The sequence below is a fragment of the Hafnia alvei genome, from assembly GCF_964063325.1.
GTDB lineage: Bacteria > Pseudomonadota > Gammaproteobacteria > Enterobacterales > Enterobacteriaceae > Hafnia > Hafnia alvei_B.
Genome location: NZ_OZ061315.1, coordinates 2,069,985 through 2,185,327, shown reverse-complemented (window position 1 = coordinate 2,185,327; position 115,343 = coordinate 2,069,985). Strand labels below are relative to the sequence as shown.

Here is a 115,343-nt window from a genome sequence, read left to right as displayed (position 1 = left end):
GAAGAGCTGAAAAAACTGATGCCTAACGTGTTGGCCTTCAACTCAGATAATCCAGCCAATCCGTATATGGAAGGCGAAGTGAATCTGGGCATGGTTTGGAATGGTTCAGCGTTTGTTGCTCGTGAAGCTGGAACGCCGCTCGAGGTTATTTGGCCAAAAGAAGGTGGGATTTTCTGGATGGACAGCCTGTCGATTCCTGCCAATGCGAAAAACCCAGAAGGCGCGATGAAGTTAATTAACTTCCTGCTGCGCCCTGAAATCGCGGTGCAGGTAGCGAAAACCATCGGTTATCCAACGCCGAACTTAGCCGCTCAGAAGATGTTACCTAAATCAATTTCTGGCGATAAATCACTGTACCCTGACGCAGAAACCATCGCCCATGGCGAATGGCAAAATGATGTGGGCAGCGCCAGTGAAATTTACGAAAATTACTTCCAGAAGCTGAAAGCAGGCCGTTAATCTCTATCTTTCCCGGCCTCCCTGTGTGGATGCCGGGAATTATCAAACAACAAAAATCATCAAGAAACCGTTTTGAACGCGCGGATTTTTTGCAGGTGCTGCGACAAACTTTTAAATTTATGCGTTTGCTGCTCATCCCAAATAATTTCATAGAACGGCTGCAAATATTCAGCGCTACGCTGGCTGTCTAACACTTCATCGGTGCGAGAAAGCACCGCTAAACACCGTTCGCGATTCTTCTCACGGAAGTTTTCAACGCACTTGGTCGCAATATCCAAATACTCCTCTGGACGGTCAATCTGACCCACCATATTTTCCTGCGGGAACAAATTAGGATTGAACATCACCTGTCGAATACCGCACAGATAGCCGATACGCTCAGCCCAAAAACCGCCGAGGCCAACGCCGCAAATCAGCGCATGGCTATCGCCTGCCTGCTGAACCACTTTATCGACTTCTTTCAAAAGATGCTGCATATCATGACGAGGGTGACGGGTGCTGTAGCTAATTAAACGCACGTCGGGGTCGATGAATTGCAGCTGCATCACCTTTTCGTGATTGCCCGGACTGGTGGAATCAAAACCGTGAAGATAAATAATCATGTTCTCACTGCTCCCAAAAAGCGGCTAACCCTCAGCCGCTTTGCGTTATTGTCATTTGAGCGTCGAGCTTATGCTTTGCTCTCTTCCCAACGCAGATGAAGTTGCTCCAGCTCTTGATGCGCCGTTTTCCAACGCGGTGAAGCCATTAACTCTTCACGTGTAAATTTACCATTATGATACAGGGCGCTAACGCGTTCTGCGGTGATCGGTGCCAAATTATCTAACACGCTCACCGCGCCTGCGCGATGATTACACACCAGAATCATATCGCAGCCCGCATCCAGCGAGGCCTGCCCGCGTTCAGCGTAGCTACCCATTACCGCAGCGCCTTCCATTGACAGGTCATCAGAGAAGATCACGCCGTTAAAGCCAAGCTGCTGGCGTAATACCTGCTTCAGCCAGTATGGCGAACCGCTGGCCGGAAGACTATCCGCCGCAGGGTAAATCACATGAGCCGGCATAATTGCGTCGAGCTTAGCGCGTGAATTCAACTGGTTAAAAATAACCATATCATGATTAATGATTTCTTCCAGCGGGCGCGGATCTATCGGCGTTTCTTTATGCGAGTCTGCGGTGACTGCGCCATGCCCGGGGAAATGCTTGCCCGTGGTTTTCATGCCCGCTTCATGCATGCCATCGATGAAGCTTTCCGCCATACGAATCGCAATCTGCGGATCTTCATGGAAAGAACGTTCACCAATGGCGGCGCTGCCGTGGCCGAGATCCAAAACAGGCGCAAAGCTGATATCGATATCCATCGCCATCATTTCGTTAGCCATCAACCAGCCCGCTTCCTGCGCTAATCGGCGCCCCTCTGCATCGCTATTTATTGCGGCAAAAGACTGCGCAGCGGGCAGTCGCGTAAAGCCTTGGCGAAAGCGCTGCACTCGGCCGCCTTCCTGATCCACGGCAATAACCAGACGATTGCGTGGCGCCTCACGGATCTGGCGCACCAGCTCACGAAGCTGCTCGGCATCATGGAAGTTTCGGGTAAATAAAATCAGACCGCCTACCAGCGGATGCTGCAAAATCTCACGCTCTTCAGCATCCAGTTCATAGGCTGCCACATCCAACATTACAGGACCCACAGGGATTCTCCTTTATACCCATCATAATTTGAAGCTGCATCCATGTTGGCTACGCCAATTATTCAGGGTGTAGATATTAACTATATTGCGTGATGGCGTGATTTCACGCCGTCAGTGTTTTTATCGCGCATACCGCATCTGTGCTACTTTCCCATTTTTAGCTGTGAAAGCAACAGATTGGCGGTCTCACGAAATGAATTCTGTTTTGATTGTTGCCAACGCACTTCATACCATAACCATGCCATATAATCGACGCGCGGCAGCCATTGCTCAACATGCTGTTGCAATTTTTTCGCATCGCAATAGCCTCCGGCCCGCACGTATCGCTGAGTAAAATCGCGTCGCTGTGCATACTCCCAACCGAAACTACGGTACATGGCGGCAAGATCCAACGCAATATCGCCCACTGCGGCGTACTCCCAATCAATCAACCGCAGACCGTGATGCGTCAAAACGATGTTGCCCGGATGAATATCCATGTGCAGCATGGCAATTTTCAATGGCTGAGGGACGTGGCGAGACTGCCAGTACTGATGAATTCTTAATCCTTGCGGCGTCACTCGCTGGTGGGAACTTAGTTGGCAGTAGGATTGGCAATGACGATGAAAATCCCGCGCCTGCCCGCAGGGTTTTATATTATGCAGCGTAACGATTTTTTCGGCTAAAGCTTGCAGATGCGGCTGATAGGTTGTTTCGCTGAGCACGTCGCCCGAAAGCCACTCAGTGACTAACCAACCATCGTGCAGCCCTATGCTTTGTGGCGCGAGAGCATAACCCGCCGCTAGCTGTAATGCATGAGCCTCACGTTTGCGCTCGATGCCTAGCTGCGCTTTTTCTACGGTTTGGGGACGAATTAAATAAGTGACACTGTCACTCAGTTTTGCCTTCCAATTCACGCCGGTTAAACCTTCAACCGGCGAAAGCTGCCACTCATGCGGTGCTACAGATGGAAAACAGCGGGCCAGAACGGCCCGCACAGAAAGCAACGGGGGGTGAAAAGCATTCGACATAGAATCAGCGTGTCACGGCCCCATTGCCAGACCAGATAATCTCACCGGTTTGCACCAGCATCAGCTGCATCGCCACTTTAGGTGACTGTACGTCGCCCTCTACCGTGCTATACAGCACGTATTGAGCGTTTACAATGCGCGCTAAACCAATCGCTTTACGGCGTGAACCTAAGCTATCTTCGGCAGATAAGCCCAGTGACTGTTTGGCACTGGTAACCTGATTAGCGGGAACCAGCGTAAATTTATTGCCCTGCTGCAGCGCCTTTTTCAATTCAGCCGTGGCGTTTGATACCTGCAAGCTACCGTTGGTTTGGTTTTGCACGTTATCCACCAGCAAAACGCTGCCCGCGGTGACGTCTGGCGAGCCTAGCATCTGATTAATCAGCGGCGTTAGACTAGCGCTCCAGTTGAAGCTTTGTACCTTTGGCGGCGTTGGCACCGTAGTCACCGGTGGCTGTTCGGGCGGCGTGGTCGGTGCCGTCACCGGCGGCTGTGTTTGCGTTGGCTTTTCTGGTTCGGTGGTGGTTTCACTACCTTGTTGAGTGATCGTTTGACAACCCGCCAGCACCATCGCCGCGAATGTCACACCTAAAAGCTTCTTCATCATCCCTCTCCCATGAGGTTGTGGCTTAATTTATAGATAGAGGTAGAGACGTACCTGTTTTGCTCGGGTATTCGCGCTGGTGGATTCCAGACGCACTTCTTGGCCTGGGTTTAGCTTAATCGTCCGCGGTGGTTCGTGTGGGAAGATATCCAGACCTTTGGCGTCATACCAATAAAAACGGTAGTTCAGCGTGACAGGCTGTTGCTCTTCACCATAATTAACCACGGCGCTGGCCACAGGATAGATATCCCCCGACGATACGGTTGGATTATCCGCCGTCACGCCTGCCGTGAGTACCGAAGGATCCATCACCACTCGCTGCCCATCGCTGACGGCGATGTGGCTCGGCGTGCTACACCCTGCGAGTAATGCCAGCGGCAAGATCACCGTCAATGTACATCTGGATAATGAGAATCGCATAACGGTGAACTCCAACTGAATATTTTCTGCCTAGCAAAACGCGGCAGGATGACATTAACGAGCGAGCAAAGGACCTAATGAACGGCCGCCCAACAAATGCATGTGGATGTGATAAACCTCCTGCCCCGCATGACGGTTGCAGTTGATAATCAGGCGATAGCCATCTTCAGCAATGCCTTCCTGCTGGGCAATTTTTGCCGCTACGGTGACCATTCTGCCCAGCGCCGCTTCATCTTCTGGCTTAACGTCATTCACCGTTGGGATCAGCTGGTTTGGAATAATGAGAATATGGCTAGGTGCCTGTGGAGAAATATCACGGAATGCAGTTACTAAGTCGTCCTGATAAACGATATCTGACGGGATCTCACGACGAATAATTTTGCTGAAAATAGTTTCTTCTGCCATGACGAATATCCTTTAGCAATCAATTGAGATAAAAATCTTGTGCTTGCAGTATGAGTAGAGCGAGCTCGGCTTTCAAGCCTGAGAGGGAGACAAATCATCAAGTGAGGGAAAATCAGCCGAAATCGCGCGGCGTTTCTTGTTCTATCACCGTCATAATTAAAGTTGCTTGACGTATCACGGGTATCAGCGTTGAAGGAGCACGTCCTTGTGCTCCATCGCAAGTGAGGCGGTCTAACTAGAGAGGATCCACCTTCAAACACGAAACCGCGTGGCGGAAACTCCCCTCCATTAACGGCCGCGTTAATGCGCATTCTGGCCCAGCAATTGGACAGCGAGTGCGGAACACACAGCCTGATGGTGGATTGATCGGCGAAGGTAGCTCGCCTTCCAAGAGCTGAATTTTTTTATTGCGCTCTAAATCTGGGTCAGGAACCGGCACCGCAGACATCAGCGCTTTGGTATAAGGATGCTGAGGATTGTGATACACCTCATCATAGGTGCCGAGCTCAACCGCGTGGCCGAGATACATCACCAGAACGCGGTCGGAAATGTGTTTCACCACAGCAAGATCGTGCGCGATAAAGATCAGCGAAAGCCCCATTTCTCGCTGAAGCTGCTGTAGCAGGTTAACAACCTGCGCCTGAATCGACACATCGAGCGCGGAAACCGGCTCATCACAAATAATCAGCTTGGGTTCCAATATCAGTGCTCGAGCAATCCCGATGCGCTGGCACTGACCGCCCGAGAATTCATGAGGATAGCGGTTAATCAGGTTCGGCAATAACCCCACTTTCATCATCATATTTCTGACGCGCTCTTTCACCTCGCTGCGCGCCATTTTGGGATGATATGTCCGCAGCGGCTCCGCAATGATTTCACCGATGGTCATGCGCGGGTTCAGCGATGCCAGCGGATCTTGGAAAATCATCTGGATATCGTGACGGACTTCATGCCAATGTTTGGCGTCCATGCCCAGCAGACTCTTACCGAGCCACGCCACGCGGCCATCGGTCGCTTTCACTAAACCGATTAATGCACGCGCCAGCGTTGATTTACCGCAGCCCGATTCACCAACCACGCCTAGGGTTTCGCCTTCATATAGGCGCAACGTCACACCGTCGACCGCTTTCAAGGTTTTGGCTGGTTGCCAGAACCACGCCTTGTTGTCTTTTATCTCGAAGTGAACCTTCAGATCGGCAACTTCGAGCAATACTTTTTTGTCTTCGTTGCTCATGCCAATTCCTCCACGGTTCTAAAACAGGCGCGTAAACGCCCTTCCCCAAATGACTCCAGCGGCGGCATTTGCATACACTGCTCAGTAGAGTGAGGACAACGCGGCTGGAATGGGCAGCCTTTCGGCAAGCGCAACAGATTGGGTGGATTGCCAGGGATGGTTAGCAGAGATTCATTTTCGCCGTCTAAACGCGGCACTGCGTTTAGCAGGCCAATCGAATAGGGATGGCTAGGCGAATAAAATACGTCGCGTGCTTGACCGTATTCCATGGTTCGCCCGGCATACATCACCAACACTTTGTCACAGATGCCTGCAACCACGCCCAGATCGTGAGTGATCATGATAATCGCGGTATTAAACTCGCTTTTCAACTCATTGAGCAGCGTCATAATTTGTGCCTGCACCGTAACGTCCAATGCCGTGGTGGGTTCATCAGCGATCAACAGTTTAGGCCGACACAGTAGCGCCATGGCAATCATCACGCGCTGACGCATACCGCCGGAAAACTCATGCGGGAACATGCGCATGCGCTTGCGCGCTTCCGGCATTTTTACCGCATCCAGCATACGCACCGATTCTTCGAAAGCCTGCGCTTTGCTCATGCCTTTATGCAGCATCAGCACTTCCATCAGCTGTTCGCCGACGCGCATATAAGGGTTCAGAGAGGTCATCGGATCTTGGAAGATCATTGCAATCTCTTCGGCGCGCAGTTTATTGAGCTGCTTCTCCGGTAGATTGAGTATTTCACGCCCGTTGAACAACGCGGAGCCGCCGATACTGCCGTTTTGTGCCAACAATCCCATCAGCGCAAACGCCGTTTGTGATTTCCCTGAACCCGACTCGCCAACGATACCGAGCGTTTCACCCGCTCGCAGCGAGAAGTTTAAATCGTTGACCGCCGTGACATCGCCGTCGTTGGTGGTGAAGGTGACGCGGAGATCTTTTACCGCCAGCAGCCGCTCTGCGCTTTTATCTGTTGTCATCATCGTAAACTCCTTAACGATCTTTCGGGTCGAGGGCGTCACGCAGACCATCGCCGATAAAGTTGAAACAGAATAGCGTCACAACCAGAAACGCAGCCGGATACATCAGCAACCACGGAGACACTTCCATTGAGTTGGCGCCATCGCTGAGTAACGCGCCCCAGCTGCTCAACGGTTCTTGAGTCCCTAGCCCTAAGAAGCTGAGGAAGGATTCAAACAAAATCATGCTTGGCACCAATAAAGAGGCATACACCACTACCACGCCCAGCACGTTGGGAACAATATGGCGGGTGACAATTTTGCGGGTGGATACACCGCCCACCAGCGCCGCTTCAATAAACTCTTTGCGCTTCAAACTCAGCGTTTGCCCGCGCACGATACGCGCCATGTCCAACCACGACACCATGCCGATCGCTACAAAGATCAGCAGGATGTTTTGCCCAAAGAAGGTCACCAGCAAAATCACGAAGAACATGAAGGGGAAGGAGTTGAGGATCTCGAGCAGGCGCATCATCACCGAGTCGGTTTTGCCACCCACGTAACCGGCCATCGCGCCATACAAGGTGCCAACGACCACCGCAACCAGCGCCGCCGCAATCCCTACCATTAACGAAATACGGCCGCCAATCGCCACGCGCACCAGCAAATCACGCCCGGAAGAATCCGTGCCAAAGTAGTGGCCTGACTCCATATCTGGCGCCGATGACATCATTCCCCAATCGGTGTCGTCATAGGCAAATTGCGACAGCATCGGGGCAAAAATCACAAATAGCGCGATCAGGCTCAGTACAAACAGGCTCGCCAACGCGGCGCGGTTATGAACGAAACGACGGCGCGCATCTTGCCACAGGCTACGACCTTCCACTTCCAGTTGTTCACCGAAATTTTCGACCACCTGCGCATTTTTTTTATTCAGTAACATTTGCGATCTCCCGAATCAGTAACGGATTTTCGGATCGATGACGGCATAAAGCACATCGACAATCGCGTTAAACAGGATGGTCAGCGCGCCAACCAAAATGGTTAGGCTCAGCACCAAGGAATAGTCGCGGTTCAGTGCGCCGTTAACAAACAGCTGACCGATCCCCGGCAATCCATAAATAGTTTCGATAACCATCGAACCCGTAATTATACCGACAAAGGCTGGGCCTAAATACGAGAGCACTGGTAGCAACGCAGGTTTCAATGCGTGACGCAAAATAATGCGACGCATCGGTAAGCCTTTCGCCCGTGCGGTACGAATAAAGTTGGAATGCAAAACTTCAATCATGGAGCCACGGGTAATACGCGCGATGCTGGCGATATAAGCTAATGAGAGTGCCACCATTGGCAAAATCATAAACTTGAGCGCCCCGCCGTTCCACCCGCCTCCCGGCAGCCATTTCAGCTGAATGGCAAAAATTAACACCAATAACGGCGCAACCACGAAACTGGGGATGACAATACCGGTCATGGCCACCCCCATAACCGCATAATCCCATTTGCTATTTTGTTTTAGCGCAGCTAACACGCCTGCCGTCACACCAAAAACTACCGCCAATAAAAAGGCTGCAAAACCTAATTTGGCCGAAACAGGAAACGACGCGCTCACCAAATCATTAACGGAATAATCTTTATATTTAAATGAGGGGCCAAAATCACCGTGGCCTAATTGCACTAAATAATGTCCGTATTGTTTCCAGATAGGATCGTTAAGATGATATTTCGCTTCGATATTAGCCAAAACTTCTGGCGGCAAAGCGCGTTCACCGGTAAATGGGCTACCCGGCGCTAAGCGCATCATGAAGAATGAGATGGTGATCAGGATAAATAGCGTCGGTATCGCCTCAAGCAAGCGCCGAAAGATAAATTTTAACATTGCCCTAGCCCTGCACTTCAGCCTTATGGCTGATTATATTTTTGAAAAGTGGCGAGGTTACCCTGCCACTGCTACTTCTATATCGGCTATAAACGCCGTAGCCTTATTTGCTACGGCGTTGATAAATTTAGATATATTAGTGCTGAATAATGTACAAGTTTTTATCATATACGTTATCTTGCGGATCTTTACCGGTATAACCGCCTACATAGGGTTTCACCAGACGCGCATTAACGTAGTAATAGACAGGGACAATGGCAGAATCTTTATCAAGCTGCTGTTCAGCCTGTTGATAAACGGCGGCTCGCGCCTCTTTGCTGTTGGTTTGCAGTGCGCCAGCCATGATTTTATCAAAGGCTGCGCTCTTATAGTGAGGCGTGTTACTGCTGCTGTCAGACAGCATCATGTTCAGGAATGAACTTGGCTCGTTGTAATCGGCACACCAGCCCGCACGCGAAACATCATAGGTGCCCTGATGACGGGTATCCAAGAACGTTTTCCACTCTTGGTTTTCCAACTTAACGTTCACACCCAGATTTTTCTTCCAAATAGAAGCTGCGGCAATCGCCAGTTTTTTATGCAAATCGGAGGTGTTGTACAACAGGTTAAACGTCAGTGGTTTATCTGGGCCATAGCCCGCAGCGGCGAGTAACTTCTTCGCCTCTTCATTACGTTTTTCCTGTGACCAACCAAACCATTCAGGCGGGGTTAACTTAGCGCCATCGGTATAAGGAGGGGTAAAGCTGTAGGCTGGCAGATCGCCCTGGTTTTTGACTTTGTTAACGATAATATCGCGGTCCATCCCTAACTTAAGGGCCTCACGCACGCGCTCATCGTTAAATGGTGGCTTCTGGTTATTAATTTCATAGTAGTAAGTGCACAGATAGGGATCGGCTTTAACTTCCTGCGGGATCTCTTTTTTCAACTTCTGGAATAGTTCGATTGGCATATTATTATAGGTGACATCGATTTCGCCGGTACGGTAGCGGTTGACGTCGGTCACTTCAGAAGCAATAGGCAGGAACGTGACTTTATTAATAACGGTTTTCGCATTGTCCCAATATTCAGGGTTACGCTCTAAAACAATACGCTCGTTAACGACCCAATCTTTTAATTTATAAGCGCCGTTGCTCACGTAGTTTTCAGGCAGCGTCCATTTGTCGCCAAATTTTTCCACCACGGCTTTGTTCACCGGTTTCATGGCGTAATGCGACGTCATTTCTGCTAAATACGGTACGGGCTCGGTTAAGGTAATTTGGAAAGTTTTATCATCAAGCGCTTTCACGCCCAGCGTCGATTTATCTTTTTTGCCCGCAATAATGTCATCTACGTTTTCAACGTGAGCGTATTGCAGATAGCTGGCGTACGGCGATGCGGTTTTTGGATCAACAATACGCTGCCAGCTATAAACAAAATCTTCTGCGGTAACAGGCTGACCATTTGACCATTTGGCATCAGGGCGAATATGGAAAGTCCATACTTTAAAATCTTTATTGTCCCAACTCACCGCCGTGCCTGGGATAGTTTTCCCCTGAGGATCGTGCTGGGTTAAACCTTCCATCAAGTCATTAGTGACGTTGTTTTCGGGTACGCCTTCAATTTTATGCGGGTCTAATGACTGAACTTCAGAACCGTTATTTTTGACCAGCTCTTGTTTATCGGCCAGCTTAACACCGGCAGGAACATCCGCCGCCTGGACCTGCGCAATACTAAACATGCCCAATGCCGCCATAACGCTTACGGCCAGTAAATTCTTTTTGATGTGTTTGCTCATTGTATACCCACTCCCCTTTAATAAGATGTCCATGAGGACATGCCAACTTTTGTTAGCTTTATGGCCAGATCAGCAAGGAACGAAGTTGCCGACATGATAGGTGGTTTTAAAACGTCATTACTGTTTCAGATCTAGAACTTTTAGCGATAGCAATCTTTGACTCAGGTCAGACACAGAAATATTCAGCGGCGCTTTTTCTGGTAATGCTTCAGCACAAAGTTTTCTCATCAACGCTAAGCGCAGTGATTATGCCCAGAAGCTAACAGATGGTTAAAATCACTGCTAATTATTTTTATAGAAATGTTACGCAATTCTCTTTATTACGACTCTAGCCTTCTGACAGACTGCACTGAGGGAGGGGAAAGATCAATGATAACTCGCTGATATAACATAATATCTTTTCTTCAACCTATGTTATAAAGCAAATCATTCAGGCTTAAGGAAAGTTATGAAGTAATACATCGTTAAATTAACAAATGTAAGAAGATTCAACCATTGATGATCTTATGAGCATTCTATAAGCCCGTTAATAACGGGTTTCAGCAGAATGTTGTGATGTGATTTTTTGAACAAAATTTGTGCTCATTACGTCAATAAATCATCACGTAAGTAAAACAAACTTATTGAAATAACGCAGGTTTATGGCTGAAGTGCGAAACAACGCACTATTGAAGTAAGTATGCGGCCCAGTGAAAAAAACCGCCATCGGCAACGCCGACAGCGGTTTCATCATATCGTGATATTTGATGGGTTATAACAGTCCGGGGAATATAGATCGCAGGCCTGTAACAATAAATTCAATACCTAACGCCATTAATAGCAAACCCATGATTCGCGTGATGACGTTAATGCCTGTTTGACCGAGCAGGCGGACCAGCAACGGTGCAGCCCTAAATAGTAGCCAACAACAGAACGCAAACAGAATAATGGCCAGGGAAAACCCAAGCAGGTTTTGCCAACCGTGGTAGCGAGAACTCCAAACAATCGTTGAGCTGATTGCGCCGGGTCCAGCCATTAATGGCAATGCCAACGGTACAACGCCTACATTTTCTCGGATCGCAGTTTCTGATTTTTCTTGTTTATTCTGCTTATCTTCGCCCAGTTTCCCGCTAATCATCGACATCGCAATGGTCACCACCAAGATGCCCCCCGCAATACGGAAGGAATCAATCGAGATGCCGAAGAACATCAATATTGAATCGCCCAGCAATAAAGAAGAGATCAAAATGATGGCAACTGACGTATTGGCCGTCAGATTGGTTTTGTTGCGTGCCGCAACCGCCTGATAGCTCGTCATGCTAATAAACACCGGCAGAATACCTACTGGGTTTACCAACGCGAAGAGACCAACAAAAAACTTAATGTAACCAGATAAATCCAGCAAAGACTGGCTCACCATGCTCTCCAAAACCAGATTAATAATGCGACTGTCATTTTCAACATTGTCACTAGCAAACCCACTTGGTGAACAATGTTAGCAAATCACAATAGAAGTGATACGTTCTTGCGGCGTAATGTAATGGAAATAATGGCCCCGATCTATGCTCAATGTATTAATTTCTTACTCCATTTACTCAGAAGCGTAAAAAGAGGCTCATTGTTGCAAAATTGTTATTTTATCGATACTTCGCTGCAAAATTCGACGCTTTTGCCCGTTAATGATAAAGACTCTCAGTATCATATTGCTGAAAGGTGTCAGCTTGGCATTTTTGTGATTCAAATCACAAAACAACTACCTAAGAATGGGTAAGCTCAGAGTCACAGTAAAGGCCTGCTATTATCATCTGGCCCACTGATTAGCAGAAAGCCAAACCGTTCATGTTTCACACAGGCTTTACTTCTCCACTGCTAGCTAAGCTGTTTTAGCAAATCAGCCAACGGGAACTTTTCAGTAAGTGAAGTTTCTGAAAGAGAGCACATTTATCTGTCTATACTTGTTGCTTGTGCGGCTCATTGACTAAAAAAGTTTAACATTATCAGGAGAGCATTATGGCTGTAACCAATATCGCTGAACTAGATGCGTTAGTAGCACGTGTTAAAAAAGCCCAGCGTGAGTTTGCCAATTACACTCAAGAGCAAGTAGATAAAATCTTCCGCGCCGCCGCTCTGGCTGCTGCTGATGCCCGTATCCCGTTGGCTAAATTAGCCGTTGAGGAATCAGGTATGGGTATCGTGGAAGATAAAGTGATTAAAAACCACTTTGCATCCGAATATATCTATAACGCTTATAAAGATGAAAAAACCTGTGGCATCCTGTCTCAGGATGACACGTTCGGTACTATCACTATCGCAGAACCTATCGGTATCATCTGCGGTATCGTGCCAACAACTAACCCAACGTCCACGGCAATCTTCAAGGCACTTATCAGCCTGAAAACCCGTAACGGTATCATCTTCTCTCCGCACCCTCGTGCCAAAAATGCGACGAATAAAGCGGCAGATATCGTTCTGCAGGCAGCTATCGCAGCTGGCGCGCCAAAAGATATCATCGGCTGGATCGATCAACCAAGCGTTGAACTGTCTAATCAACTGATGCATCACCCAGACATTAACCTGATTCTGGCCACCGGTGGCCCGGGCATGGTTAAAGCAGCGTATAGCTCTGGTAAGCCTGCTATCGGCGTTGGTGCAGGTAACACACCGGTTGTTGTTGACGAAACTGCCGACATTAAACGTGTTGTTGCTTCTATCTTGATGTCTAAAACCTTCGACAACGGCGTGATCTGTGCTTCAGAACAGTCTGTTATCGTGGTTGACTCCGTGTATGACGCAGTACGTGAGCGTTTCGCCACTCACGGCGGTTACATGCTGCAAGGTAAAGAATTGAAAGCCGTTCAGGATATCATCCTGAAAAATGGCGGCCTGAACGCGGCTATCGTAGGTCAGCCAGCCACTGAAATTGCAAAAATGGCCGGCATTACTGTTCCAGCGACCACCAAGATCCTCATTGGTGAAGTGAAAGTTGTTGATGAGTCTGAACCATTCGCTCATGAAAAACTGTCTCCAACGCTGGCAATGTACCGCGCTAAAAACTTTGAAGAAGCTGTCACTAAAGCTGAGAAATTGGTTGAGATGGGTGGTATCGGCCATACCTCTTGCCTGTACACCGATCAGGATAACCAGCCTGAGCGTGTAAATTACTTCGGCGAAAAAATGAAGACTGCACGTATCCTGATCAACACCCCTGCTTCTCAAGGTGGTATCGGTGACCTGTATAACTTCAAACTTGCTCCATCTTTGACTCTGGGTTGTGGTTCTTGGGGTGGTAACTCCATCTCTGAAAACGTCGGGCCTAAACACCTGATGAACAAAAAAACCGTGGCGAAGCGAGCAGAAAACATGTTGTGGCATAAACTTCCGAAATCTATCTACTTCCGCCGTGGCTCTCTGCCAATCGCGCTGGATGAAGTAGCATCTGATGGTGCAAAACGTGCCTTCATCGTGACTGACCGCTTCCTGTTCAACAATGGTTACGCAGATCAGATCACTAAAGTCCTGAAAGGCCACGGTATCGAAACTGAAGTCTTCTTCGAAGTTGAAGCTGACCCAACGCTGAGCATCGTACGTAAAGGTGCAGAGCTGATGAACTCCTTCAAACCAGACGTGATTATCGCGTTGGGCGGTGGTTCACCAATGGACGCAGCGAAAATCATGTGGGTGATGTACGAACATCCAGAAACTCACTTTGAAGAACTGGCACTGCGCTTCATGGATATCCGTAAGCGTATCTACAAGTTCCCTAAAATGGGCGTGAAAGCGAAAATGATCGCCGTCACCACCACTTCAGGTACCGGTTCAGAAGTCACTCCGTTTGCCGTGGTCACCGACGATGCAACAGGCCAGAAATACCCACTGGCTGACTATGCATTGACACCAGACATGGCGATCGTTGATGCGAACTTAGTGATGAACATGCCAAAATCACTGTGTGCGTTCGGTGGTCTGGATGCCGTAACTCATGCTCTGGAAGCTTACGTTTCGGTTCTGGCTAACGAATACTCTGACGGTCAGGCTCTGCAAGCGCTGAAGCTGCTGAAAGAAAACCTGCCAGCAAGCTACCATGAAGGGGCTAAAAACCCAGTTGCACGTGAGCGTGTTCACAATGCGGCAACTATCGCAGGTATCGCTTTTGCCAACGCCTTCTTGGGTGTATGCCACTCCATGGCCCACAAGCTGGGTTCTGAGTTCCATATTCCACACGGCTTAGCAAACGCCCTGCTGATTTCTAACGTTATCCGCTACAACGCGAACGATAACCCAACTAAGCAGACTGCTTTCAGCCAGTACGACCGCCCTCAGGCTCGTCGCCGCTATGCTGAAATCGCAGACCATTTAGGTCTGAGCGCACCGGGCGACCGTACTGCTGCGAAGATTGAAAAACTGTTGGCATGGTTGGACAACATCAAGGCAGATCTGGGCATTCCAGCATCTATCCGTGAAGCTGGCGTTCAAGAAGCTGACTTCTTGGCTAAAGTTGACAAACTGTCTGAAGATGCATTCGATGACCAGTGTACAGGTGCTAACCCACGCTACCCGCTGATCTCAGAACTGAAGCAAATTCTGATGGATACTTTCTACGGCCGTGAGTTCAGTGAATCACTCGAAGCTGAAGCCGTAAAAGCACCTGCCGCCAAAGCTGAGAAAAAATCTAAGAAATAATTAGATTCTGTTATACGAAAACCCGCCGCTGGCGGGTTTTTTTGTGCCTATTGATACCCACTATTCTCTTAATGTCCTTCTATCATCATAAATAGAAATGCATATAAACGAACACGCAACTCAACATCCAAACATTGGACCTCACAGAGCAATATTCGGCCAGCACCGCGAATCTGATTTGGGATTAAAGATGGGGAATTAGGGAAATGAAATATAGAAGGCGTTAAAGATCGATGCCCTTACACCGGCAACGGCGTTGATATATAGCGAGAGTGGCATCATCAATGCGTAAACTTGAACTAAGGGGATTGGTTTATCATTCAGCACACGCCCTGAGAAGACGTGTGCATCAATATCTATACTTTGCCTACGCTCACACCGAGTATCACGCTAGCGCGTCTTTATAATGCTTACGACAGACTGAGACATAGCTTTCATTACCACCAATCACAACCTGCTCGCCGTCTTTTAACGCTTTACCGTGCTCATCTAGACGTAGCACCATATTTGCTTTGCGCCCGCAGTGGCAAATCGTTTTAAGCTCAACCAATTTATCAGCCCAAGCTAATAGATATTGGCTTCCGCCAAACAATTCACCGCGAAAATCGGTTCTCAGTCCATAGCACAACACTGGAATATCTAAGCTATCGACTACATCGGAAAGTTGATTAACCTGATCTTTGGTCAGGAATTGACACTCATCCACTAACACGCAGTTCACAGGCAAAAGATCATTTTCCTGCCGAATCATATCGAACAAAGGTGTTTCGCTATTATAAAGTTGAGCCTGTGAACTCAGACCAATACGCGAGCTAACTTTTCCCACACCAAAACGATTGTCAATTTCTGCGGTAAACACCAGCGTGCGCATTCCTCGTTCCTGATAGTTATAGGAAGATTGAAGTAACGCCGTTGATTTGCCCGCATTCATCGCTGAATAATAAAAATATAGTTGTGCCACAGCCTGCTCTAAGCCCCATATAGAATCGCGTAACTGGCCGGATTTTATCACAGCCAACGTCGCGATGATGGCATAAAATTATGAAAAAAAACGTCTAGCCAAAGACGTTATTCTTAAAGCCTGAATCTATATCAATATCTGATAAAACAATATTTTGTCTAAAAATGAGAGGGACACAACACTCTGTTAAGAAATGATGTCACACCGAACTCTGATTTTGCTAATTGATGGGATCGTTACTATAAAGGACTTTAGTACACTCGTTTTTCCGATAATTCTCACCGGTTTTTGCCTTATATTAGCAATGAGGAGTGTGACCAAGCTTAAAGATCTGTAGATTTAATCAACAAAAAATATCTACTGTGAAACATAACAATACCGTCAACACGATTATATTTTAATAGACTTCGGTTTGGCGCCCTAGCCTCTTTGAACCTGATGTTGTAATCTGAATAACAAGTAGCTATATTCGTTATAGTGTTTAAAGAAGCATTATTTGCTTATATTACGAAATATTTTGCTAATCTTACAAAATTCACTATTGCGTTAAATAAACTGGCACTCTATTATAATCGAGACGCCCCCCACCAATATAATTTGAGATTAGGACAATGAGCGAAGCATTAAAAATTCTGAACAACATCCGTACTCTTCGTGCTCAGGCTAGAGAATGTACTTTAGAAACTCTAGAAGAAATGCTGGAGAAATTGGAAGTTGTTGTAAACGAACGTCGTGAAGAAGATAGTCAGGCACAAGCTGAGATCGAAGAACGTACTCGTAAATTACAGCAATACCGCGAAATGCTGATTGCTGACGGTATCGATCCTAATGAACTGCTGCAAAGCATGGCTGCTGGTAAAGTAGCGGGTAAAGCAAAACGTGCTGCTCGCCCTGCTAAATACCAGTATGTTGATGAAAATGGCGAAACTAAAACCTGGACTGGCCAAGGCCGTACTCCAGCTGTGATTAAGCAAGCTATCGAAGAACAAGGTAAGTCTCTGGACGATTTCCTGCTGTAATCTTCTTCTAAGCATTACATCTAAATCTGTATAAATAGCCTCTTATGAGGCTATTTTTTTGCCCTTAATTCGTCTATGGTCTTATGCATCTAAACTCTGTTGTATAGCATTTCATTCTTTGCACTTAAATAAATTCGATTTTTAAAATCCATTTTGGATAGCATGGCACCAGAAGCCATACTACTGCCAGTAACAATATGGATCAGAAAACACCGTCTAGCACTACATGCCCTCTTCTGTGAATTTACAGCAGCGCTCCTACACCGCTGTAGGACTTATCTTTCACGCTGTAGTCATTCCTGTAATTACGCCCCTCTACATTAATTTCTCATCGTGGCAGTAGGTATGGAAACAGGTGATAACCATGCATTTAAAATACCTTAAATTGATAGTAAACATCTGAGTAATAAACAACAGTAACTATGGCTATATTGATATAATCAATCTTCAGTAAAGTTAATATTTTTTGATTTACTACCCAACATATACCACAAACAAGGTATGGGATTGTTCCCGTATCGCCTTAATTCAAGAGAAATGCTTTTTAGCGAGACATCATTATTAAAAAAGACTTATCTTTTGATGCTTCTAGGCGCTCTTTAGAAGGCTTGAGAAACCACGGGATGGGGATTAAATCAAAGAGGTCATACATTTAGTCATTATTTGCTTAGAAAATTATTTAAGTGGCCTCACATTGCTAAGATAGCTCGCATAAAAAAAGGATGCCTAGGCATCCTTTACAAAGTTTCTTTAGCCATGATGGCCTTTAGTCGTTCAAGTCTAACGACTTTAACCACGTGGTGAATTCTTTACCTAAAGAAGCGTGGCGCATGCCATATTCAACAAACGCCTGCATGTAACCCATTTTATTTCCGCAGTCATGGCTCAGACCTTTCAGATGATAAGCCTCAACGGTTTCTTTCTTCATTAACATCGCAATCGCGTCTGTTAATTGGATTTCTTCGCCAGCGCCTGGAGGTGTCTTAGACAGCAGTGGCCAAATCTCTGGTGATAGCACGTAGCGACCTACGATAGACAAGTTTGACGGTGCCTTATCGCGTGCCGGTTTCTCAACTACCGCTTTCATCGGAGTGCTCTCACCCGCCTTCAGCTCAACGCCGCTGCAATCTGCAACGCCGTAGTTAGAAACATCTTCCATCGGTACTGGCTCAACCATAATTTGGCTATGGCCTGTTGCTTCATAACGAGACAGCATCTCACTCAAGTTGTCTTTACTTAGATCGGAGGTGTACTCATCTAAGATCACGTCTGGCAGGATAACGGCAAATGGCTCATCGCCAACCAGTGGATATGCGCACAGGATCGCATGGCCTAAACCTTTCGCTAATCCCTGACGAACTTGCATGATGGTGACATGCTTAGGACAAATAGACTGCACTTCAGCTAGAAGCTGACGCTTAACGCGTTTTTCCAGCATTGCTTCTAATTCAAAACTGGTGTCGAAATGGTTTTCGATAGAGTTTTTTGAAGAATGTGTAACCAGAATTATTTCGTTAATCCCTGCAGCAATGCATTCATTCACAACATATTGGATCAGTGGCTTATCAACCAACGGCAACATTTCTTTTGGAATGGCTTTGGTGGCTGGCAACATACGCGTTCCTAGCCCTGCGACAGGTATTACGGCTTTTCTGATTTTTCTTACTGACGTTGACATACAACCTCTCTAATCGTTTAGCTCCGTGTTCATATCCATTTTATTCGGCGGACATGAATGCTAATTTCCAGCGCGAGTATACCAGTTCGTATTTTGTGCGCATTAAATTCAAAGTAATTGCAGACTGATTGGAGATATTACAAGCAACCAGCCTTTTAGATAAATAGCGACCCATTAACTGATTAAATTAAAAAGCAGATAAAGCTGAAAAGTCAGTGTTACGGTGAAGTCAGCATTAAACGCAGATGCCCACCCACGCCCCAGATTTGGCTCTGCCAATGACTACATCGCTGGCTAACCTGATTGACGTGAATTGACCCCATCGTGCCTAAAGGTACACCGCTATTGAGCTGGATCAGATTATCACCCGCATGAATTTTGGCATGTAATCCCGCAGAAACAAGAATCAGATTCTGTTGCTGAACATGATAATACCCAGCCAGCAAAGGAAATTGCCCTTCAAGGTTTGCCTGACGCAGCAGGTGGTTGACCTGTTTAAGAATGGTAGACATTTGAGGCAAGCGCAATTCCTGGTGAGCCAGCTGTTCTTGCAGCAACCCGTTAAAAATCGCCCGCACCATCAGTGCCGCCAAAATGCCGTTTTCTCCTGCTCGCGAAACATCTAAACAATAGAATGCGAGATCTTTACTGGATAACGGCGCAATGTCTAATACCAAACCTGAATTATTCAGAGACGTGAGCTGTCGATAATTAACCTTACAGCCACAAATGTTTTGTTGAACCGGCGGCTGTAACTGTTTTAGCAAACGCGCTGCATATTCAGGATCTTGGCTTAATAGCTCCCAATCATGGATAAACTCGTCTTTCTCTAAAGCCGGTGATTCAAATAGATCGGGATAAAAGCAAGATAAAAGCGTTTCCTGCAATCTGCTGAGATCGGTTATTGGCTTGAGCAATACATCACGAACACCAAGCCGCATTGCATTCGCAACGTCAGCCATTTCTTCAGTTGCAGAAATCACAACTACCGGTGTTTGAAAGCCTCGCTCTCTTAACCGTTTAATAAACTCGATCCCGCCCATTTCTGGCATCGCAAGATCGCAAAGGATTGCGTCTGGAGTGAACTCATCCAGTAAACCTAAGGCCTCTATTCCATTGGCTGCTTCTTGGACCAAAGCGCCTTGGGATTGGAGGTAGCCGGCCAGTACACAGCGAAAGACAGGGTCGTCTTCGACGATCATCACTCGCTTACTTTCCAGTGGCAACGCCATTAAGAACCTCCTTTCACTAGTGCTCCTTCTATTCTGGCTCAATATGCAGCCTTGTGCTGCATAGATATTTCTGGAATGACGCGTTTTGCGCACTATTACGCACATTTAACTAAAAGGTCTATTCGTTACAATTATTTATTAGCTACTGATTCAGAATATTATCTCAGCCACACTCCCTCATGGCGGCTGAGATAAGGATTCGATACCATAATCCCAATTCGTCTTTCAATAAGGTTCGACCACCATGATCCCCACCACATCTATACCGCTTGATAGCCATTCACCCTGCCCGTGTCAAAGCGGCAACGCCTTTGCCCAATGCTGTGAACCCATTATTAGCAGGCAACGTATGGCCGCTGAGCCCGAACAGCTGATGCGTTCACGTTACACCGCCTATGTGGTGCGCAACGCAGATTATCTGGTGGATACCTGGCATCCAGAATGTGGCATGGACAAACAACGCGCCGCGATTGAAGAGAGTTTTGCTGATACCGAGTGGCTAGGATTAACGATTGTTAAAACTGCCAGCGGTAAGAACAAGGATGAAGGCTTTGTTGAATTCTTCGCGCGTTACCATTCTGATGCCGAAAATCAAAATAATTCGATTCATGAATGTTCACGCTTTATTCGTTTGGATCAACGTTGGTATTATGTGGATGGAACCAAACCGCAGATCGGCAGAAACGATCCCTGCCCATGTGGTTCTGGCAAAAAATATAAGAAATGCTGTGATCAATAAGATCATCCGCAATAATAAAAATATCTAGACAGGAAACCAACACATGTCACAACCCGTTATTCAACGCAAAGTTCTCCGCACCATCTGTCCAGATGCGAAGGGGCTCATCGCCAAGATCACCAACATTTGCTATAAACACCAGCTTAATATCATTCAAAATAATGAATTCGTTGACCATCTCACCGGCCGTTTTTTCATGCGTACCGAACTGGAAGGTATTTTCAACGATGAGACGTTGCTGGCCGATCTGGATGGCGCACTACCCTCCGGCTCTGAGCGAGAACTTACGGTATCAGGCCGTCAACGCATTGTGGTGCTTGTCACCAAAGAGGCTCACTGCCTTGGCGACCTGCTGATGAAAAGTGCATTTGGGGGATTAGACGTCGAAATTGCAGCGGTCATTGGCAACCACTCCACGTTGCAATCGCTGGTTGAGCGTTTCGATATACCTTTCACGCTAGTCAGCCATGAAGGTCTCTCGCGTGATGAACATGACGCCGCCATGGTGGCTGAAATTAAAAAACATGCGCCCGACTACGTGGTGCTAGCGAAATATATGCGGATATTAACGCCTGACTTCATCAGTCACTTCCCCAACCAGATTATTAATATTCACCACTCTTTCCTTCCAGCTTTCATTGGCGCACGCCCATATCATCAAGCCTATGAGCGCGGTGTGAAGATTATTGGTGCAACCGCGCACTTCGTTAATAACGATCTCGATGAAGGTCCAATCATCATGCAAGACGTTATTAACGTTGACCACACTTATACCGCCGATGAAATGATGCGCGCAGGGCGCGACGTTGAAAAAAATGTGCTCAGTCGTGCACTGTACCGCGTGCTGGCACAGCGGGTATTTGTTTATGGGAATCGTACAGTTATATTCTGATTGGCGGTTTTTTCTCTGCTTTTTGTTCACACAAAAGGCGTTAAGTGCAAAAAAACGGCAAACAAAATATTTTTTACCTCCCAATGCTTTACAGCGCGGCGCGATTTGTTATTATGCGCCCCGCTTCCGGTGATAACGGAGCGATTAAAAATCTGGTGGGGTTCCCGAGCGGCCAAAGGGAGCAGACTGTAAATCTGCCGTCTCAGACTTCGAAGGTTCGAATCCTTCCCCCACCACCATCTCTTTTTCAGGATGAGATAAAAAAGCTGTTAGCCGCAGCTTTCCGGAGAAAACCGGGCAACAATTCGTAACCACGAATTTCGTGGTGGGGTTCCCGAGCGGCCAAAGGGAGCAGACTGTAAATCTGCCGTCTCAGACTTCGAAGGTTCGAATCCTTCCCCCACCACCATCCTTTCTTAGCTCCGCAATCCCAAACAAATACAAAGATCGCATATTCCCCACGGGGAAGGTCGAGAACCTTCGATTAAGGTTCGAGTTGAGCGCAGCGAAACAACGTCGCTTGCGACGGCCCGCAGGGCGAAGAGCGCAGCGATGAGTCATCCTTCCCCCACCACCATCCTTTCTTAGCTCCGCAATCCCAAACAAATATAAAAATCGCATATTCCCCACGGGGAAGGTCGAGAACCTTCGATTAAGGTTCGAGTTGAGCGCAGCGAAACAACGTCGCTTGCGACGGCCCGCAGGGCGAAGAGCGCAGCGATGAGTCATCCTTCCCCCACCACCATCCTTTCTTAGCTCCACAATCCCAAACAAATATAAAAATCGCATATTCCCCATGAGGAAGGTCGAGAACCTTCGATTACGCTCTCGATATAATTTTCTGTTCTCCATCATCCCCTTGAATTCCTAGCATCAATCCGCTATACCACTGCTTTTCTCTCAGCAGTAGGATATGTCATGCGTAACAATATCTGCGTTTTTTGCGGCGCCAGTGAAGGCACTCATCCAGCCTATTCCGATGCAGCTAAATTGCTTGGCCACACACTTGCGCAGCAAGGTCGTCGGTTAATCTATGGCGGCGGCAGCAAAGGGCTCATGGGTGTATTAGCTAATGCGGTCCTTGAGGCTGGGGGCGAAGTGCATGGCGTCATACCGCAGCGCTTAGTCGAAGCGGAAACCGCACACTATGGCTTAACCTCGCTGGATATTGTTCCCGATATGCATACCCGCAAGGCGCGCATGGCTGAGTTGTCTGATGGATTTATCGCCCTCCCCGGCGGCATCGGCACTCTAGAAGAGTTATTCGAAATCTGGACGTGGAGCCAAATCGGCTATCACAATAAACCTATTGCACTCATGGACGTTGCTGGCTATTACCAAAAACTCATCGAATTTTTACGCTACAGCGCCCAGCAAGGCTTTGTTCGTCAACTGTATGTCGATACGCTGGTCTGTTTAGAAGATCCTGCGGTAATCCTAAAAGAATTCGACCACTATCAACCACATAATTTGAACCGTTGGGACTAGTGGCTGACCGTGATTTTAGAATTGGTGGGCTTTCTGCTACTATTCATTCACAACTGTTGTTTAACAACGCTTTGTTAACATGAACGCTTCAATATGGCCTGCACTTATGAAATTTATCTCTTTTAATATCAATGGACTGCGTGCCCGTCCACATCAACTTGAAGCCATCATCGCAAAACATCAGCCTGATGTAATTGGCCTGCAAGAAACAAAAGTTCACGATGATATGTTCCCACTGGCTAATTTAGAGCATCTGGGGTATCACATTTTCTATCACGGTCAGAAAGGCCATTACGGCGTTGCGTTGCTGACAAAGGAAAAACCACTAGCCGTGCGCAAAGGCTTCCCGACCGATGAAGAAGATGCTCAGCGTCGTATCATCATGGCCGATATTGCTACGCCGACCGGCGTGCTCACGGTTATCGACGGTTACTTCCCTCAAGGCGAAAGCCGCGACCACCCCACCAAATTCCCTGCGAAAACTAAGTTCTATCAAGATTTACAGAACTATCTTGAGTCAGAACAGACACCTGCGGGACAAGTGATCGTTATGGGTGACGTAAATATTAGTCCAACCGATGAAGACATCGGTATCGGCGAAGAAAACCGTAAGCGCTGGCTACGCACAGGGAAATGTTCATTCTTGCCGGAAGAGCGTGAATGGATGGAACGCCTGAAAAACTGGGGGCTTATCGATACCTATCGCCAAGCCAACCCCGAGCGTAACGATCAGTTCTCGTGGTTTGACTATCGTTCGAAAGGCTTTGATGACAACCGTGGTCTGCGCATAGATTTAGTGTTAGCAAGCCAACCGCTGGCTGAAAAGTGCATTGATACCGGTATCGATTACGAAATTCGTGGTATGGAAAAGCCATCGGATCATGCACCAATTTGGGCTGAATTTAAGTTGGCGTAATGGAAATGACTGCATCTCATAATACGATCGATGTCGTTGCCGCCATTATTGAGTGCCGAGGAAAAATCTTGTTAGCTCAGCGTGGGGCAAGCAAAGATCAGGCTGGTTTGTGGGAGTTTCCCGGCGGTAAGGTCGAGATTGGCGAAACTCAGCCTGAAGCGCTGTGCCGTGAGCTGGCAGAAGAACTGTCGGTAAGATGCAGCGTGGCGGACTATGTCGCCAGCAGCACACTGAGACTTGAGAATAAAACCATCCATCTGCATGCTTGGCGCGTGCAGCATACCGAGGGTGAATTCACCGCCAACGAGCATGCTGCATTGGTATGGGTAACTCCGCAACAGGCCGAGTCTTATGATTTAGCCCCCGCTGATATCCCCCTGCTACACGCTTATCAACAAAAGTTAGCGCGGTTGTCGCAACAAGATGATGAGGCGTAGATAAGTAAAAAGGCCAGTGCTAAACGCTGGCCTTTTTAATTTCATTTGCCCAATAAGCCTTGGGATTTTTTGCAGCGGCTTGCTAACGTTGTGGCATCAACCTTTTTTCAACACAACCCACTTGAGATTATTGGTGCTCAATACATTTTTATCCGCTGAACACTGCAACAATACCCCTTCGGCCTTCACCACCGCACCTTCGGAATAGCTACGATTATCATAAATACAGCAGCGCGGACAATTCACATTGCTGTCGTTATTACTATAGCCATTGGTGTTATTAAGAATTTCTGGAGAAACCGGCACCACGACATCAATACCATTGTTGCGATTTGCCATCGCCGTGGCGCTGAGCAGTACCAACGGCAATACCCAGAATCCTATCGCACTCTTTTTCATGCCTTGTTCTCCTTTGCTTTTGGCTTATATTTTCGCTTGGCGCTTTTTTCAGCCGCCGGAGGTAAACCGCGAAACGCCTGAGGATTTCGATTACTTCTCGCCTGATCGATAAGCTGGTACAAAGTGCCCACCAGCGGCTGCATAAAGTCCTGATAGCGCCGTGTCTTTTCACTGATTTGTGTCAGCGTAGCTTCCCAATCTGCGGTCATATCAGGTCTTGCGGCAATTTCAGGCAAACAATGGATCAGTGCTCTGCCCGCTTCTGACGAATGTATATAGCGACCCTTTTTGTACAAAAATGTACGCCGGAACAATAATTCTATAATTCCAGCACGCGTAGCTTCGGTCCCTAAACCATCGGTCGCTCGTAGGATTTTCTTTAGCTCTTTATCTTGGACAAAACGAGCAATACCCGTCATGGCTGATAATAGCGTTGCATCGGTAAACGGACGCGGAGGCTGAGTTTGGCGCTCCATCAACTCACCTTTCTCGCATAGCAGTTCATCACCTTTGGCAACAACCGGCAGCGGCGAGCCTTCATCCTCATCATCCCGCTCTTTGGCACCCAGCAGAGCACGCCAGCCAGCTTCAGCAAGGAAGCGCGCTTTGGCAACAAATTTACCGTTGGCAATATCTAAATCGATAACGCATTTACGGTACATAGCATCCGGACAAAACTGCATCAGGTATTGACGCGCAACCAAGGTGTAAATTTTACGTTCATCGTCGCTTAAATTGATATTACCTGCACGCGCGGTTGGGATAATCGCATGGTGAGCATCAACTTTCTTATCATCCCAGCAACGATTGCGTTTGTCGGGATTAACGGCGGCAACCTGCTGTAGTTCTGGAACATGGGAGGCGATTGCGTTCATCACGGCATGGCGTCCAGCGAAATGCTCTTCAGGTAAATAGCGGCTATCGGAACGAGGATACGTAATCAGCTTGTGGGTTTCATACAGTCGCTGACAGAGATCTAACACCTGCTGAGCACTTAGGTTAAAGCGTTTTGAGGCTTCAATTTGCAGCGCTGAGAGCGAGAACGGCAGCGGTGCGGTTTCTGATTCCCGTTTATCATTATAACCGGTGACGATGGCTGGCTGGCCTTCAATCCGTTTGATCACGTGCTCAGCCAGAGCCTTATTCAGCAAGCGTCCTTCTTCATCCTGATGAGGCTCACACGATTCGCTCGGTATCCACATTGCCGTAAAACGCTCTTCCGCTGGCGTCACAATATGGGCTTTAACTTCGTAGAAATCCTTGCTGACGAAGTTTTCAATCTCTTCGTCACGGCGCACCACCAAACCTAATACCGGCGTCTGCACACGACCTACCGACAGCACTCCGTTATAACCCGCATTTCGGCCCAAAATGGTATAAGCACGGGTCATATTGATGCCGTATAGCCAATCTGCACGCGAGCGTGCCAGCGCGGACACGCAGAGCGGAATAAACTCGCGGTTATCACGCAGCCGCGAAACCGCACGTTCAACCGCCTGCGGGTTTAAGTCATTGATCAGACAACGCTGCACGGCTTGGCGTTTCTCGGGAGCCAGTTCTAGGTAATCTAAAACCTCGTCCACCAGCAACTGTCCTTCACGATCGGGGTCTCCCGCGTGAATAACCTGCTGGGCATCACCCAGTAATCGCTTAATGACGTTGAGCTGCTTAGCAACAGAAGGCTTAGGCTTTAGCTGCCATTTTTCAGGCACAATCGGCAGATCGGCTAAGTTCCAGCGCGCATAGCGTGTGTCGTAAGCATCTGGCTCCGCTTGTTCGAGCAAATGACCAACACACCACGTGACAGTGTCACCTGAACCACAAGAGATATACCCATCACCACGTCGATGGGGTTTTGGCAGCACGTCGGCAATCGCGCGCGCCAGGCTTGGTTTTTCCGCAATAAACAGACGCATCAGTCACCGTAAGTCTGGCTGGTCGCCAATAAATAGTCCTTAACTTCCGAATAATTGCCTCGGAAGACAATACGCCCCGCCTTCTTTTCCAGTTGATAGCGGTACATCGGGTCATAGTATTCTTGCAACAGCGGCACTAGCCACGCGAGATGCCCATCGCTGATACGCGTTTCACGTTGCTGAATAAGCGCCTGCTCTAGATAGAGTTTAAGTTTAGTATAACGTTCCATGCCCAAGCGCTTACGGATCGCAAACAAACCGTGATGCAGGTATTCAACGTAATTATCCCAACCTAAATCTCGCCCGTAGGCTCGCTCAAATTCAACGCGCATCAGATCAATGTACTCTTCCTGCAGTCGCACAACGCGGATTTCGAAGGGATCGTCCACCACCGCAACCGGCGCTCTTTGCATTTGATCGTAAAAACAGATCGGCAGATGATTTGAGCCAATAATTCGCCCCTCATCTTCGAGAAACCAGTGGCGTATGCCTCGATCTTGTTTCTTTAATAAATCGACTGCCAGACGATTTTCAAAATCGATCTGGCTGCTTTGTTTGACCAACGTGCGGCCAAACGATGAGCCTCGATGGTGGGCTACACCTTCTAAATCGATACCCGCCGCCAGCTCTCGCAGCATGCGGGTTTTACCACTGCCGGTATTGCCACCAATAAGCACCATCGGCAGCAATGATGCCTGCTCAGTGGCTTTCATCGCAAAAGTACGCAGCGCTTTATAGCCACCTTCAATCAGCGGATAGTCCACCCCGCTTTCATGTAGCCACTGCTGAACAATATGTGAACGCAACCCACCGCGAAAACAATAAATATAGCCTTCGGGGTAACGAGCACATTGTTCGCGCCATGCAGCAAGACGGGCCTCACGCACCGCGCCATAAACCAGTTCATTACCCAGTTTAATCGCCGCATCCTGTCCATGCTGTTTGTAACAAATGCCGACGGCTTCGCGCTCGCTGTCTAACATAAGTGGCAAGTTTTGCGCGCAGGGAAATGCTCCCTGAGCGAACTCAACGGGAGCACGAACATCAATTAAGGGGATATCATCAACCAAAATACGATGGTAATCCACGCCGTTGGCTCGCGAGTTAACGCGTGGATTGAACGGCAAAACCATTACTGCACCTCAATCAGAGGCTGTTCTGACTGGCGCGGATGGAGCTCACCGATGGCCGTTAGCGTCAGTCCAAAGCGATTGGCTACGTCTTGGATCTGAGCTTCTGCTTCTGGTAAAACAGCCAGTAACAAACCGCCAGAGGTTTGCGGATCGCACAGCAATTGGCGCTGTAAATCCGTCATTTCGCCCACCAAATGGCCATAGCTTTCAAAGTTACGGCCTGTTCCGCCCGGCACGCAGCCTTCATTAATATAGCTTTCGACATCAGGCAGTTTCGGTATTTGATCAAACCAGATAGTGGCTTGTAAACCTGAGCCTTGGCAAATTTCGCTGAGGTGACCAAGAAGACCAAAACCCGTTACATCGGTCATCGCCGTAACGCCCGCGATATCGGCGAAATCTGCGCCTGGTTTGTTCAGCTGACACATAGTCTCAGTGGCGACGCCCTGATGTTCTGGACGCAGCTTGCTTTTCTTCTCTGCGGTGGTTAACACACCGATACCCAGCGGCTTGGTCAGATAAAGCTTACACCCCGCCTGAGCAGCGCTGTTTTTCTTCACGCGATCGGTGCTTACCATGCCGGTGACAGCCAAGCCAAAAATCGGCTCCGGTGCGTCAATCGAGTGACCACCGGCCAGTGAAATACCCGCCTGTTGGCAAACAAAGCGTCCACCTTCAATCACTTGCTGCGCGATTTCTGGTGCTAGCTTATCCACCGGCCAGCCGAGAATAGCAATCGCCATAATCGGTTTTCCCCCCATCGCGTAGATATCACTAATCGCGTTGGTGGCGGCTATGCGGCCAAAATCAAAGGGATCGTCAACGATTGGCATGAAGAAATCGGTGGTACTGATGATCCCGATCCCGTTACCGATATCATAAACGGCGGCATCATCACGCGTTTCGTTGCCTACCAACAGATTTGGGTCAACAAATTTAGCGTGTTCACTGTGCAGAATGGTTTCTAACACTTTAGGGGAGATCTTACATCCACATCCCGCCCCATGGCTGTACTGAGTCAAACGAATGGCTGGCGCAGTCATATCTACTCCTTTCCATTTAATTTATGGATGCTATGTTAGCGCTTGAAGCCGAACTTAGTAAGGGAGTGAAGGAAATACCGGAAAGATCTGTGGAATAAATCGCGTGATTGCGCAGTAAACCAGCAAAATAGTTTTCTGCTTAAGATTTTTGGTGGGTCACGCAATAGTTTTCACTCTGCGGCGAGACATTCACTGCGCGGCAGAGTGAAAATGACAATAGTTTAGAAAGCGCGGACGAATTGGCTGCTGTCGAGTGGCGCTACACGCGGAGACTTCAGCTGTGGCGTTCCGAGATACAGGAATCCAACTATCTCATCTTGCTCGCGGCAGCCAAAGGCCGCACGAACCTTCTCATCGCTCGTCCACTTTCCGGTACGCCAAATACCGTTAAATCCTTGCGCCTGCGCGGCCATCTGCATGGCCATAACGGCACAACAGGCTGAAGCAACTTGTTCCCAGTGTGGAACCTTGGTTTCCGTATTACAGTGAGCCACAACGGTAATAATCAGCGGCGCACGAAACGGGGCATTTTTCGCTTTCTCAATCCCCTTTTCATCTAATTGTTCTTCCACGGCAATGCCATGTAGTAACTCACTCAACCGCGCTTGGCCTTCACCTTCAACGGTGATAAAACGCCACGGCTGCAATGTTCCGTGGTCTGGCGCACGTAGGCCCGCTTGGTAAATGGCTTCTAACGCATCACCGGTAGGTGCCGGTGCGGTCAAGCGTGAAGCCGAACGGCGTTGTAATAATATTTCCAGCGCATCCATAACGATCTCCGAAATTACGTTGTTTCTAATTGATAATTGTTATCAACATTATCACGATTTGTTAACCTAGACATTATCGTTTTTGCATCATGCGCGGCGCCATCAGCGTTCACCCATATGAAAAGCAAAAGCTATAAGAACCATTTATGCTTGTTACAGTAAAATACGGCACGGCAACCCTAACTCTGGCATAGTGCGAGAATCGCAAAATGCTGATGTTTTTAAAAACTGATATTCTTAGAAAAATACGGTCAAAGACATAATGCCGATCGTTTAAGAGATCGAGATACACGGGTCTACCACACCGCGGGGCGCTCCGGCGGCTTACGCCGCTGCGACCCCATCGGTGTGCTCCCCCTAAAATCAAGCTTAAGCAGCCAGCATTAGTCATAAGCAAGACATAAGACAACCCAATTTTATATGGAGAGCACATGCACTTTTTGTGGAGATGCATTTCAGGCGTATTTCGATGGACTTGGCGGATACTGAATTTTATCCGCGAGTTTATTTTGAACGTATTCCTGATCCTACTGATTTTGGTTTGTGTGGGAATTTACTTCCAGATGCAAACCAAACCCGTCGAACCTGTTAAAGGCGCCCTGCTGGTGAACCTGACCGGCGTCGTGGTCGACAATCCTGCCATCAGCAATAAATTTAGCCAAATCGGCAGAGAATTGCTGGGCGCGAGCAGCAACCGCCTGCAGGAAAACTCGCTGTTTGACGTGGTCGATATGATCCGTCAGGCCAAGACCGATCCGAATATCACCGGCATGGTGCTGTCGCTTAATGAATTTGCCGGTGCCGATCAACCTTCGCTGCAATATATAGGTAAAGCGCTGCGCGAATTCCGCGACAGCGGCAAACCTATCTTTGCCACCGCCGATAGCTATAGCCAAGCCCAATACTATTTGGCGAGCTATGCCAACAAAATCTATCTGTCACCACAGGGCGTAGTCGATCTGCACGGCATGGCGACCAATAATCTTTACTACAAAACCTTGCTCGATAAGCTCAAGGTCAGCACCCATATTTTCCGCGTCGGCACGTATAAATCTGCGGTTGAACCGATGATCCGCGACGATATGTCACCAGCGGCACGCGATGCGGATAACGAGTGGCTTAGCGGCATGTGGAATAACTACGTCACAACCGTTGCAGCAAACCGTCAGATCACCGCTGAGCAACTGTTCCCTGGCGCAGAAGGCGTATTGAAAGGCCTACAGGCTGCGGGCGGCGATACGGCTAAATATGCGCTAGATAATAAACTGGTCGATGGCTTGGCTTCACGCTCAGACGTCGAAAACCTGTTTACCAAAGCCTTTGGCTGGAATAAAACCACCAAAGATTTCAGCGCCATCAGCATGTATGACTACACCCCACCAGCAGAGAAGAAAAGCGGGAGTGAAATTGCCGTTATCTTTGCCGATGGTGCCATTATGGATGGTGAAGCCACGCCGGGTAACGTGGGTGGAGATACCACTGCGAACCAGATCCGCGATGCGCGTTTAAATCCTAAAATTAAAGCGATTGTTTTACGCGTCAACAGCCCTGGCGGTAGCGTTTCAGCCTCTGAGGTTATTCGTTCTGAATTGGCTGCTGCACGCGCGGCAGGCAAACCGGTGGTAGTCTCCATGGGTGGGCTCGCTGCTTCCGGCGGCTATTGGATCTCCACACCGGCTGACTACATCGTTGCAAGCCCAAGTACGTTAACCGGCTCTATCGGTATTTTCGGCGTGATTAACACCTTCGAAAATACGCTCGATAGCATTGGCGTTCATACCGACGGCGTGGCGACATCGCCATTGGCCGATCTCACGGTCACCAAAGCGCTGCCTGACGCTTTCTCACAGATGATGCAAATCAACATTGAGAACGGCTATAAAAACTTCATTACGCTGGTGGCCAAAGCACGTAACAAGACGCCTGAACAGGTTGATGCCATCGCTCAGGGCCGCGTGTGGTTGGGTACTGATGCGAAGAAGAACGGTTTGGTTGACCAACTGGGTGATTTCGACGACGCAGTGACCAAAGCGGCAGAGCTTGCCAAGCTAAAAACTTACCAGTTGAACTGGTTTGTTGAAGATCCAAGCTTTGGACAGATGGTGTTAGGACAGTTAACCGGCTCGGTGCAAGCGGCATTGCCTTCAGCCGTACGTGCCATGCTGCCAGAGTCTTTAGTGCGTATTTCTGCCCTGCTGAAAGATAAAACCGACTGGATGGCCACCTTGAACGATCCACAAAACCGCTATGCGCTGTGCATGAGCTGCGGTGATGTGAAGTAAAAACACAGAAGTAAAATGCTGGCCCACCAAATTGATTAAGCCATTATTCTGGTTTATCGGCTTGGTGGGCTTTTTTTATTTGGCGTTCGCCCTATAATCCACTCCATCTCTAGGCCATTGCGCTTAATCCACCGCGAAAATCTCGCCACACAGAATCCTAAGCCATGCAGAAGAAATCCATTTACGTAGCCTACACCGGCGGTACCATCGGCATGCAGCGTTCAGAGAATGGCTACATTCCTGTTTCGGGCCACTTGCAGCGCCAATTGGCCTTGATGCCGGAGTTCCATCGTCCTGAAATGCCTGACTTCATGCTTCATGCCTACGAGCCGTTGATTGACTCCTCAGATATGACGCCAGAAGACTGGCAGCATATTGCGAATGACATTGAAGCCAACTACGACAAATATGATGGTTTCGTGATCCTGCATGGCACCGACACCATGGCGTTCACCGCTTCTGCGCTGTCGTTTATGCTCGAAAACCTCGCGAAGCCGGTGATCGTTACCGGATCTCAGATCCCGTTGGCGGAGCTACGCTCAGATGGGCAAATCAATTTGCTCAATGCGCTATATCTAGCCGCCAACTATCCGATTAACGAAGTTTCGCTATTCTTCAACAACAAGCTGTTTCGCGGCAACCGCACGACCAAAGCGCACGCCGACGGTTTTGATGCTTTTGCGTCACCTAACTACCCGATGTTGCTTGAGGTTGGGATTAATATCCGTCGTATTGCGCCACTGATCACTCAGTTACATAACGCGCCGCTGAAGGTTCATCAAATTACGCCGCAGCCGATTGGCGTAGTGACGATTTATCCTGGAATTTCTGCTGATGTCGTGCGTAACTTTTTGCGCCAACCAGTCAAGGCTCTTATCTTGCGTTCTTACGGCGTCGGCAACGCCCCGCAAAAAGCCGATTTGCTGGCCGAATTGCAGGAAGCTTCAGATCGAGGGATCGTGGTAGTTAACCTGACTCAATGCATTTCGGGCCGCGTTAATATGGAAGGTTACGCCACGGGAAATGCGCTGGCGCATGCGGGCGTAATCAGCGGTTTCGACATGACGGTTGAAGCGGCCCTAACAAAACTGCACTATCTGTTGTGCCAAAACCTCAGCCCAGAGCAAATTCGCGAACTGATGAAACAGGATCTTCGCGGAGAGCTGAGCATCACCGATTAAGAAAGATAAAAAAGGAACTGCCAATGTCAGCCGCATTATTGCTTATCGATTTACAGAATGACTTTTGCCCTCAGGGCGCACTGGCAGTTTCCGAAGGCGATCGGGTAATACCTATTGCTTTGGATGCGATCAAACAGGCTCAGCATAAAAGCGTGCCAATTATTGCAACTCAGGATTGGCATCCCGCGCATCACGGTAGTTTTGCCAGCCAGTCTGGAGGAAATATTGGTGAGATGGGGGAGCTGGCAGGCTTAGAACAAATTTGGTGGCCCGATCACTGCGTTCAAGGTTCCGAGGGCGCTGAGTTTCATCCATTGCTGAATGCCGCCCAGTTTGACCACATCGTGCATAAAGGCACCGATGCCTCGATCGATAGCTACAGCGCTTTTTTCGACAATGGACGCAGGGCTTCAACCGAGTTGCATCACTGGCTGAAAAAGCACCAAATCGACACGCTCTACATGATGGGGCTGGCGACGGATTACTGTGTAAAATACTCCGTGATGGATGCACTGCATCTGGGTTATCGCGTAGTCGTCATTACCGACGGCTGCCGGGGAGTAAACATTAAGCCTGAAGACAGCAAAATTGCGCTCCAGCAGATGCAAACGCTTGGCGCAACGTTAATGACGTTAAGCGACGTCAAATTCTAAACCTTTATTCTCTTTCATAGGGCGGACGTCAATCGACGCTTCCCCCCTATCGTTCCCAAGCCATGTCACCTGAATAATCACCTAAAGAGAGATTTATGCTTCAGGCTTAAAGCGAATGATGGCATCGCGCTCAAAACCTTTTTTAAAGTCCTGCTTACTTTTCATTTCAATTTGGCCCTGCGTATTAATGCTCATGTGCTGAGGATCGGTGTTATGGCGCGACTGCCACAGCATCACCATTTGCAGGCTGTTTTCTTTTTGCTCTGGCGTCAAACTCACGCCGTCAGGCCATTTGCCGAGTTCAACCGCGGTTGCCAAGCGTTGATAAATTTCTGGCGTCATCGCCGACAGCAAATCGTCAAGTTCCATTTTAAACCTCGCTTAATATGCACTTTGCTGAATCGTTTCTTCTGCGCTATAATAAGCACATAGAAAAGAGTTTGCTGTTAGCCCTGAGTCTGTGTACCGGAGTCTTCATCGGTGAAGCTAAGCGATGCAGAGTTCACGCAATAGCGGTCACCGGTAGGCTGTGGTCCATCAGGGAAAACATGGCCAAGATGCGCATCACAGTGAGCGCAGCGAATTTCAGTACGCTGCATGCCATGTGAGTTGTCTTCAAGGTAGCGGATAGCCTCCGCACTAACGGGCTGGTAGAAGCTAGGCCAGCCGCAGCCAGAATCGTATTTGCTGTTTGAGTAGAACAGTGGACTGTTACAACACAGGCAGTGATAAATGCCTTCTTGTTTATTGTGTAACAGTTTACCGCTAAAAGGTGGTTCAGTACCCCGCTGCTGTGTGACGTAGCGTTGCATTTCAGTTAAGTCATTCGGGTGTTGTGCAGAGAAATCGTCTTTAGCCATTTGTGCGTTCTCGAAGAGTTGTTTTTGATTATCATTGATCACTTTTTTTGGCGATTAATTATAACAAACAGTTAACAACGGTTCAGCCAAATTTGGTCTAAACTGTTTAGCGAATCGGCGGCAGCCTCATTTTTGTGATGAACATCACAAATGAAAGCCAAGATGGCTTGAGACTCAGATGACTGCCCCCATGTATAATCCGAAACAGAGTGTTAAATGGAAGCGTGTGATATGTGCTCAGCCAAGGCTTCGCTTTGATTTACAGCAATAATTGACACGATTCCGCTTGACGCTTTATAAGGTTTTTGTAATTTTACAAGCAACCTTTTATTCACTAACCAATAGCTGGTGGAATATATGACTATCAAAGTAGGTATCAACGGTTTTGGCCGTATCGGCCGTATTGTTTTCCGTGCTGCTCAAGAACGTTCTGACATCGAAATCGTTGCAATCAACGACCTGTTAGACGCTGAGTATATGGCTTACATGCTGAAGTACGACTCTACTCACGGTCGTTTCAACGGCACTGTTGAAGTTAAAGATGGCCACTTGGTCGTTAACGGCAAAACTATCCGTGTTACCGCAGAACGTGATCCGGCTAACCTGAAATGGAACGAAGTCAACGTTGACGTTGTTGCTGAAGCAACTGGTCTGTTCCTGACTGACGAAACTGCACGTAAGCACATCGCTGCTGGTGCTAAGAAAGTCGTTCTGACTGGTCCTTCTAAAGACAACACCCCAATGTTCGTAATGGGTGTTAACGATAAGACTTATGCTGGCCAAGATATCGTTTCTAACGCATCTTGCACCACTAACTGCCTGGCTCCACTGGCTAAAGTTCTGAACGACAAGTTCGGTATCGTTGAAGCACTGATGACTACCGTTCATGCGACTACCGCAACTCAGAAAACCGTTGATGGCCCGTCTCACAAAGACTGGCGCGGCGGCCGCGGCGCATCCCAGAACATCATTCCTTCATCTACCGGTGCTGCTAAAGCTGTAGGTAAAGTAATCCCAGAACTGAACGGCAAACTGACTGGTATGGCGTTCCGCGTTCCTACCCCTAACGTTTCTGTTGTTGACCTGACTGCTCGTATCGAGAAGAAAGCAACTTACAAAGAAATCTGTGCTGCAATGAAAGCTGCGTCTGAAGGCGAGCTGAAAGGCGTACTGGGTTACACCGAAGATGACGTAGTTTCTACTGACTTCAACGGCGAAGTTTGCACTTCAGTATTCGATGCTAAAGCGGGTATCGCGCTGAACGACAACTTTGTGAAACTGGTTTCTTGGTACGATAACGAAACTGGCTACTCAAACAAAGTTCTGGATCTGATCGCTCACATCTCTAAATAATTTAGCGATGAGAAGTTGATGAGAGGGCGACATTTATGTCGCCCTTTTTTTTGGTTTTTTGCACCTAGCATATGAAGGCCAATCTGATGTCACAACAAAATCTGTCTGAAAAGATCTTTACCCTGCCCGTTCAAGAACAAATCACCCCGTACATTTCTCAACGCCAAATCGACGAACTTCCCGTTGTCGTGGTTAACCACCCCAAAGTGCGGGCCGCTGTCACCCTGCAAGGCGCGCATTTACTCACTTGGCAACCTTCTGGCGAGAAACCAGTGCTGTGGTTGAGCAGCGAAACTGCGTTCAAAAACGGCGTGGCGATTCGCGGTGGTATTCCTATCTGTTGGCCTTGGTTTGGTCCTGCAGGTCAGCCAGCGCACGGTTTTGCCCGTAATCTACCTTGGACACTCACCGCGCATGATGAAGATGAAAGCGGCGTTATCTTAACGTTCACTCTTGAGCAAAGCGCTGACAGCAAAAAACATTGGCCGCATGACTTCTGCCTGATTGCACGATTCAAGCTCGGTGAAGTATGCGAAATGGAATTGGAGTCTCACGGTGAATACGAATATGCCGCCGCGCTTCATACCTATTTCAATATCGGCGACATCACCCAGATTGACGTTAGCGGTTTGGGCGCGCCATACATTGATAAAGTCAATCCAGGCACCGGCGAACAGCAAGGCAATTTGACCTTTGCCACGCGCACAGACCGTATCTATACCAAGCCTGAGCCATTCAGCGTCATCACGGACAAAGCACTACAGCGCGTGATTGAAGTGCATCACCATAACAATACTGATGTGGTTGCATGGAACCCGTGGTCTGAGCTTTCTGTCAGCATGGCCGATATGCCAAACGATGGCTACAAGACCATGGTCTGTGTAGAAACTGCGCATGTCACTAGCCCGATGAAAACCTCCGCGAATACCCCGTCACGACTTTCCGTGACGCTGCGTGCGCGCCCTCTGCGCTAATCTCCCTGCCGCTTAGCGCTGATTTAAGCGTATAAAAAAGGGACGCCTATGCGTCCCTCATTTTCAACAGTCAATGCCATGCTTAGAAGGTGTATGTCACACCGGTCCACAGCAAACCGCTGTAGCTCTTATCAATCATTGGACTATCTTTCACTTCATCGCTCAGGCGGATATAACGCCCGGTGAAGAACGCATTCCAGCTGCTATTAATCTGGTAGCGAGCCGTTAGCTCAACATACGGATTCCAGCTGTCACTTGCGGTATAGCGTTTGTAGCCGCTACGGTTTGATTCGCTACCGCTCACGCCAAAGTAGTAATCATTTTGGTTAGAGCTGTTCCAAGTCACACCCGCGCCCGGTGTAAATGACCAGTCTCCGGCTGTAATGGGGAACAAATAAGCGGCATCGGCGATCAGGCCGTTGCTGTTATCCAAAATATCACCGGCGAATGAGGTACGGATGGAGCCCCAGTCTTCTTTGTGGGTATAAGAAACCCCCGCCATCACGGTGGAATGACGGTTACTCAACTGCTTCATGTGACGATCGTCGCTATCGCTCGCCTTGAAGTGTAATGGGTTATAGAAAGCCATCACGCTCAGTTGGTTCTGTTCATCTTTCCACAGGTAATAACCGGCGGTCAGACTGCGGAAATAAAAATCATCGCCTTCATAGTTAATGATCGGAACAGGATATACGCGATCGTTATTACCGCGATAAGGGTCTGGGCTGACTAACGCAGAAGCCCCCAAAGACCACGTTCCGGCCTGAGCGGCACTTGTAGCAGCCAACACGAGCAGACCTAGCGTAGTTAATTTTAAAGTTTTCACGTTTATGTTTTGTCCCTAACTAAATAGTCTATAAACAACGCGCTGATTGTAGACCAAAAACTTGTTTTAAGTCGATTTTTTACAATTTTTCAGGCAGTTTCGGAATCTTTACATCTGTCAAACAGGCTGCGCCGAAACATAACTATTTTTTACGCTTCAGCCTCCATATCTGCCGTTATACAAATACCTTTAATAAATATTTGTTGTAGTGAATTCTGCGAAAATATTGGCAGCGTTATATGCTTTTTAGCACAAACCGTAGATTTATCCCTTTCACACCCACCTTCCTCAGCATTTATATCTAAATGCTTTTCATCATGCCGATAAATTTTATATGAATCTTACCCGTAGGTAACTTGACCAACTGATGAAAGCCGCTCATAACAATATGGTAACAGTTTCAAAATTTTAACCCCCAAAATGAAGACTGTTACTTTTTTTGTTCCCAACCATTTTATCAGGACGGGCATCGCTATGAACATATTTGACCACTATCGCCAGCGTTATGAAGCTGCCAAGGACGAAGAGTTCACTCTGCAGGATTTCCTTGCAATCTGCCGTCAGGATCGTAGCGCCTACGCGAACGCCGCTGAGCGTCTGCTTATGGCTATCGGCGAGCCTGCCATGATCGACACTGCGCTTGAATCACGCATGTCACGCTTGTTCTCGAACCGGGTCATAGCCCGCTACCCTGCTTTTGAAGAATTCTATGGCATGGAAGAAGCCATCGAACAAATCGTGGCGTATCTCAAACACGCCGCGCAAGGTCTGGAAGAGAAAAAACAAATCCTGTATCTGCTGGGGCCTGTCGGCGGCGGTAAATCATCGCTGGCGGAACGCCTGAAAGCATTGATGCAGCGCGTGCCCATCTATGTTCTCAGCGCCAACGGTGAACGTAGCCCGGTTAACGATCATCCGCTGTGCCTGTTCAATCCACAGGAAGATGCCAATATTCTGAATAAAGAATACGGTATTCCTCCGCGCTATCTTGGCACCATCATGTCGCCATGGGCGGCCAAACGCCTGCATGATTTTGGTGGTGATATTACCAAGTTTAAAGTTGTCAAAGTGTGGCCATCAATCCTTGAACAGATCGCCATCGCTAAAACTGAACCGGGCGATGAGAATAACCAAGATATCTCAGCGCTAGTGGGTAAAGTTGATATTCGTAAACTCGAAAATCACGCCCAAAACGATCCTGATGCCTATGGTTACTCCGGCGCACTATGCCGCGCGAACCAAGGGATGATGGAGTTCGTTGAAATGTTTAAGGCCCCGATTAAAGTGCTGCATCCGTTGCTAACCGCAACACAGGAAGGCAACTATAACGGTACCGAAGGGATTTCCGCCCTGCCGTTCAGCGGCATCATTTTGGCGCACTCCAACGAATCGGAATGGGTAACTTTCCGTAATAACAAAAATAATGAGGCTTTCCTTGACCGTGTTTACATCGTCAAAGTGCCTTATTGCCTGCGTGTGTCTGAAGAGATGAAAATCTACGACAAGCTGCTGCGCAACAGCGAACTGGATCACGCACCGTGTGCGCCAGGTACGTTGGAAACGCTGTCACGCTTCTCCATTTTGTCTCGTCTGAAAGAGCCGGAAAACTCCAGCATCTATTCAAAAATGCGGGTATACGACGGCGAGAGCCTGAAAGATACCGATCCGAAAGCCAAATCCTATCAGGAGTACCGCGATTACGCCGGCGTTGATGAAGGCATGAACGGGCTATCTACCCGTTTCGCGTTCAAAATCCTGTCGCGCGTGTTCAACTTCGATCACAGCGAAGTAGCGGCTAACCCAGTTCACTTGTTCTATGTATTGGAACAACAAGTTGAGCGCGAACAGTTCCCTCAGGACGTTGCAGAGAAATATCTGGAGCACCTGAAAGGTTATCTGATCCCGAAATACGTTGAATTTATCGGCAAAGAAATTCAAACCGCGTACTTAGAATCTTATTCCGAGTACGGACAAAATATCTTTGACCGCTATGTCACGTATGCCGACTTCTGGATCCAGGATCAAGAATATCGCGATCCTGAAACCGGTCAGCTGTTCGATCGTGAATCCTTAAATGCGGAACTGGAGAAAATTGAAAAACCGGCAGGCATTAGCAACCCGAAAGATTTCCGTAATGAAATCGTTAACTTCGTGCTGCGTGCCCGCGCTAATCACAACGGACATAACCCGAACTGGACGAGCTACGAAAAACTCCGCACCGTTATAGAGAAGAAAATGTTCTCGAATACCGAGGAGCTGTTGCCGGTGATTTCGTTCAATGCCAAAACCTCGACCGATGAACAGAAAAAACACGACGATTTTGTCGACCGTATGATGGAAAAAGGCTATACCCGCAAACAGGTTCGCCTGCTGTGCGAATGGTATCTGCGAGTAAGAAAATCATCATAATGCGCGTAACCAAAGCCGCGTCGGCTCATCCGCCGGCGCGGCTTACCCGAGTTGGCATACGGGAATTTACGGCGTATTTCAGACGGTAACGTCGTTTGGGGGAAATATGGCCTATTTCATTGATCGGCGACTGAACGGCAAGAATAAAAGCATGGTTAACCGCCAGCGTTTTTTACGCCGCTATAAGTCGCAAATAAAACATTCTATCGCCGACGCTATCAATAAACGTTCGGTGACCGACGTAGAAAGCGGTGAGTCTGTTTCGATTCCAAATGAAGACATCAATGAACCGATGTTTCATCAGGGACGCGGCGGCGAGCGTCATCGTGTCCATCCGGGCAACGATCACTTTGTGCAAAACGACCGCATCGAACGCCCACAAGGTGGCGGAGGTGGCGGCGGAAGTGGTCAAGGTGAAGCCAGCAAAGACGGCGAAGGTGAAGATGAATTTGTCTTCCAGATATCGAAAGATGAATATCTCGATCTTCTGTTCGAAGATTTAGCGCTGCCAAACCTACGCAAAAACCAATACAAACAGCTAACCGAGTATAAAACCCATCGCTCGGGTTTTACCTCTAACGGGGTGCCCGCCAATATTAGCGTGGTACGTTCGCTGCAAAATTCATTAGCGCGCCGTACCGCCATGACGGCGGGGAAACGGCGTGAACTGCACGAACTCGAAAGCGTGCTTGAAGAACTGCGTCACAGCGAACCGGCGCAGCTGCTGGAAGAAGAGCGTATCCGCAAAGAAATTGCGGAGCTGCGCCAGCGGATCGACAGAGTCCCATTCATTGACACTTTCGATCTGCGTTACAAGAACTATGAACGCCGCCCTGAACCCTCCAGCCAAGCCGTGATGTTCTGCTTGATGGACGTTTCGGGCTCGATGGATCAAGCCACTAAGGATATGGCTAAGCGTTTTTATATCCTGCTCTATCTCTTCTTGAGCAGAACGTACAAAAACGTCGACGTGGTGTATATCCGTCACCACACCCAAGCCAAAGAAGTTGATGAGCAGGAGTTCTTCTACTCGCAGGAAACTGGCGGCACCATTGTATCTAGTGCGCTTAAACTCATGGATGAAATTGTGCGTGAACGTTACAACTCGGCAGAGTGGAACGTTTATGCCGCGCAGGCCTCCGATGGCGATAACTGGGCCGATGACTCACCGCTGTGCTCTGAGCTGTTAGCCAATAAGCTTCTGCCGCAGGTTCGCTACTATAGCTACATTGAAATTACTCGCCGGGCGCATCAGACGCTATGGCGTGAGTACGAAGGGCTCAAACAACGGTTTGAAAACTTTGCAATGCAGCATATTCGTGAACCCGATGACATCTACCCTGTATTTAGAGAACTGTTTCAGGCTCAAGTTAACAAAAACTAAGTTAGCAACCTTGACCGCCAGCGGAATTCTCCTCCGCTGGCGGTTTTTTGTTCTTTCCGTGCTGACACCTTCATTTACAACTGAACATTTGTGGGATTGTGCTGTCTGTCACAATCTAGACAGCAGTTTTTTTGTCGCTTTGTTTATCACTTTTATTGTCACCATTGCATCAGGAATACCGTCTTATGCAGCAACCTCTTCACCGAACAACACACTGGTCAGAAGTGTGGCAATTGATTAAACCCTACTGGGTTTCTGGGGAAAAAGTCAGCGCCTGGACTCGCCTTATTGCGATCATCGCCCTCACGCTCGCTGGCGTGTATATCAATGTTTTGTTTAACGAATGGAATCGTGTTTTCTACGATGCCCTTCAAAATCGTAATTACGCCGTGTTTAAAGCGCAGCTAATACGCTTTAGTTATCTGGCAGTCATTTTTATTGTTATCGCGATTTATCGTATCTATCTGACTCAGGGCTTGCAGATGCTCTGGCGTCGTTGGATGACCGAAAAATACATGACTAAATGGCTTTCGCATCAGGCTTATTACCACACGGAAATTCAACAAACCATTGATAACCCCGATCAGCGTATTTCGCAGGATCTCAACGCACTCACCAATGGCACGCTCTCTTTAAGCCTCGGCCTGCTTTCCAGCCTGGTAACACTATTCTCATTTGTCGCTATATTATGGACGGTCAGCGGTTCCATTTCGTTCATGTTGAATGACCACCAGTTTGTTATCCCCGGTTACATGGTGTGGTTTGCTCTGCTTTATGCGGGTATGGGGTCGATTTTGATTTGGTGGATTGGGCGTCCGCTGGTTGGATTAAGTTTCGACCAAGAACGTTTTGAAGCAAACTTTCGTTTTGGTTTGATTCGAATCCGCGACAATGCCGACCCGATTGCGCTGTATCACGGTGAGCAGCAGGAAAAAAATCAGCTTAGCGGCCAGTTTGAAAACATTCGCGGAAACTGGTGGTCGATCATGCGCTTAACTAAGCGCTTGAATGTGGCCTCTACCTTTTACGATCAGTTTGCCAATATCTTCCCTATTCTGGTGGCGTCACCCCGTTATTTCTCCAACGCCATTCAGCTCGGTACGCTGATGCAGGTTGCTTCAGCGTTTGGACAGGTACAGGGTGCCCTTTCTTGGTTCATTGGTGCATTTACCGATTTGGCCTCGTGGAAAGCCTGTGTAAACCGTTTGGCCGGTTTTAACGCCGCAATAACGGCGATTGAGCAACACCCCAATAATCTTTCCCACACGACCTGCTCCGACCGTGATGATTCACTCGTCACCCGCGATCTCACCTTGAGTTTGCATCAGGGGCGCGAACTGTTCAGCCATGCCAATCTCCACGCACGACGCGGGGATAAAATCTTAATCACGGGGCCATCTGGCTGTGGAAAATCAACGCTGCTACGCGCCATTGCGGGTGTCTGGCCTTATGGTCACGGGGAAATTTCACAACCTCCGGCAGACCAACGCACCGTATTGTTCTTGCCTCAACGCAGCTATTTGCCAATTGGTACACTGCGTGATGCGCTTTGCTACCCGCAGAGTTCAGACGGTTATAGCGACGAAGAGTTGCAGCAGGTCTTGAAAGCCTGCCGTTTACATCATCTACATCAGGCATTAGACATTCGCGCTAACTGGACTCATCAGCTCTCCCCTGGTGAACAGCAGCGTTTATCATTTGCCCGCGCACTGGTGATAAAACCCGATGTGCTGTATCTGGATGAAGCCACCAGCGCGCTGGATGAGGAAACCGAGCAGCGTGTTTATCAACTGATCAACCACATGCTACCCGACACCACGTTGATAAGCGTCGCACACCGTAGCAGCGTGGCACCTTTCCACAATATTCGCTGGAAATTTGTTAAGCAGGCCGACGCTGACCAAGAAGAGATTTATTACTCTGCCCCATCCGTGATTGAAATTAGCTCGCTTAATCACTAAAACAAACCCCGCGTGCTGACTATCAGTACGCGGGGTTTATTCAATGTATGAACACGCTATTGTTTGAAATGATATCCGTTAGAACTGGTAAACCAATCCTAATGCCACCACATCATCCGTATTCAAATTCAGCGGATTATTGTCGTTTAGCTGGTTTATTTTGTAGTCCACAAACGCCGACATATTTTTATTGAAATAATAGGTTGCCGCCACATCGATATATTTCACTAAATCTGCATCGCCAACGCCCTCAATATCCTTACCTTTTGATTGGATATATCCCAGCGACGGACGCAGGCCAAAATCGAATTGATATTGCGCAATCACTTCAACGTTTTGCGTTTTATTAGCGAGTCCCTTCACGCTGGTATTGACCCCATTAATCACAGATGAGCCTGATATTGGGGTCATATTACGTGTTTCCGCATACATGGCAGCTAAGTAAACATTATTAGCATCATATTTTAAGCCACCGGTCCAAGCATCCGCTTTGTCGCCGTGACCAAATGCAGCCGCCTGCTGCGCGCGAGTACGGTCTGAAGAGGCGTACGCGCCACCGATGGAAATACCATCAACGATTTCATAGGTTGTCGATAAAGAGTAACCATCACCATTCTGTTTGGTAATGTCGCGATCGTTTTCATTTTTACCCTGATACTGCAGCGCAAAATTTAAACCATCAACCAGACCAAAGAAATCACGGTTTCGATAGGTTGCGAGACCGGTGCTACGGCCCGTCATAAAGTTATCGGCTTTGGTATAGCTGTCGCCGCCAAACTCGGGGATCATATCCGTCCACGCTTCAACGTCATAGAGCGCACCGTAGTTACGGCCATAGTCGAATGAGCCAAACTCGCTAAACTTCAGCCCTGCAAAGCCTAAACGTGTTTTCGTTCCTGTCGCGCCATCACTTTCTGCGCGGTTGGCGGCAATTTGATATTCCCACTGACCAAAGCCCTGCATCATATCGTTGATCTGCGTGACGCCTTTGAATCCGAAACGCACATAGGACTGGTCGCCATCAACCGCATTATTGTCAGAAAGATAATGTTCAGCCTTCACTCGGCCGTACATATCCAGCTTGTTACCATCTTTATTGTAAACTTCTGCCGCCTGCGAAACAGATGTTGCCAGAGAAGCAACCGCCAATGTCATCATCATTGCCAACGCGCTTTTTTTCATTGTCTCATCCATCAATGTTGTTATCTGCAATTACGTATTTTTTATGCCTTGCCTATTTCTTCTGAAGGCGCAGATGTTTTACCGGATGTAGATGTAAGTTTTATTGCACAAAAAATACTTTTGATGACAATGAAATAGACTCATATAAAACAGGGCTTAATTTTAGAAAAAATTCGGTTAATTAAATACCTACAGAGTTCTGGGATAATGTGGCCACAACCTGTATTTATAAGAGATTTTAATGTTTTTGGCTATTATGTAAAATATCAAAATGTTTGCTAACATTTTTCTAATTATCATCATTCTCTTTTACCGTGGGCAGGCTGAAAACAGGTCTATACTTTTGAGGTTTTACTTTTTTGCACTATTCAAGTGCATCCTTAAATGCTGACCTAGCTTGGCCTGAGTGTAGGAACTGACTGATGAATAGCTTATTAATTGACGATGTCGCCCAGAATTTATTTCGCAATGAAGTTTCAAAGGTTATCGGCGAGGCCGTCAGTGATTTAGTCGGGCGTGAGGGGGATATCGTTTATGGTAAGTTAATTAACTCGTTAGCTCACTCTGCCGATCAAGAAACCAGCCTTGAACGCAAGACGTTATTATTAAGCGCCATTGACCGCCTTATTGGCGATGAAAATTTGCTGCGCCGCAAGCGACTCTTGCAAACCAAATGATCTGTTCAGTTATGCTCAGCCATGTTCAATTATAGGGGCCATGTTTAGCATCAAACGGCAGCATAAACGTATCGGCAATGAGAGAAAACGGCACATCTAAAGCCGTGACATAACGCCAAGGGCTATCGCGAAGATCCCACTGTACGCCCGGATAATATTGATAACCGTGCCCTTTCGCCACCGTCCGGCTAATGATGCTGCCACAGCCGCTGAGCAGCATCACGCAGGTCGCAAGCAAAACCCATTTTGACCATAGTCCTGTCTTCATTCTTTTCTCATATTGACGCAATGAAACAATTTTGGAGTATATATCAGTGGCTAGACGCTGACACCTGCGCTAAGGTGAAGATTAAGCCGTTACGGTTGATTTTCGAGCTAACCCTCCGCGGTAAGTGATTAAATTTATAGCACTTAGCTTCTAAAAACTAACCCAACAGCGAAAACAAGTTCATACTAGATCAGGTTACCTCATTCATCTTTAAGGAGGCTGTTATGTCAGATCCACACCACATCGCCGATTGGGCGCGCCTACGTCAGACATCTGTCGAAATCGCACACGCAATTTTCGAATTAGCTAAGAATGATGAAGTATTAGCTGAAAAAATTTGGGAAGAAGGCAGCGACGAAGTCTTGCCATTAGCATTCTCTAAAACAGATAAAGATGAGCTGTACTGGGGTGAAGAAACCATCTTCCGCGCCAACGTGTAACGCGCCTCATCCCTTCAGACCATGCCCGTGACCGCGGGCATTTTTGTCTCTTTTTTTCACTCTTTTTATCGTTAAAGGCTAGGTTATGCACCATCTGATGCTGGATATTGAAACCTTGGACACCACGCCAAGTGCGGTGATCCTTTCTGTCGCAGCCGTATTTTTCGACCCGATGACGGGGGAACTGGGCGAAAGTTTTACCGCTCAGGTCAGCCCGCAAAAACCTCAGCCACAACGCACCATCAGCGCAGATACGGTCGCGTGGTGGGCGCAACAGTCTGACGCGGCGCGTAAAGAGGCCTTTTCCGGCACCGAAACCCTGAAGAAAGTACTGACTCAGTTCAGCCGTTTTATTCAGATTCACACAACGGATAAAGTTCACGTATGGGGCAATGGAAAAGAGTTCGATTGCTCAATTCTGGAACATGCCTATGGTCAGCTTGAAATGAACTGCCCGTGGGATTTTTGGCGTACGCAAGATGTGCGCACGTTAGTCACGCTGGCGCGCACGCTTGGCTTTGACCCTAAGAAAACGCGTGCTTTTGAAGGCGTACCGCATCTGCCGTTGGATGATGCTCGGCATCAGGCTCGTTACGTCTCAGATATCTTCCGTTCGCTACGTATGATACCGTCTGCACTTGAAAATCATCAGTAAAAATTTCCCAAAATACAGATGAGAAACACCTGCTTAACTGCCAATCACCATTAAAAAAATTATTATGCGAAACTATATTCTGCTACTGCTTACGCTTGTTTTGTTTGGTCCTTTGGGGATCGACCTTTTCCTGCCGACTATCCCGGCCATTGCCGCTGATTTTCAGGTTAAGAACGAAGTCATTCAGTCCACCATTTCCCTATTTTTATTAGTCATGGGGCTGGGTCAGCTTATCGCGGGCCCGTTGGTAGATAAATTTGGTCGCCGCCCTATCGCACTAGTGGGAATTTCGCTCTATATCGTGGGCTCGATCTTGGCGGCGCTTTCCACCTCTTCCGATATTTTCGTTATTGCCCGCGTAGTTCAAGGCTGTGCCGTTTGCTGTACCGGCGTGGTGTGTTTCAGCGGGGTTCGTGACCGTCTGAGCGGCAACGAGGCGGCAAAAGCCTATGGTTTCCTCAACGGAACGCTCAACATTGTACCGGCCTTGGCACCGCTGTTAGGCGGCATATTGGCAGAGTTATTTAACTGGCGCGCACCGTTCTGGTTCTTGGTGTTCTATGCCGTAGTGGTTTTCATCATTATGGCTATCTGGCTGCCCGAAACTCGCCCTGCGGATACCAAACCGGTCACAGGTTTACCGCTGAAACAATATGCACGTATTCTCAGCAACGGACGCTTTGTGCGCTTTGCCTTAGTGAATGCCGGCGCGATGGGGATGGCAATTACCTATGTCTCATTTGCACCCACCGTTTTGATGACGGAAGGCCAGCTTTCACCGCTGACTTTCTCGCTTATTTTTGGCGGTAATGGTTTCTGGATTTTGCTGGTCAGTCTGTTGGCAAATAAAGTGATTCAACGCGCGGGTCGCCCATTCTGTCTTATGCTCGGCACCATTCTGATGGGGTTAGGCTGCGTCGGCTTATTCGCCGGGATGCATTTACTACCGGAGGCTGCCAGCCAACACTGGCTTAGCTATATGCTACCCGTCGCCAGTGCCTGTGCGGGATTAGCGTTTATTATGGGGCCCGCCACCAGCTATGCACTGGAGCCATATTCCGACGAGGCAGGCATTGCTTCTGCCTTGGTTGGTTTTGTGCAAATGGCGATTGGCTCAACTATTGCGCTAATCGCCATTGCGTTGCCAATGCCGGCTAAGCCTGCGTTGGCGATTGTCATGCTACTCGGTGGCTTATTAGCCTTATCAGCCCGATTATTGAGCAGCAAACTCAAAGGTCGTGTTAAGTCGGTTAATCAGGCCTGATTCGATTAGGGCTCTTGCACCATCAGCGAATGATCACTGGAACTCTCTGCGCTACGGCGCAGAGAAGTTCATAGCCTATCGTTCCCGCAGATTGAGCAACATCGTCAACCGGCAGATTTTGTCCCCACAGTTCGACAGACGCACCCGTCTGCACGTCGGGCAGCGCGGTTAAATCTACCGCGAGCATATCCATCGATACTGCCCCCAACAGCGAAGTACGAACTCCGTTCACCCACACCGGCGTTCCAGACGGCGCATGCCTTGGGTAACCATCAGCATAGCCACATGCCACGATACCGACTCTCTGCGGCTGATCCGCTTGGTAGCGACTGCCATAACCGATAGCATCGCCCGACGCCATATTTTGAATCGCAATAATTTCACTGTGTAAGCCCATCGCCGGCTGTAAATTGGCATCGGCGATGTCCTGCCAGCGCCCAGTTGGCGATGCACCATATAAAATAATTCCGGGTCTAACCCAGTCTGCGTGCGTATGTGGATGCCAAAGCACGGCTGCCGAGTTGGCTAAACAGCGCGGCGCCAAAATATCTGCGCAAGCTGCGTTAAACGCAGTGAGCTGTGGCTCAACGCCAAGATGATTATCAGCGTTCGCAAAGTGAGTCATCAAAGTGGCTTGCCCCACATTAGGCAGCGCACTGACCGAATGATAAGCCGTCATCAGATCCTCTGGCATAAAGCCCAGACGATGCATTCCCGAATTAACTTTGAGATAGATATCTATCGGCTGACTTAGGTGTGCGTGCTGCAGCATCCGTATCTGTTGCTCACAGTGAATCACCGTAGTCAGGCGATATTGATCAATCAGCGCTAAATCCTGCGCGTGAAAAAAACCTTCCAGCAGCAGAATCGGTCCTTTCCAGCCCTGCTTACGCAGCAGGATGGCTTCGTCGATATCCAACAAAGCAAAGCCGTCCGTTTCTTTCAACGCTGACCAGATCCGACTGAGTCCATGGCCATAAGCATTGGCTTTAACCACCGACCAAATTTTAGCGCCGCGAATTTGCTGGCGTATCTGACGCAAATTATGGGTCAGTGCCGATAAATGTACCGTAGCGTGAATGGGGCGAGGCATAGCCCTCTCCTGTGAAATTAAAGCAAGATGCAGGTGAACCGCAGCGTTTATGAGTGCATAAACTGCCTCTCATAAACGCGTTATTTTTTATTAATGTGCGGTATGGATATCGCTTAAGCTACGCCCGCTTTGCTGATGAAAACGTTTGTCGTAGCGTGCAACGGAAAGATCTTCCGAAGGTATAGCTGGAGTGACGCCGGAAATAATGTCGGCCAGCAGCTGCCCAGAGCCACAGGCCATCGTCCAACCTAATGTTCCGTGCCCGGTGTTTAGATACAGATTTTTAATCGGCGTTTTGCCGACCATTGGCGTTCCGTCTGGCGTCATCGGGCGCAAGCCTGTCCAGAATTTAGCTTGCTCAATATTGCCACCGTTTGGATAAAGATCGCGAACCACCATTTCCAACGTCTTACGACGCGCATCCAGCAGGTTAGTATTGAAACCGACGATTTCCGCCATTCCCCCAACACGAATGCGCTGGTCAAAGCGAGTGATCGCGATCTTATAAGTTTCATCAAGTACGGTAGAAACCGGCGCACCATCAGGATTTGTGATGGGAATGGTCAGCGAATAGCCTTTCAATGGGTAAACCGGGATCGCCAACATGTCATGCAGCAGAGCAGTGGAATAAGAGCCTAACGCCACCACGTAAGCATCGCCGGTAATAGCGTCGTTTCCGCACTGAATACCGGTGATCTGGTTGCCCTCTTTCAGCAAACGATCAATCGATACATTAAAACGAAACTCGACGCCTGCTCGTTGCGCCATGGCTGCCAATTGCTGGGTAAACAGCTGACAGTCGCCGGTTTCATCATTGGGTAACTGCAAACCGCCGGTGAGTTTGTGCTGAACCTGTGCCAATGCCGGCTCAACAGAGCCTAACTCGCTCGCCTCCATCAAACGATAGGGTACCCCCGCGTCCTTCAGCACTTCAATATCACGCGCCGCATTCTCAAATTGCTGCGCGGTGCGGAACAATTGCAGCGTCCCTTTTTGACGGCCTTCATAATGGATATTGGTTTCCGCCCTCAATGCTTTTAAACAATCGCGGCTGTATTCAGACAAACGCACCATGCGGGATTTGTTCAGCGCATAGTGAGAACTATCGCAGTTACGCAGCATTTGCCACATCCAGCGCAGTTGATCGCTGGTGCCGTCCAAACGGATCGCCAGCGGTGCATGGCGCTGGAACATCCATTTAATCGCTTTTAACGGAACGCCTGGTGCAGCCCATGGAGCCGCATAGCCAGGAGAAATTTGCCCAGCGTTAGCCGCACTGGTTTCCAGCGCAGGGCCATCTTGACGATCTAACACCACAACATCATGGCCAGCCTGCGCCAGATACCAAGCACTCGCCACGCCGACGACTCCACTACCCAGCACGATAACACGCATAGACGACTCCACATCCCGATGGTTAAAAGCACAATATTCTAGTTACATAAAAATAACCAAATATAAAAGCCTATCCAACATCTCTTGGCGCAAGTGTGAATTAAATCACGATTATTCATAGGTTTCTGTTAATGACGCTTATTTCTCTATATAGAGAAAATTATCACTAACTCATTGAAATCTAACAATCCGAATCATTATTTAATTTACACACTTGTAACATCAGTCTTAAGCATATGACATTCTAAACAGCCGTGCTGAGCGCCGAGCTTTACTTTATGTTGTATAAATGTGACTCGTAGTGACTTCTCTTGCTTGTCCAGTATCAAACAGCCACATGCATCTACACGAAAGCTAAAAGTCAGCATAAAGTGGCAATTTTCATTTCGTTATCTACAAAATTAACTGAGCAACTACGTTGCAATCAACTGGGTCATATCGTCACTAGGAACAGCACCATGAATAAAATTTAATGCTGAAATAAAGCGATATGCGTGGAGTTAAAAACTATAAAGAGTAAGATTTCTAGCCAGCAAAAAACCTTTCTGATAACGCGTTTTCGTCACTTTAAGTGATTGGTAGCACGACAAAACATCTCGCTTTTTCTCCCTTGAGCTACGCTTGTTACAGGGTCTGCATGTCTGACAGATCCACTGACAAAAAGTCCACTGACAATCATGTTTCGTCGGGAGATGCGCTAATGACTATTTCAACTCGCAAGCAGGCACGGGAAGCCACCACATTAAGTGATGGTCCTGATTGGACATTTCCGTTGCTACAGGATTATTTAGATCAAATCGATCGGGTTGCTAAACACTACCGACTGGACACCTATCCGCATCAGATTGAGGTGATTACCGCCGAACAGATGATGGACGCCTATTCCAGCGTTGGTATGCCTATCAACTATACCCATTGGTCATTCGGTAAAAAGTTTATCGAAACTGAGCAGCTTTATAAGCATGGTCAGCAAGGCCTGGCGTATGAAATTGTCATAAACTCCAACCCTTGCATCGCTTATTTGATGGAAGAAAACACTATAACCATGCAGGCGCTGGTGATGGCTCATGCCTGTTATGGGCATAACTCGTTTTTTAAGAACAACTATCTATTTCGTAGTTGGACAGATGCGAGTTCGATCGTGGATTATCTGCTCTTTGCTCGTCATTACATTACTCAATGCGAAGAACGTTACGGCGTTGATGAGGTTGAGCGCCTATTAGATTCATGCCACGCACTGATGAACTACGGCGTCGACCGCTACAAGCGCCCGCAAAAAATCTCCATGGAAGATGAAATTGCGCGTCAAAAGTCACGCGAAGAGTATCTGCAAAGCCAAGTCAATGAGCTGTGGAAAACATTGCCGCGCCGTGAGCGTGAAGAGCATGCGGTTGAGGCCGCCCGTTTTCCTAGCGAGCCGCAGGAGAACATCCTCTATTTCTTAGAGAAAAATGCCCCGTTGCTTGAGCCTTGGCAGAGGGAGATCGTACGCATCGTGCGTAAGGTGAGCCAGTATTTTTATCCGCAAAAACAGACTCAGGTGATGAATGAGGGCTGGGCCACCTTCTGGCACTATACGATTTTGAATCATCTCTATGACGAGAATCTGGTCAATGACCGGTTTATGCTGGAATTTTTGCACAGCCATACTAACGTGGTGTATCAACCCGCGTACAACAGCCCCTATTATAATGGTATTAACCCCTACGCGCTGGGCTTTGCCATGTTCCAAGATATCAAACGGATTTGTCAAAACCCAACCGAAGAGGATCGCCATTGGTTCCCTGCTATCGCCGGTACGGATTGGCTTGATACGCTGCATTTCGCCATGCGTGATTTTAAAGACGAGAGCTTTATCAGCCAATTCTTATCACCCAAGCTGATGCGCGACTTTAGGCTTTTCACCGTATTGGATGATGACCGGAATAACTATCTGGAGATCGACGCGATTCATAACGAAGAAGGCTATCGCCGCATCCGTGAGCAATTATCAGCTCAGTATAATTTGAGTAACCACGAGCCGAATATTCAGGTATGGAATGTCGCTTTGCGCGGAGACCGCTCATTAACGCTGCGTTATGTGCCGCATAATCGGGCCCCGTTGGATAAAGGCCGCCGCGAAGTATTGAAGCATCTGCATCGTTTATGGGGATTCGATGTGTATTTGGAGCAGCTAAACGAAGATGGCAACGTCGAACTGCTGGAACGCTGCCCCGCTCGGCCCAATCAGCTTTAACCGTTTTCCGATCGCTGCACGCAAAAAGGGCGCATCATGCGCCCTTTATTTTATTCTCTATTACGACCCAATCAACTAGCGACGGCCTTCCGCCAAATCGCTTGGAATTGATCCTTGCATACTATGCCAGATAGCACCGCTGTCTTTTCCATAGTTACGAACGTATTCCATGACTTTTTCATAGTTCTGTTCGTGGCACAGCTGGCTCAGCTTGGCATAAAAGGTCAACGCTAATTTGCGCGCTTCCGGATTTGAGAAGTAATAGCGCCCAACGCGGGTATACAACCCTTTCAGACCGTTGAGGATCAAACCGTAGATAGGATTGCCAGAAGCAAAGGCTAGACCGCGGAAAATTCCATAGTCCAAATCGGTGAAAGCTTCTGCGTGATCGTCCACTGTCTCTGCCTGAGCCAAGATCTCTTGCACTTTATCTGGATGCTGACGCACCGCGGTACGGATAAAGATAGACGCGATATTGGTACGCACAGACAATAGATTATCAATAAGCTGCGGAACACTATCGTGATCGAGACGAGCTAACGTTTCCAGGATATTTAAACCTGAGGTTTCCCAGAAATTATTCACTTTTGTTGGTTTACCATGCTGAATAGTTAACCAACCATCTCGAGCTAATCGCTGTAGAACCTCACGTAGCGTGGTGCGCGTGACGCCTATGAGCTCAGACAGCTCACGCTCTGCCGGTAAGATCGATCCAGGTGCAAAGCGATTATTCCAAATGCTTTCAATGATATACTCTTCTGCAAACCCTGCTGGACTCTGCGCCTTAATAACCATATTTTGACGTTCCGTAACGACGATATTCCACTAATAACATGGCGCTCATCATACCAGATCGCCTATGGCTGATATAGCGTTGATGCTTTAGATTCCACGAAACAATAGATCATCCATCACAAAAATAACCTCATTTCCATACGGTAATTATGTTACACACCTGCATTTCTATGTAAAAGATACCATCAACAATTAACACCTCGTTATCAAATAAGAATAAAACTCAATTAGATCTGGATTGCTGATGGCTATGAGAGTTAAAATAACAATCGTTATCAATCGAGTTCAGAGGACAGTATGGATCTTGCAGGTATTTTGATTAGCGCATCCTGTGTGTTAACGACTTCCGCCCTACTGGTGACGGTCTATGGTGGCAGCGGTATGCCGCGTTTTTTCCGGAAACCTCAGCCTAAGTCTGAACCACATTATCAACAGTCAATTGAAGCTTGCGTTTTAGAGGATGGAAAATCCCCTGACGTTGGCGATCTCAATATCTCTTTGCCAGCAATGAGCGCTATGGGCGATCTCAATATTGCATTGCCGGTAACGCAAACCGTGATTGGCGATATTAGAGAAGCCTATTAGGCTATTGTGATGTGCATAAAAAAACCGCCTGAACGGCGGTTTTTTTGTGTCTTGCGCAACTAAATTTTGCAGCCTTCGCAGTCGGCTTCATCGTTCAGCTCAACAGGGACTTCATTGGCTTTTTCTTGCGCACGCTTTTCAGCCTGCTCAAGCTGAGCATCAATGTCAAAATCAAAAATATCTTCGTTCATACAGAATACCTCGCTAGATCAATAAATGCAGTATAGCGACGTTATCGATGCAGGTAAAACGTCGCATTCATGTTCATATTCTGTACAGACATAAATTATCCAGATAAAAAACCATAATAATGAAATGATTTTTAAGGAATTATTTTATTCCCGTCAACTTTTACGTCATAGAACAAAAAGAGTATAGTCAGAGCTTCGCATTAAAATATTCTATCTGTTTGTTCAAATTTTGGGTGCAGAGTTGTTATGAACACCACATTTTCTCAGGCTTTCAGCAAAAATTTTCTCGGTAACGCGCCAGACTGGTACAAAATAACCATTCTGCTCTTTCTGCTAGTGAATCCACTGGTATTCTTTTTTGTCAGCCCGTTTACGGCTGGGTGGCTGCTGGTTGCCGAGTTCATTTTCACTCTCGCTATGGCGCTAAAATGCTATCCCCTGCTCCCTGGTGGCCTACTCGCTTTTGAAGCCATTCTCATCGGGATGACTACGGCGGAAAAGGTTAAGCACGAGGTAGCCGCTAATATAGAAGTCGTACTGCTGCTTATTTTCATGGTGGCGGGTATCTATTTCATGAAACAGCTACTGCTGTTTGTATTTACTAAGCTGCTGCTTAACATTCGTTCAAAAATCGCACTCTCATTGGCTTTTTGTATTGCATCAGCCTTTCTATCTGCGTTTCTCGATGCGCTGACGGTCATCGCGGTTGTCATCAGCGTCGCCGTCGGATTCTATGGTATCTATCATAAAGTCGCTTCAGGCATAGATGAATCATTGGCACTAAATGATGATAGCCATCTACAAAACGCAGGCCGTCGCTCGATCTTAAATCAGTTCAGATCTTTTTTGCGTAGCCTCATGATGCACGCCGGCGTGGGCACCGCGCTCGGTGGCGTAATGACCATGGTCGGTGAACCACAAAACCTAATTATTGCTAAAAGCGCTGACTGGGATTTTGTTTCCTTCCTATTACGTATGGCGCCTGTCACCGTCCCCGTGTTCATTGGTGGGATATTGACCTGCTATTTGGTTGAGCGTTTCCACGTATTTGGCTACGGCACCCGGTTGCCAAAGCGCGTTCGTCAGGTACTCCGTGAATACGATCAAAACGCTACGCGTAAGCGCACGCGTCAGGAACGTCAAAAACTATTTATTCAAGCACTGATTGGTATTTGGCTCATTACGGCCTTAGCGTTCCATCTTGCTGAGGTAGGTTTGATTGGTTTAAGTGTTATCGTATTAGCAACAGCATTTTGTGGTGTCACCGATGAGCACGCTATCGGCAAGGCTTTTCAGGAGTCACTGCCATTTACCGCCTTGTTAACCGTATTTTTTGCTGTTGTCGCCGTTATCATCGACCAGCAGCTATTCTCACCGGTCATTCATTTTGTGCTTCAGGCATCACCAGAACATCAATTAACACTTTTTTATCTGTTTAATGGTCTACTTTCGTCTATTTCAGACAACGTGTTCGTGGGTACAGTGTATATTCATGAGGCTAAAGCGGCATTGGAGTCTGGCGCGATTTCGCTTAAACAGTTTGAAATGCTGGCCGTTGCGATCAACACCGGTACGAATTTGCCATCGGTTGCAACGCCAAACGGTCAAGCCGCGTTCTTGTTTTTATTAACGTCAGCGCTCTCCCCGCTTATTCGTTTATCATATGGGCGGATGGTGTGGATGGCTCTGCCTTATACCGTTGTAATGACACTTGTTGGGTTGGCCTGCGTCCAGTTCACATTAGAACCGGTGACTCAGCTGTTTTACCAGTGGCATTGGCTGTCTGTACCGCCGGTCAATGAGGTATTGTCGAGCATTAATTAGCAACATCATTAATACTTAAACAATGACTAGTTTTTCAATCAAATAGCTGGCAGGTAAGACAATATCGTTTACACTGCGCACATCTAGCTGTGGCATGGAATGGATCTGATATGTTGCAATTTTTGAATGGTTGTTCTCGTGGACGCGGGGCTTGGGTACTTTTAGCCATTACCGCATTAATATTTGAGTTGGTCGCGCTGTATTTCCAGCATGTCATGCTATTAAAGCCTTGCGTATTATGCATTTATGAGCGCTGCGCATTGTTTGGCATTATGGGTGCAGGCATTGTTGGTGCCATTGCGCCCAAAACACCGCTACGTTGGGTTGCTATCCTGATATGGATTTATAGCGCCTATGAGGGCTTGATGCTGGCATGGAAACACACCATGATTCAACTGCATCCGTCACCGTTTGTCACCTGTGATTTCTTTGTCTCCTTCCCTTCGTGGTTGCCGTTAGACAAATGGGCTCCGGGCATTTTCTCGGCATCAGGCGACTGTTCAGTCCGTCAGTGGGAGTTTCTGACGTTAGAGATGCCGCAGTGGTTAGTCGGTATCTTTGCTGCGTTTTTGCTGGTTGCAGCATTGGTGTTCATTGCGCAGTTTGTGAAACCGAAACGCCGCGATTTGTTTGGCCGCTAACGACCTCTTTAGTATACGAAAGCACCTTAATAGGTGCTTTTTTTACACCTCACCGGTATCAAACTGGCGTAAATCGGGTGGATTGTCACAGTTGCTAGCCTATTTATCCTCGCATCCTTGAATCCCTCGCCTCAGCCCTCTAGTCTTGAATGATGACATCCAACATTCAGAGAGCTAACCTATGATGCACCAATTCAAAGTTGTCTACAGATCGAACAACGAAGTTCATGATTTCATCATGAACGGGCAAGCCACATTGAGTAAAGAAGATGGAGAGGTTCTAGAGGCCGCGCTGATTGACGTGGCGCAATACCTTAGCGCCAGCGCGAAAGATCTGCACATACTCTCGGTTGAACGACTACAGCATCTGTAAGTTAGCCATTGAAGCAAAATTTAACGTAAAAGAGCCTGTAGATTATCAACGAATAAAATTCGAAGATATCTACTAGGCTCTTTATCTTTTAGAGATCTCGCACAGCTAATAATATTTAAATTCTACTATTAATTAAACCAGCTGCTGGCTTTTTTCTCACGAGACTTCCCTTCACTTTGCATCAACTCTTTACCGCCAACAGAAAGGTTGCGGTTCACATCCGCTTCAGACTGAATAACATCAGTTTTCGCTGCCTGAGATTTTAAGTCTTGATCGATAAAATCATTTTCTCTCTTAGCGCGGGCAGCCTGTCGTTCCAATTCTAATTTTCTGGATTGGATTTCTAACTGTCTCAATTCATCTTCGTACGACTGCTCTCTCTTTTTATCGGCATTCGCAACATCCAAGCGCTGTTTTCTTTCTGCTGCATCAATAGCTGCTTTTTCCTGTCGCTTCTTTTCAGCTAAAGTATTTGCTTTAGCTCGTCGAGATTGCTCATTTCTTAATTCACGCTCATATTGAGCCTGCCTTAAATCAGCCTCTCGACTTTCTTGCGCTTTACCTTGATTTTCAGCTTGTGCAACCGCAGAAAGTTGGTCCTGTAGGGAAGACGCGTGAACGAATGCAGGAGAAATCAGCAATGACGTTAGAATATAAAATAATACCTTACGCATCGAGATAAGTCCTTATTTCTTAACAGGGCAAGTTGTATTTGGCTGAATACGGGTTTCATTTTCTTTTGTAGAAATAACTACAGCCAGCCCTGTGGTGAATTGGCAAGCCTTACCCACCTGAGTAGACGTATAGATTTTAGTGCCTTCTTTGTAAGTCAAAGATACACCTTCAACCAATACTTTATCTTTCACTAAGGAGCCAGCGGCTGCGCCTACAGCGCCGCCGCCAACAGCTCCAGCACCGGTGCCTAATGCTGACCCAGTACCTACATTATGGCCAGCTACGCCGCCTGCTACCGCACCAAGAATGGCGCCAAAAGTCTGGGCTGCATTTTTATTTTCGGTATTATCTACGGAGATTTTCGCAGGTAGGATTGAAATCAAGTTAACAGTTTTCGTCTCCTGCTTACCATTCAAATTACTGGTTTCATAAACATCGGCTGCATAGCTATCAGCATTTGATTGGCAACCGGTTAACGCTACTACAGAAACCAAAGAAGAAATTAATAAAGCATATTTTTTATTCATTTAATTATATAACCCCAAAGGAAAAAGTGCGGCGATAATACTGAGTTATTATTTTATTGTAAATGTCATACATTAAAAATAAATACTCGAAAAATAACCCATAAAAAACTGATAACTTATTACGTCTTAATTTAAATGTTTTCATGAATTATAAAATAGGGTTCTAAACCGCTTCACACGGCAATTAGAAAGATATTACTTTTTTATTGTATTTACATGAATTCAACACATAGCATTGAAAATTCCAACATTTATTTTAAAAAAATATATTTATATGAACTGATTTTTTTATATTAAATTTAGGTTAATTAAACCCCTGGACATTTTTTACTCAAAATAAAATACGTAAATTGAGAAGCGAATGAAGAAATGAAATAATTAACCTGCTTATAAATAACTTATATTTCTTAATACAGGTTTATTCTAGTCACCCATCACTCGTCTGATAAGTAACACATGCATAGACTAGATCTGTAGGAAAGTGAGAGAAAAATGAATCACAGTTGCTAACAAGCATTCAGTATATACAAGCCCCCCCTAAGCTAACACCGTTTCCCTACACGATTAGATTCGCTTCATGCTCGCATTCATAATTTCAATGAATGTATAATGGTCGTCAAATCTAGATCAGCCGAACATACGGCAAATCATCACAGGATGCGACACATTAAATTACTCACTTGCTTGATATTTGCACTGTCTAAGGATGCTAAAGATCTTCGAGAGTTTTGGCGAATCGAGATTGTCCGAAAGGACAAATTTTCATGGCGAAGATTGCTAACTAATAAATCCAACCGCAGACGTAATTTTCTCTTTTGGTGGCGCCTCGCCAGCGAAATGGACAAACACGGCTCAAAGCACCATCAAAAAATTGCATCAAGAATATGCGACAAGTTAAAGACGCGCTATGCAGCAGATGTTGAATTGGGTGCAGTCATTGGACCTGGCTTACACATGCCACATCACGCAGGCGTTGTTATATCCAAGCATGCTCGAATCGGATCCAATTTTATTATTCGCCAAAATACAACTATCGGCGCAGTGCAAGATATGCCGCCAGATTCGATCATTCAGATTGGAAACGACGTCGACATTGGCGCTAACTGTTGCCTGATTGGCCCAATAACCATTGGTGATAACGTTAAAATTGGCGCGATGTCTTTCGTAAATAAAGACATTCCTGCAAATGGGGTTTATATCACCCGAAAAACTTCAACGTTTACCCCGAACGACATGAGTTAACCTGATCAGAAGCCGCAGTGAACCATTTGGGACTGGCTAAAAATGGATAATTAGACAGTCCAGAACAGCGGCTAAAATGAGCTTTTAGTCTTTACGAATCAGACCCATTAGTCGCCCAGAAGGGTTTGTTCATGATGTGATCCTCCCAGTCATTGACTTCGCTTTCACGCACGGCAATGTAGCGCACCGAGATCCGCTCAGCGTGCATCGCTTTTTTAGAGCCTACTTTGAGGGGATGCCACTCTGGCAAGTCTTTTCCTTCATGCACCATACGATAGGCGCAGGTAGGAGGAAGCCATTCGAAGGTTTCCAGATTTTCGCGGGTTAGCTTGATACAGTCTTCTTCATACTCAAAGCGGCGCTCATAGTGACGACACTGGCACGTTTTGATATTGAGCAAGTTGCATGCAACGTTAGTGAAGTAAATTTCGTCGGTATCTTCGTCTTGAAGCTTATGTAAGCAGCACTGCCCACAACCATCACAAAGTGATTCCCATTCGTCATTGCTCATTTCAGCTAATGTTTTTTCTTGCCAGAAAGGGAGAGTTGTCATGCTTGTGTGTCCGATAATTACAGTTGGGCTGCACTATATAGACGCTTTAACGGTGAGATGCAAGTTTTGTCCTTACTAAAACTGGGCTTAGTAAGGACGCTGCTGGCTAGATAATGCGGGTACTCAATGAGTTACCATTGACGGATAGCGTTAGCATATCACCAGAGATCAAAGGACCCACACCCTGTGGCGTTCCGGTCAAAATAATGTCGCCCGCACGCAAAGTAAAGTAGCGGCTCATATAGCTAATCAGCGGCAGAATCTGCGTAATCATGTCACGCGTGTTGCCCTGCTGGCGAATAGAGCCGTTGATACTTAAGCTTAGTTCAGCGTTTTGCGGGTCACCAAACTCAGATTCAGGGATGAATCCAGAAATTGGGCAAGAACCATCAAAGGCTTTCGCTTTTTCCCAAGGACGTCCTGCTTTTTTGCATTCAGCCTGAATATCACGCAGCGTAAGATCCAAAGCGACACCGTAACCTGCGATAGCGCGCGCAACACGATCTTCGTTAGCCTGCTTCAGAGGTGTACCAATCAGAATGGCCAGCTCAATCTCATGATGAACAGAACCAAAATCTTTAGGGATAGCAACAGGCTGACGAATATCACAAAGAGCCGTTTCCGGTTTTAAAAATAAGACCGGCTCTGGTGCCTGCATACCGCCCATTTCTTTGATGTGATCGCCGTAGTTACTGCCAACGCAAACCACTTTATTGACAGGAAGCTCCAGTAAGGCACCCTGCCAATCACGATGTTGATACATAGACTTCTCCTGTGGTTATACCCAACGCGATGTTATGTCCACGTTATTCAAGGGCATACTTGGTCTGAAGCGAGAATCGAGCCGCCAACGGCATCTGAGCCTCCTGCCCTTCTTCTCTAGATATGAAGCTAGGTATGAAACTACAGCCGCAATCATCAACAGTTCAATGGATTTGCGCCGAGTTAGCTCGGCGCTCTATATTTATGTGAATAACATCACACTATTCATTCACCAGAAGATTTTTTAGTTTGCTCGAAATGCATCTTTAGCAAACTTTCAGGCGGCGGAGGCAGTTGTAAATAATACCCTTGCTCTTTCAAGGCGCGTTTGACTTTTTCGATGTCAGCAGACGCCAGCTTCTTTTTATTCTCTAAATCGATCATCATGGCTAATTGTGGTTGGCCAAAACTTTTCATCAGTTCTTCAGGCACCGATGAGAAATCGTCTCTTTTTTCGACATAAAGATAGGTCTGATCGCGTTTTGAACTTCTGTAAATGGTACAAATCATTTTTTCACTCTAATTAATTCAGACGGCGACTTGCCTAGATATAGCACTGACTATAACATGCTTAATGTACATCGGAATATTACCCCCTGTGTGGTTATTCCGGGGATTTAAAGTTGCTGAAACTGAGTCAGGATAGATGTCACAATCGCCAATAGAACTAAAAGGCAGCAGTTTTACCCTTTCGGTTGTTCATTTGCATAATTCGCAACCGGAGGTAATACGTGAGGCATTAATCGAAAAAGTTGAGCAAGCGCCCGCTTTTTTGAAAAATGCCCCTGTTGTTATTAATATTGCTAACGTCTCTGAAGGCGCAAGCTGGCAGAAATTACAACAGGCCATTACCGAAGCTGGGCTGCATGTCATTGGCGTAAGTGGTTGCACCGATGAAGGGCTTAAACGTGCTGTAACGCGTGCAGGCTTGCCTTTGCTAAGTGAAGGGAAAGGTATTAAGAAAAGTGCGCCCGTCGCGTTACCCGAGCCACCCGCACCGGTTAAAACCCGAATTGTGAGTACGCCGGTTCGGTCTGGACAGCAAATATATGCACGAGACTGTGATTTGATTGTCACCGGCAGCGTCAGCGCGGGTGCCGAGGTCATCGCCGATGGCAATATTCATATTTACGGCATGATGCGCGGCCGCGCCCTTGCCGGAGCCAGCGGGGATACATCCAGTCAGATTTTTTGTGCTCACCTTGCCGCTGAACTGGTGTCTATCGCCGGTCAGTACTGGTTGAGCGATCAAATCCCTGAAGCTTTTTATGGGCAAGCTGCCAGACTCAATTTGAGTGACAGTGCCTTAACTATACAACCTCTATTCTAGGCCCTTCGACAAGGAACCCATATACATGGCACGCATTATTGTTGTTACATCCGGTAAAGGGGGCGTTGGTAAAACCACATCTAGCGCAGCCATCGCTACCGGTTTGGCCCAAAAAGGTAAAAAGACCGTTGTTATCGACTTTGATATCGGTCTGCGTAATCTAGACCTGATCATGGGCTGTGAGCGTCGTGTAGTGTATGATTTTGTTAACGTGATTCAGGGTGATGCCACTCTCAATCAGGCGTTAATCAAAGATAAACGTACAGAAAATCTCTACATTCTTCCAGCCTCACAAACTCGCGACAAAGACGCATTAACACACGAAGGCGTTGAGAAAGTCTTAAACGATCTCGGTGAGATGGACTTTGACTTCATCGTCTGTGATTCACCAGCAGGCATCGAAACCGGCGCATTAATGGCACTGTATTTCGCTGATGAAGCCATTATTACCACCAACCCAGAAGTATCGTCTGTACGTGACTCAGACCGTATCCTCGGTATTTTGGCGTCAAAATCTCGCCGTGCAGAGAAAGGCGATGAGCCTATCAAAGAGCATCTGCTGCTGACTCGCTACAACCCGGGCCGTGTGAGCCGTGGTGACATGCTGAGCATGGAAGACGTGCTGGATATCCTGCGCATCCCATTAGTTGGCGTGATCCCAGAAAGCCCATCCGTACTGCGCGCATCAAACCAAGGCGAACCTGTTATACTGGATAAAGAGTCAGACGCCGGTCAGGCTTACCAAGACATGGTCGATCGCTTACTGGGCGAAGAACGTGCATTCCGATTTGTTGAAGAAGAGAAAAAAGGCTTCCTGAAACGCCTGTTCGGGGGATAAAACATGGCATTACTTGATTTCTTCCTGTCGCGCAAAAAGCCGACAGCCAATATAGCCAAGGAACGGCTGCAAATTATTGTCGCGGAGCGACGTCGCGGTGATAGTGAGCCACAATATTTGCCCCAGTTAAAACGAGATATCTTGGCTGTAATCTGCAAATACGTGCAGATAGATCCAGAAATGCTGACGGTACAGTTTGAACAAAAAGGCGATGATATTTCGGTATTAGAGCTTAATGTGACCTTGCCTGAAGCAGAAGAAGCAGCTAAATGATTTTATCATTCTGACGTTCTCTTATAGAAATATAAGGGAACGCCTGTATATATAAACAGACCTTTTAATAAGTAATTATCTCAAGAATAGCTATTATCAAGATTATTCCTAATATTAATTAATGCGCCAATGGCTATTAAAAATATTCACGTAGACTACTTTCTATAAGCTTTGTTTTTATATTATTGATTCATTTTCTGATCTGTTCGAAAAAAATAAAGACAGCCAATCGCTGTCTTTATTTTTATTGTTATCCTTGGCAACAATCACAACGTAGCCAAAATGGCCCTTACCTGCTCGCCAAGCAAATTTGCTCTCCACCCCTGAAGTAAGTCAGGCTGTTCGTCTTTCAGCTGCCAGTGCCAGCTTAGCAGTGCGTTTATTTGTCTACGCGAAGCAATCAGCTCTGCCGTTAATCCACTACGTTCAGCCGCGTTTTGTACTACGGCTTTTAACTCCTTGAACGCATGCTTATAGCCACTGTGATCAACCAATCGTTCAACCGGCTGTGGCCATTCAGACTCAGGAATATTGGCAGACTCAGCCACCATTGCCACCAGCGTTTTGCCATGGAAACGGATCTCAGGACCGCTCAATCCCAGCTCGCCTAATTCGCCTTGAGAGGTCGGTAGATAACGCGCAACCTGCCACAGGTTCTCTTCACGCACCACGAAATTAACCGCCATGTCACGCTGTCTAGCTTGATTAATACGCCACTCAGCCAGTTTCTGTAAACACGCTAGCTGACGCGTACGCAGCTGCCAAGCGTTGGTAATATCACGATAGGCTAATGCCGGATCCACCACTTCCTGACGACGACGACACAGGGCCAAGCACTCGTCGTTTGCGGCATCGGTCCAGCCAGCCTCAGCCACTTCCGCAATAAGCTTATGCGCTAGCGGCAGCAAATAGAAAACATCAGCGGCAGCATATTCACACTGACGTTCAGTCAGCGGACGAGCCAGCCAGTCAGTACGCGACTCGCTTTTATCTAATTCAACCTGCAAATACTCATTCACCATGGCGGCAAAACCACAGGAAAGCGGGCGACCAGTGAATGCAGCTAAAATCTGCGTATCGATCATTGGCGTTGGCAGCGTCTGAAAATCATGGATAAAAACCTCCAGATCTTCGCTACCGGCATGCAGTAGCTTGGTGACGTCTGGGTTTTTCAACAGTTCAACAAAGGGTTGCCAATCGGTAATCGGCAACGGATCGATCAAGGACAGTGTTTCACCATCAAAAAGCTGAATTAGGCCTAACTGGGGATAGTAAGTGCGGGTACGAACAAATTCGGTATCTAGCGCAATGTAAGCGTGGTGGCTTGCCTGCTCGCAAACCTGCTTAAGTTCGCTACTGGTAGTAATTAACTGATAATTCAAAACAGCATTCTCATTTTCATATTTCTGGCGCTATCACAACGCCAGCTGAGTGAGCCGGTACAAACAACGACGCCGGTAGCAACCGGCGTCAAAGTTTATCTGCTCAGAATAATGGGGAGCTATGCGGCGCTTTCCTGCGAGGCCGCTTGCTCCTCACGCAATTTTCTGCGTAGGATTTTTCCTACGTTAGACTTTGGCAACTCATCGTAAAACTCGACCTTCTTCGGAACCTTATAGCCCGTGAGATGTTTACGACAGTGTGCAATCAGCTCATCGCGAGTCAGAGAGGGATCTTTCTTCACAACGCAGATTTTAACCATCTCGCCTGAAGCCCCGTTCGGAACTCCGATCGCCGCGCACTCAAGCACTTTATCATGCATTGAGACCACTTCTTCGATTTCATTCGGATAAACATTGAAACCAGATACTAATATCATATCTTTTTTACGATCGACAATCCGCAAGAAGCCCTCATCATCGACGGTGACAACATCGCCGGTAGATAGCCAACCATCTTTTAGAATTTCGTCGGTCGCCTCAGGACGCTGCCAATAGCCTAGCATCACCTGCGGCCCTTTCACCTGCAGCTCCCCTGCCTCACCGTGCGGGACTTCATTGCCGTTATCATCGACCAAACGCACGTCGGTAGAAGGAACCGGAAGACCGATGCTGCCGCTGTAATGCTTCAAGTCGTAGGGATTGCCTGAAACCAATGGCGCGCACTCCGTCAATCCGTATCCTTCCAGTAAATGACGCCCGGTGAGTTTTTCCCATTTTTCGGCTACTGAGCGCTGAACTGACATCCCACCGCCTACCGACAAACGTAGCGTTGAGAAATCTAATTCACGAAAATCTTCATTATTCAGCAACGCATTAAACAACGTGTTGACACCCGTTAACGCCGTAAATGGATAGCGGCTGAGCTCTTTCACCATGCCAGGAATATCACGCGGGTTGGTGATCATCAGATTACAACCGCCCATTTCGATAAACAGCAGGCAGTTCACGGTTAAGGCAAAAATGTGGTACAGCGGCAGCGCCGTAACCACCAGCTCATGTCCTTCATTCAGCAATGGGCCATAAGCCGCACGAGACTGAATCAGATTAGCCTGCATATTCCGATGCGTCAGCATCGCGCCTTTCGCAACGCCGGTAGTACCGCCGGTGTATTGCAGAAATGCGAGGTCATTATTGGTAATATCAGGTTTGATATATTGTTGACGTCGCCCACGTTGTAACGCAGAGCGAAAAGAAATCGCATCGGGTAAGTTATATTTGGGCACCAGCCGTTTAATATACTTCACCACGAAGTTAACTAACGTCCCTTTTGCCGCAGAAAGCTGGTCACCCATGCGGGTCAAAATGACATGTTTCACCTGCGTATTGAATACGACCTTCTCCAGCGTATGCGCAAAGTTAGACACGATCACAATCGCGCTCGCGCCGCTGTCATTTAGCTGATGTTCTAACTCACGCGGGGTATACAGCGGGTTAACGTTAACCACAACCATCCCTGCACGGAGCACGCCAAACAGCGCAATCGGATATTGCAGCAAGTTAGGCATCATCAGTGCAACGCGATCGCCTTTCTTCAGCCCTAATTCATTTTGCAAATAGGCCGCAAATGCACGGCTGCGCTCTTCAAGCTTACGGAAGGTCATCACCTGCCCCATGTTGATGAACGCAGGCTGGTCAGCAAAACGCGCCACCGACTGCTCGAACATCTCCACCAGAGAGGTGTATTGATCAGGATCGATTTCCGCAGGAACATCTGCGGGATATCGTTTCAGCCAAACCTTTTCCAAGGTCGTTCTCCCGTAATTATTGTTATCTTGTTTAAGCATCGTTTGCATCGCACACCTGAACTATTAGCCATGAGAAACAACAGAACAATATCTAATGTTTAACAAAATTTTAACTCAGCGTACCAGTTCATGTGTAAACAATTTTCAGGTTGCGATATGCATCACTAAAATGGCCTCTACTCAGGTCTTACCCAGCATATATTGAGATAGGCAGGTCGGTATAAAAGCAAAAAGCGGCCTCGTGGCCGCTGTGGATATAATACCAAAAAGAGTAACTTTTTGTAAAATTAGCAATTTTTTAGTCTAAAAAAACATCAACATGCTTATTTTTTCCGCTGTAATTGCGTACCTAGATGGCGACTGTGACCAATGCAACACTCAATATTTCAAGAAGTGATAAATCGCGGTTCGTATCGGAGCTCAACTCATGTATATTCCGCTTTTTATCGGAGGGAACCATGCTGACCAACTCATCGACTCGTCTGAACAAATACATCAGTGAAAGTGGCATTTGCTCACGACGCGACGCCGATCGCTACATTGAGCAAGGGCATGTTTTTATCAACGGTAAACGTGCCGGAATTGGCGATCAGGTTTTCGCGGGTGACGTCGTGAAAGTTAATGGCCAATTGATTGAGCCCCGTGACGCCGACGATCTCGTACTCATCGCGCTCAATAAGCCTGTTGGCATCGTAAGCACCACGGAGAACGGCGAAAAAGATAATATCGTGGATTATGTCAACCACAGCACTCGTGTTTTCCCCATCGGTCGCTTAGACAAAGATTCACAGGGCATCATTTTCCTCACCAACCACGGCGATCTGGTGAATAAAATTCTGCGCGCCGGTAATGACCATGAAAAAGAGTATCTGGTCACCGTGAATAAACCGGTAACCGATGAATTTATTCGTGGCATGGGTGCGGGAGTACCGATTCTCGGTACGGTGACAAAAAAGTGCAAAGTGAAAAAAGAAGCGCCCTTTGTATTTCGTATCACTTTAGTTCAGGGCTTGAACCGCCAAATTCGCCGGATGTGTGAACATTTTGGCTACGAGGTCACCAAGCTCGAGCGCACGCGTATCATGAACGTCAGCCTAGCAGGCCTACCGTTGGGCGAATGGCGCGATTTAACCGACGATGAACTTATCGAACTGTTTAAGTCTATTGAAGACTCTTCTTCTGAAGCCAAACCGGCGAAAAAAGCCAAGCCGAAGGCAAAACCCGCGGTCGCTAAAAGCGCTCCGGCTAAAGGGCCAAAAACCGCCGCTAAAGGTGCAGGAGATGCGAATTCACGCAAGCGCTTTACCCAGCCCGGACGTAAGAAAAAAGGCCGTTAATCAGCACGCACCTAACATGACAAAGCCCCGAAATCGGGGCTTTGTTTTAAATAAACGCGTAAGCAGATTAATTCTCTGTTACAACACTTTGCACTCTGGCTGGACCTGGGTTATACCAACCCCAGCCGGGACCAAAGCCTGGCCCCCAGAAGCCACCGCGACCGTAGGCACCATAACCATAATCCCACGGCCCAAACGGCTGTGGCGGCATCACGATTTCCTGAGTGACACGCCAGCGCTGATAGCCCTGCACGTCCATCGTGACAAAGGTATACGGCGTCTTACCGATTTTGCCTTCGACGCTGCCGGTAAGCGGTCCGACGACCGTCACGAGCTGACCTTTGAAATCAACCGGATCCAAGAATGTTGCGCTCTTGGCAATCAAACGCCCAACCGAAGGCTGATTCAGGATTGGCCTCGCGGTGTCATCCAATGGCATCACCGCTATCTCTAACATCGTGGCGTCTTTTTGGTTAATCACGTTAACCACGGTGCCGCCAAAGCGAGACTCTTGCCCGACATAAAGATCCGGCGCGTTATGAACCGCAACGAAATTCTGCTGCGGCGTTGCCGACGTGCCTTTGATTGAGTCCGGGATTGTCACACACCCAGACAACAACAGCGGGCTACAAACGATCGCCACGCTGACTAACCGACGAACCCATTGCATTGAAGGCATATTTTATTCTCCAAAAACTAACTATCTTGTTCTTATGACTATTAGTTTAGACAGAAGTTGCCTGAATTATTCACGCCCCGGTAGTTTTTTCCATGTCACTTCATTCCGTAAATAGGTTGGCTGCGCATTTTCGACCGCGGTAACCTTACCTAAGGCAAAATCAGCTAGCGCAAGAGGCAACATATCTTCAGCCTGTGGGAGCAACATCTGGCCGTCAATCAAGCGAATGGCGGTATCAGAAGCCATATCAGGATAAGTCCCCCAACCGGTTCCAACGTGTGCCCACTCACCACTTAACGCCATAATATTTTGCTGCGCGCGATCGGGTGTTAGCACGGCTTCGGTGCTCTCTCCTACCCACACACCATTATCTTGTCGCTGATACTGTCCCCAGTAGACTTCGCCCATACGGGCATCAATAGCGGCTAATACCTGAGTGGCTCCGGTTACGCGAAACGCACCTTGCGCCATGGTGGACAGCGTGGAAACGCCGATCATTGGCAATTCAGCCCCCATTGCTAACCCTTGAGCAATGCCGATACCAATACGCACGCCGGTGAAACTGCCCGGACCCCGGCCAAAAGCCAATGCGTCCAATTGGCTCAGCGTAACGCCTGATTCAGCCAACACCTGCTGTACCATGGGCAAAATACGCTGCGTGTGCTCGCGTGGACAGATTTCAAACAGCGCATGTTTTTCGCCATTATTCCAGAGTGCAACAGAACAGGCTTCTGTTGCCGTATCGATCGCTAAAATTCGCGTGGACATGCCAACCTCGGGCGGGACAGTGAATGAATAAAGAAAAATCAGGATGCGGATCATAGCACAGCCTGTGTTTTGATGCTTCTGAAGGGTTTGATGCGCTGAAAAAATCGAGATATGCGAGGAAGCTCGCAGCGGAACAGAGATGAAACGCCTCAGCGTTCCATCTCACTGGAAAATGTTAATCGTGCGCTGCTTGACTACCGGCTTTAAGAAACGTAATCACCTTATTGAGATCGCGTGTGCGTGGCGCTGGCGGTAGGCTGTTCAGGAAAACCTCGCCATAGGGCCGCATCACTAAACGATTATCGCAAATAATCACCACGCCACGATCGCTGGTATCACGAATTAAACGCCCCACGCCCTGTTTAAGGGTAATCACCGCATCAGGCAACTGGACTTCAGCAAAAGGATCGCCGCCGCGAATGCGGCAGTCTTCAATTCGCGCTTTGAGCAACGGATCGTCCGGTGAGGTAAACGGGAGCTTATCGATAATCACACAGGATAATGTATCACCGCGCACGTCCACGCCTTCCCAAAAACTGCTGGTTGCAACTAACAGTGCGTTACCGGCAGCAACGAACTCTGCCAATAAACGAGGCTTGCTGGTTTCACCTTGTAATAACACCGGCAGCGTCATCGTGGCTCGAAACTCTTCGGCTAAATCACGCATCATGGCGTGTGAGGTACACAGGAAGAAGCAGCGCCCTTCGTTAGCCTCAATCACCGGCCTCAACATTCGCGCCAGTTGACGCGCCGCACCGCGCTGATTCGGCGTGGGCAAAAACCGAGGCACGCACAGCATCGCTTGGTTGGCGTAATCAAACGGACTCGGCAGTAATAAACTTTTGGCTTTATTTAACCCCAGCCGCGCCGTGAAATGAGAAACATCGTCGTTCACCGCCAGCGTTGCAGAGGTAAAGATCCATGAACCTGGCTTCTCTTTCATTACTTCACTGAATTTTTCCGCCACGGTGAGCGGCGTCAGCGCCATCACAAAATGGCGTGAGTTGCATTCATACCAGTAGCTATAGCCGGGAATCGACACATCGCGCAGGCGCTTCAAGCGATTACGATATAGCGTGGCTCGCTCAAACGCTGCATCAAGTAACGCCGAACGCCCGAGTGACATTTTCACCACGTCATAGCAAAGCTCTAAAGCATCATCGAGCAACACCAGCGCACGCTGCACTTCTGGTAATGCTAAAGCCTCACGTAAATTTCCGCGATAACCGGGATCGCCGAGCGCCAAACGAAAATCTTGAGCGCTCTGGCTTAGCCTGTCAGCGCATTTTTGCAGCTGCGCGGTGTCACGGACTTCAGTGCGATAGGCAATCGTAATATCTTTGGCCAAATCCATCAGTTGGCGGCTGGTCAGCTGCTGGCCGAAATATTGGCTGGCAATATCGGGTAGCTGATGAGCTTCATCGAAAATCATCACGTCAGCATCTGGGATAAGTTCACCAAATCCAGTTTCTTTCACCACCAGATCGGCCAAAAATAGATGGTGGTTAACCACGATGATGTCAGCATCCATCGCTCGGCGACGCGCTTTAACCACGAAGCAATCTTTATATTGTGGACAGTCACTGCCCAAACAGTTGTCATTGGTGCTGGTGACGAGTGGCCAGATCGTACTATCTTCCGATACGCCATGGCAGTTGCTGACGTCCCCATCTTCCGTTTGGATAGACCAACCACGCAGATGCATAAGATCGGATAACGCATCAGAAGCCAGTTCGCCGCCGACCATAGATTGCTGTTCTAAACGCTCAAGGCACAAATAGTTCGAACGCCCTTTCAGTAAAGCCAACTTTCCCGTGAACTTTAACGCATCGCGAACGGTAGGCAAATCGCGGGCATAGAGCTGATCCTGTAGCGCTTTAGAACCGGTAGAGATAATCACCTTTGCGCCAGAACGCAGGGCGGGAACCAAATAAGCATAGGTTTTTCCCGTTCCGGTTCCCGCTTCAACCACTAACTCTTCTTTGAATTGAATCGCTTTGGTGACAGCTTCGGCCATATGTTGTTGTGCTTCACGCGGTTTAAAACCCCGTATCGCTTTAGTTAGAATGCCATCGGGCGCGAAATCGTCTGTCACACAGCCTCTCTTTCATTTGGTGAAGACGTGATTATGCCAAGTGTTGGCACTAACAACCACCTACTTTGCTATAGCCCATATATGATTAAGGCCGCCCGAAGGCGGCCTTAATCATACATAAATGGGATGATAGCTTAGATCGCCGGTTTAAGGTTTCCCCGGGTGATATGCGTCAGCGGAACGTTAATATCAAAAATGCGGCTGCGAATATCAGTCGCCCCCATTTGCGCTACGCGTTTGATATGCATGGCGGCATACTGTTCTGCACTGGCTTTATCACGAAACAGATAAATACCACCGGCTTCACCAGCATCTACATTCTCAGTCCAGATTTTTGAGATAAAACCCGGCTCCTGTGTGATGCTCTGCGCCAACGGCGTTGCCATTTCGGCCAAGCGATCGCCTAACATGTCTCCCGGCATTTTAAAATCAATTTGCAATAATACGGTCATTTATGACTCCTTATAATTTCTAGTTCTTGTCTGTCTCTTCGAGAATGCCACAGACCGACAGTTGAAAGCAGTGTTTTTCATCCATTTTCTATATACTTTATGGATTGCTTTGCTCTAAACCTAAAAGGAGTTATGTATGTCTATCGAACGTATCAATCCAGAAAAGCGCTGGTCAGACGCCACCGTTTTCAATGACACTATCTATTATACCAGCGTTCCTGAAAACTTGGATGATGACGCCACTTCACAAACGGCCAACGCGCTGGCAGCTATTGATATGATCCTTAATCAACTGGGCACGGATAAAACGCGTATTCTTGATGCCACGATTTTCTTGGCCGATGGCGACGATTTTCAGGCGATGAATGCCGCATGGGATGCTTGGGTACCCGCTGGAAAAGCCCCGGTGCGCTGTACCGTTCAGGCCAAGCTGATGAATCCTAAATACAAAGTTGAAATCAAGATTATCGCGGCACGTTAATGTGCTCGTAAAAAAAGCCGCTCAGCATATTGAGCGGCTTTTTCCTGTAGCTAATCTGTTGTTACGCCAGCTTAATCATTATCATGCCAGCCAGCAGTAGGGTTAATCCCGCCCAACCTTTTTTATTCAAACGCTGACCGAACAGTATCCAGCCGGCAGCCACCGTGGCTGCGATACCAAAACCGCCCCACAGCGCATACGCCACGGACAGTTCGATACCTTTCACCGCCTGTGACAAGGAACTAAATGCACCTAACACCGCGGCCAGCGATAACAATCCCATCCAAATACGGCGGAAGCCGTCTGACCATTTCAGGAAGATATTAGCTAAAATCTCTAATACGACAGCAAATGCTAACCACGCAATATGGAACCACTCAAGCTGTTGCATGATTGCCTCCTACGTTAGCTTTGGTTTGCGCAGGTTTATTTTTCATCGCTACGGCGCTTTTCTGTTCACCTGTTTTAGCAGATGGTTTTTTAGTTTTTACCGTACCCGATTTAACCAGCGCGATACCCGCAATCAGCGTAACCAAGCCCATCAATTTCATCAGGGACATACTTTCGTCAAACCACATTACGCTGAACAAGGTAATAAACAGAATACCAATACCTTCCCACAGTGCGTAAGCAACGCCTAAAGCAACACGCTTCACCGCAAAAGAAAGTAAGATATAAGAGATGGTAATCATCACCAGCATAACGATATTGCCCGTCATACCGCCGCTCAGACTTGCCCATTTCATTGATAGCGTACCGATAATTTCGGCCGCGATGGCACATGCCAAAAAGATCCAATAAATCATTTTTCTCTCCACAGAGTTTTATTTTTTATTCGACCCGTTATTTTTTAATGTTTAACCCTATCAGGCTCGAAAATAGGCGCAGTAAGGCTAAATAACATTACAGAAAACCATAATTGGTGTTCCGATGTTAAATACGGATCGGTAAGAATTATTCGGCTAGGATAAACGCAGACAACATCTGGCTGAGTCGCTGGTTTTATCAGCTACCGTAAGTGGAGAAAGAAGCTAAAGCTCGCTACACCAGTGATGTTCACTAGAAAGCGTTGTAGAAATGAATAAGAGATATGTAGAAGTTTTAATCATCAAGCGATTGTGAGTTTTCATAATAGTTTACATCTTCCCCCCGTACCTACTCCCTACCATACGGTTTGTTCAGTGTCCTCATCAGGTTTAATTAACTGCATTATTTGTATCATAGGCAATTTTATTAAGCAAACCGCCTTTTTGCAAGTTTTCACAGAAAAATGAATATAAATAAGCAAGTTAGATAATTAAAAAAGAAAGCCACCCTAAATGGATGGCTTGATTTCTGTGGAGCCTCAACGAGTTAGCGTTGCTTAACTATTATGCACTGTGCATAAAACAACGCTTTTTGTGCTCACAAAAAATGGACAAAATATTTTACGCTTTCGCGCCTGCAACCGCTTCTTTAGCCAGTTCAGTGATACGTGCGTAGTCGCCGTTATCCAAAGCATCGTTAGGGATCAGCCAAGAACCACCGATGCACAGCACGCTTTTCAGTGCCAGATAGTCACGATAGTTTTGTGGATTGATACCGCCAGTTGGGCAGAAACGAACGTGCGAGAATGGACCTGCGATAGCCTGCAACGCTTTAACGCCGCCGTTAGCTTCGGCTGGGAAGAATTTGAATTCTTTCAAGCCATGATCCATACCTAACATCAGTTCTGAAACCGTGCTGATACCTGGGATAAGTGGGATTGAACCGGCAGTTGCTGCTTTCAACAAATCAGCGGTTAGACCTGGGCTGATAGCAAACTGAGCACCGGCTTCGGTGACGTCAGCCAATTGTTTGGCATTGGTAACGGTACCCGCGCCCACGATAGCTTCTGGAACTTCTTTAGCGATCAGGCGAATCGCCTCAACCGCACACTCGGTACGCAGGGTGACTTCCAGCACACGCACGCCACCGGCAACCAGCGCTTTAGCCAAAGGCACGGCCTGCTCAATTTTTTTAATAACGATTACAGGTACAACCGGGCCGGCTGTCATGATTGACTCGGCGCTTACTTTCCAGTTTTTCATCTGCTTATTATCTCCATGGTGCCTTGCGGCATGGTTTATGGCTGGCGCTGCTGTTCTCAAACAGGAAAACCTTGCTATACCCCTCTTTCTTCATGTGGATCGAATGATTTAGGGTACACAACGCCAAAAAGAATCATTAACGCGAGCTCACATCAGCTCGCGTCATTGAATTAATAGAATTTAATGCAGCTAGCGCCTTCTTCGGCACCGGAGAGCTGCTCACGCAGCGCAGCAAACATCTCACGGCCTGAGCCATCGTGCATTTCGGACAAATCAGGGTGCACCAGTTCACGGCTTGCCAATTCAGCTTCATCCACCAGCAAAGTGAGTTCGCCGGTTTTGCCGTTAACGCGAACCACATCGCCATCACGGACTTTCGCCAGCAGGCCGCCTGAATAAGCTTCAGGGGTAACATGGATCGCTGATGGCACTTTGCCTGAGGCGCCAGACAGACGGCCATCGGTGACTAATGCTACTTTCAGCCCGCGATCCATCAGAACGCCTAATGGTGGCATCAATTTGTGCAGCTCAGGCATACCGATAGCGCGTGGTCCCTGATAACGAACCACCACTACGCAGTCTTTGTCCAATTTACCGGCTTCAAACGCAGGAACCACGTCGTGCTGGCTGTGGAATACCACCGCAGGGGCTTCAATAATTTGGTTATCAGCAGGCACCGCAGAGGTTTTCATCACGGCGCGGCCTAAGTTGCCCGTCAGCACTTTTGTACCACCGTGAGATTCAAACGGTGATGCAAAGCTCGCAATGACGTTGCTGTCATGGGATTTTTCAGGACCTGGGCGATATACCAGCTTGCCCTCTTCCAAGAAAGGCTCTTGGGTGTAACGGCTCAAACCATGGCCAGCTACGGTTTCAACATCTTCATGCAGCAAGCCGCCTTTCAACAACTCTTTTACCAGCACCGGCACGCCGCCCGCTGCTTGGAAATGGTTGATATCTGCGGGACCGTTTGGATAGATGCGGCACATCAATGGCACTACGTCAGACAGGTCAGAGAAATCATCCCAGTTGATATGAATGCCCGCGGCACGCGCCATCGCCACTAAATGCATGGTGTGGTTGGTAGAACCACCGGTGGCTAGCAGAGCGATAATACCGTTCACGATGACTTTTTCGTCAACCATGCGGCCCACTGGCATGTAATTGCCGCTCGTCTCAGTCATACGAGTTACCTGACGCGCCGCGGCATCGGTTAATGCGGCGCGTAATGGCATATCTGGCTGAACGAAAGATGATCCCGGTAAATGCAGGCCCATCACTTCAATCACCATCTGATTGGAGTTCGCCGTACCGTAGAAAGTACAGGTGCCTGGCGCATGGTAAGACGCTGCTTCAGCTTCAAGCAGCGCATCGCGACCCAGTTTGCCTTCCGCGTACAGTTGGCGAACACGGACTTTTTCTTTGTTAGGCAAACCGCTCGGCATTGGACCGGCTGGAACGAACAGGGTCGGTAAATGGCCAAAAGACATCGCGGCCATAAACAGACCCGGCACAATTTTGTCGCACACGCCAAGATACAGCGCGCCGTCAAACATATTGTGCGAAAGACCCACTGCGGCAGACATGGCAATCACTTCGCGGCTCATCAATGAGAGCTCCATGCCGTCCTGTCCCTGAGTTACACCATCGCACATCGCAGGTACGCCAGCGGCCACTTGCCCTACCGCTCCAACCGAATGCAGCGCGGCTTTGATCTGCTCTGGATAGGTTTCATAGGGCTGATGCGCCGAGAGCATATCGTTATACGAGGTTACGATACCGATATTGCTCTTGATCATGCTGGTCAGAGACGCTTTATCATCCTGACCGCAAGCGGCGAAACCGTGCGCCAAGTTGCCACAGGCTAACTGAGAACGATGTACCTTCTTGCTGCGCGCTTTTTCGATTTTGGCCAAGTAGGCCGCACGGCTGTCGCGGGAGCGTTCAATAATGCGTTGAGTAACTCGGGATACTGTTGGGTTCATTGCTGCCTCATGCCGTCCAGTAGATGTCGACCGGCGTTTGTGTTTGGTGTAACACCGCGCGGATCGGCATCTCATTCACATCCGTGCCCTGAATTGCGCGCTGATAAACATCACGCTTGCTGCCACCTACCACATGCAGGTAGATATGGCGGCTATTGAGCAGAGCCGGAAGTGTTAGGGTGATACGATCGAGTGGCGCGGTCAGCGGGGTCATCCCCATGCAGACTCGGCCAGAATCCATCGCGAGAGCTGGGAACAGATTCTCTGCCCCAGGGAAGAGTGAAGCGGTATGGCCATCATCACCCATGCCGAGGATCACAACGTCAAACGGACGAGCAATAGATTGCAACGCACGTTCGGTGTCTGCGGCTCCGGCAAACGGGGTGGCATGACTATTTTTCAAACCAACAAACTTCGCGGTTGAGGCGTGGCCCTTCAGCAAATGTTCTCGTACCAGCTTTTCGTTACTGGAATCATCATTTGCATCGACCCAACGCTCATCCGCTAAGGTGATGGTGACCTTGCTCCACTCAATGGCTTGCTGAGTTAACGCCTCGAACAGTCCTAGCGGTGTACGACCACCCGACACGACTAGACTGGCTTCTCCCTGAGCGCTAATGCTGTGGCTCAGAGCTGCGGCTATTTCCTCTGCAAACTGTTCGTTAAGCGCCTGTGCGCTCGTAAATTCTTTAAACTGTGCCATTTCAACCACTCCTAAACTGTTTGAATCTCAACACACGGAGGGTGTTCCCTCCGTGATACTTTGCGATCAAATAACGTTGTGACGTTATTCGAATTCATTCCATGCACGGCCATCGCGACTGATCATCGCAACAGAGGCTACAGGGCCCCAAGTACCGGCTTGGTATGGTTTAGGAGATTCATTGTCAGCGGCCCATGCTTCCATAATGGAGTCGACCCACTTCCACGCTTCTTCCACCTCATCACGGCGCACGAACAGCGCTTGGATCCCACGCATGGTCTCCAGCAGCAAACGCTCATAGGCATCAGCTAAATGCTCTTGATGGAAAGTATCGGAGAAGCTCAGATCCAGCTTAGTGGTTTGTAAACGATGCTTATGCTCCAGACCTGGCACCTTGTTAAGGATGTCAATCTGTACGCCCTCATCAGGCTGCAAGCGGATCGTCAGTTTGTTCTGCGGCAGCTCTTGGTAAGAGTCGCTGAACAGGTTGAGCGGCGGGTTCTTAAAGTAAATAACTACTTCAGAACATTTTGATGGCAGACGTTTACCGGTACGTAGATAGAACGGAACGCCAGCCCAGCGCCAGTTATCAATATCAACGCGAATAGAGACGAAGGTTTCCGTGTTACTACTTTTGTTCGCCCCTTCTTCCTCCAGATATCCTGGTACTTTTTTGCCTTGGACAAAGCCCGCGGTGTATTGGCCACGTACCGTGGTATCACGCACGTTGGAATGGTTAATACGACGTAGTGAGCGCAGCACTTTGACTTTTTCATCACGAATACGGTCGGTAGAGAGATCCGCCGGCGGTGACATGGCAATCATAGTCAAAATTTGCAACAGATGATTTTGAATCATGTCGCGCATCTGGCCAGCTTTATCAAAGTAGCCCCAGCGACCTTCAATGCCCACTTCTTCGGCAACGGTGATCTGCACGCTGTCGATCATGCTGTTGTCCCAGTTATTCGCAAACAGGGAGTTAGCAAAGCGCAACGCCAGCAGGTTAAGCACCGTTTCTTTGCCCAAATAGTGGTCAATACGGTAAACCTGTGACTCGTCAAAGAATTCAGCCACCTGATTATTGATGGCGCGTGAGGATTCCAAATCGGTACCGAGTGGTTTTTCCATCACGATGCGGCTTGGATCTTTATTCAGACCGGATGCACCCAAACCTTGGCAGATAGCGCCGAAAGTGCTTGGTGGCATAGCAAAGTAGTTGATGGTGACGCGTTTCTTCTGATCCAGCATTTTTGCCAGATTTTTGAAATGCTGAGTGTCATTGACGTCAAGGTTACAGAAGTCGAGACGCGCACTGAGCGTCGCCCACAGTTCTTCATCAACCTTTTCCTTCAAGAAGGTGTCCAGTGCTTCGCGAACGACCTTAGTGTAGGCGTCTTTATCCCAATCGGCGCGACCTACGCCGATGATACGAGTGTCCGGATGGATATGACCGGCTTTTTCTAATTGGTACAGGGAAGGCAGCAGTTTACGGCGGGCTAAATCGCCCTTGGCGCCGAAAATGACCAGGTCACAGGCCTGTGCTGTTGACGTAACCGCCATGTTCATCTCCTCGTTGCAGGATGCTTGTAATTTTATTACATAATTAATGTACTATTTTTGACTATAGCCAGTAAACATGCTTTTTTGTCGAAAATTTAAACATAAATGGTATGAAATTTTCGTTGACCCCGCCGCAGACCGCGTAATGACAGACACATTATGTAATTTTCTGTCAAAACTGAACTAATATTACCATATCGAAAGTTAGACACGCGTCATACTCTGGTAAAAAAAGCCCGCGAAGCGGCATCATCTCGCTGCAAAGCAGTTGTGGCTCGTAGTATATTTTCATCAAACAATCATAGATTTCTCCTTTCTTTGAAATCGTTTTGCTCAATAGATGTCAAAATGTAGGAAGGCGGCGAGCGAACAAGACCCGATGAGCTTACCAGAGTAAGTGATTCGAGCAGCCAACACACCTCCAGTTTGAAAGATGACGGGCATACAATCCATGAGTGAATTTGTATATGAATACGCTGGACAAAATTCAGGCCAACCTGGACCAACTCAGTAAATCCGAGCGCAAAGTTGCCGAGGTTATCTTGGCTGCACCGCAAACCGCGATTCACTCTAGCATTGCGACGCTGGCGAAAATGGCTGATGTCAGTGAACCCACGGTAAACCGTTTTTGTCGTCGTTTAGAAACCAAAGGCTTCCCCGATTTTAAACTTCATCTAGCACAGAGCCTTGCTAATGGGACGCCGTATGTCAATCGAAACGTCGAAGAGACTGACAGCGTTGATGCTTATACCAGCAAAATATTCGAATCTGCGATGGCCAGCCTTGAAATGGCCAAGAATAACCTTGATATGGCCGCGGTTAATCGCGCCGTTGATCTGCTCACTCAGGCCAAGAAAATTTCCTTCTTTGGTTTAGGCGCATCCGCGGCGGTTGCCCATGATGCCATGAACAAATTCTTCCGGTTTAACATTCCTGTGGTTTATTTTGATGACATCGTCATGCAAAGAATGAGCTGCATGAATTCAAACGAAGGTGATGTTGTGGTCCTCATCTCCCACACTGGACGCACCAAAAGCTTGGTCGAGATGGCACATTTAGCGCGCGAAAATGACGCTACCGTGATTGCCATTACCTCTCGTGATACCCCCCTTGCACTTGAAGCGACCCTCCCCTTAATTCTGGATGTGCCAGAAGACACCGATGTCTACATGCCAATGGTGTCAAGAATTGCTCAATTGACGCTTATCGATGCGCTGGCAACTGGCTTTACCCTGCGCAGAGGCGCAAAATTCAGAGATAACTTGAAGCGAGTCAAAGAAGCGTTGAAAGAATCGCGCTTTGATAAAGGACTGGCGCTGCCCCACCATTTCGATTAATGCGGTAAAGGGCTAAGATAGAAAGTATAAGTTTAACGTCAATCAGGCACCAAAACATAAAAACAACCTGTCATTTTCTGCTAGATAATGAAGATACGGGTATTTATCAACCGCATGCTTTCTTTTGCGGTTTCATGCGAGCAGGCTTGATGAGTTGATCTACCCAGTCATTTTTAAGCGTAAGTAAGAACGTGCCTAATGCTAGCTTAAAAAACAATCGGGTTACGCGGATGCGTAATCAACTGCCTGTTCGTTGTATTGGCACCAACACCAATGCTTCACATGTCAACGGAGTTACACATGTCCAGACGGCTCAGAAGAACCAAGATCGTAACCACCTTAGGCCCAGCAACCGACCGCGATAATAATCTAGAGAAGATTATTTCTGCTGGTGCTAACGTCGTACGTCTCAATTTCTCTCATGGTACAGCTGAAGATCATCTTGCTCGTGCCAATAAAGTCCGTGAAATTGCAGCAAAACTAGGACGACATGTTGCCATCCTCGGAGACCTGCAGGGTCCGAAAATCCGCGTATCCACCTTCAAAGAAGGCAAAGTATTCCTTAACATCGGCGATAAATTCCTGCTCGATGCCGATCTCACCACAGGTGAAGGCGATAAAGAGAAAGTCGGTATCGACTACAAACGCCTGCCAGAAGATGTGGTTCCTGGCGACATTCTGTTGCTCGACGATGGCCGCGTGCAGCTAAAAGTCCTCGAAGTTAAAGGCAGCAAAGTATTTACCGAAGTGACCGTCGGTGGCCCTCTATCCAATAATAAAGGGATTAACAAGTTAGGCGGCGGTCTGTCTGCAGAAGCCTTAACCGAAAAAGATATCGCTGATATCGCCACTGCGGCAAAAATCTCTGTCGATTATCTGGCTGTTTCTTTCCCCCGCACCGGCGAAGACATTAACTACGCACGCCGTCTCGCACGCGATGCCGGTTGTGATGCCAAGATCGTGGCTAAAGTTGAACGTGCCGAAGCGGTATGCAGCGAAGAAGCGATGGATGACATCATCTTAGCCTCCGACGTCGTGATGGTTGCGCGTGGCGATCTGGGCGTCGAAATTGGCGATCCTGAACTTGTTGGCATTCAGAAACAGCTGATCCGCCGCGCACGCAAATTAAACCGCTCCGTTATCACTGCGACCCAAATGATGGAGTCAATGATCACCAACCCAATGCCTACGCGCGCTGAGGTCATGGACGTGGCTAACGCCGTGCTGGATGGCACTGATGCCGTGATGCTGTCAGCAGAAACAGCTGCCGGACAATATCCCGCTGAAACGGTCGCTGCGATGGCTCGCGTATGTTTGGGTGCCGAAAAAATCCCAAGCATCAACGTTTCTAAGCATCGTTTAGACGTGCAGTTCGACAATATTGAAGAAGCGATTGCGATGTCTAGCATGTACGCGGCTAACCACCTGAAAGGCGTTACCGCTATCATCGCCATGACCGAATCAGGCCGTACGGCGCTGATGATGTCTCGCATTAGTTCTGGCTTGCCAATCTTTGCCATGTCCCATCGCGAACGTACGTTGAACCTGACAGCCTTATATCGTGGCGTAACACCGGTTTACTTCGATAGCACCAGCGACGGTGTGGCGGCGGCTCAGCATGCTGCAAATCTGCTGCGCGATAAAGGCTTCTTGGTTTCGGGCGATCTCGTTATCGTGACCCAAGGTGATGTAATGGGCACCATCGGTAGCACTAATACCAGCCGAATCCTACGCGTTGAATAAATTACGAAAAAAGAAATAACAAAAGGGCGCAATTGAATTGCGCCCTTTTTCTTTGGGATCGGCTCTGAAAGCTTAAGCGAAACCTATAGGTCTTTTCGCTTATAAGGCTCAAGCTCGCCCGGCTTGCGGGTTTTTAGCAGCTTCAGGATCCACGTATATTGCTCTGGGTGTGGCCCCATCAGTAACTCAACTTCTTCGTTCATGCGACGAGCCATATCGTGCTCATTCATATCGGCTATATCATCCATCGGTGGACGGATATAGATATCCAACATGCTAGTTTTCCCGTCATACACAGGGAAAAGCGGAATGACCTGAGCACGGCAAAGCTTCATCAAGCGGCCAATTGCAGGCAACGTGGCTTTATAGGTAGCAAAGAAATCGACAAACTCGCTATGTTCTGCCCCATGATCTTGGTCGGGTAGATAATAGCCCCAATAGCCATGGCGTACCGAACTGATGAAAGGCTTAATTCCGTCGTCGCGGGCGTGCATACGCCCACCAAAACGCCGACGACAGGTATTCCACAGCCAGTCCACCATCTTATTCTTTTGATTGTGGAACATCGCGGCCATAGGCTGACCTTGTGCAGCTAGCAACATCGCGGGGATATCAACGGCCCAACCGTGCGGCACTAAAAAGATGGCATTCTTACCGCTTTCACGCAGCGCTTCGATATGCTCCATGCCATGCCAGCGGGTGCGTTTTAACACGCGCTGTGGATCGCGCAGCGTTAGCTCGGCCATTAAGAACATAGACTGCCCTGCACGCTCGAACATGCGATCAATAATGTCTTCACGCTGAGCTTCGGTTAATTCTGGAAAGCAGTACAGCAAATTTATTCTTGCGCGGCGCCTTGCTCCACCTGCGAGTTTCCCGGCCCAGCGCCCAACGGTAGCAAGGATAGGATCTCTTAGGCGCACCGGCAAATAGGCCATCGCAACCATGGTCCCAACGCCTATCCACGCTCCCCAGTATTTAGGCAGCAGGAAGCTTTTTTCAAACTTAGGGATAAACTCCACGTTTGACCGTTGTTCTTTTTCCATAGAAAAGCTCTTTAATAAAACATCAGCTAATTATACACCTAAGTGACATCAATACGTTTTGATATACGTTTTGATATAACTCTTGGGCGTAAAACGACTGAAAAAATTTGCACATAAACAGCGCAAAGAAAAACAGCCGGTTAACCGGCTGTTATAAACGATGTCTAATCTTAATCTAGCTGGAGTTGCGGAACAACCTGACGCACCTGAGCTAAATACTCGCGGCGATCTTTGCCAGACAAACCATCAGAGCGAGGAAGTTGCGCCGTCAATGGATTCACTGCCTGATTATTCAACCAGAATTCATAATGCAGATGGGGTCCTGTGGAGCGTCCAGTATTGCCTGACAATGCGATGCGGTCACCACGTTTTACTTTTTGCCCCGGCTTAACCAGAATTTTTTTCAGGTGCATAAAGCGCGTCGTATATTGGCGACCGTGACGGATAACCACATAGTTGCCCGCAGCACCGCTACGTTTAGCGATGACCACTTCACCATCACCAACGGCTAATACAGGTGTTCCCACCGGCATTGCGAAATCTACACCTTTGTGCGGTGCTACACGGCCTGTTACCGGATTCACACGGCGCGGATTAAAGTTGGATGATACGCGGAATTGTTTTGTGGTTGGGAAACGCATAAAGCCTTTTGCCAAACCGCTGCCCTGACGATCGTAGAATTTGCCATCATCTGCACGCACCGCGTAATAATCTTTACCACCCGAGCGCATTCTTACGCCCAGCAACTGGCTCTGCTCGCTACGACCATTCAGCTCTTCACGCGACATCAGAACGGAAAATTGATCGCCCTTCTGCAATTTACGAAAATCCATCTGCCACTGCAGCGCTTTGATCACGGCATTCACTTCTGAGCGGTTCAGACCTGCAGCACGCGCGCTATTGACGAAGCTGCCGTTCAATGTTCCCGTGACAACTTTATTTTTCCACTCGCCCTGCTGTGACTCAACGGCTTCTTTAAAGTTACCGTTCACCAAATTATAGGTGCGCGTTTCGCGACGATTCACTTCCCAAGTCAGCTGTTGTAGTTCGCCTGCATCATTCACTGCCCACGACAGCGTTTGGCCTATCTTGAGGTTACGCAGTGCTGGATTTTTCTTCGCTAATGCGGACACCTCTGACATATCAATGCCAAACTGGGTCAAAATGCTGCCAAGCGTATCACCGGTGGAAACCACGTAATCATGGGTACCAGAATCGCTATCTGCTTTATCGTCTAATTCGTCGGTAGGAACTTCATCTTCTGGGGCGGGTTGATCCAGTGGCTCACTAGCCTCAGGGACAAGCGTTCGCAACTGTTTGTTATCCAATGGGATAATTTTAGCAGAAGCGCTATCGCTATCAATATTCGGTTGGTAAACGAATGGCCGCCAAATAGAGACGGCCAACGTGATGACGGTCAGTGACCCTAGCATAACCCGATGTGGTCGGGGCAAGTTGTTATACGCTAGGGCGATAGATCGCGCTATCTGCTGCACTCGGTTATTCCTCTTAATCTCCGTTCAGGCAGCTTGAATACTGTTGCGATAGCTGAGTTAAGAACCTCATGTAACTATCAGCACCCAGTGCGATCGCGCTTCCCAAGGGATCTAAGGTTCCCTGGCGGACTTTTGTCCCCTGCGCAACCGCTGAGATTACTGCTGGCCTGAACTGTGGCTCAGCGAAAACGCAAACCGCTTTCTGCTCAACCAACTGTGTTCGAATTTGATGTAAACGCTGTGCGCCAGGCTGAATCTCGGGATTGACCGTGAAGTGACCTAAAGGAGTCAGACCAAAGGTTTTCTCGAAGTAACCATAGGCATCATGAAAAACAAAATACCCTTTACCTTGCACAGGCCGCAGCATCATACCAACATTTTTTTCTGTCTGCTCTAGTTGTTCCTCGAATTTACGTAGGTTGACATCCAGTTTGTCTTTGTTTTGTGGGCTTTGTAACAATAATTTGTCGTGTATCGCTATCGCTATCTGTTTTGCAATGGCTGGAGAGAGCCAAATGTGCAGGTTATATTGCCCGTGATCGTGATCATGATGCTCTTCTGAACCAGTCTCAGCGCCATTTGTAACATTATGTGTAGCAAATTTTTCAGATTTTTCTACATTGCTTTCTGCTGCATGCGCTTTATGGTCATGATCGTCATCGTCATCACCGGCCATCAGCAGGCTGTGAACGGCTGGCAGCCCTGTCAGCATCAGATTCTTGTTATTTTCGAGCTGTTGGACTGGTTTTGTTAGGAAAGCTTCCATTTCCGGCCCTACCCACACAACAAGGTCAGCGTCACGCAAACGTTTGATGTCGGATGGCTTAAGTGCATAATCATGCGGTGACGCCCCATCAGGAAGCAAAACTTCCGTTGTCGTAACACCATCAGCAATTGCCGAAGCGATAAATCCTAAAGGACGGATTGAGGTTAATACCGCAGCCTGTGCGCAGCTGATCCCAGCGCTTGTTACCAGTGCAGCAGCAATAATAGTGCGCTTAAACCAGGCTTTTTTGTGTATCATGTCAAAATTCTCTTCTTCAATTTGGGTGATCGTTATATTATAACATTTCATCCATTCTGCAATATGCAAAAACATGTCGAGTCAAAATACAGTTCAAAACAAAAGTAGTTTGGTATCGCTGAAAGACATTACCGTAAGCTTCGGTGCTCGCAATGTGCTTTCTCACATATCGCTCGATCTCAAACCCGGACGCATTCTGACGCTGCTGGGACCAAATGGTGCAGGAAAGTCTACGCTGGTTCGCGTCGTGCTTGGGTTGATTAAGCCTACCTCAGGCACTATTGCCACCGCAGAAAAGCTCACCATTGGCTATGTACCGCAAAAACTGCACCTCGATGCAACGCTGCCGTTAACCGTCAGTCGGTTCATGCGCTTGCGCCCTGGCGTGCGCAAAGAGGATGTGTTGCCTGCTCTGAAGCGTGTACATGCGGCTCATCTGCTCAATCAACCGATGCAAAAACTTTCTGGCGGTGAAAACCAGCGGGTTCTACTGGCGCGTGCGTTGCTCAATAAACCCGATTTGTTGGTGTTGGATGAACCTACCGCCGGCGTGGATGTTAACGGACAACTGGCGCTGTACGATTTAATCAATCAGCTCAGGCAAGAGCTTAACTGCTCAGTGCTAATGGTATCGCACGATTTACATTTGGTGATGGCAAAAACGGACGAAGTGTTGTGTTTGAACCAACATATTTGTTGTTCAGGTACACCGGAAGTGGTTTCTATGCACCCTGAGTTTATCGCTATGTTTGGCAACCGCGGCGCGGAACAGCTCGCGATTTATCGCCATCATCATAATCATCGCCACGATCTGCAGGGAAAAATTGTGTTGAAAAGTAATGGGAGCCAGCCGCAATGATTGAGTTACTTCTCCCCGGCTGGATCGCTGGCACATTGCTGGCGTTAACTGCTGGCCCGCTTGGCTCGTTTGTCGTATGGCGCCGAATGTCATATTTTGGCGATACGCTGGCTCACGCGTCCCTGCTAGGCGTTGCTTTTGGCCTACTGTTGAATGTAAACCCTTTCTTTGCCGTTATCGTCGTTACGCTGTTGCTGGCCATTGGCCTTGTATGGCTAGAGCGACGCCCAACGCTCGGCGTAGATACCTTGCTCGGCATTATGGCCCACAGCGCACTGTCGTTGGGACTCGTGGTAGTGGCTTTGATGTCAAACGTACGCGTGGATCTGATGGCGTATTTATTCGGCGATCTGTTATCCGTCACCTATGACGACATTATTATGATTGCCATCGGTGTCGCCGTCGTACTGGGAATTTTATGGTGGCAATGGCGACCACTGCTTTCGGTAACGATAAGCCCAGAGCTTGCCCACGTTGACGGCGTTAATCTCGAACGTGTGCGTATGATATTAATGCTAGTCACTGCGCTAACCATCGGCTTAGCGATGAAATTCGTAGGGGCATTAATCATCACCTCACTGCTGATTATCCCTGCCGCCACGGCGCGCCGCTTCTCACGCACGCCGGAACAAATGGCCGGAATCGCCGTTATCATCGGTATTTTAGCCGTAACCGGCGGCCTCACATTTTCTGCTTTCTACGATACGCCAGCTGGCCCCTCAGTGGTGCTATGCGCTACCGCGATGTTTATTCTCAGTTTGAGTAAAAAGCAGAGCGTGTAGAATTACGTAAATATAAAAAGCCCGAGACATTGAAGATGCTCGGGCTTTTTTTTCGACGAGAGAAACTATTCTCTTGGACGAGATCCTCTCTATGAAGGCTATTCTTCGCGGGTCAGACCAAAATGCTTATAAGCGTGATTGGTCGCCATACGACCGCGTGGCGTGCGCTGCAGGAAGCCCTGTTGAATAAGATAAGGCTCCAGCACGTCTTCAATGGTTTCACGCTCTTCACCAATGGCCGCCGCAAGGTTATCGAGCCCTACTGGCCCGCCCATGAACTTATCAATCACTGCCAGCAGCAGCTTTCTATCCATGTAGTCGAAGCCTTCGGCATCAACGTCCAGCATATTTAGCGCCTGCGTCGCCACATCGCCGTTGATATTGCCATCGGCGCAAACTTCGGCGTAATCCCTCACTCGGCGCAACAAACGGTTAGCAATACGCGGCGTACCGCGAGAGCGACGCGCCACTTCGTGTGCGCCCTCTTCCGTCAATGATAAACCAAGACATTGCGCGCTGCGGCCAACAATGTGCTGTAAATCAGCAACCTGATAAAACTCCAAGCGCTGTACAATACCGAATCGGTCGCGCAACGGCGAGGTGAGTGAGCCCGCTCGCGTCGTTGCCCCCACCAGCGTGAAAGGAGGAAGGTCGATTTTAATGGAGCGTGCCGCAGGCCCTTCGCCGATCATGATATCAAGCTGATAATCTTCCATCGCCGGATACAAAATTTCCTCAACGACCGGTGACAAACGGTGGATCTCATCGATAAACAGTACATCATGAGGTTCGAGGTTCGTCAGCATGGCGGCGAGATCGCCCGCTTTTTCTAGCACCGGGCCAGAGGTTGTGCGTAAGTTCACGCCCATCTCATTGGCGACAATGTTCGCCAACGTGGTTTTCCCTAGCCCTGGAGGGCCGAAAATCAACAGGTGATCGAGTGCATCGCCGCGCAGTTTGGCCGCTTTGATGAAAATCTCCATCTGACCACGCACCTGTGGTTGCCCAACGTATTCTGAGAGGCTTTTTGGGCGGATAGCGCGATCGATAATTTCTTCTTCGTTTTGCACTTCCGCAGTAATCAGACGGTCAGCTTCAATCATCCTTCATTTACCTCACTGGCGATCACAGCGCCGCGCGCAGTGCATCACGAATTAATGTTTCGCTATCGGCATCTGGTTTGGCAATTTTACTTATCATCCGGCTGGCCTCTTGCGGTTTATAGCCTAGCGCAATCAGTGCAGCAACGGCCTCACCTTCAGCATCAATTTCAGCGGCCGGTTTCTTCGCTTCAGGCATTGGCAGGTCACTGTGGTTATTAAACAGATCGCCGGTTAAACCTTTAAAGCGGTCCTTCATTTCAACGACAAGACGCTCCGCCGTTTTCTTACCCACGCCGGGTAATTTCACCAGCGTGCTAACTTCTTCACGTTCAATAGCGGTAACAAACTGCGGGGCTGACATGCCGGATAAAATAGCTAGCGCCAACTTTGGCCCAACACCATTAACCTTAATCAGCTCGCGGAACAGTGCGCGTTCTTGTTTGTTATTAAATCCGTACAGTAACTGCGCATCTTCACGCACCACAAAATGGGTGAAAATAATGGCTTCCTGCCCTACATCAGGCAGTTCATAAAAACAGGTCATCGGCATATGGACTTCATAACCTACGCCGTTGGCTTCCAGCAGCACTTCCGGCGGCTGTTTTTCCAGAACAATACCTCTGAGACGACCTATCACGCGCAATTCCTCTTAAAATGTTAACTCTTTCATTATGGCTTACAGCTTATACCATAAAAAAAGCTGGATGAATATCCAGCCCATTGAGTTCGATACCTAATTACTTTAAACGCCCACGAGCCAAGTTCAAGCGAGTTGGACTGGCTCTCAGCGCATTTTGGCTCACATGACAATGCGTGATTGCTACCGCCAGCGCATCGGCAGCATCAGCCTGTGGGCTTGCCGACAGTTTGAGCAGAGAACGCACCATATGCTGAACCTGCGATTTCTCCGCAGCCCCCGTTCCAACCACGGTTTGCTTGATTTGCCGTGCGGCATATTCAAACACGGGCAAATCAACGTTCACCGCGGCCACAATCGCGGCCCCACGAGCCTGACCCAGCTTTAAGGCTGAATCGGCATTTTTAGCCATAAAGACCTGTTCAATGGCAAAAATATCGGGTTGGAACTGAGCAATGATTTCGCTGACGCCGGCATACACCAGCTTAAGACGTGTAGGTAAATCATCGACAGAGGTGCGGATGCACCCGCTGCCGAGATATTCGAGCTTTCGCCCCACCTGGCGGATCACGCCATAGCCTGTGATCCGCGAACCGGGGTCAATCCCGAGGATGATACTCATTCCAGAGTAGCCGCAACCTCGTCGGAAACTTCACCGTTGTGATAAACTTCCTGCACGTCATCACAATCTTCCAGCATGTCGATCAGGCGCATCAGTTTCGGTGCGGTTTCTTCGTCCATTTCTGCCTTAGTAGAAGGGATCATAGAAACTTCAGCAGATTCAGCAACCAGACCGGCAGCATCTAACGCATCTTTCACTTCACCGAAGGTTTCCCACGGAGTGAACACGTCGATAGCGCCGTCGTCATAGGTGACAACGTCATCAGCACCGGCTTCCAGCGCGGCATCCATCACGGTATCTTCATCCAAACCTGGGGCGTAGGAAATCACACCTTTTTTGGTGAACAGATAAGAAACGGAGCCATCAGTTCCTAAGTTACCGCCGGTTTTGGTGAAGGCATGACGCACTTCAGCCACAGTACGGTTACGGTTGTCGCTCAGACATTCAACCATAATCGCAGAACCGCCAGGACCGTAACCTTCATAGATGATGGTTTCCATATTGGTATCATCATCGCCGCCAACACCACGCGCGATTGCACGGTTCAACGTATCGCGGGTCATGTTGTTAGACAGCGCTTTATCAATTGCTGCGCGCAGACGTGGGTTCGCACCCGGATCACCACCACCTAATTTCGCAGCGGTAACCAGCTCGCGAATAATTTTGGTGAAGATTTTACCGCGCTTAGAATCCTGCGCGGCTTTACGGTGTTTCGTGTTGGCCCACTTACTATGACCTGCCATATGTTTCTCCGGTAAAAGCCGTAGGGCTTTAAAAATGACAAACTTTACGCCTGTTAGGATGAATAGTGACAAACCGCCAAGCTTATTGGCTTAACACGGTTTGCCACACAGGCACTTAATCAATGAACGAGTTCTTCAATCGCCTGCCGGTTGCTCCACGATTTGGTGAGCTGGGCAGCCTGCTCAACGTCTAGCCATTGATAAGCCAGATGTTCCGTCAGTGGGATCTCTCTCTCTGACGGCAGCGCCAAACAGAACCAGTGCTCCAAATTGCGAGTCACACCGGGTGCATAGCGATGGCGCAAATGCGCAAATAACTCAAACTCCACACAGTGCTGACAGTCCATCAATGACAGGCTTTCACCTGAAATATCAATACCGACTTCTTCCTTTACTTCACGCTGTGCGGCGTGCGGCGCAGATTCATTTTCCTCTAAACTGCCGGTAACCGACTGCCAGAAATCAGGATCGTCGCGCCGCTGTAACATCAGCACCCGACCACTCTGGCGGGCATAAATGACCACCAGAATCGACTCAGGACGCTTATATGCCATTAGGCTTTCTCTGCGTCGTCTGCGCTGCCTTTTTTGGCAACCACAGCGATAGAGAGCTCCTGCAACGATGCAGGATTTGCAAAGCTTGGCGCATCGGTCAGCGGGTCAGCGGCAGCCGTTGTTTTAGGGAATGCGATAACATCACGGATATTATCGGTACCGGTTAACAACATCACCAGACGATCCAGACCAAATGCCAGACCTGCGTGTGGAGGCGTACCGTACTTCAGCGCATCCAGCAGGAAGCCAAACTTATCGCGTTGTTCTTGCTCGGTAATACCCAGAATACCGAATACGGTTTCCTGCATTTCGCCGTTATGAATACGCACAGAACCACCGCCCACTTCATAGCCATTCATGACCATGTCATATGCGTTAGCAATAGCGCCAACGGGATGTGCTTTCAGCTCTGCTGGGGAGATATCACGAGGTGCGGTAAACGGATGATGCATCGCTGCCAAACCACCTTCACCATCGTCTTCAAACATAGGGAAATCAACAACCCACAGCGGTGCCCAGCTGTTTTCGTTGGTGATTTTCAGCTCACGACCCACTTTCAGACGCAGCGCGCCCATGGCATCGGTGGCGATCTTGCTAGTATCCGCGCCGAAGAACAGAATATCTTCGTTTTGTGCACCGGTGCGTTCCAGAATAGATTCTAAAACTTCAGCGTTCAGGAACTTGGCAATTGGGCTTTGAACCCCTTCCATACCTGCGGCACGGTCATTGACCTTCATCCATGCCAAACCTTTAGCGCCATAGATGCCGACAAACTGGCCGTATTCATCAATGATTTTACGTGTCAGCTGCGCGCCACCTGGAACACGTAATGCAATTACGCGGCCTTTAGGATCGTTAGCAGGACCTGAGAAGACTTTGAAATCAACGTCCTTAACCAAATCAGCAACGTCAACCAACTCCAGCGGGTTACGCAGGTCTGGTTTATCAGAACCATAACGGCGCATCGCTTCAGCAAACGTCATAACGGGGAATTTGCCCAGATCAACGCCTTTGATTTCCTGCCACAGAGAATGAGCGAGTTCTTCCATCACTTCACGCACTTGTTCTGCGCTCATGAAAGAAGTTTCGACATCGATCTGGGTGAATTCAGGCTGGCGGTCAGCACGCAGGTCTTCATCGCGGAAGCACTTAACGATCTGATAGTAGCGGTCAAAACCAGACATCATCAGCAGCTGTTTGAACAGCTGTGGAGACTGTGGCAATGCATAGAACTTGCCTTTATGCACGCGGCTTGGCACCAGATAGTCACGGGCACCCTCAGGCGTTGCCTTAGTCAGCATCGGCGTTTCGATATCAAGGAAACCGTGGTTATCCATGAAACGACGTACAAACGCAGTAATGCGCGCACGCGTTTTCAGACGCTGTGCCATTTCAGGACGACGCAGGTCAAGATAACGATACTTCAGGCGGTTTTCTTCGCTGTTAGTCTGATTGAAGTCTAACGGCAGTGGTTCTGAACGGTTAATGATTGTCAGAGCATGACCAAATACTTCTACTTCGCCGGTGGACATGTCTTTATTTTTTTGGCTATCTGGACGTGCACGAACGGTACCCGTGATTTGCACGCAGAACTCGTTACGCAGCTCTGAAGCTTGCTGGAACGCTTCTTTATGATCAGGATCGAAGAATACCTGTACCACGCCTTCACGGTCACGCAGATCGATGAAGATTAAACCACCCAGATCGCGGCGGCGATGTACCCAACCGCAAAGCGTGACTTCCTGACCCTCATGGGACAAATTCAACTGCCCGCAATAATTAGTACGCATAACGATATCCTTTGGCTTTCTTATGTACTTCACCGATGCCACATCCGAACATAAGTCCGGATGGGTGCTGCCTGTGCAGCCCTATAATATTTTAAACTCGAGTCGTGCTAATTCTCTGATTTTCCTGACTTCGGCTTGAAGTCAGTGGCATACCATCCGGTTCCCTTTAGCTGGAAACCCGCAGCAGAAACGCGTTTTTTCAGCGTCGGTCTGCCGCACTCCGGACAATCAACCAACGGCGCATCGGCCATTTTTTGCAATTTCTCTAACTGATGATTGCATTCGCTACAAGCGTATTCGTAGATCGGCATAGCAGTGATAGATTACATGTTCGATGAAAAAAGGCGGCTATTATAAAGGAAATTCGCCGCTGCGATAAGAGCAGGCGCGCACTTTGCGCGGATTCTCGCCATCTCATCAAAACAGTCTATACTCTCGCCGCTATGCAGGATACTGCTTGTTAACTTATTGATACAACACATTTTCTTTTTAAATTAACGAATTACAGAATATCGTCACCAAGTCGTTGCTACATCCCGTTACGTTTAACGGGCTTATTTTGCGTTTTCTTTAAACAAAGGCCTTGTTGCACTGTCGCCGTTTTACTGGCTATTTTCACATACCGATGATGAACGGTTTCCCATTTTTGCGCTATGACGCATATCTACGATTTGATAAGAATCAAATAAGTACAATAATCTTTCATTCACAAAGCAAATTCACCGCAGACAAACTCAAGACTTATTGCATTATCAGGGGAGAATAAGAGTACACGCACGTCCTATAGCCTCATACATCACCCACGGATCTCAAAATCGAAATAGAGAACTTATCAATATGCTGGCAGACCTACACACTACGTCTTAGGCACGTGAGCGCCAGAATTTATCCATTCCGACCAATAGTTCAACGAAGATTAAATAAAAACGTCAAAAGTCGAGAGATACAACATTATTTTGTAAGTAATGAATGCAATTTAAATACCGATACTTTTATATACTTAGAATCAAATAAAAAACTTAATTCAAATAAATTAAATTCAGTTCAAATAGCAATGACTCCCTTTTTTATTTACTAATCGTTTAACCATTCAGGAATAACATACCCTCGAATATCTTATCTAGCATTGGAAATGAAAAAATGAATCTACTTATTACTGGGGCAACTGGTTTTTTAGGCGGTGCCGTACTCGCAAAAGTATTGCTTGATGACAAGCCAGTATCTCTTCTTCTTTTAGTACGCTCAGATAATTCGCAAAATGCTTTAGCTAGGATAAAAAAGAATCTGGTTAATTTTGGCTGCTCTGAAAAAACATTAGAAAAACTAACGAGTGATAATATTCTCATCGGCGATCTTTCTGACCCTGATGGTTTTATTCACGATGAAAGGTTAAACAATATAACTCACGTTATTAATAGCGCGGCTATCGCTTCGTTTGGCGAAAACCCACTCATTTGGAAAGTGAATGTTGAAGGCACATTAAAATTTGCCGCTCACATGTCTAAACATGCGAAACTTCAGCGATTCGTACATGTCGGTACAGCAATGTCATGTGTGCCAGAGGCAGACTCGGTCGTCACTGAAAGCCTGACGTTAAAAGATGAAAACGAACATCTGGTGCAGTATACGTATTCAAAATCTGTTATCGAGAATCGTATGCTGACAGAGTGCCCTGATTTACCGTTAGTGATTGCCAGACCTTCGATTATTGTGGGTCACAGCGAGCAAGGCTGTACACCGTCTACCAGCATATTCTGGGTATTCCGCATGGCGCTAATGTTGGGCAAATTTATGTGCTCAATGGACGATAAAATTGATGTTATCCCCGTTGATTATTGCGCTGACGCCCTTCTCCTTCTTCTACAAAAAGAAAATATGGATGAAAAAATATTTCATATTTCAGCAGGTGAGGCGGGCAGCGTGACTTTCGGTGAAATAGACAGTGCTATTGCTCAAGCAACAGAGACAAAACCGGTTAATCTCTCTTATGAACAAGTAGAATATATCGAATTAGTTAAATCCAGAAAAAGTTTTAAAGGCATATTTGGACAGTGTAACGAGCGACTGATGCTACGAGCTATGCGTCTCTATGGAGAGTTCTCGATTCTGAATGTCCGTTTTTCTAACGAGAAATTACTCCAGCTTGGAATATCTGCACCGCCACGATTCACCGACTATGTTGCTAAGTGTGTAGCCACTACAGCAAATCAATCAATACCTGAGCAAATGGTCGTAGATTTTAAATAATAACCATAGCGTAGATAGGCTTATTTAATTAAGTCTATCTACCCTTTTGCCTAGCCCGCTAATATTCATTTTATGTTATATTTCTCTTGCGTTTATTTTAGAGAGATATCGACATCATGATGTTTATCGGCCTTCCACAATGGCAACACGCCGCTTGGCATAAAATCGGGCTCAAGGACCTTGCGGATTACAGCCAATACTTCAACTGTGTTGAAGGCAATACCACGTTTTACGCACTGCCCAAACAAGAGCTTTCACGGCGTTGGCGCGATATGACTGATGATGACTTTCGATTTTGCTTCAAGTTTCCATCGGCAATCAGCCATCAAGCCGCCTTAGCCCACTGTGATACACATCTTCAGGATTTCTTTAGCAGCCTCTCCCCTGTCCATTCACGCATTGGTCAGTTTTGGCTACAGCTGCCTGCTGCATTTTCGCCACAGCATTTACCCCGTCTATGGCAATTTTTAGATTCACTGCCGAAAGAGTTTACCTATGGTGTTGAAGTCCGCCACACAGACTTTTTTGCCAAAGGCGACGCTGAACGTGCGCTTAACCGTGGACTCTATGAACGGAAAATAAACCGCGTGATATTAGATAGCAGACCCGTTCATCATGCTTCACCGCATACTCCAGCAGTCCGTGATGCGCAGCAAAAGAAACCAAAACTTCCCTTACATGCTGTTTTGACTGCTGAAAATCCACTCGTGCGTTTTGTTGGAGGCGATGTGTTAGATGACAATCGTCGCTGGCTGGACCAGTGGGGAAATAAGCTGACTGAATGGGGTAGCACCACCACGCCCTATCTTTTCGTTCACACACCTGACTGTACCGATGCACCACAGCAAGCACGAGCGCTTTGGCCACTTCTTGCCAAATATATCCGCAATTTGCCGCCTCAGCCCGATTGGCCTTTGCAAACAGATATGTTTTGATAGGTAGCAAAATTTCAATACCTGCATCACAACCCCAACCTGACTGATGCTTTAACAAGCTAACTATTTTACTTACAACGATATTTCCTAAGGACAATGCTCTTTGAGCCCGCTATTATTCATTCGTAGGTAAATTATTGGGCAATGGAGCTAAAAATGGTAAGCGCGCTTTATGTCGTGCTCGGCGCACTGTTGTTGATCAAGCTATCTTTGAACGTTGTAAAACTGCGTATGCAGTATCGTGTTGCCTACGGTGACGGCGGTTTTTATGAGCTGCAAACCGCAATCCGCGTACATGGCAATGCCGTTGAATACATTCCAATTGCGGCAATACTGCTGGTTATGATGGAAATGAACGGTTCGCTGATTTGGATGATCCACGTATGCGGAATTTTACTGATCGCGGGTCGGCTAATGCATTCCTACGGTTTACGTCACCGTGAAATTCGCTGGCGTCGCTCAGGAATGAGTGCAACGTATATCTCACTGGTACTGATGGTGATCGCCAACCTGTTTTATCTACCGTGGGATCAAATGTTTACGCTAGATTAAAACATCGTCTTAACGTGCTTTTGTTAAAGGAGGAGAGTTCCCTCTCCTCCTTAGATGCGACCTAAATCAGCTAAAAAATCTCAATGCTGTTTCAAGCAGTTGCAACGCAGCAACCATGAACTTTGCAAGAACTGTGAGCAGTTCTAGAAATTTCATACGCTCTCTCCTAGTCAGGAGCACTAACGATGACCTTGCCTTTCCGCAGCCTATCAGCCATCGGATTGTTGAAAAATACTAACGTGCTTCCTTGAGTTAAGGCACCAATCGACACCACTCGCTATTGGCTAGGACTTTAAACTCGTTGCCCGATTGCGGCTCAAAACACGTTATTCATTTCAACAAAAATGATTATATGCCATGACACTGTATATACAACCAGTGTTTATGGTAAGATTTATTAAGTTTGTTGTAACTGCCAATAAATTGACTTGCTTGCCCTGCCGTCTTATATTTGTCCAGTTGAAGAATACTAACGTGCACCGTGGTCACCAGCCGCAGTCACAAAATAAAAAACCTCGCATACCAGCGAGGTTTTTTATTTTCAGCCGAATGACATGGCTAAAAGACAATCCGAAGATTGTCTTTTGCTCAGCGCGTACAGCTTATGCTTTGTTTTTCTTACGAGACAGCATGAAGCCAGCCCACAGAACCGCCACCCAAATTGGAAGTAGGACCACTGAAATTCGGATCCCCGGTGTCATATACATGATCACCAAGATGAGCCCCAAGAAAGCCAGACATAAGTAATTGCCGTACGGATACCAAAGCGCTTTGAAGGCCGTCGCCACACCCTGTTGGTTTTTTACCGCTTTGAACTTGAGATGAGCCATACAGATCATCACCCAGTTAATCACCAGCGTAGAGACCACCAGCGCCATCAACAGCTCAAAAGCCTCGCCCGGCATAATATAGTTAATCAAAACTACCGCTGACGTTGTTAATGCAGAGAGGCCAATCGACAGAATCGGTACGCCGCGACGGTTCACTTTCGTCAATGCCGCAGGTGCATTACCTTGCTTTGCTAGCCCAAACAGCATACGGCTATTTGAATACACACAGCTGTTATAAACAGACAGAGCCGCAGTGAGAACCACGATATTTAGCGCGGTGGCCACCCAGTTGCTATCTAGCGCATGGAAGATCATCACAAACGGGCTTCCGCCCTGTACAACGTTTTGCCACGGGTAGAGAGACAGCAAAACGGTCAATGAACCGATATAGAAAATCAGAATTCGGTAGACCACCTGATTGGTGGCTTTAGGGATACTTTTGCGCGGTTCGCTTGCCTCTGCGGCGGTAATTCCTACCAGCTCAAGACCACCAAAGGAGAACATAATCACCGCCATGGCCATAATTAAACCGTGCCAGCCATTTGGTAAAAAGCCACCTTGAGTCCATAGGTTAGTGATACTTGCCTGCGGACCACCAGAGCCGGAAGCTAACATCCATGCACCAAAGACAATCATGCCAATAATCGCGCCGACTTTGATGATTGCAAACCAAAATTCAGTTTCACCATAAACGCGAACGTTGACCAGATTGACAATATTGATGATCACAAAGAAGCCAGCCGCCGACATCCACGTGGGAATATCCGGCCACCAATATTGGATGTAGATACCCACCGCGGTCAGTTCCGCCATCCCTACCAGCACGAACATAACCCAGTAATTCCAGCCCGCTAAGAAACCGGCAAAACTTCCCCAGTACTTATAGGCAAAGTGGCTAAATGAACCCGCTACCGGCTCTTCAACCACCATTTCACCCAGCTGGCGCATGATCAAAAATGCGATAAAGCCACCAATAGCGTAACCCAGCAGCACCGATGGGCCTGCCATTTTAATGGTTTGCGCAATACCCAAAAATAGCCCCGTACCAACCGCACCTCCGAGTGCAATCAGTTGGATATGCCTATTTTTCAATCCCCTCTGTAGGGTTTCTTCTTGTTGCAGATCGCCCATTTTATCCTCTGTGCGAAAGCGTCATTCGCGCTGTGTGAACGCTGAATCGTGGCGCATCGTATTATTTTATTTACATTGCGGGCTGCTTTGTATCACTTCCGGCCTATTGCAATCAAGCCAAACTTCATGCTAGGCGAGCTAGTTGTTGCCAGTTTATCCATTCGTCAACGCACTCATCAGGCGCTATCTATGCCTTATCACCGCCGCCACATCCCTCTTCTTCGCAAGGGAATAGCTCTCGCAGGGGTTTATCTGCTAAAATGTGCGCCCTTTGTTGAAACCGCATGCACCTGTTTATGTCAAACCGCGATACTCATTCTGATAACACTTTTGATGATAAGAAAGGCGTTGACCGCGATACGCTTTTCTCGGCCCCGATTGCTAAGCTCGGCGATTGGACTTTTGACGAGCGCGTCGCTGAAGTATTCCCCGATATGATCCAGCGCTCGGTGCCAGGTTATTCCAACATCATCTCAATGATCGGGATGTTGGCAGAGCGTTTTGCACAACCCAAAACAAACGTGTACGACTTGGGCTGCTCGTTAGGTGCGGCGACGTTGTCTATGCGCCGCAATATTCGTGCCGAAGGATGCCAAATTATCGCCGTGGATAATTCGCCGGCGATGGTAGAGCGCTGCCGTCGCCATATTGACGCGTTCCGCGCACAGACCCCCGTCGATGTTATCGAAGCCGATATTCAACATATTCACATTGAAAACGCCTCGATGGTGGTTCTCAATTTCACGCTGCAATTTTTAGCGCCCGAAGAGCGTCAATCACTGCTGAATAAAATCTATCAAGGCCTATTGCCGGGTGGCGTGTTAGTGCTATCTGAGAAATTTAATTTTGAAGATAAAACGCTGGGCGAGCTGCTATTTAACATGCACCACGACTTCAAGCGTGCCAACGGCTATAGCGAACTAGAAATCAGCCAGAAGCGCAGCATGCTGGAAAATGTCATGCTGACAGATTCAGTAGAAACCCATAAAAAACGCCTGAATCAGGCCGGATTTGAACACGCTGAAATCTGGTTCCAATGCTTTAACTTCGGCTCCTTGTTAGCCGTGAAGGGAGACGTCGTCGCATGATCGAGTTTGGTAATTTTTATCAACGCATTGCCAATAGCCCACTCAGCCATTGGCTGGAAGTGTTACCGGCACAGCTGGCCGTATGGCAACGCGAGTCGCTGCATGGCAAATTTAAAGACTGGTTTAACGCCGTCGATCGTCTCCCTGAAATTACGCCACATGCTTTAGATTTACTTCACGGCGTCAGTGCCCAGGCAGAACCTGAGCTAGGGCCTGGACAAAAAGAAGGCATTGAAAAAATGCTGCGTGCGTTGATGCCGTGGCGTAAAGGTCCATTCGATTTGTACGGCATTCATATCAACACCGAATGGCGCTCTGATTGGAAATGGGAACGCGTTTTACCGCATATTTCTCCTCTGGAAGGTCGCACTATCCTCGATGTTGGCTGCGGCAGTGGTTACCACCTGTGGCGCATGATTGGCGCCGGCGCGCATTTTGCCGTGGGCATCGACCCAATGCAGCTTTTCCTATGCCAGTTTGAAGCTGTGCGCAAATTGTTAGGTGGCGATCAGCGAGCGCATTTACTTCCGCTCGGCATTGAGCAGCTACCCGAGTTAGCCGCCTTTGACACCGTGTTCTCGATGGGCGTGCTCTACCATCGTCGCTCCCCCCTTGATCACCTCTACCAGTTAAAAAACCAACTGGTCAAAGAGGGCGAACTGGTGCTTGAAACTTTGGTTATCGAAGGCGATGAGAATCAGGTTTTGGTGCCCGGCGATCGCTATGCACAAATGCGCAACGTCTATTTTATTCCTTCGGCTAAAGCCTTGGTAAAATGGCTCGAAAAATGCGGTTTTGTTGATGTTCGCATCGTTGATTCTTGTGTGACTACGTTGGATGAACAGCGCCGCACCGACTGGATGATCAGCGAATCATTGGCGGAATTCCTCGATCCTAACGACCAAACGAAAACCGTAGAAGGCTACCCTGCCCCTATCCGTGCGGTCATCGTGGCGCGTAAACCCTAAGCGTCAAACGAAAAAAAGCCCCAACAACAATTGTTGGGGCCATACTGTTTAGTGAGACATCCACTAAAATTCGTACTACTTCTACTGGAACTGCTCAACACACGTCTGCGCTAGGCAGAACGTGGATACGGTTCACCAAGACTCAGCGCGGTTTTCATTGCTTCGACCACTTCACCATCGACGCAATAATGAGTAAATTCATCAAACTCACTGTCTGAGCACATCGTCACTCCCGCCTTACGGTAGCGCATCGCTGACGGCACCATATGGCCCGCAGAGCTGTGTACTTCACTCAAACCAACCTCTTGGAATTTATGCAGGTTCGTTAAACGCACTCCTGCACCCGCCATAATGACCGGCCCTTGAGTTTCATTAAGCAACTCTTTAAGCAGCGGTAAGCCAACTTCAGCGCTTTGCTGCTGACCAGATGTCAGAATGCGCGCAATCCCTAAATCGGTCAACTGGCTCAACGCAACGAGTGGGCTCACGCACATATCAAAAGCGCGATGGAAGGTGATCGCCATATTACCGCTCAGCTGCATCAGCTCACGCATTCTTGGCAAATCGATATGACCTTCAGCGTCTAACATACCGATGACAGCGCCGGGGAAGCCCATATCGCGGATCATCGCCATGTCATTTTTCATCACTTCAAATTCAGTATCGCTGTAGCAAAAATCTCCGCCGCGTGGCCGAATAATTGGATGTACGGGAATAGAGACCTTATCGCGAGCTAGTTTCAGGGTCCCGTAGCTTGGCGTTAAACCACCGTCTAACTGGCTTGCACAAAGCTCAATACGGTCTGCACCTGCGCGTTCCGCCGTCAGGGCGCATTCCACCCCGAAACAACAAATTTCCAATTTCATAATGAAAAAACCTCCAAAAAAAACCGCCAAAACAGACTACGTTACGTGAAAACTTTTCATTCCAACGTAATGACACTTGAGAAAGTGGAACCTTCTCGCGTAGGCTGACAAAAAACGTGATAAGTATCGTTCCCAGTAACGAACTCTTGATACGCTTAAGAACACTCATACAAACCGGCAGAAAAACGCACATTAATCATCGCCATGACGTTTTTACCGTCTGTTTTACTATTGCCTACTGGGGCAGGAACTAAGCCTACTAAAGGATGAATACTATGACATTCAATTTTGATGAATGGGTCGACAGAAGTCACAGTGATAGTCAGAAATGGAACAAATATGCGAACAAAGACATCATTCCGATGTGGGTCGCTGATACCGATTTCCGTTCCCCACCGGCTGTTATTGATGCGCTGCAAAAACGCGTTGCTGAAGGCGTATTTGGCTACGGTGATCCATCACAGGAATTGGTGAGTATATTTATTGAGCGCATGCGCAATTTATACCAATGGGATGTAAAACCTGAATGGCTAGTCTTTTTGCCGGGTATGGTTTGCGGCTTGAACCTAAGCGTTCGCGCATTTACCGCCCCTCAGCAGCACACATTGGCGCCCTTCCCAATCTATCCACCGTTTGTTAAATCATCCCGCTTTGCCCATCGTCAACAGTTGTCTATTCCCGTGAAGTTACGCGATCAACGCTGGGTAATGGATTTAGACAGCGCTGAGCAACAGCTTACTGGCAATGAAAAACTCATGATGCTGTGCAACCCGCATAATCCGGGCGGTACCGTTTATACGCGCGAAGAGCTTGAGGCTCAGCTCGCCTTTGCACAGCGTCACGACCTCGTCATCTGTTCTGATGAAATTCATTGCGATCTGCTACTAGAACCGGGAGCAAAACATATTCCCATCGCCTCTCTGAGCGATGAAGCAGCCCAGCGCAGCGTCACGCTGATGGCACCATCAAAAACGTATAATATTGCCGGACTCGGCGCGACTATTGCCATTATTCCAAATAAAAACCTACGCGATCGTTTCAACGCTGAACGCGCGGGGCTGGTTCCTAATGTAGATATTTTAGCTTACGTTGCCGCCGAGGCTGCTTACCGTGATGGACAAGCGTGGCTTGACGCTCAGCTTGATTACCTACGAGGCAACCGCGATCTGCTGGTGAAGCGCATCAATGCGATGAAAGGTCTGTCTACCGTTAATCTCGCTGCCACCTATCTGGCTTGGGTCGATGCATCCGAACTGCCGGTTGATAATCCACATGCGTTCTTCGAGCAGGCCGGCGTCGGCCTGTCACCGGGCGCAGATTTTGGTGATGCCAAATTTGTGCGCATTAATTTTGGCTGCCATCGTGATCTTCTGGTCAAAGCGCTCGACCGCATGGAAAATGCCATCAACGCCCTGTAATTTTCCATAAAAAAAGCGCCATAACCCACAACGGAATGGCGCTTTTTTACTTTGAAACTCAAGCTTACTGCTGTTCGCTCGCCACAATTTCACGAATAGAGTAAGGATGGAATTTTATCGTGACTTCACCATCGGTGACCGCCAATGTCGGATTTGGCAAACGCTCTTGCTCCCCTTTTGGGCTGCTGAATTTCAACTTAATGCCCGGCGCCAGCAGTGCCGAATCTGACAGTAATTCTAGCGCGCGCGGATGCAAGGTTTCAGGATCGCCGCCAATGACCAATTCAACATGCTCCCAGCCTTCGTGCGGATAGCGTTTTTCACCCGGGTAAGGCAGCTCCACGCAGTCAATCAGCCACGGTCCCACACGAAGCGGCTGGCTGAGGTCAAACAAACAAATGGGCCGACCGTTAATCATATTTTCAGACAGCAGTGCTCCACAAGTTTCGAACCCCGCTCTCCAGCGATCGGCCGTGGTATTCTGGTGACAGCGTAAAGAGATATGATCTGCACTGAAGGCAGACAAATCGAGCTCAAGCTTGTCGGCAAACCCCAGTAACAGCGCAGTAAAACGATCTAAATCTGCATCTAAATCGCGCAGTGTTTCAATCTCTGCCAAAAATGTCATTTTCTCTCTTCTCCGCTATCTACAAGGCTGCGTACTTTACCTGCTCTTTTCACAGACTTCCACGCCCTATTTATGGCGGCTATATTCGCTGCATAAGCGCATGCTTGCTGACTCACACAGCGAATTGACATATAATTATCGGCTGTTTTGGTGCATATGCGCCTCGATTAACGATCTCACATATAAAACGCCGTCGTCACACACGTCTGGCGTTACAAACTTAAGGTAACCCGGTGAATATTCAGGTACTTCTTTCAGATAAAGTCACCCAAGCTCTGGTGGCTGCAGGCGCTCCTGCTAACAGCGAAGCTCTTGTCCGTCAATCCGCGAAAGCGCAATTCGGCGACTATCAGGCCAATGGCGTCATGGGCGCGGCAAAGATTCTGGGTATTGCTCCACGACAACTGGCAGAACAGGTGCTAACCCATCTTGAGCTAGACGGTATCGCTAACAAAGTCGAAATCGCGGGTCCGGGTTTTATTAATATTTTCTTAGATCCTGCATGGTTGGCAAAACAAGTCGAAGCAGCGCTGGCAGATGAGCGTTTAGGCGTTGCTCCGGTGAAACCACAAACTATCGTGGTTGACTACTCCGCGCCTAACGTCGCCAAAGAGATGCACGTCGGCCACTTGCGCTCCACCATCATCGGTGATGCATCCGTTCGCACCTTGGAATTCCTTGGCCACAACGTTATTCGCGCCAACCACGTCGGCGACTGGGGTACCCAGTTCGGCATGCTGATCGCCTATCTGGAGAAAATGCAGAACGAACACGCGAATGAAATGGACCTTTCCGATTTGGAAGCCTTCTATCGCGAAGCGAAAAAGCATTATGACGAAGATGCCGCGTTTGCTGAGCGCGCACGTGCCTATGTAGTCAAACTGCAGGGCGGCGACGAATACTGTCGCCAAATGTGGCGCAAACTGGTCGACATCACTATGTCGCAAAACCAGAAAAACTATCAACGTCTGAACGTCACCTTAACCAAAGATGACGTGATGGGTGAGAGCCTATACAACAGCATGCTGCCTGGCATCGTTGCAGATTTGAAAGCCAAAGGTTTAGCGGTGGAAAGCGAAGGCGCAACCGTTGTATTCCTCGATGAATACAAAAACAAAGACGGTGAGCCTATGGGCGTCATCATCCAGAAAAAGGATGGCGGCTACCTGTACACCACCACCGATATTGCCTGTGCGAAATATCGTTACGAAACGCTGGGCGCTGACCGCGTGCTGTATTACATCGACTCCCGCCAGCACCAGCACTTGATGCAGGCATGGACTATCGTGCGTAAAGCGGGCTACGTACCAGACTCTGTTAGCCTCGAGCACCACATGTTCGGCATGATGTTAGGCAAAGACGGCAAGCCATTCAAAACCCGTTCAGGCGGTACCATTAAACTGTCTGATCTGTTGGAAGAAGCGGTTGAACGCGCAGGCAAACTGATCGCCGAGAAAAATCCAGATCTCAGCGGCGAAGAGCTGGCTAAGCTGGTTGAAGTTATCGGCATTGGCGCCGTGAAATACGCGGATCTGTCAAAAAGCCGTACCACGGATTACATCTTCGACTGGGACAACATGTTGGCGTTCGAAGGCAACACCGCGCCATATATGCAATACGCATATACGCGTGTGTCTTCCGTATTCAAACGCGCCGGTATTGATGAAAAATCGCTGACCGGTGATATCGTCCTGACGGAAGATCGCGAAAAAGCGTTGGCGGCTCGCCTGATTCAGTTCGAAGAAACCATTACTCAGGTGGCTCGTGAAGGCACTCCGCACGTCATGTGTACCTATCTGTATGACTTAGCGGGTCTGTTCTCAAGCTTCTACGAAGCGTGCCCTATCCTGACAGCCGAAAGCGAAGTACAGCGTAACAGCCGCCTGAAATTGGCTGCGCTGACGGCACGAACGCTGAAAACAGGTTTGGATACGCTGGGTATCGAAACCGTAGAGCGTATGTAATTCGTTTATTATTCGTCATATTGCTCTGACATAAAAAACCGGCCTTGATGGCCGGTTTTTTATTGTCTAACAAACATCATCACACCACGACGTTGCGCGTAAAGTCTCGTACACGGAATCCAAGCAGTGCCAATGCTGCAAAATAGGAGCCCGCACCAACCACGACCACCGCCATTAAGCGTAACAAACGCATCAGCATGTTGCCTGAGTCCCACGCTGGCATAAACCACATCATACCAATGAGCACCGCAGTCATGATAACAACCGCGACCACCAGCTTAACCAAGAATAGGGTCCAGCCCGGCTGAGGGGTGTACATTTTTTGCTTACGCAACTGCCAATACAGCAGGCTAGCATTAAGACAGGCCGCAAGACCAATAGAGAGAGAAAGCCCCGCGTGTTTAAACGGCCCAATAAAAGCTAAGTTCATCAGCTGAGTCAGAATCAATGTGGCGATGGCAATTTTCACCGGTGTTTTGATGTTCTGACGGGAATAAAACCCGGGTGCCAACACTTTTACCAGGATGAGCCCCATCAAACCGACTGAATAGGCAATCAACGCTCGCTGCGTCATCTCGGTATCAAATGCGGTGAACTGACCATATTGGAACAGAGACGCAATCAGTGGCTTAGATAAAATCCCCAGCGCAATTGAGCTCGGCAGTGCCAATACAAAGCACAGACGCAGCCCCCAATCCATCAGGCGGGAATACTCTTCATGCCGTCCACTTGAAACGCTTTTCGCCAATGAAGGCAGCAAAATAGTGCCCAATGCCACGCCCAAAACGCCGGAAGGAAATTCCATTAAACGGTCAGCGTAGTACATCCAAGAAACCGAGCCCGACACCAAAAATGACGCGAAGATGGTGTTGATGATCAATGAAATCTGGCTCACGGAAACACCAATAATGGCGGGCCCCATCAGCTTCATCACGCGCCAAACGCCTGCATCACGCAGGTTCAAACGCGGCAGGACTAACATCCCAATCTTTTTCAAATGTGGCAGTTGATAAGCCAACTGCAATACGCCACCCACGGTGACCGCCCACGCCAATGCCATCACCGGTGGATGGAAATACGGAGCCGCAAACAGAGAAAAACCGATCATGCTGACGTTTAAAAAGGTCGGCGCGAAAGCAGGCACCGAGAACCTATTCCACGTATTCAGTATTGCGCCCGCTAACGAGGCCAAAGAGATCAATAAGATATAGGGGAAAGTGATGCGCAAAAGCGACGAAGTCAGCGTAAATTTATCCGGCGAATCGACAAAGCCCGGCGCAGTTACATAAATCACCCACGGCGCTGCCAGCATGCCGAGAACCGTAACCACCGCTAGCACCAACGTGAGCATACCGCTGACGTAAGCAACAAAGGTCCGCGTTGCCTCTTCACCCTGCTGACTTTTGTATTCCGCTAAAATAGGCACAAATGCCTGTGAGAACGCGCCTTCAGCAAAAATACGTCTTAACAGATTCGGCAGTTTAAATGCGACAAAAAAGGCATCTGTTGCCATTCCTGCACCAAAAATACGCGCCACAAGCGCATCCCGCGCAAATCCCAACACGCGCGAAAACATGGTCATCGAGCTGACCGCCGCCAGTGATTTTAATAAATTCATGAGTTAGTTTTTTCAACGGTTGCGGCCCTTACTGAATAACAGCAAGGGCAATTTAGGAGCACTAGTCTACTTATCTCACGCGGAAGATCTAGCTAGAGATGTTACAAACCAAGATGATGGAGATAAAATGCGCGCCAATGCGCCTACTGAGAAAGTAGGCTTTCAATAATTCGCTGAGCGGCAATCGCCTGTTCACCCGAGGTTATTGGCGCCGTTTGGTTCTCAACGCTGTCGATAAAATGATTCACTGCGCCAACAAATCCTCGTTGCTCAAGGGTTGATTGCCAGCCAGAGATAGGCAACTCACTCAAAACGGTATCACGTTCGATGTGCAAGCTCCTAAGATCCTGCGCATCATAAATCGCCCCGTTACTGACAACCTGCATCACTTCACGCTGCGATCCCGCCGCACGGTGCATGGAGGTGGTAACCTGAATCTGCCCTGCGCTAAAGTGATGCTCGGCATAAATCATTTGCCCCACGTCGTTGGTGTGCAAGGTACCCGACTTTAGCTTTAAGTTTTTGCCGCTCATCCATAGCGCCGTATCCACCACGTGCAGATAGTCATCAAGCAAAGTGAAGCGAGCATCCTTGGGGCCAATATTTTGATGTCGATGTTTATCCATGCGAATGGCGGCTATATCGCTGGCCTGCTGTTTTATTTGCACGTAGCGCGGGGCAAACCGGCGATTAAATCCCACCATTAAACGACAGTTTTTCTGCTCAGCTAACGTAATTAATTGCTCGGCCTGATCGAGCGTTTCCGCCAACGGCTTATCGACGTAAACATGTTTGCCGCGCAGCAAAAGCTCGCGCACGACATCAAAATGCGTATTGGTGCTGCTGTGCACAAACAGCGCATCGCACTGTGCGGCAAGTTCATCTAAACGAGAAAATGCCGTCATTCGGTAGCTATCGCAAACTCCCTGCGCCTTAGCCAGCGTGGGAGAAAAACCACCTACCAACTGCCAGCGCTCTGCCTGACTCAAAATAGGCAAATAGGCTTTTTGCGCGATACCACCTAAACCAACAACGCCAATACGTAATTTCGTCATTCTTGTTCTCTTAGTCAGCAAGGTGATCTAGCAGGCTTTGTACGCGCTCTTTTAATTCGGCCACTTCGGCTTCAAGGGCTTCGACACGCTCGGCTAATCCACTATCAGCCGGCGCACTGTAGGTACTTTCAATAGCCGAGGTCGCAACGTTTTCAACCTCACCGCTAAAGAGATGCGCATAGCGGCTTTCACGTTTACCCGCCTCACGTTCTAGACGAACCACAAAAGGGCCATCCTCACGCGATGCTAACTCATTCAACACCTGTTCAACCTGAGTCACATCGCTAAACTCATGCATGCGGTTGGTACGCGTGCGCAACTCGCCGGGGGTTTGCGGCCCGCGAAGTAATAGGCAACACACCACCGCAACTTCGGCATCTGAGAATTTCAGGTTTCCGAACTCTGAGTTACAGAACCGATGTTCGTATTTCATCACGCGACTGCCGGGAATACTTAATGAACGCACCTGATGCTTTTTCATCAACATATCCAACGTTGACTGCACGTCAGACTCGCTAAGATCCATCACCGGCTCACGGTTGGTTTTCTGGTTGCAGGCGGTGGTTAAACCATTGAGAGAAAGTGGATATTGATCGGGCGTCGTGACCTGCTTCTCAAGAAAACAGCCAATCACGCGAGCTTCAAGTGGAGATAATGGGTTTTTCATTGGTCTTAGATCCTTGTGAACGCAAACAGTTAGCGCGGCGCAGTCCATTCTCGATTAACCAGCGCAGTCAAAACGTGATCCTGCCATTTACCGTTGATCAGCAGGTAATCTTTGGCATAGCCCTCTTTCTCAAAGCCCATACGCTTGAGTAAATCCCCACTGCGTTGGTTATGCGGCATATAGTTAGCCATAATCCGATGCAGCCGCTGCTGGCGGAACATATAACGAATCGCCGCCTGCGCACCTTCATACATTAAGCCCTGCCCCTGCCATTTCTCACCGAGCGAATAGCCAAGATAGCAAGCATGGAAAGAGCCACGCAGTACGTTACTGAAATTAGCCACACCTCGAACTTCATTCTCATCGTGATCGAGCAACAAAAAATAGTAGGCGCTACCCTGTTTTTGCAGCTCATTGATGAGTCCTAATCGAGCCTGCCAGCCCGAAGGATAACAATGACTTTCATCGCGTACAGGTTCCCATGGTTTTAGGAACTCGCGGTTTTCTGCGTAATAGTCGGCCAAACGATAGGCATCGCGGTCATGAACCAAACGCACCACCAAACGATCGGTGGTTAAACGGACTTTTGGCCCGCTATTGTGATAGCCAAACATCGATCCTCCAGCCCCACGTACAAAAATTTTATTACTTATCACTATAACCGCTCTTTGTATGGCGGGTAATACCTTAGCTGTAGCAATATTGCGCACTTAGCAGCGGTTAAGGCCTTTTTATTCTATTTCTGCTGTCTGGTTAACGGTTAATTTCTTACTGCTCATAATGAAAAGTATTATTAGGGTGACTATTTGCAGAAAAATATTATTAATCAAACCTATACCCACGCTGAAAATGGGTAGAAAATGAACGAGTCAATCCCTCCTTTTTTATTTTCTCGCTGATGGTGAAACATGTCGCTGGTGTCGCAAGCTAGGAGCTTGGGTAAGTACTTTTTATTGTTAGACAATTTACTGGTTGTACTCGGTTTCTTTGTCGTTTTCCCTCTTATTTCGATTCGCTTCGTCGACCAACTCGGTTGGGCCGCGGTAGTGGTGGGGGCAGCGCTGGGATTGCGACAATTAGTCCAGCAGGGATTAGGCATTTTTGGTGGTGCCATCGCCGACCGCTTTGGCGCAAAACCGATGATCGTCATTGGCATGTTGCTGCGCGCTGCGGGGTTCGCCTCAATGGCGGTTGCCAGCGAACCTTGGATCCTGTGGCTCTCCTGCGCCCTCTCTGCGCTGGGTGGAACGCTGTTTGACCCGCCGCGCACTGCGCTGGTGATTAAATTGACCCGCCCGCATGAGCGCAGCCGCTTTTATTCATTATTGATGATGCAAGATAGCGCAGGCGCCGTGGTGGGTGCGCTGATCGGCAGCTGGCTACTACAGTACGATTTTCATTATGTGTGCTGGGTCGGTGCGGCTATTTTCGTGCTGGCGGCGGCCTGTAATGCGTGGCTACTGCCCGCCTATCGAATTTCGACGGTTCGTGCGCCGATAAAAGAAGGCATGATGCGCGTTATTCGCGACCGGCGTTTCCTGCTTTATGTTCTGACGCTGACGGGTTACTACATGCTGGCTGTTCAGGTCATGCTGATGTTGCCCATTATGGTCAACGAAATTGCAGGCACACCAACGGCGGTAAAATGGATGTATGCCATAGAGGCTACGCTGTCTCTGACGTTGCTCTACCCTATCGCGCGCTGGAGCGAAAAGCACTTCCGTCTCGAAACACGGTTGATGTTTGGGCTATTGATTATGACCATCAGTATGTTCCCTGTGGGTTTAGCGACCGAGCTGCGCACGCTGTTTATTTTAATCTGTTGCTTCTACTTCGGCTCAATTATCGCTGAGCCAGCACGTGAGACGCTAAGTGCCTCATTAGCCGATCCGCGTGCGCGAGGCAGCTATATGGGCTTTAGTCGTTTAGGCTTGGCGCTGGGTGGCGCTATCGGTTATACCGGCGGCGGTTGGATGTATGACACCGGCCAAGCACTTGGAACACCGGAACTGCCGTGGTTTTTACTCGGTGTGGTCGGCGTGCTTACGCTGATTCTATTGTACTGGCAGTTCAATCAACGCAGCATCGCTCCTGCCGTGTTGGGTGGGAGCTAAGCTCCGCTGAAGTACTGCGTTCTGAATTTTCGTCATTATCTGATTCAGAACGCAGTACGTTCCCTCTAAATTCATTTGAACATTTTGCCCATCATCTGTGAAAAAGGTGTTTTTCGTCCGGCGATTAATGCGCATTAACAGGATGAAACATACGTTATTTTTCTCTCTGATAGATCTATGACACAATCAGGTCGATAGCATTAACATGTTAATTAGCACACTTATTTTATTCTGTATTTAGAGGTCAGATAATATGAAAAAGGCGATTTATATTGCAGGGATCGTTGCTGCGGGGCTGGTATTAGTAGCCTGTAATAAACTGACCCAATACACCATTACTGAGCAGGATATGAACCAATATCTGCAAAAGTATAATAATTTTCAGAAGCAAATTGGTATTTCAGGGTTAGTTGACGCCGATATCACCGTCGACCAACTTAACAGCCAAATTGGACGAACTGACCCCAATAAAATTACGCTAACGGGCCATGCCAAAGTCAATATCAGCTCAATTCTTGGCCCACAGACCAGCGATCTACAAATCACACTGCAGGCGCAGCCGGTTTATAACAACGAGCAAGGTGCCATTTTCCTGCGTGATATGGAATTAACCGATTACACGGTTAAACCTGAAAAAATGTCTGGCGTGATGAAAGCGGTGGTTCCGTATTTAAACCAATCGTTAAAAACCTATTTTAACGAAAAAGCCGTTTATACGTTGGATCCGAATAAGAGCGAAAAAGAAGCCTTGGCGAAAAAACTGGCTAAAGGCATCGAAGTTAAACCGGGCGAAATCATTATTCCTTTCACTGATTAATACTCGGCCTGCCATAATAAAAAGCCGGCGCTCATGATTGAACGCCGGCTTTTTTATTGAGCAGTTCGAAAACGTTTATTCGGCGTCTTCGGCAGAGCTCTCATCTTCAGAAAGTTCATCCCACATGGCCTGAAGCGCTTCACGCGTCAACTCAGCCAGCGTGCGATAAAACGCGGTGGTTGCATGCGCTTCGACTTTACCCAGAAACTTACCGCACCACGGCAATAAATACTCATCAAACAGCGCGATTTGCGCCTGGACTTCGTCTTCGGCAGACTGATCTTCCAACCACGATGCGGCAAGCAACAGCTGCCCAAAGGCGTCAGCAGGCTGGTCGCTCAAAGGCATTCCACGCTGGGTTAAAAAATCACGAACTTCCTGCTCGGTGGCATTCTCTTGATAATCGCTACGATGAATATCAACGGACGCGTCGTCACCGCTAAACATGGCGTCGTAATCAGCGCTTAACGCGGCACGATCTTTCGCTGCGGTTTGCAAACGGGTCAGCAGCGCATCTTGCTCAATGGGCCAAAACTGCTGCAGTTTACCTTGCGTCATCAGTTCAAATACGGGAGTCAATACGGCATCCTGCGGCTGGCGGGAAAACAGGCTTCCCAACAAACGGCAGATGATAGAAAAATCGTTCATCTCTAATCCTGAAAAATATGGCCTGAAAAATATGGCCTGCAAATACGGCTAAAAAATGTGACATTGTCACTTCACGCGAGTTGCTAATTAATTACCAATCGGCCAGTTCTGGGATCGCACCCTTCCCTCGCTCAACCAGAAAATCGAGCAGACGGCGCGGCGTTACGTTGAGCACCCGATCCTGCGGGAAGTTTACCTCATTCATGATCCGGATACAGTGATCAAAACTTCCCAGCGAAAATGCAACATGCGAATCTGACCCTAGCGACAGATAGCCACCGGCATCACGCACCGCTTCCGCAATGGCTCGGCAGTTTGCTTCACTACCAATTCGCGAATGTGTAAATGAGGAGTTGTTCAGCTCTAGCGCCACGTTATAACGCGCAGCCGCTTCAGCAACCGCGCGAATATCGATTGGAAATTTCGGATTGCCCGGATGGCTAATAATGTCAGCATCGCCGTTGGCCATGGTGGCGATCATCGCTTCGGTATGGCTATCGCGGTCGCGCGGTGCAAACACCGGCTCGTGGAATCCCGCAATAATCAGGTCCATCTCGTCTAACATACGGCCCGTGCAGTCAATTTCGCCCTGCGTATTCTTAATGTTAGATTCGATGCCGCGCAAAATAGCCACGCCATCAACAATGCGTGGCCACACACGCATGTTCATGAAATGCCAATAATGCGGCGCATCGGCCATATCAGGGCCGTGATCGGTAATGGCAAAAAGTTTGATACCACACTTTTTTGCTTGGGCGATATAGTCATGAAGGGTGCTGTAAGCGTGGGTACTTGCCACGGTGTGCATATGCAAATCTACGGGATACATGGCTTCTCCTGTCTAAGGCCCGCTGGTTTTGGCACCAGCAGGCGTGTCCCTATAAGGTTAGCAAATAGAACGTATTCATACAGCAATGAATATTTTCTAAAGCATCAATAACCTAAATCCATGTTTACTACACCTTCCGGCGTTTTCCCAGCTTCAATCGCCAAGATGTTTTGTGCGACATAATCCATCGCAACGTCGGGCAGGGTGATAGCGGCGATATGTGGCGTAATCGTCACTCGAGGGTGTTTCCAGAAAGGATGATCGGTCGCCAAAGGTTCTTTGGCAAACACGTCGAGCGTTGCCGCGGCAACCTGTCCAGACTCCAACGCAGCCAGCAAATCATCCTCTTTCATGTGCGCGCCGCGCGCCAAGTTGATGATATAGGCACCCGCATTAAGCTGCGCAAACAGAGACTGGTCGAGAATACCCACGGTTTCTGGCGTATTCGGTAGCAGGTTTATCAGCAACTGGGTCCCTTGGAGGAACGACGCAAACTGATCTTGACCGAAGAAACTCTGAACGTCGCTATAGTGTTTTTCCGTGCGGCTCCAGCAGCGAACCTGTAGGCCAAACGAAGCCAAACGCTCAGCCACTTTTCCGCCCAGAACCCCCGCGCCCAAAACCCCCACCACAAACTGCGAGGCGTCATGCGGTGCCAGATACTGCCAGACACCCTGACGCTGTTGCTGCTCGTACTCGTCGAAGCGACGGAAATAGCGCAGCGCGGCGGCCGCCGCATACTCTTCCATCTGCAACGCCATTCCGGTGTCTTCTAAACGCACCAGCGGAACACCTTTCGGCAACGTTCCTGGATTCGCCCTTTCCTGAGCTAAAATCGCGTCAACGCCTGCGCCCAGCGCAAATACGCCGCGTAAATCTTGACGCTTAGCCAGCATCTCAAACGGCGGTTGCCAAACCAGCGCATAGTCTGCGGGCTTATCATCCCCAAATTGCCACTGGCGAATATTCGCTTCCGGTAAGCGTTTCCGCATACCATCCAGCCAAATCTGCGCATTAAAAAACGGATGGTAGTAAATGATATCCACTTCGTGCCTCCAGTTTTCTGTCTTAATCACATTGTTCGCTCGCGCGGTATTATCTAGCCTGATGCTGTTGGGCAATTAATCGACGCAGCAGCGGGATTAACAACACCAACACCACGCCGGTGGCGACAGAACCCCAGCCTAACGCATTGAATACGCTGCTGTAGCCAGGGTTAGTTTCTAACGGTGTGCTGCCGCTATTTTGCGGCATCAACCCTGAAACGTATCCGGCCAGCACGGAGGCCACGCCGGTGACCATCATCCAACAGCCCATCATCAAACCTTGATGGCGTGCCGGCGCTAGTTTTCCGATCATCGCGTAGCCAATTGGCGAAATCATCAGTTCACCAAAGCTTTGCAACACATAGCTCAACGCAATCCATTTGAATGCGACTAAACCATCACCGCCTGCAAGTTGGATCCCCAGCGGCAGAACCAGCATACCTAATCCCATGCAAAACAGTGAGGCACAAAATTGCAAAGGTATATCAATGTTTAAGCCACGTTCACGTAAGCGTTTAAATAGGAGTGCCATCAGCGGTCCACCGACGACAATCACTACCGTATTAATATTTTGGATCCACTGAGGTGCTACGCGCAGACCATAAACATTCAGATCGATATTATGCTCGGAGAACAGCATCAAGCCCATTGGGGCCAGCTGGTACAGCGACCAAAACACTAAAGATCCTGCTGCTAAAATCAGGTAGGCCACCATACGACGACGCTCGTCGGCTTCACGATGACGCAGCGTCATAATGCACAGCATAATGAAAATCAGAATGCCTAACACGACCACGAAATAGCTGCTGAAATCGGCGTGGGTCAGCAGCACACGGATAATCGGCACCAATGCCACCAGCACAACCAAGCCCGCCAGCATTCGCAAATAGAAAGATTTGCGCGATGCCTGCTTGAGAGGAGTATTGATGTCCGCCAAGATGCGCCAGCGCGATAGCGTAACCAGAATGGCAACCGCATTACCGATGGTGGCAAATAAGAACAGTGCGCGATAGTTTTCACTGAGTTGGAAATACCCCGCGACGGCAAAACCGGCAAAAAAGCCAAGGTTCATGCCCGCATAGTTCCACAGGAATGCGCCTTCACGGCGATCGTCGTCTGGGGCAAAGCGTTGGGTCAGCATCATGTTCAGGCACGTGACGTTTAATCCGCTGCCGGTAAGGAACATCGCCAATCCCCAATACAGGCCTGATACGCCCAACTCAGCAATCATGTAACAGCCGATGACCTGCAATACCATACCTAAAATAAAGAGGTTACGGTTGCTCAGGCAACGGCCACCGAGATAGCCGCCAAACAGGTGCAGCCCATAGTTAAACGCACCAAAGACGCCCATCATGGCATTGGCATCGCTTTCGCTGAATCCTAGCCGCTTGGTCGCATACAGCACCAAGGTGGAGTAAAGCACGGCAAAACCAAGCGTTGAAAAGG

Annotated in this window: 111 protein-coding genes, 2 tRNA genes and 2 other RNA genes (2 of these 115 cut by a window edge); 48 read left to right on the top strand and 67 right to left on the bottom strand. The window is 48.2% G+C overall.

Features of this window, described 5'->3' with window-relative positions; all coding sequences use genetic code 11:
* Positions 1-459, top strand: the 3' portion of a protein-coding gene (potD, locus tag AB3Y96_RS10430) for a spermidine/putrescine ABC transporter substrate-binding protein PotD (RefSeq protein ID WP_040045059.1). Its footprint begins 606 nt before the window's first position; only the last 459 of its 1,065 coding nucleotides appear in the window; its start codon lies off the left edge, out of view; its stop codon occupies positions 457-459.
* A 59-nt stretch (positions 460-518) separates the two neighbouring features.
* On the opposite strand, the gene ycfP is transcribed toward potD, so the two are convergent.
* The 12 genes from ycfP to AB3Y96_RS10370 form a co-directional block, all read right to left on the bottom strand.
* Complete coding sequence (gene ycfP / locus AB3Y96_RS10425) at positions 519-1,061, bottom strand: alpha/beta hydrolase YcfP (protein WP_072307572.1); 543 nt, start codon at positions 1,059-1,061, stop codon at positions 519-521.
* Between the two features lie 68 nt (positions 1,062-1,129).
* The gene (gene nagZ, locus AB3Y96_RS10420; protein ID WP_367300306.1) at positions 1,130-2,137 is read right to left on the bottom strand and encodes a beta-N-acetylhexosaminidase; all 1,008 of its coding nucleotides are present in this window, start codon (positions 2,135-2,137) and stop codon (positions 1,130-1,132) included.
* 155 nt (positions 2,138-2,292) lie between these two features.
* Positions 2,293-3,159, bottom strand: a complete 867-nt coding sequence (locus tag AB3Y96_RS10415; RefSeq protein WP_367299125.1) for a phosphotransferase — start codon at positions 3,157-3,159, stop codon at positions 2,293-2,295.
* Positions 3,160-3,163: 4 nt separating this feature from the next.
* Complete coding sequence (gene lpoB / locus AB3Y96_RS10410) at positions 3,164-3,763, bottom strand: penicillin-binding protein activator LpoB (RefSeq protein WP_072307569.1); 600 nt, start codon at positions 3,761-3,763, stop codon at positions 3,164-3,166.
* Between the two features lie 30 nt (positions 3,764-3,793).
* A complete protein-coding gene (locus AB3Y96_RS10405; RefSeq protein WP_072307568.1) occupies positions 3,794-4,183 on the bottom strand; it encodes a YcfL family protein in 390 nt (129 codons plus the stop codon).
* Between the two features lie 54 nt (positions 4,184-4,237).
* Positions 4,238-4,588, bottom strand: a complete 351-nt coding sequence (gene hinT / locus AB3Y96_RS10400) for a purine nucleoside phosphoramidase (RefSeq protein ID WP_025801190.1) — start codon at positions 4,586-4,588, stop codon at positions 4,238-4,240.
* 235 nt (positions 4,589-4,823) lie between these two features.
* Positions 4,824-5,822, bottom strand: coding sequence for a murein tripeptide/oligopeptide ABC transporter ATP binding protein OppF (oppF, locus tag AB3Y96_RS10395; protein WP_367299124.1), 999 nt, complete (start codon positions 5,820-5,822; stop codon positions 4,824-4,826).
* The gene (locus AB3Y96_RS10390) at positions 5,819-6,808 is read right to left on the bottom strand and encodes an ABC transporter ATP-binding protein (RefSeq protein WP_072307566.1); all 990 of its coding nucleotides are present in this window, start codon (positions 6,806-6,808) and stop codon (positions 5,819-5,821) included. The genes oppF and AB3Y96_RS10390 overlap by 4 nt, the downstream gene beginning before the upstream one ends.
* Positions 6,809-6,818: 10 nt before the next feature.
* Entirely contained in the window at positions 6,819-7,727 is a 909-nt protein-coding gene (oppC, locus tag AB3Y96_RS10385; RefSeq protein ID WP_025801187.1) for an oligopeptide ABC transporter permease OppC, read from the bottom strand.
* Between the two features lie 15 nt (positions 7,728-7,742).
* Entirely contained in the window at positions 7,743-8,663 is a 921-nt protein-coding gene (oppB, locus tag AB3Y96_RS10380; protein ID WP_025801186.1) for an oligopeptide ABC transporter permease OppB, read from the bottom strand.
* Between the two features lie 136 nt (positions 8,664-8,799).
* A complete protein-coding gene (gene oppA, locus AB3Y96_RS10375) occupies positions 8,800-10,437 on the bottom strand; it encodes an oligopeptide ABC transporter substrate-binding protein OppA (RefSeq protein ID WP_072307565.1) in 1,638 nt (545 codons plus the stop codon).
* A gap of 751 nt (positions 10,438-11,188) precedes the next feature.
* Positions 11,189-11,833, bottom strand: a complete 645-nt coding sequence (locus AB3Y96_RS10370) for a YchE family NAAT transporter (RefSeq protein ID WP_025801184.1) — start codon at positions 11,831-11,833, stop codon at positions 11,189-11,191.
* Positions 11,834-12,426: 593 nt separating this feature from the next.
* On the opposite strand from AB3Y96_RS10370, the gene adhE reads away from it, so the two are divergent.
* Positions 12,427-15,096, top strand: coding sequence for a bifunctional acetaldehyde-CoA/alcohol dehydrogenase (gene adhE / locus AB3Y96_RS10365; protein ID WP_072307564.1), 2,670 nt, complete (start codon positions 12,427-12,429; stop codon positions 15,094-15,096).
* 385 nt (positions 15,097-15,481) lie between these two features.
* Here adhE and AB3Y96_RS10360 read toward each other — a convergent pair whose 3' ends face one another.
* Positions 15,482-16,057, bottom strand: coding sequence for a thymidine kinase (locus AB3Y96_RS10360; protein ID WP_072307563.1), 576 nt, complete (start codon positions 16,055-16,057; stop codon positions 15,482-15,484).
* A gap of 611 nt (positions 16,058-16,668) precedes the next feature.
* Between AB3Y96_RS10360 and hns the strand changes: the two genes are divergently transcribed.
* A complete protein-coding gene (hns, locus tag AB3Y96_RS10355; RefSeq protein WP_046459616.1) occupies positions 16,669-17,076 on the top strand; it encodes a histone-like nucleoid-structuring protein H-NS in 408 nt (135 codons plus the stop codon).
* 766 nt (positions 17,077-17,842) lie between these two features.
* Here the strand turns inward: hns and galU are convergent.
* Together galU and rssB are read right to left on the bottom strand one after the other, a co-directional pair.
* A complete protein-coding gene (gene galU, locus AB3Y96_RS10350) occupies positions 17,843-18,754 on the bottom strand; it encodes a UTP--glucose-1-phosphate uridylyltransferase GalU (protein WP_072307562.1) in 912 nt (303 codons plus the stop codon).
* 218 nt (positions 18,755-18,972) lie between these two features.
* Positions 18,973-19,986 (bottom strand): two-component system response regulator RssB, encoded by a 1,014-nt coding sequence (rssB, locus tag AB3Y96_RS10345; RefSeq protein ID WP_072307561.1) that lies wholly within the window; start codon positions 19,984-19,986, stop codon positions 18,973-18,975.
* Between the two features lie 244 nt (positions 19,987-20,230).
* Here rssB and AB3Y96_RS10340 point away from each other — a divergent pair, with 244 nt between their 5' ends.
* From AB3Y96_RS10340 to AB3Y96_RS10300, 9 genes are all read left to right on the top strand, one after another.
* Complete coding sequence (locus AB3Y96_RS10340; protein WP_367299123.1) at positions 20,231-20,725, top strand: YchJ family protein; 495 nt, start codon at positions 20,231-20,233, stop codon at positions 20,723-20,725.
* A gap of 43 nt (positions 20,726-20,768) precedes the next feature.
* A complete protein-coding gene (gene purU / locus AB3Y96_RS10335; RefSeq protein WP_072307559.1) occupies positions 20,769-21,617 on the top strand; it encodes a formyltetrahydrofolate deformylase in 849 nt (282 codons plus the stop codon).
* Between the two features lie 154 nt (positions 21,618-21,771).
* Positions 21,772-21,856: transfer RNA gene (locus AB3Y96_RS10330), tRNA-Tyr, on the top strand.
* Between the two features lie 85 nt (positions 21,857-21,941).
* Positions 21,942-22,026, top strand: a tRNA-Tyr gene (locus tag AB3Y96_RS10325).
* Between the two features lie 40 nt (positions 22,027-22,066).
* Positions 22,067-22,194, top strand: a non-coding RNA gene (locus tag AB3Y96_RS10320) — RtT sRNA.
* A 40-nt stretch (positions 22,195-22,234) separates the two neighbouring features.
* Positions 22,235-22,362, top strand: a non-coding RNA gene (locus AB3Y96_RS10315) — RtT sRNA.
* Between the two features lie 173 nt (positions 22,363-22,535).
* Complete coding sequence (locus AB3Y96_RS10310; RefSeq protein WP_367299122.1) at positions 22,536-23,105, top strand: TIGR00730 family Rossman fold protein; 570 nt, start codon at positions 22,536-22,538, stop codon at positions 23,103-23,105.
* Between the two features lie 106 nt (positions 23,106-23,211).
* Positions 23,212-24,021, top strand: a complete 810-nt coding sequence (xthA, locus tag AB3Y96_RS10305; RefSeq protein WP_367299121.1) for an exodeoxyribonuclease III — start codon at positions 23,212-23,214, stop codon at positions 24,019-24,021.
* Positions 24,022-24,026: 5 nt separating this feature from the next.
* Positions 24,027-24,458 carry a pyrimidine (deoxy)nucleoside triphosphate diphosphatase gene (locus AB3Y96_RS10300; protein WP_139130877.1) on the top strand — a complete coding sequence of 144 codons (432 nt, stop codon included), beginning with the start codon at positions 24,027-24,029 and terminating at the stop codon, positions 24,456-24,458.
* Positions 24,459-24,554: 96 nt separating this feature from the next.
* Here AB3Y96_RS10300 and AB3Y96_RS10295 read toward each other — a convergent pair whose 3' ends face one another.
* The 5 genes from AB3Y96_RS10295 to AB3Y96_RS10275 form a co-directional block, all read right to left on the bottom strand.
* Positions 24,555-24,857, bottom strand: coding sequence for a DUF1496 domain-containing protein (locus AB3Y96_RS10295; protein ID WP_367299120.1), 303 nt, complete (start codon positions 24,855-24,857; stop codon positions 24,555-24,557).
* A complete protein-coding gene (locus AB3Y96_RS10290; protein ID WP_367299119.1) occupies positions 24,854-26,773 on the bottom strand; it encodes a DNA topoisomerase III in 1,920 nt (639 codons plus the stop codon). Before AB3Y96_RS10290 ends, AB3Y96_RS10295 begins: the two co-directional genes overlap by 4 nt.
* Entirely contained in the window at positions 26,773-27,906 is a 1,134-nt protein-coding gene (gene mnmH / locus AB3Y96_RS10285; protein ID WP_367299118.1) for a tRNA 2-selenouridine(34) synthase MnmH, read from the bottom strand. Before mnmH ends, AB3Y96_RS10290 begins: the two co-directional genes overlap by 1 nt.
* Positions 27,906-28,949 (bottom strand): selenide, water dikinase SelD, encoded by a 1,044-nt coding sequence (selD, locus tag AB3Y96_RS10280; RefSeq protein ID WP_367299117.1) that lies wholly within the window; start codon positions 28,947-28,949, stop codon positions 27,906-27,908. Before selD ends, mnmH begins: the two co-directional genes overlap by 1 nt.
* 221 nt (positions 28,950-29,170) lie before the next feature.
* Positions 29,171-29,719 (bottom strand): NAD(P)H nitroreductase, encoded by a 549-nt coding sequence (locus AB3Y96_RS10275; protein WP_072307551.1) that lies wholly within the window; start codon positions 29,717-29,719, stop codon positions 29,171-29,173.
* A gap of 431 nt (positions 29,720-30,150) precedes the next feature.
* Here AB3Y96_RS10275 and sppA point away from each other — a divergent pair, with 431 nt between their 5' ends.
* From sppA to pncA, 3 genes are all read left to right on the top strand, one after another.
* Positions 30,151-32,001 (top strand): signal peptide peptidase SppA, encoded by a 1,851-nt coding sequence (gene sppA, locus AB3Y96_RS10270; RefSeq protein ID WP_367299116.1) that lies wholly within the window; start codon positions 30,151-30,153, stop codon positions 31,999-32,001.
* A gap of 164 nt (positions 32,002-32,165) precedes the next feature.
* Positions 32,166-33,182 carry an asparaginase gene (gene ansA, locus AB3Y96_RS10265; protein WP_367299115.1) on the top strand — a complete coding sequence of 339 codons (1,017 nt, stop codon included), beginning with the start codon at positions 32,166-32,168 and terminating at the stop codon, positions 33,180-33,182.
* Positions 33,183-33,205: 23 nt separating this feature from the next.
* A complete protein-coding gene (gene pncA, locus AB3Y96_RS10260; protein ID WP_072307548.1) occupies positions 33,206-33,835 on the top strand; it encodes a bifunctional nicotinamidase/pyrazinamidase in 630 nt (209 codons plus the stop codon).
* 93 nt (positions 33,836-33,928) lie between these two features.
* Here pncA and AB3Y96_RS10255 read toward each other — a convergent pair whose 3' ends face one another.
* Both AB3Y96_RS10255 and msrB read right to left on the bottom strand, forming a co-directional pair.
* Positions 33,929-34,204 (bottom strand): YeaC family protein, encoded by a 276-nt coding sequence (locus AB3Y96_RS10255; protein ID WP_367299114.1) that lies wholly within the window; start codon positions 34,202-34,204, stop codon positions 33,929-33,931.
* A 77-nt stretch (positions 34,205-34,281) separates the two neighbouring features.
* Entirely contained in the window at positions 34,282-34,695 is a 414-nt protein-coding gene (gene msrB / locus AB3Y96_RS10250; RefSeq protein WP_072307546.1) for a peptide-methionine (R)-S-oxide reductase MsrB, read from the bottom strand.
* Positions 34,696-35,052: 357 nt separating this feature from the next.
* Between msrB and gapA the strand changes: the two genes are divergently transcribed.
* Together gapA and AB3Y96_RS10240 are read left to right on the top strand one after the other, a co-directional pair.
* Positions 35,053-36,048, top strand: coding sequence for a glyceraldehyde-3-phosphate dehydrogenase (gene gapA / locus AB3Y96_RS10245; protein ID WP_038502170.1), 996 nt, complete (start codon positions 35,053-35,055; stop codon positions 36,046-36,048).
* Positions 36,049-36,149: 101 nt separating this feature from the next.
* Positions 36,150-37,022, top strand: a complete 873-nt coding sequence (locus AB3Y96_RS10240) for a D-hexose-6-phosphate mutarotase (protein WP_072307622.1) — start codon at positions 36,150-36,152, stop codon at positions 37,020-37,022.
* An 82-nt stretch (positions 37,023-37,104) separates the two neighbouring features.
* Here the strand turns inward: AB3Y96_RS10240 and AB3Y96_RS10235 are convergent, their stop codons facing one another.
* Positions 37,105-37,848 (bottom strand): MipA/OmpV family protein, encoded by a 744-nt coding sequence (locus AB3Y96_RS10235; protein WP_072307545.1) that lies wholly within the window; start codon positions 37,846-37,848, stop codon positions 37,105-37,107.
* 474 nt (positions 37,849-38,322) lie between these two features.
* On the opposite strand from AB3Y96_RS10235, the gene AB3Y96_RS10230 reads away from it, so the two are divergent.
* The 3 genes from AB3Y96_RS10230 (at position 38,323) to AB3Y96_RS10220 (ending at position 43,602) form a co-directional block, all read left to right on the top strand.
* A complete protein-coding gene (locus AB3Y96_RS10230) occupies positions 38,323-40,257 on the top strand; it encodes a PrkA family serine protein kinase (protein WP_025802022.1) in 1,935 nt (644 codons plus the stop codon).
* 106 nt (positions 40,258-40,363) lie between these two features.
* Positions 40,364-41,641 (top strand): YeaH/YhbH family protein, encoded by a 1,278-nt coding sequence (locus tag AB3Y96_RS10225; protein WP_072307544.1) that lies wholly within the window; start codon positions 40,364-40,366, stop codon positions 41,639-41,641.
* Between the two features lie 185 nt (positions 41,642-41,826).
* Positions 41,827-43,602 carry an ABC transporter ATP-binding protein/permease gene (locus AB3Y96_RS10220; protein WP_367299113.1) on the top strand — a complete coding sequence of 592 codons (1,776 nt, stop codon included), beginning with the start codon at positions 41,827-41,829 and terminating at the stop codon, positions 43,600-43,602.
* A 78-nt stretch (positions 43,603-43,680) separates the two neighbouring features.
* On the opposite strand, the gene ompC is transcribed toward AB3Y96_RS10220, so the two are convergent.
* Positions 43,681-44,784 carry a porin OmpC gene (ompC, locus tag AB3Y96_RS10215; protein WP_072307542.1) on the bottom strand — a complete coding sequence of 368 codons (1,104 nt, stop codon included), beginning with the start codon at positions 44,782-44,784 and terminating at the stop codon, positions 43,681-43,683.
* Between the two features lie 422 nt (positions 44,785-45,206).
* On the opposite strand from ompC, the gene AB3Y96_RS10210 reads away from it, so the two are divergent.
* Positions 45,207-45,461 carry a hypothetical protein gene (locus tag AB3Y96_RS10210; RefSeq protein ID WP_072307541.1) on the top strand — a complete coding sequence of 85 codons (255 nt, stop codon included), beginning with the start codon at positions 45,207-45,209 and terminating at the stop codon, positions 45,459-45,461.
* A 25-nt stretch (positions 45,462-45,486) separates the two neighbouring features.
* Here AB3Y96_RS10210 and AB3Y96_RS10205 read toward each other — a convergent pair whose 3' ends face one another.
* Positions 45,487-45,729, bottom strand: coding sequence for a YceK/YidQ family lipoprotein (locus tag AB3Y96_RS10205; RefSeq protein ID WP_367299112.1), 243 nt, complete (start codon positions 45,727-45,729; stop codon positions 45,487-45,489).
* A 224-nt stretch (positions 45,730-45,953) separates the two neighbouring features.
* On the opposite strand from AB3Y96_RS10205, the gene AB3Y96_RS10200 reads away from it, so the two are divergent.
* From AB3Y96_RS10200 to AB3Y96_RS10190, 3 genes are all read left to right on the top strand, one after another.
* Positions 45,954-46,169 (top strand): YccJ family protein, encoded by a 216-nt coding sequence (locus AB3Y96_RS10200; RefSeq protein ID WP_025802010.1) that lies wholly within the window; start codon positions 45,954-45,956, stop codon positions 46,167-46,169.
* Positions 46,170-46,254: 85 nt separating this feature from the next.
* Positions 46,255-46,824: a 3'-5' exonuclease gene (locus AB3Y96_RS10195; RefSeq protein WP_367299111.1), complete on the top strand. Its 570-nt coding sequence runs from the start codon at positions 46,255-46,257 to the stop codon at positions 46,822-46,824.
* A 64-nt stretch (positions 46,825-46,888) separates the two neighbouring features.
* Positions 46,889-48,088 carry a multidrug effflux MFS transporter gene (locus AB3Y96_RS10190; RefSeq protein WP_367299110.1) on the top strand — a complete coding sequence of 400 codons (1,200 nt, stop codon included), beginning with the start codon at positions 46,889-46,891 and terminating at the stop codon, positions 48,086-48,088.
* Positions 48,089-48,110: 22 nt separating this feature from the next.
* On the opposite strand, the gene dadX is transcribed toward AB3Y96_RS10190, so the two are convergent.
* A complete protein-coding gene (dadX, locus tag AB3Y96_RS10185; protein WP_367299109.1) occupies positions 48,111-49,181 on the bottom strand; it encodes a catabolic alanine racemase DadX in 1,071 nt (356 codons plus the stop codon).
* 90 nt (positions 49,182-49,271) lie between these two features.
* Complete coding sequence (locus AB3Y96_RS10180) at positions 49,272-50,576, bottom strand: D-amino acid dehydrogenase (protein WP_367299108.1); 1,305 nt, start codon at positions 50,574-50,576, stop codon at positions 49,272-49,274.
* 700 nt (positions 50,577-51,276) lie between these two features.
* On the opposite strand from AB3Y96_RS10180, the gene AB3Y96_RS10175 reads away from it, so the two are divergent.
* Complete coding sequence (locus AB3Y96_RS10175; protein ID WP_367299107.1) at positions 51,277-52,812, top strand: SpoVR family protein; 1,536 nt, start codon at positions 51,277-51,279, stop codon at positions 52,810-52,812.
* A 75-nt stretch (positions 52,813-52,887) separates the two neighbouring features.
* Here AB3Y96_RS10175 and fadR read toward each other — a convergent pair whose 3' ends face one another.
* Positions 52,888-53,607, bottom strand: a complete 720-nt coding sequence (gene fadR, locus AB3Y96_RS10170; RefSeq protein WP_025801997.1) for a fatty acid metabolism transcriptional regulator FadR — start codon at positions 53,605-53,607, stop codon at positions 52,888-52,890.
* 297 nt (positions 53,608-53,904) lie between these two features.
* Here fadR and AB3Y96_RS10165 point away from each other — a divergent pair, with 297 nt between their 5' ends.
* The gene (locus AB3Y96_RS10165) at positions 53,905-54,192 is read left to right on the top strand and encodes an alpha trans-inducing factor protein (RefSeq protein WP_072307534.1); all 288 of its coding nucleotides are present in this window, start codon (positions 53,905-53,907) and stop codon (positions 54,190-54,192) included.
* A 59-nt stretch (positions 54,193-54,251) separates the two neighbouring features.
* Here AB3Y96_RS10165 and AB3Y96_RS10160 read toward each other — a convergent pair whose 3' ends face one another.
* The gene (locus tag AB3Y96_RS10160) at positions 54,252-54,383 is read right to left on the bottom strand and encodes a hypothetical protein (RefSeq protein ID WP_004090179.1); all 132 of its coding nucleotides are present in this window, start codon (positions 54,381-54,383) and stop codon (positions 54,252-54,254) included.
* Between the two features lie 246 nt (positions 54,384-54,629).
* Between AB3Y96_RS10160 and nhaB the strand changes: the two genes are divergently transcribed.
* From nhaB to AB3Y96_RS10145, 3 genes are all read left to right on the top strand, one after another.
* Positions 54,630-56,207, top strand: a complete 1,578-nt coding sequence (nhaB, locus tag AB3Y96_RS10155) for a sodium/proton antiporter NhaB (RefSeq protein WP_367299106.1) — start codon at positions 54,630-54,632, stop codon at positions 56,205-56,207.
* Positions 56,208-56,317: 110 nt separating this feature from the next.
* A complete protein-coding gene (dsbB, locus tag AB3Y96_RS10150) occupies positions 56,318-56,848 on the top strand; it encodes a disulfide bond formation protein DsbB (protein WP_072307532.1) in 531 nt (176 codons plus the stop codon).
* A gap of 181 nt (positions 56,849-57,029) precedes the next feature.
* Positions 57,030-57,221 carry a hypothetical protein gene (locus AB3Y96_RS10145; RefSeq protein ID WP_367299105.1) on the top strand — a complete coding sequence of 64 codons (192 nt, stop codon included), beginning with the start codon at positions 57,030-57,032 and terminating at the stop codon, positions 57,219-57,221.
* A gap of 128 nt (positions 57,222-57,349) precedes the next feature.
* On the opposite strand, the gene AB3Y96_RS10140 is transcribed toward AB3Y96_RS10145, so the two are convergent.
* Together AB3Y96_RS10140 and AB3Y96_RS10135 are read right to left on the bottom strand one after the other, a co-directional pair.
* Positions 57,350-57,895, bottom strand: a complete 546-nt coding sequence (locus tag AB3Y96_RS10140; RefSeq protein ID WP_367299104.1) for a DUF5384 family protein — start codon at positions 57,893-57,895, stop codon at positions 57,350-57,352.
* A 12-nt stretch (positions 57,896-57,907) separates the two neighbouring features.
* The gene (locus AB3Y96_RS10135; protein WP_367299103.1) at positions 57,908-58,423 is read right to left on the bottom strand and encodes a hypothetical protein; all 516 of its coding nucleotides are present in this window, start codon (positions 58,421-58,423) and stop codon (positions 57,908-57,910) included.
* A 657-nt stretch (positions 58,424-59,080) separates the two neighbouring features.
* Between AB3Y96_RS10135 and AB3Y96_RS10130 the strand changes: the two genes are divergently transcribed.
* Positions 59,081-59,665 carry a serine acetyltransferase gene (locus AB3Y96_RS10130; protein WP_072307621.1) on the top strand — a complete coding sequence of 195 codons (585 nt, stop codon included), beginning with the start codon at positions 59,081-59,083 and terminating at the stop codon, positions 59,663-59,665.
* 91 nt (positions 59,666-59,756) lie between these two features.
* Here the strand turns inward: AB3Y96_RS10130 and AB3Y96_RS10125 are convergent, their stop codons facing one another.
* The 3 genes from AB3Y96_RS10125 to AB3Y96_RS10115 all read right to left on the bottom strand — a co-directional run bounded on the left by AB3Y96_RS10125 (position 59,757) and on the right by AB3Y96_RS10115 (position 61,490).
* On the bottom strand, positions 59,757-60,218 hold the full coding sequence (locus tag AB3Y96_RS10125) for a YcgN family cysteine cluster protein (RefSeq protein WP_072307528.1): 462 nt from the start codon (positions 60,216-60,218) through the stop codon (positions 59,757-59,759).
* 106 nt (positions 60,219-60,324) lie between these two features.
* A complete protein-coding gene (locus tag AB3Y96_RS10120; RefSeq protein WP_367299102.1) occupies positions 60,325-60,981 on the bottom strand; it encodes a fumarylacetoacetate hydrolase family protein in 657 nt (218 codons plus the stop codon).
* A 224-nt stretch (positions 60,982-61,205) separates the two neighbouring features.
* Positions 61,206-61,490, bottom strand: coding sequence for a YcgL domain-containing protein (locus tag AB3Y96_RS10115; protein ID WP_367299101.1), 285 nt, complete (start codon positions 61,488-61,490; stop codon positions 61,206-61,208).
* Positions 61,491-61,626: 136 nt separating this feature from the next.
* Here AB3Y96_RS10115 and minC point away from each other — a divergent pair, with 136 nt between their 5' ends.
* Genes minC through minE form a run of 3 tightly spaced genes read left to right on the top strand, consistent with a single transcriptional unit; the run spans position 61,627 to position 63,421 of the window.
* Entirely contained in the window at positions 61,627-62,310 is a 684-nt protein-coding gene (gene minC / locus AB3Y96_RS10110) for a septum site-determining protein MinC (RefSeq protein WP_072307525.1), read from the top strand.
* 25 nt (positions 62,311-62,335) lie between these two features.
* Positions 62,336-63,148 carry a septum site-determining protein MinD gene (gene minD, locus AB3Y96_RS10105; protein ID WP_072307524.1) on the top strand — a complete coding sequence of 271 codons (813 nt, stop codon included), beginning with the start codon at positions 62,336-62,338 and terminating at the stop codon, positions 63,146-63,148.
* Positions 63,149-63,151: 3 nt separating this feature from the next.
* Positions 63,152-63,421, top strand: coding sequence for a cell division topological specificity factor MinE (gene minE, locus AB3Y96_RS10100; RefSeq protein WP_004090202.1), 270 nt, complete (start codon positions 63,152-63,154; stop codon positions 63,419-63,421).
* A gap of 266 nt (positions 63,422-63,687) precedes the next feature.
* Here minE and rnd read toward each other — a convergent pair whose 3' ends face one another.
* On the bottom strand, positions 63,688-64,803 hold the full coding sequence (gene rnd, locus AB3Y96_RS10095; protein WP_072307523.1) for a ribonuclease D: 1,116 nt from the start codon (positions 64,801-64,803) through the stop codon (positions 63,688-63,690).
* Between the two features lie 119 nt (positions 64,804-64,922).
* Complete coding sequence (fadD, locus tag AB3Y96_RS10090) at positions 64,923-66,608, bottom strand: long-chain-fatty-acid--CoA ligase FadD (protein ID WP_072307620.1); 1,686 nt, start codon at positions 66,606-66,608, stop codon at positions 64,923-64,925.
* A 458-nt stretch (positions 66,609-67,066) separates the two neighbouring features.
* Here fadD and rluF point away from each other — a divergent pair, with 458 nt between their 5' ends.
* Positions 67,067-67,945: a 23S rRNA pseudouridine(2604) synthase RluF gene (gene rluF, locus AB3Y96_RS10085; RefSeq protein WP_367299100.1), complete on the top strand. Its 879-nt coding sequence runs from the start codon at positions 67,067-67,069 to the stop codon at positions 67,943-67,945.
* 67 nt (positions 67,946-68,012) lie between these two features.
* Here rluF and AB3Y96_RS10080 read toward each other — a convergent pair whose 3' ends face one another.
* The 4 genes from AB3Y96_RS10080 to AB3Y96_RS10065 all read right to left on the bottom strand — a co-directional run bounded on the left by AB3Y96_RS10080 (position 68,013) and on the right by AB3Y96_RS10065 (position 71,939).
* Positions 68,013-68,624: a Slp family lipoprotein gene (locus AB3Y96_RS10080; protein ID WP_072307521.1), complete on the bottom strand. Its 612-nt coding sequence runs from the start codon at positions 68,622-68,624 to the stop codon at positions 68,013-68,015.
* 66 nt (positions 68,625-68,690) lie between these two features.
* The gene (tsaB, locus tag AB3Y96_RS10075) at positions 68,691-69,392 is read right to left on the bottom strand and encodes a tRNA (adenosine(37)-N6)-threonylcarbamoyltransferase complex dimerization subunit type 1 TsaB (RefSeq protein ID WP_367299099.1); all 702 of its coding nucleotides are present in this window, start codon (positions 69,390-69,392) and stop codon (positions 68,691-68,693) included.
* A gap of 175 nt (positions 69,393-69,567) precedes the next feature.
* Complete coding sequence (locus AB3Y96_RS10070) at positions 69,568-71,487, bottom strand: ATP-dependent DNA helicase (protein WP_367299098.1); 1,920 nt, start codon at positions 71,485-71,487, stop codon at positions 69,568-69,570.
* A 134-nt stretch (positions 71,488-71,621) separates the two neighbouring features.
* A complete protein-coding gene (locus AB3Y96_RS10065) occupies positions 71,622-71,939 on the bottom strand; it encodes a monooxygenase (protein WP_072307519.1) in 318 nt (105 codons plus the stop codon).
* Between the two features lie 136 nt (positions 71,940-72,075).
* Between AB3Y96_RS10065 and AB3Y96_RS10060 the strand changes: the two genes are divergently transcribed.
* Positions 72,076-72,420, top strand: coding sequence for a RidA family protein (locus AB3Y96_RS10060; RefSeq protein WP_025801958.1), 345 nt, complete (start codon positions 72,076-72,078; stop codon positions 72,418-72,420).
* 61 nt (positions 72,421-72,481) lie between these two features.
* Here the strand turns inward: AB3Y96_RS10060 and mdtI are convergent, their stop codons facing one another.
* From mdtI to zwf, 6 genes are all read right to left on the bottom strand, one after another.
* A complete protein-coding gene (gene mdtI / locus AB3Y96_RS10055; protein WP_025801956.1) occupies positions 72,482-72,811 on the bottom strand; it encodes a multidrug/spermidine efflux SMR transporter subunit MdtI in 330 nt (109 codons plus the stop codon).
* Positions 72,798-73,226 carry a multidrug/spermidine efflux SMR transporter subunit MdtJ gene (gene mdtJ / locus AB3Y96_RS10050; RefSeq protein WP_072307518.1) on the bottom strand — a complete coding sequence of 143 codons (429 nt, stop codon included), beginning with the start codon at positions 73,224-73,226 and terminating at the stop codon, positions 72,798-72,800. Before mdtJ ends, mdtI begins: the two co-directional genes overlap by 14 nt.
* A 621-nt stretch (positions 73,227-73,847) precedes the next feature.
* Entirely contained in the window at positions 73,848-74,489 is a 642-nt protein-coding gene (locus tag AB3Y96_RS10045; protein ID WP_025801952.1) for a bifunctional 4-hydroxy-2-oxoglutarate aldolase/2-dehydro-3-deoxy-phosphogluconate aldolase, read from the bottom strand.
* A 170-nt stretch (positions 74,490-74,659) separates the two neighbouring features.
* Positions 74,660-76,474, bottom strand: coding sequence for a phosphogluconate dehydratase (edd, locus tag AB3Y96_RS10040; RefSeq protein ID WP_367299097.1), 1,815 nt, complete (start codon positions 76,472-76,474; stop codon positions 74,660-74,662).
* Between the two features lie 7 nt (positions 76,475-76,481).
* Positions 76,482-77,177, bottom strand: coding sequence for a 6-phosphogluconolactonase (pgl, locus tag AB3Y96_RS10035; RefSeq protein ID WP_367299096.1), 696 nt, complete (start codon positions 77,175-77,177; stop codon positions 76,482-76,484).
* A gap of 84 nt (positions 77,178-77,261) precedes the next feature.
* The gene (gene zwf / locus AB3Y96_RS10030) at positions 77,262-78,737 is read right to left on the bottom strand and encodes a glucose-6-phosphate dehydrogenase (RefSeq protein ID WP_072307515.1); all 1,476 of its coding nucleotides are present in this window, start codon (positions 78,735-78,737) and stop codon (positions 77,262-77,264) included.
* 467 nt (positions 78,738-79,204) lie between these two features.
* On the opposite strand from zwf, the gene AB3Y96_RS10025 reads away from it, so the two are divergent.
* Together AB3Y96_RS10025 and pyk are read left to right on the top strand one after the other, a co-directional pair.
* Positions 79,205-80,074, top strand: coding sequence for a MurR/RpiR family transcriptional regulator (locus AB3Y96_RS10025; RefSeq protein ID WP_025801944.1), 870 nt, complete (start codon positions 79,205-79,207; stop codon positions 80,072-80,074).
* Positions 80,075-80,374: 300 nt separating this feature from the next.
* Entirely contained in the window at positions 80,375-81,817 is a 1,443-nt protein-coding gene (gene pyk / locus AB3Y96_RS10020; RefSeq protein WP_025801942.1) for a pyruvate kinase, read from the top strand.
* An 83-nt stretch (positions 81,818-81,900) separates the two neighbouring features.
* On the opposite strand, the gene lpxM is transcribed toward pyk, so the two are convergent.
* The 3 genes from lpxM to znuA all read right to left on the bottom strand — a co-directional run bounded on the left by lpxM (position 81,901) and on the right by znuA (position 85,383).
* A complete protein-coding gene (lpxM, locus tag AB3Y96_RS10015) occupies positions 81,901-82,863 on the bottom strand; it encodes a lauroyl-Kdo(2)-lipid IV(A) myristoyltransferase (protein WP_072307514.1) in 963 nt (320 codons plus the stop codon).
* A 170-nt stretch (positions 82,864-83,033) separates the two neighbouring features.
* Positions 83,034-84,359: a murein DD-endopeptidase MepM gene (mepM, locus tag AB3Y96_RS10010; RefSeq protein WP_072307513.1), complete on the bottom strand. Its 1,326-nt coding sequence runs from the start codon at positions 84,357-84,359 to the stop codon at positions 83,034-83,036.
* 13 nt (positions 84,360-84,372) lie between these two features.
* The gene (znuA, locus tag AB3Y96_RS10005; protein WP_367300305.1) at positions 84,373-85,383 is read right to left on the bottom strand and encodes a zinc ABC transporter substrate-binding protein ZnuA; all 1,011 of its coding nucleotides are present in this window, start codon (positions 85,381-85,383) and stop codon (positions 84,373-84,375) included.
* 73 nt (positions 85,384-85,456) lie between these two features.
* Between znuA and znuC the strand changes: the two genes are divergently transcribed.
* Together znuC and znuB are read left to right on the top strand one after the other, a co-directional pair.
* Positions 85,457-86,242, top strand: a complete 786-nt coding sequence (gene znuC / locus AB3Y96_RS10000) for a zinc ABC transporter ATP-binding protein ZnuC (RefSeq protein ID WP_072307512.1) — start codon at positions 85,457-85,459, stop codon at positions 86,240-86,242.
* A complete protein-coding gene (gene znuB / locus AB3Y96_RS09995; RefSeq protein WP_072307511.1) occupies positions 86,239-87,024 on the top strand; it encodes a zinc ABC transporter permease subunit ZnuB in 786 nt (261 codons plus the stop codon). Before znuC ends, znuB begins: the two co-directional genes overlap by 4 nt.
* Positions 87,025-87,122: 98 nt before the next feature.
* Here znuB and ruvB read toward each other — a convergent pair whose 3' ends face one another.
* The 7 genes from ruvB to AB3Y96_RS09960 form a co-directional block, all read right to left on the bottom strand.
* Positions 87,123-88,127 carry a Holliday junction branch migration DNA helicase RuvB gene (ruvB, locus tag AB3Y96_RS09990; protein ID WP_040045112.1) on the bottom strand — a complete coding sequence of 335 codons (1,005 nt, stop codon included), beginning with the start codon at positions 88,125-88,127 and terminating at the stop codon, positions 87,123-87,125.
* Between the two features lie 22 nt (positions 88,128-88,149).
* The gene (gene ruvA, locus AB3Y96_RS09985; RefSeq protein ID WP_072307510.1) at positions 88,150-88,764 is read right to left on the bottom strand and encodes a Holliday junction branch migration protein RuvA; all 615 of its coding nucleotides are present in this window, start codon (positions 88,762-88,764) and stop codon (positions 88,150-88,152) included.
* A 100-nt stretch (positions 88,765-88,864) separates the two neighbouring features.
* A complete protein-coding gene (ruvC, locus tag AB3Y96_RS09980; protein ID WP_025801926.1) occupies positions 88,865-89,386 on the bottom strand; it encodes a crossover junction endodeoxyribonuclease RuvC in 522 nt (173 codons plus the stop codon).
* Positions 89,383-90,129, bottom strand: coding sequence for a YebC/PmpR family DNA-binding transcriptional regulator (locus AB3Y96_RS09975; protein ID WP_072307509.1), 747 nt, complete (start codon positions 90,127-90,129; stop codon positions 89,383-89,385). Before AB3Y96_RS09975 ends, ruvC begins: the two co-directional genes overlap by 4 nt.
* A gap of 119 nt (positions 90,130-90,248) precedes the next feature.
* Positions 90,249-90,683, bottom strand: coding sequence for a dihydroneopterin triphosphate diphosphatase (gene nudB / locus AB3Y96_RS09970; protein ID WP_072307508.1), 435 nt, complete (start codon positions 90,681-90,683; stop codon positions 90,249-90,251).
* Entirely contained in the window at positions 90,683-92,473 is a 1,791-nt protein-coding gene (gene aspS / locus AB3Y96_RS09965; RefSeq protein WP_072307507.1) for an aspartate--tRNA ligase, read from the bottom strand. Before aspS ends, nudB begins: the two co-directional genes overlap by 1 nt.
* A 107-nt stretch (positions 92,474-92,580) precedes the next feature.
* Positions 92,581-92,784 carry an FmdB family zinc ribbon protein gene (locus tag AB3Y96_RS09960; RefSeq protein WP_072307506.1) on the bottom strand — a complete coding sequence of 68 codons (204 nt, stop codon included), beginning with the start codon at positions 92,782-92,784 and terminating at the stop codon, positions 92,581-92,583.
* 829 nt (positions 92,785-93,613) lie between these two features.
* Here AB3Y96_RS09960 and AB3Y96_RS09955 point away from each other — a divergent pair.
* The 3 genes from AB3Y96_RS09955 to AB3Y96_RS09945 all read left to right on the top strand — a co-directional run bounded on the left by AB3Y96_RS09955 (position 93,614) and on the right by AB3Y96_RS09945 (position 96,207).
* Entirely contained in the window at positions 93,614-94,720 is a 1,107-nt protein-coding gene (locus AB3Y96_RS09955; protein WP_072307505.1) for an SDR family oxidoreductase, read from the top strand.
* A gap of 116 nt (positions 94,721-94,836) precedes the next feature.
* Positions 94,837-95,655, top strand: a complete 819-nt coding sequence (locus tag AB3Y96_RS09950) for a DUF72 domain-containing protein (protein ID WP_367299095.1) — start codon at positions 94,837-94,839, stop codon at positions 95,653-95,655.
* 156 nt (positions 95,656-95,811) lie between these two features.
* Complete coding sequence (locus AB3Y96_RS09945) at positions 95,812-96,207, top strand: MAPEG family protein (RefSeq protein ID WP_025801912.1); 396 nt, start codon at positions 95,812-95,814, stop codon at positions 96,205-96,207.
* A 602-nt stretch (positions 96,208-96,809) separates the two neighbouring features.
* On the opposite strand, the gene AB3Y96_RS09940 is transcribed toward AB3Y96_RS09945, so the two are convergent.
* Positions 96,810-98,168 carry an amino acid permease gene (locus AB3Y96_RS09940; protein WP_072307503.1) on the bottom strand — a complete coding sequence of 453 codons (1,359 nt, stop codon included), beginning with the start codon at positions 98,166-98,168 and terminating at the stop codon, positions 96,810-96,812.
* 296 nt (positions 98,169-98,464) lie between these two features.
* Between AB3Y96_RS09940 and cmoA the strand changes: the two genes are divergently transcribed.
* A complete protein-coding gene (gene cmoA, locus AB3Y96_RS09935) occupies positions 98,465-99,256 on the top strand; it encodes a carboxy-S-adenosyl-L-methionine synthase CmoA (RefSeq protein WP_072307618.1) in 792 nt (263 codons plus the stop codon).
* Complete coding sequence (gene cmoB, locus AB3Y96_RS09930) at positions 99,253-100,224, top strand: tRNA 5-methoxyuridine(34)/uridine 5-oxyacetic acid(34) synthase CmoB (protein ID WP_367299094.1); 972 nt, start codon at positions 99,253-99,255, stop codon at positions 100,222-100,224. Before cmoA ends, cmoB begins: the two co-directional genes overlap by 4 nt.
* A gap of 110 nt (positions 100,225-100,334) precedes the next feature.
* On the opposite strand, the gene cutC is transcribed toward cmoB, so the two are convergent.
* A complete protein-coding gene (gene cutC, locus AB3Y96_RS09925; RefSeq protein WP_072307617.1) occupies positions 100,335-101,093 on the bottom strand; it encodes a copper homeostasis protein CutC in 759 nt (252 codons plus the stop codon).
* A gap of 272 nt (positions 101,094-101,365) precedes the next feature.
* Here cutC and AB3Y96_RS09920 point away from each other — a divergent pair, with 272 nt between their 5' ends.
* The gene (locus AB3Y96_RS09920) at positions 101,366-102,508 is read left to right on the top strand and encodes a MalY/PatB family protein (RefSeq protein ID WP_367299093.1); all 1,143 of its coding nucleotides are present in this window, start codon (positions 101,366-101,368) and stop codon (positions 102,506-102,508) included.
* Between the two features lie 64 nt (positions 102,509-102,572).
* Here the strand turns inward: AB3Y96_RS09920 and AB3Y96_RS09915 are convergent, their stop codons facing one another.
* Entirely contained in the window at positions 102,573-103,136 is a 564-nt protein-coding gene (locus AB3Y96_RS09915) for a VOC family protein (protein WP_367299092.1), read from the bottom strand.
* 233 nt (positions 103,137-103,369) lie between these two features.
* Here AB3Y96_RS09915 and argS point away from each other — a divergent pair, with 233 nt between their 5' ends.
* The gene (gene argS, locus AB3Y96_RS09910) at positions 103,370-105,100 is read left to right on the top strand and encodes an arginine--tRNA ligase (protein WP_072307499.1); all 1,731 of its coding nucleotides are present in this window, start codon (positions 103,370-103,372) and stop codon (positions 105,098-105,100) included.
* 79 nt (positions 105,101-105,179) lie between these two features.
* Here argS and murJ read toward each other — a convergent pair whose 3' ends face one another.
* The 4 genes from murJ to rimJ all read right to left on the bottom strand — a co-directional run bounded on the left by murJ (position 105,180) and on the right by rimJ (position 109,054).
* Positions 105,180-106,718, bottom strand: coding sequence for a murein biosynthesis integral membrane protein MurJ (murJ, locus tag AB3Y96_RS09905; RefSeq protein ID WP_367299091.1), 1,539 nt, complete (start codon positions 106,716-106,718; stop codon positions 105,180-105,182).
* A 143-nt stretch (positions 106,719-106,861) separates the two neighbouring features.
* Positions 106,862-107,773, bottom strand: coding sequence for a Gfo/Idh/MocA family protein (locus AB3Y96_RS09900; protein WP_072307497.1), 912 nt, complete (start codon positions 107,771-107,773; stop codon positions 106,862-106,864).
* 10 nt (positions 107,774-107,783) lie between these two features.
* On the bottom strand, positions 107,784-108,440 hold the full coding sequence (locus AB3Y96_RS09895) for a DUF480 domain-containing protein (protein ID WP_367299090.1): 657 nt from the start codon (positions 108,438-108,440) through the stop codon (positions 107,784-107,786).
* Between the two features lie 29 nt (positions 108,441-108,469).
* Positions 108,470-109,054, bottom strand: a complete 585-nt coding sequence (rimJ, locus tag AB3Y96_RS09890) for a ribosomal protein S5-alanine N-acetyltransferase (RefSeq protein ID WP_072307495.1) — start codon at positions 109,052-109,054, stop codon at positions 108,470-108,472.
* A 294-nt stretch (positions 109,055-109,348) separates the two neighbouring features.
* Between rimJ and mdtH the strand changes: the two genes are divergently transcribed.
* Both mdtH and AB3Y96_RS09880 read left to right on the top strand, forming a co-directional pair.
* Positions 109,349-110,554 (top strand): multidrug efflux MFS transporter MdtH, encoded by a 1,206-nt coding sequence (gene mdtH / locus AB3Y96_RS09885; RefSeq protein WP_046457730.1) that lies wholly within the window; start codon positions 109,349-109,351, stop codon positions 110,552-110,554.
* 253 nt (positions 110,555-110,807) lie between these two features.
* Positions 110,808-111,371: a lipoprotein gene (locus AB3Y96_RS09880; RefSeq protein ID WP_072307494.1), complete on the top strand. Its 564-nt coding sequence runs from the start codon at positions 110,808-110,810 to the stop codon at positions 111,369-111,371.
* A 75-nt stretch (positions 111,372-111,446) separates the two neighbouring features.
* Here AB3Y96_RS09880 and AB3Y96_RS09875 read toward each other — a convergent pair whose 3' ends face one another.
* The 4 genes from AB3Y96_RS09875 to AB3Y96_RS09860 all read right to left on the bottom strand — a co-directional run.
* Positions 111,447-112,019 (bottom strand): molecular chaperone, encoded by a 573-nt coding sequence (locus tag AB3Y96_RS09875; protein WP_072307491.1) that lies wholly within the window; start codon positions 112,017-112,019, stop codon positions 111,447-111,449.
* Positions 112,020-112,110: 91 nt separating this feature from the next.
* On the bottom strand, positions 112,111-112,848 hold the full coding sequence (locus AB3Y96_RS09870; RefSeq protein ID WP_025801880.1) for a phosphatase: 738 nt from the start codon (positions 112,846-112,848) through the stop codon (positions 112,111-112,113).
* A gap of 104 nt (positions 112,849-112,952) precedes the next feature.
* Positions 112,953-113,894, bottom strand: coding sequence for a glyoxylate/hydroxypyruvate reductase GhrA (gene ghrA, locus AB3Y96_RS09865; RefSeq protein ID WP_367299089.1), 942 nt, complete (start codon positions 113,892-113,894; stop codon positions 112,953-112,955).
* Between the two features lie 49 nt (positions 113,895-113,943).
* Positions 113,944-115,343, bottom strand: the 3' portion of a protein-coding gene (locus AB3Y96_RS09860; protein WP_367299088.1) for a peptide MFS transporter. Its footprint extends 82 nt past the window's final position; only the last 1,400 of its 1,482 coding nucleotides appear in the window; its start codon lies off the right edge, out of view — the gene reads right to left on this strand; its stop codon occupies positions 113,944-113,946.

Coding starts and splice junctions, on each gene's coding strand:
- pncA (WP_072307548.1), top strand. CDS start 33,206: ATGTCAGCCGCATTATTGCTTATCGATTTACAGAATGACTTTTGCCCT.
- AB3Y96_RS10405 (WP_072307568.1), bottom strand. CDS start 4,183: ATGCGATTCTCATTATCCAGATGTACATTGACGGTGATCTTGCCGCTG.
- minC (WP_072307525.1), top strand. CDS start 61,627: ATGTCACAATCGCCAATAGAACTAAAAGGCAGCAGTTTTACCCTTTCG.
- msrB (WP_072307546.1), bottom strand. CDS start 34,695: ATGGCTAAAGACGATTTCTCTGCACAACACCCGAATGACTTAACTGAA.
- AB3Y96_RS10180 (WP_367299108.1), bottom strand. CDS start 50,576: ATGCGTGTTATCGTGCTGGGTAGTGGAGTCGTCGGCGTGGCGAGTGCT.
- AB3Y96_RS10300 (WP_139130877.1), top strand. CDS start 24,027: ATGACTGCATCTCATAATACGATCGATGTCGTTGCCGCCATTATTGAG.
- AB3Y96_RS10200 (WP_025802010.1), top strand. CDS start 45,954: ATGTCAGATCCACACCACATCGCCGATTGGGCGCGCCTACGTCAGACA.
- AB3Y96_RS10080 (WP_072307521.1), bottom strand. CDS start 68,624: ATGCCTTCAATGCAATGGGTTCGTCGGTTAGTCAGCGTGGCGATCGTT.
- sppA (WP_367299116.1), top strand. CDS start 30,151: ATGCACTTTTTGTGGAGATGCATTTCAGGCGTATTTCGATGGACTTGG.
- AB3Y96_RS09955 (WP_072307505.1), top strand. CDS start 93,614: ATGAATCTACTTATTACTGGGGCAACTGGTTTTTTAGGCGGTGCCGTA.
- AB3Y96_RS09975 (WP_072307509.1), bottom strand. CDS start 90,129: ATGGCAGGTCATAGTAAGTGGGCCAACACGAAACACCGTAAAGCCGCG.
- pgl (WP_367299096.1), bottom strand. CDS start 77,177: ATGGCACAGTTTAAAGAATTTACGAGCGCACAGGCGCTTAACGAACAG.
- AB3Y96_RS09940 (WP_072307503.1), bottom strand. CDS start 98,168: ATGGGCGATCTGCAACAAGAAGAAACCCTACAGAGGGGATTGAAAAAT.
- dsbB (WP_072307532.1), top strand. CDS start 56,318: ATGTTGCAATTTTTGAATGGTTGTTCTCGTGGACGCGGGGCTTGGGTA.
- AB3Y96_RS10390 (WP_072307566.1), bottom strand. CDS start 6,808: ATGATGACAACAGATAAAAGCGCAGAGCGGCTGCTGGCGGTAAAAGAT.
- selD (WP_367299117.1), bottom strand. CDS start 28,949: ATGACTGCGCCAGCCATTCGTTTGACTCAGTACAGCCATGGGGCGGGA.
- AB3Y96_RS10225 (WP_072307544.1), top strand. CDS start 40,364: ATGGCCTATTTCATTGATCGGCGACTGAACGGCAAGAATAAAAGCATG.
- AB3Y96_RS10190 (WP_367299110.1), top strand. CDS start 46,889: ATGCGAAACTATATTCTGCTACTGCTTACGCTTGTTTTGTTTGGTCCT.
- rluF (WP_367299100.1), top strand. CDS start 67,067: ATGCTGACCAACTCATCGACTCGTCTGAACAAATACATCAGTGAAAGT.
- AB3Y96_RS10195 (WP_367299111.1), top strand. CDS start 46,255: ATGCACCATCTGATGCTGGATATTGAAACCTTGGACACCACGCCAAGT.
- AB3Y96_RS10175 (WP_367299107.1), top strand. CDS start 51,277: ATGACTATTTCAACTCGCAAGCAGGCACGGGAAGCCACCACATTAAGT.
- mdtH (WP_046457730.1), top strand. CDS start 109,349: ATGTCGCTGGTGTCGCAAGCTAGGAGCTTGGGTAAGTACTTTTTATTG.
- adhE (WP_072307564.1), top strand. CDS start 12,427: ATGGCTGTAACCAATATCGCTGAACTAGATGCGTTAGTAGCACGTGTT.
- hinT (WP_025801190.1), bottom strand. CDS start 4,588: ATGGCAGAAGAAACTATTTTCAGCAAAATTATTCGTCGTGAGATCCCG.
- AB3Y96_RS09880 (WP_072307494.1), top strand. CDS start 110,808: ATGAAAAAGGCGATTTATATTGCAGGGATCGTTGCTGCGGGGCTGGTA.
- AB3Y96_RS10205 (WP_367299112.1), bottom strand. CDS start 45,729: ATGAAGACAGGACTATGGTCAAAATGGGTTTTGCTTGCGACCTGCGTG.
- AB3Y96_RS10340 (WP_367299123.1), top strand. CDS start 20,231: ATGATCCCCACCACATCTATACCGCTTGATAGCCATTCACCCTGCCCG.
- lpxM (WP_072307514.1), bottom strand. CDS start 82,863: ATGGAAAAAGAACAACGGTCAAACGTGGAGTTTATCCCTAAGTTTGAA.
- nhaB (WP_367299106.1), top strand. CDS start 54,630: ATGAACACCACATTTTCTCAGGCTTTCAGCAAAAATTTTCTCGGTAAC.
- AB3Y96_RS10065 (WP_072307519.1), bottom strand. CDS start 71,939: ATGACCGTATTATTGCAAATTGATTTTAAAATGCCGGGAGACATGTTA.
- nagZ (WP_367300306.1), bottom strand. CDS start 2,137: ATGTTGGATGTGGCAGCCTATGAACTGGATGCTGAAGAGCGTGAGATT.
- fadR (WP_025801997.1), bottom strand. CDS start 53,607: ATGGTTATTAAGGCGCAGAGTCCAGCAGGGTTTGCAGAAGAGTATATC.
- ansA (WP_367299115.1), top strand. CDS start 32,166: ATGCAGAAGAAATCCATTTACGTAGCCTACACCGGCGGTACCATCGGC.
- mdtJ (WP_072307518.1), bottom strand. CDS start 73,226: ATGATTTATTGGATCTTTTTGGCATGTGCCATCGCGGCCGAAATTATC.
- cmoA (WP_072307618.1), top strand. CDS start 98,465: ATGTCAAACCGCGATACTCATTCTGATAACACTTTTGATGATAAGAAA.
- AB3Y96_RS10210 (WP_072307541.1), top strand. CDS start 45,207: ATGAATAGCTTATTAATTGACGATGTCGCCCAGAATTTATTTCGCAAT.
- AB3Y96_RS10165 (WP_072307534.1), top strand. CDS start 53,905: ATGGATCTTGCAGGTATTTTGATTAGCGCATCCTGTGTGTTAACGACT.
- znuA (WP_367300305.1), bottom strand. CDS start 85,383: ATGATACACAAAAAAGCCTGGTTTAAGCGCACTATTATTGCTGCTGCA.
- znuB (WP_072307511.1), top strand. CDS start 86,239: ATGATTGAGTTACTTCTCCCCGGCTGGATCGCTGGCACATTGCTGGCG.
- ruvB (WP_040045112.1), bottom strand. CDS start 88,127: ATGATTGAAGCTGACCGTCTGATTACTGCGGAAGTGCAAAACGAAGAA.
- AB3Y96_RS10295 (WP_367299120.1), bottom strand. CDS start 24,857: ATGAAAAAGAGTGCGATAGGATTCTGGGTATTGCCGTTGGTACTGCTC.
- znuC (WP_072307512.1), top strand. CDS start 85,457: ATGTCGAGTCAAAATACAGTTCAAAACAAAAGTAGTTTGGTATCGCTG.
- AB3Y96_RS10115 (WP_367299101.1), bottom strand. CDS start 61,490: ATGATTTGTACCATTTACAGAAGTTCAAAACGCGATCAGACCTATCTT.
- ompC (WP_072307542.1), bottom strand. CDS start 44,784: ATGAAAAAAAGCGCGTTGGCAATGATGATGACATTGGCGGTTGCTTCT.
- galU (WP_072307562.1), bottom strand. CDS start 18,754: ATGTCAACGTCAGTAAGAAAAATCAGAAAAGCCGTAATACCTGTCGCA.
- AB3Y96_RS10140 (WP_367299104.1), bottom strand. CDS start 57,895: ATGCGTAAGGTATTATTTTATATTCTAACGTCATTGCTGATTTCTCCT.
- oppC (WP_025801187.1), bottom strand. CDS start 7,727: ATGTTACTGAATAAAAAAAATGCGCAGGTGGTCGAAAATTTCGGTGAA.
- aspS (WP_072307507.1), bottom strand. CDS start 92,473: ATGCGTACTAATTATTGCGGGCAGTTGAATTTGTCCCATGAGGGTCAG.
- AB3Y96_RS10060 (WP_025801958.1), top strand. CDS start 72,076: ATGTCTATCGAACGTATCAATCCAGAAAAGCGCTGGTCAGACGCCACC.
- AB3Y96_RS10415 (WP_367299125.1), bottom strand. CDS start 3,159: ATGTCGAATGCTTTTCACCCCCCGTTGCTTTCTGTGCGGGCCGTTCTG.
- tsaB (WP_367299099.1), bottom strand. CDS start 69,392: ATGTCCACGCGAATTTTAGCGATCGATACGGCAACAGAAGCCTGTTCT.
- AB3Y96_RS10145 (WP_367299105.1), top strand. CDS start 57,030: ATGATGCACCAATTCAAAGTTGTCTACAGATCGAACAACGAAGTTCAT.
- AB3Y96_RS10125 (WP_072307528.1), bottom strand. CDS start 60,218: ATGACAACTCTCCCTTTCTGGCAAGAAAAAACATTAGCTGAAATGAGC.
- AB3Y96_RS10310 (WP_367299122.1), top strand. CDS start 22,536: ATGCGTAACAATATCTGCGTTTTTTGCGGCGCCAGTGAAGGCACTCAT.
- AB3Y96_RS09870 (WP_025801880.1), bottom strand. CDS start 112,848: ATGTATCCCGTAGATTTGCATATGCACACCGTGGCAAGTACCCACGCT.
- purU (WP_072307559.1), top strand. CDS start 20,769: ATGTCACAACCCGTTATTCAACGCAAAGTTCTCCGCACCATCTGTCCA.
- AB3Y96_RS10255 (WP_367299114.1), bottom strand. CDS start 34,204: ATGGAACTTGACGATTTGCTGTCGGCGATGACGCCAGAAATTTATCAA.
- rssB (WP_072307561.1), bottom strand. CDS start 19,986: ATGGCGTTGCCACTGGAAAGTAAGCGAGTGATGATCGTCGAAGACGAC.
- AB3Y96_RS09920 (WP_367299093.1), top strand. CDS start 101,366: ATGACATTCAATTTTGATGAATGGGTCGACAGAAGTCACAGTGATAGT.
- AB3Y96_RS10160 (WP_004090179.1), bottom strand. CDS start 54,383: ATGAACGAAGATATTTTTGATTTTGACATTGATGCTCAGCTTGAGCAG.
- xthA (WP_367299121.1), top strand. CDS start 23,212: ATGAAATTTATCTCTTTTAATATCAATGGACTGCGTGCCCGTCCACAT.
- mnmH (WP_367299118.1), bottom strand. CDS start 27,906: ATGGTTTTGCCGTTCAATCCACGCGTTAACTCGCGAGCCAACGGCGTG.
- ruvC (WP_025801926.1), bottom strand. CDS start 89,386: ATGAGTATCATCCTCGGGATTGACCCCGGTTCGCGGATCACAGGCTAT.
- AB3Y96_RS09895 (WP_367299090.1), bottom strand. CDS start 108,440: ATGAAAAACCCATTATCTCCACTTGAAGCTCGCGTGATTGGCTGTTTT.
- mdtI (WP_025801956.1), bottom strand. CDS start 72,811: ATGCAACAGCTTGAGTGGTTCCATATTGCGTGGTTAGCATTTGCTGTC.
- murJ (WP_367299091.1), bottom strand. CDS start 106,718: ATGAATTTATTAAAATCACTGGCGGCGGTCAGCTCGATGACCATGTTT.
- AB3Y96_RS09960 (WP_072307506.1), bottom strand. CDS start 92,784: ATGCCGATCTACGAATACGCTTGTAGCGAATGCAATCATCAGTTAGAG.
- minD (WP_072307524.1), top strand. CDS start 62,336: ATGGCACGCATTATTGTTGTTACATCCGGTAAAGGGGGCGTTGGTAAA.
- AB3Y96_RS10135 (WP_367299103.1), bottom strand. CDS start 58,423: ATGAATAAAAAATATGCTTTATTAATTTCTTCTTTGGTTTCTGTAGTA.
- AB3Y96_RS09875 (WP_072307491.1), bottom strand. CDS start 112,019: ATGAACGATTTTTCTATCATCTGCCGTTTGTTGGGAAGCCTGTTTTCC.
- AB3Y96_RS09900 (WP_072307497.1), bottom strand. CDS start 107,773: ATGACGAAATTACGTATTGGCGTTGTTGGTTTAGGTGGTATCGCGCAA.
- rimJ (WP_072307495.1), bottom strand. CDS start 109,054: ATGTTTGGCTATCACAATAGCGGGCCAAAAGTCCGTTTAACCACCGAT.
- AB3Y96_RS10275 (WP_072307551.1), bottom strand. CDS start 29,719: ATGGATGCGCTGGAAATATTATTACAACGCCGTTCGGCTTCACGCTTG.
- AB3Y96_RS10130 (WP_072307621.1), top strand. CDS start 59,081: ATGCGACACATTAAATTACTCACTTGCTTGATATTTGCACTGTCTAAG.
- zwf (WP_072307515.1), bottom strand. CDS start 78,737: ATGGCGGTTACGTCAACAGCACAGGCCTGTGACCTGGTCATTTTCGGC.
- AB3Y96_RS10045 (WP_025801952.1), bottom strand. CDS start 74,489: ATGAAAAACTGGAAAGTAAGCGCCGAGTCAATCATGACAGCCGGCCCG.
- AB3Y96_RS10220 (WP_367299113.1), top strand. CDS start 41,827: ATGCAGCAACCTCTTCACCGAACAACACACTGGTCAGAAGTGTGGCAA.
- pyk (WP_025801942.1), top strand. CDS start 80,375: ATGTCCAGACGGCTCAGAAGAACCAAGATCGTAACCACCTTAGGCCCA.
- AB3Y96_RS09945 (WP_025801912.1), top strand. CDS start 95,812: ATGGTAAGCGCGCTTTATGTCGTGCTCGGCGCACTGTTGTTGATCAAG.
- AB3Y96_RS09915 (WP_367299092.1), bottom strand. CDS start 103,136: ATGACATTTTTGGCAGAGATTGAAACACTGCGCGATTTAGATGCAGAT.
- dadX (WP_367299109.1), bottom strand. CDS start 49,181: ATGCCTCGCCCCATTCACGCTACGGTACATTTATCGGCACTGACCCAT.
- gapA (WP_038502170.1), top strand. CDS start 35,053: ATGACTATCAAAGTAGGTATCAACGGTTTTGGCCGTATCGGCCGTATT.
- oppA (WP_072307565.1), bottom strand. CDS start 10,437: ATGAGCAAACACATCAAAAAGAATTTACTGGCCGTAAGCGTTATGGCG.
- AB3Y96_RS10290 (WP_367299119.1), bottom strand. CDS start 26,773: ATGCGTCTGTTTATTGCGGAAAAACCAAGCCTGGCGCGCGCGATTGCC.
- cmoB (WP_367299094.1), top strand. CDS start 99,253: ATGATCGAGTTTGGTAATTTTTATCAACGCATTGCCAATAGCCCACTC.
- AB3Y96_RS10120 (WP_367299102.1), bottom strand. CDS start 60,981: ATGTATCAACATCGTGATTGGCAGGGTGCCTTACTGGAGCTTCCTGTC.
- lpoB (WP_072307569.1), bottom strand. CDS start 3,763: ATGAAGAAGCTTTTAGGTGTGACATTCGCGGCGATGGTGCTGGCGGGT.
- hns (WP_046459616.1), top strand. CDS start 16,669: ATGAGCGAAGCATTAAAAATTCTGAACAACATCCGTACTCTTCGTGCT.
- AB3Y96_RS10230 (WP_025802022.1), top strand. CDS start 38,323: ATGAACATATTTGACCACTATCGCCAGCGTTATGAAGCTGCCAAGGAC.
- AB3Y96_RS09950 (WP_367299095.1), top strand. CDS start 94,837: ATGATGTTTATCGGCCTTCCACAATGGCAACACGCCGCTTGGCATAAA.
- oppF (WP_367299124.1), bottom strand. CDS start 5,822: ATGAGCAACGAAGACAAAAAAGTATTGCTCGAAGTTGCCGATCTGAAG.
- edd (WP_367299097.1), bottom strand. CDS start 76,474: ATGAACCCAACAGTATCCCGAGTTACTCAACGCATTATTGAACGCTCC.
- ycfP (WP_072307572.1), bottom strand. CDS start 1,061: ATGATTATTTATCTTCACGGTTTTGATTCCACCAGTCCGGGCAATCAC.
- AB3Y96_RS10025 (WP_025801944.1), top strand. CDS start 79,205: ATGAATACGCTGGACAAAATTCAGGCCAACCTGGACCAACTCAGTAAA.
- minE (WP_004090202.1), top strand. CDS start 63,152: ATGGCATTACTTGATTTCTTCCTGTCGCGCAAAAAGCCGACAGCCAAT.
- nudB (WP_072307508.1), bottom strand. CDS start 90,683: ATGGCATATAAGCGTCCTGAGTCGATTCTGGTGGTCATTTATGCCCGC.
- oppB (WP_025801186.1), bottom strand. CDS start 8,663: ATGTTAAAATTTATCTTTCGGCGCTTGCTTGAGGCGATACCGACGCTA.